At 33.9% G+C, this 115,343-nt stretch carries 99 protein-coding genes and 3 tRNA genes (2 of these 102 running past the window's edge); 65 read left to right on the top strand and 37 right to left on the bottom strand.

The genetic code is table 11. The annotated features are described in order from the left end of the window. From BD847_RS09865 to BD847_RS09810, 12 genes are all read left to right on the top strand, one after another. A protein-coding gene (locus tag BD847_RS09865) for a glycoside hydrolase family 97 protein (protein WP_115888099.1) crosses the window boundary here: on the top strand, positions 1–1,047 show its 3' portion. The gene continues 1,068 nt to the left of window position 1, outside the view; 1,047 of the gene's 2,115 nt are visible here — the last part of the coding sequence; its start codon lies beyond the left edge, outside the window; it ends in the stop codon at positions 1,045–1,047. 216 nt (positions 1,048–1,263) lie between these two features. After that, positions 1,264–3,126, top strand: a complete 1,863-nt coding sequence (locus BD847_RS09860) for a glycoside hydrolase family 13 protein (RefSeq protein WP_244201578.1) — start codon at positions 1,264–1,266, stop codon at positions 3,124–3,126. Between the two features lie 160 nt (positions 3,127–3,286). Beyond that, positions 3,287–4,948, top strand: coding sequence for an alpha-amylase family glycosyl hydrolase (locus BD847_RS09855; RefSeq protein ID WP_115888097.1), 1,662 nt, complete (start codon positions 3,287–3,289; stop codon positions 4,946–4,948). A 115-nt stretch (positions 4,949–5,063) separates the two neighbouring features. Then, the gene (locus BD847_RS09850; protein ID WP_115888096.1) at positions 5,064–5,741 is read left to right on the top strand and encodes a glycerophosphodiester phosphodiesterase; all 678 of its coding nucleotides are present in this window, start codon (positions 5,064–5,066) and stop codon (positions 5,739–5,741) included. Positions 5,742–5,923: 182 nt separating this feature from the next. After that, on the top strand, positions 5,924–7,132 hold the full coding sequence (locus BD847_RS09845; protein WP_115888095.1) for a BaiN/RdsA family NAD(P)/FAD-dependent oxidoreductase: 1,209 nt from the start codon (positions 5,924–5,926) through the stop codon (positions 7,130–7,132). Between the two features lie 6 nt (positions 7,133–7,138). Next, positions 7,139–7,786, top strand: coding sequence for an HAD family hydrolase (locus BD847_RS09840; protein ID WP_115888094.1), 648 nt, complete (start codon positions 7,139–7,141; stop codon positions 7,784–7,786). A gap of 93 nt (positions 7,787–7,879) precedes the next feature. Continuing rightward, positions 7,880–8,953, top strand: coding sequence for a hypothetical protein (locus tag BD847_RS09835; RefSeq protein WP_115888093.1), 1,074 nt, complete (start codon positions 7,880–7,882; stop codon positions 8,951–8,953). A 58-nt stretch (positions 8,954–9,011) separates the two neighbouring features. Continuing rightward, positions 9,012–10,385 carry a YncE family protein gene (locus BD847_RS09830; protein ID WP_115888092.1) on the top strand — a complete coding sequence of 458 codons (1,374 nt, stop codon included), beginning with the start codon at positions 9,012–9,014 and terminating at the stop codon, positions 10,383–10,385. Between the two features lie 23 nt (positions 10,386–10,408). Next, the gene (locus BD847_RS09825) at positions 10,409–10,990 is read left to right on the top strand and encodes a Crp/Fnr family transcriptional regulator (protein WP_115888091.1); all 582 of its coding nucleotides are present in this window, start codon (positions 10,409–10,411) and stop codon (positions 10,988–10,990) included. Between the two features lie 61 nt (positions 10,991–11,051). Then, positions 11,052–11,729, top strand: coding sequence for an MBL fold metallo-hydrolase (locus tag BD847_RS09820; RefSeq protein WP_115888090.1), 678 nt, complete (start codon positions 11,052–11,054; stop codon positions 11,727–11,729). A gap of 73 nt (positions 11,730–11,802) precedes the next feature. After that, the gene (locus BD847_RS09815) at positions 11,803–12,552 is read left to right on the top strand and encodes a carboxypeptidase-like regulatory domain-containing protein (RefSeq protein ID WP_115888089.1); all 750 of its coding nucleotides are present in this window, start codon (positions 11,803–11,805) and stop codon (positions 12,550–12,552) included. A gap of 10 nt (positions 12,553–12,562) precedes the next feature. Next, the gene (locus tag BD847_RS09810; protein ID WP_115888088.1) at positions 12,563–13,270 is read left to right on the top strand and encodes a hypothetical protein; all 708 of its coding nucleotides are present in this window, start codon (positions 12,563–12,565) and stop codon (positions 13,268–13,270) included. 31 nt (positions 13,271–13,301) lie between these two features. Here the strand turns inward: BD847_RS09810 and BD847_RS09805 are convergent, their stop codons facing one another. After that, positions 13,302–13,778: a TspO/MBR family protein gene (locus BD847_RS09805; RefSeq protein WP_115888087.1), complete on the bottom strand. Its 477-nt coding sequence runs from the start codon at positions 13,776–13,778 to the stop codon at positions 13,302–13,304. 151 nt (positions 13,779–13,929) lie between these two features. Here BD847_RS09805 and BD847_RS09800 point away from each other — a divergent pair, with 151 nt between their 5' ends. The 5 genes from BD847_RS09800 (at position 13,930) to BD847_RS09780 (ending at position 18,910) form a co-directional block, all read left to right on the top strand. Then, on the top strand, positions 13,930–15,012 hold the full coding sequence (locus BD847_RS09800; RefSeq protein ID WP_115888086.1) for a diphosphomevalonate/mevalonate 3,5-bisphosphate decarboxylase family protein: 1,083 nt from the start codon (positions 13,930–13,932) through the stop codon (positions 15,010–15,012). Positions 15,013–15,060: 48 nt separating this feature from the next. Next, positions 15,061–15,999, top strand: coding sequence for a mevalonate kinase family protein (locus tag BD847_RS09795; RefSeq protein WP_115888085.1), 939 nt, complete (start codon positions 15,061–15,063; stop codon positions 15,997–15,999). 75 nt (positions 16,000–16,074) lie between these two features. Then, positions 16,075–16,665 (top strand): DUF502 domain-containing protein, encoded by a 591-nt coding sequence (locus BD847_RS09790; protein ID WP_115888084.1) that lies wholly within the window; start codon positions 16,075–16,077, stop codon positions 16,663–16,665. A gap of 62 nt (positions 16,666–16,727) precedes the next feature. Then, a complete protein-coding gene (locus tag BD847_RS09785; protein WP_115888083.1) occupies positions 16,728–17,684 on the top strand; it encodes a geranylgeranylglycerol-phosphate geranylgeranyltransferase in 957 nt (318 codons plus the stop codon). Positions 17,685–18,001: 317 nt separating this feature from the next. Further along, positions 18,002–18,910, top strand: coding sequence for a pseudouridine synthase (locus BD847_RS09780; protein ID WP_115888082.1), 909 nt, complete (start codon positions 18,002–18,004; stop codon positions 18,908–18,910). Between the two features lie 64 nt (positions 18,911–18,974). On the opposite strand, the gene BD847_RS09775 is transcribed toward BD847_RS09780, so the two are convergent. Continuing rightward, positions 18,975–19,577 (bottom strand): DUF937 domain-containing protein, encoded by a 603-nt coding sequence (locus BD847_RS09775; protein WP_115888352.1) that lies wholly within the window; start codon positions 19,575–19,577, stop codon positions 18,975–18,977. A gap of 276 nt (positions 19,578–19,853) precedes the next feature. Then, on the bottom strand, positions 19,854–20,354 hold the full coding sequence (locus tag BD847_RS09770; protein ID WP_115888081.1) for a DUF456 domain-containing protein: 501 nt from the start codon (positions 20,352–20,354) through the stop codon (positions 19,854–19,856). A 39-nt stretch (positions 20,355–20,393) separates the two neighbouring features. On the opposite strand from BD847_RS09770, the gene BD847_RS09765 reads away from it, so the two are divergent. Beyond that, positions 20,394–20,777 (top strand): hypothetical protein, encoded by a 384-nt coding sequence (locus tag BD847_RS09765; RefSeq protein WP_115888080.1) that lies wholly within the window; start codon positions 20,394–20,396, stop codon positions 20,775–20,777. 49 nt (positions 20,778–20,826) lie between these two features. After that, positions 20,827–21,312 carry a hypothetical protein gene (locus tag BD847_RS09760; RefSeq protein WP_115888079.1) on the top strand — a complete coding sequence of 162 codons (486 nt, stop codon included), beginning with the start codon at positions 20,827–20,829 and terminating at the stop codon, positions 21,310–21,312. A gap of 63 nt (positions 21,313–21,375) precedes the next feature. On the opposite strand, the gene BD847_RS09755 is transcribed toward BD847_RS09760, so the two are convergent. Continuing rightward, complete coding sequence (locus tag BD847_RS09755; RefSeq protein WP_115888078.1) at positions 21,376–22,479, bottom strand: glycosyltransferase family 2 protein; 1,104 nt, start codon at positions 22,477–22,479, stop codon at positions 21,376–21,378. Beyond that, entirely contained in the window at positions 22,476–23,420 is a 945-nt protein-coding gene (locus BD847_RS09750) for a lysylphosphatidylglycerol synthase domain-containing protein (RefSeq protein WP_115888077.1), read from the bottom strand. Before BD847_RS09750 ends, BD847_RS09755 begins: the two co-directional genes overlap by 4 nt. A gap of 90 nt (positions 23,421–23,510) precedes the next feature. Between BD847_RS09750 and BD847_RS09745 the strand changes: the two genes are divergently transcribed. From BD847_RS09745 to BD847_RS09705, 9 genes are all read left to right on the top strand, one after another. Next, entirely contained in the window at positions 23,511–25,271 is a 1,761-nt protein-coding gene (locus BD847_RS09745) for a WG repeat-containing protein (RefSeq protein ID WP_147298508.1), read from the top strand. Between the two features lie 6 nt (positions 25,272–25,277). Next, positions 25,278–25,832: a crossover junction endodeoxyribonuclease RuvC gene (gene ruvC, locus BD847_RS09740; protein ID WP_031454255.1), complete on the top strand. Its 555-nt coding sequence runs from the start codon at positions 25,278–25,280 to the stop codon at positions 25,830–25,832. 79 nt (positions 25,833–25,911) lie between these two features. After that, the gene (gene hemW / locus BD847_RS09735; protein WP_115888075.1) at positions 25,912–27,039 is read left to right on the top strand and encodes a radical SAM family heme chaperone HemW; all 1,128 of its coding nucleotides are present in this window, start codon (positions 25,912–25,914) and stop codon (positions 27,037–27,039) included. Positions 27,040–27,076: 37 nt separating this feature from the next. Continuing rightward, positions 27,077–28,042, top strand: a complete 966-nt coding sequence (locus BD847_RS09730; protein ID WP_115888074.1) for a D-2-hydroxyacid dehydrogenase family protein — start codon at positions 27,077–27,079, stop codon at positions 28,040–28,042. Between the two features lie 32 nt (positions 28,043–28,074). Further along, complete coding sequence (locus BD847_RS09725; protein WP_115888073.1) at positions 28,075–28,863, top strand: cyclase family protein; 789 nt, start codon at positions 28,075–28,077, stop codon at positions 28,861–28,863. Positions 28,864–29,033: 170 nt separating this feature from the next. Continuing rightward, positions 29,034–29,435, top strand: a complete 402-nt coding sequence (locus tag BD847_RS09720; RefSeq protein WP_115888072.1) for a GNAT family N-acetyltransferase — start codon at positions 29,034–29,036, stop codon at positions 29,433–29,435. Continuing rightward, complete coding sequence (locus tag BD847_RS09715) at positions 29,432–29,782, top strand: DUF4260 domain-containing protein (protein WP_115888071.1); 351 nt, start codon at positions 29,432–29,434, stop codon at positions 29,780–29,782. Before BD847_RS09720 ends, BD847_RS09715 begins: the two co-directional genes overlap by 4 nt. A 6-nt stretch (positions 29,783–29,788) precedes the next feature. Further along, positions 29,789–30,160, top strand: a complete 372-nt coding sequence (locus BD847_RS09710; protein ID WP_115888070.1) for an MmcQ/YjbR family DNA-binding protein — start codon at positions 29,789–29,791, stop codon at positions 30,158–30,160. Positions 30,161–30,229: 69 nt separating this feature from the next. Further along, positions 30,230–30,940 carry a PH domain-containing protein gene (locus tag BD847_RS09705; protein ID WP_115888069.1) on the top strand — a complete coding sequence of 237 codons (711 nt, stop codon included), beginning with the start codon at positions 30,230–30,232 and terminating at the stop codon, positions 30,938–30,940. Between the two features lie 146 nt (positions 30,941–31,086). Here the strand turns inward: BD847_RS09705 and BD847_RS09700 are convergent, their stop codons facing one another. Then, positions 31,087–32,187: a DUF4407 domain-containing protein gene (locus tag BD847_RS09700; protein ID WP_115888068.1), complete on the bottom strand. Its 1,101-nt coding sequence runs from the start codon at positions 32,185–32,187 to the stop codon at positions 31,087–31,089. Positions 32,188–32,422: 235 nt separating this feature from the next. Between BD847_RS09700 and BD847_RS09695 the strand changes: the two genes are divergently transcribed. Further along, positions 32,423–35,233 (top strand): TonB-dependent receptor, encoded by a 2,811-nt coding sequence (locus BD847_RS09695; protein WP_115888067.1) that lies wholly within the window; start codon positions 32,423–32,425, stop codon positions 35,231–35,233. Positions 35,234–35,308: 75 nt separating this feature from the next. Continuing rightward, the gene (locus BD847_RS09690) at positions 35,309–36,367 is read left to right on the top strand and encodes a phytase (protein ID WP_115888066.1); all 1,059 of its coding nucleotides are present in this window, start codon (positions 35,309–35,311) and stop codon (positions 36,365–36,367) included. A 129-nt stretch (positions 36,368–36,496) separates the two neighbouring features. Here BD847_RS09690 and pckA read toward each other — a convergent pair whose 3' ends face one another. Both pckA and BD847_RS09680 read right to left on the bottom strand, forming a co-directional pair. Beyond that, positions 36,497–38,101, bottom strand: a complete 1,605-nt coding sequence (gene pckA, locus BD847_RS09685) for a phosphoenolpyruvate carboxykinase (ATP) (RefSeq protein ID WP_115888065.1) — start codon at positions 38,099–38,101, stop codon at positions 36,497–36,499. Positions 38,102–38,306: 205 nt separating this feature from the next. Beyond that, positions 38,307–38,693: a DUF423 domain-containing protein gene (locus BD847_RS09680; RefSeq protein WP_115888064.1), complete on the bottom strand. Its 387-nt coding sequence runs from the start codon at positions 38,691–38,693 to the stop codon at positions 38,307–38,309. A gap of 194 nt (positions 38,694–38,887) precedes the next feature. Here BD847_RS09680 and BD847_RS09675 point away from each other — a divergent pair, with 194 nt between their 5' ends. Further along, on the top strand, positions 38,888–40,252 hold the full coding sequence (locus tag BD847_RS09675; protein ID WP_115888063.1) for a saccharopine dehydrogenase family protein: 1,365 nt from the start codon (positions 38,888–38,890) through the stop codon (positions 40,250–40,252). Positions 40,253–40,419: 167 nt separating this feature from the next. Here the strand turns inward: BD847_RS09675 and BD847_RS09670 are convergent, their stop codons facing one another. The 5 genes from BD847_RS09670 to BD847_RS09650 all read right to left on the bottom strand — a co-directional run bounded on the left by BD847_RS09670 (position 40,420) and on the right by BD847_RS09650 (position 45,567). Then, complete coding sequence (locus BD847_RS09670; RefSeq protein ID WP_115888062.1) at positions 40,420–42,138, bottom strand: M56 family metallopeptidase; 1,719 nt, start codon at positions 42,136–42,138, stop codon at positions 40,420–40,422. Further along, a complete protein-coding gene (locus tag BD847_RS09665; RefSeq protein ID WP_115888061.1) occupies positions 42,135–42,509 on the bottom strand; it encodes a BlaI/MecI/CopY family transcriptional regulator in 375 nt (124 codons plus the stop codon). Before BD847_RS09665 ends, BD847_RS09670 begins: the two co-directional genes overlap by 4 nt. Further along, positions 42,506–43,468 (bottom strand): DUF6624 domain-containing protein, encoded by a 963-nt coding sequence (locus tag BD847_RS09660; protein ID WP_115888060.1) that lies wholly within the window; start codon positions 43,466–43,468, stop codon positions 42,506–42,508. The genes BD847_RS09665 and BD847_RS09660 overlap by 4 nt, the downstream gene beginning before the upstream one ends. Positions 43,469–43,486: 18 nt before the next feature. Next, positions 43,487–43,909 carry a toxin-antitoxin system YwqK family antitoxin gene (locus BD847_RS09655; protein WP_115888351.1) on the bottom strand — a complete coding sequence of 141 codons (423 nt, stop codon included), beginning with the start codon at positions 43,907–43,909 and terminating at the stop codon, positions 43,487–43,489. A 269-nt stretch (positions 43,910–44,178) separates the two neighbouring features. Then, positions 44,179–45,567 (bottom strand): dipeptidase, encoded by a 1,389-nt coding sequence (locus BD847_RS09650; RefSeq protein ID WP_115888059.1) that lies wholly within the window; start codon positions 45,565–45,567, stop codon positions 44,179–44,181. Between the two features lie 109 nt (positions 45,568–45,676). On the opposite strand from BD847_RS09650, the gene BD847_RS09645 reads away from it, so the two are divergent. The 3 genes from BD847_RS09645 to BD847_RS09635 all read left to right on the top strand — a co-directional run bounded on the left by BD847_RS09645 (position 45,677) and on the right by BD847_RS09635 (position 47,220). Then, positions 45,677–45,758: transfer RNA gene (locus tag BD847_RS09645), tRNA-Leu, on the top strand. 358 nt (positions 45,759–46,116) lie between these two features. Continuing rightward, entirely contained in the window at positions 46,117–46,539 is a 423-nt protein-coding gene (locus BD847_RS09640) for a hypothetical protein (RefSeq protein ID WP_115888058.1), read from the top strand. 27 nt (positions 46,540–46,566) lie between these two features. Beyond that, complete coding sequence (locus tag BD847_RS09635) at positions 46,567–47,220, top strand: 3-keto-disaccharide hydrolase (RefSeq protein WP_115888057.1); 654 nt, start codon at positions 46,567–46,569, stop codon at positions 47,218–47,220. 319 nt (positions 47,221–47,539) lie between these two features. On the opposite strand, the gene BD847_RS09630 is transcribed toward BD847_RS09635, so the two are convergent. The 10 genes from BD847_RS09630 to trxA all read right to left on the bottom strand — a co-directional run bounded on the left by BD847_RS09630 (position 47,540) and on the right by trxA (position 58,872). After that, on the bottom strand, positions 47,540–48,199 hold the full coding sequence (locus BD847_RS09630) for an HAD family hydrolase (protein ID WP_115888056.1): 660 nt from the start codon (positions 48,197–48,199) through the stop codon (positions 47,540–47,542). A gap of 223 nt (positions 48,200–48,422) precedes the next feature. Next, positions 48,423–50,006, bottom strand: a complete 1,584-nt coding sequence (locus tag BD847_RS09625) for an MFS transporter (RefSeq protein ID WP_115888055.1) — start codon at positions 50,004–50,006, stop codon at positions 48,423–48,425. Position 50,007: 1 nt separating this feature from the next. Then, positions 50,008–51,057: an HlyD family secretion protein gene (locus tag BD847_RS09620; protein ID WP_115888054.1), complete on the bottom strand. Its 1,050-nt coding sequence runs from the start codon at positions 51,055–51,057 to the stop codon at positions 50,008–50,010. A gap of 63 nt (positions 51,058–51,120) precedes the next feature. After that, positions 51,121–52,476 carry a TolC family protein gene (locus tag BD847_RS09615; RefSeq protein WP_115888053.1) on the bottom strand — a complete coding sequence of 452 codons (1,356 nt, stop codon included), beginning with the start codon at positions 52,474–52,476 and terminating at the stop codon, positions 51,121–51,123. 294 nt (positions 52,477–52,770) lie between these two features. Further along, a complete protein-coding gene (locus BD847_RS09610; protein WP_115888052.1) occupies positions 52,771–53,592 on the bottom strand; it encodes a helix-turn-helix domain-containing protein in 822 nt (273 codons plus the stop codon). Between the two features lie 272 nt (positions 53,593–53,864). After that, a tRNA-Asp gene (locus tag BD847_RS09605) sits at positions 53,865–53,938 on the bottom strand. 664 nt (positions 53,939–54,602) lie between these two features. Then, a tRNA-Asp gene (locus BD847_RS09600) sits at positions 54,603–54,676 on the bottom strand. A gap of 86 nt (positions 54,677–54,762) precedes the next feature. Continuing rightward, positions 54,763–55,689, bottom strand: a complete 927-nt coding sequence (locus BD847_RS09595) for a DUF58 domain-containing protein (protein WP_115888051.1) — start codon at positions 55,687–55,689, stop codon at positions 54,763–54,765. Beyond that, positions 55,686–58,259: a M1 family aminopeptidase gene (locus BD847_RS09590; protein WP_115888050.1), complete on the bottom strand. Its 2,574-nt coding sequence runs from the start codon at positions 58,257–58,259 to the stop codon at positions 55,686–55,688. The genes BD847_RS09595 and BD847_RS09590 overlap by 4 nt, the downstream gene beginning before the upstream one ends. A gap of 295 nt (positions 58,260–58,554) precedes the next feature. Beyond that, complete coding sequence (gene trxA, locus BD847_RS09585) at positions 58,555–58,872, bottom strand: thioredoxin (RefSeq protein WP_012023423.1); 318 nt, start codon at positions 58,870–58,872, stop codon at positions 58,555–58,557. Between the two features lie 263 nt (positions 58,873–59,135). Between trxA and BD847_RS09580 the strand changes: the two genes are divergently transcribed. The 6 genes from BD847_RS09580 to BD847_RS09555 all read left to right on the top strand — a co-directional run bounded on the left by BD847_RS09580 (position 59,136) and on the right by BD847_RS09555 (position 67,228). Further along, the gene (locus BD847_RS09580) at positions 59,136–61,604 is read left to right on the top strand and encodes an AsmA family protein (protein WP_115888049.1); all 2,469 of its coding nucleotides are present in this window, start codon (positions 59,136–59,138) and stop codon (positions 61,602–61,604) included. Between the two features lie 73 nt (positions 61,605–61,677). Further along, positions 61,678–62,898, top strand: a complete 1,221-nt coding sequence (locus BD847_RS09575) for a DNA cytosine methyltransferase (protein ID WP_115888048.1) — start codon at positions 61,678–61,680, stop codon at positions 62,896–62,898. After that, positions 62,898–65,417, top strand: a complete 2,520-nt coding sequence (locus BD847_RS09570; RefSeq protein ID WP_115888047.1) for an ATP-binding protein — start codon at positions 62,898–62,900, stop codon at positions 65,415–65,417. The genes BD847_RS09575 and BD847_RS09570 overlap by 1 nt, the downstream gene beginning before the upstream one ends. Before the next feature lies 1 nt (position 65,418). Next, positions 65,419–66,111: a hypothetical protein gene (locus BD847_RS09565; RefSeq protein ID WP_115888046.1), complete on the top strand. Its 693-nt coding sequence runs from the start codon at positions 65,419–65,421 to the stop codon at positions 66,109–66,111. Next, entirely contained in the window at positions 66,108–66,779 is a 672-nt protein-coding gene (locus BD847_RS09560; protein WP_115888045.1) for a hypothetical protein, read from the top strand. The genes BD847_RS09565 and BD847_RS09560 overlap by 4 nt, the downstream gene beginning before the upstream one ends. A gap of 134 nt (positions 66,780–66,913) precedes the next feature. Beyond that, positions 66,914–67,228, top strand: a complete 315-nt coding sequence (locus BD847_RS09555; RefSeq protein ID WP_115888044.1) for an HPF/RaiA family ribosome-associated protein — start codon at positions 66,914–66,916, stop codon at positions 67,226–67,228. A 147-nt stretch (positions 67,229–67,375) separates the two neighbouring features. Here the strand turns inward: BD847_RS09555 and BD847_RS09550 are convergent, their stop codons facing one another. Beyond that, positions 67,376–68,047: a hypothetical protein gene (locus BD847_RS09550; RefSeq protein ID WP_115888043.1), complete on the bottom strand. Its 672-nt coding sequence runs from the start codon at positions 68,045–68,047 to the stop codon at positions 67,376–67,378. Between the two features lie 259 nt (positions 68,048–68,306). On the opposite strand from BD847_RS09550, the gene BD847_RS09545 reads away from it, so the two are divergent. The 5 genes from BD847_RS09545 to BD847_RS09525 all read left to right on the top strand — a co-directional run bounded on the left by BD847_RS09545 (position 68,307) and on the right by BD847_RS09525 (position 72,585). Then, on the top strand, positions 68,307–68,798 hold the full coding sequence (locus tag BD847_RS09545) for a nuclear transport factor 2 family protein (RefSeq protein WP_115888042.1): 492 nt from the start codon (positions 68,307–68,309) through the stop codon (positions 68,796–68,798). A gap of 262 nt (positions 68,799–69,060) precedes the next feature. Beyond that, positions 69,061–70,443, top strand: a complete 1,383-nt coding sequence (locus BD847_RS09540; protein WP_115888041.1) for an ammonium transporter — start codon at positions 69,061–69,063, stop codon at positions 70,441–70,443. A 285-nt stretch (positions 70,444–70,728) separates the two neighbouring features. Beyond that, a complete protein-coding gene (gene trmB, locus BD847_RS09535; RefSeq protein WP_115888040.1) occupies positions 70,729–71,406 on the top strand; it encodes a tRNA (guanosine(46)-N7)-methyltransferase TrmB in 678 nt (225 codons plus the stop codon). Positions 71,407–71,447: 41 nt separating this feature from the next. After that, a complete protein-coding gene (locus BD847_RS09530; RefSeq protein WP_115888039.1) occupies positions 71,448–72,086 on the top strand; it encodes a LysE family transporter in 639 nt (212 codons plus the stop codon). A gap of 172 nt (positions 72,087–72,258) precedes the next feature. Then, entirely contained in the window at positions 72,259–72,585 is a 327-nt protein-coding gene (locus BD847_RS09525; protein WP_115888038.1) for an MGMT family protein, read from the top strand. A gap of 185 nt (positions 72,586–72,770) precedes the next feature. Here BD847_RS09525 and BD847_RS09520 read toward each other — a convergent pair whose 3' ends face one another. Then, positions 72,771–74,096: a sensor histidine kinase gene (locus BD847_RS09520; protein WP_115888037.1), complete on the bottom strand. Its 1,326-nt coding sequence runs from the start codon at positions 74,094–74,096 to the stop codon at positions 72,771–72,773. Positions 74,097–74,286: 190 nt separating this feature from the next. After that, positions 74,287–75,642: a sigma-54-dependent transcriptional regulator gene (locus BD847_RS09515; RefSeq protein WP_115888036.1), complete on the bottom strand. Its 1,356-nt coding sequence runs from the start codon at positions 75,640–75,642 to the stop codon at positions 74,287–74,289. Between the two features lie 158 nt (positions 75,643–75,800). On the opposite strand from BD847_RS09515, the gene BD847_RS09510 reads away from it, so the two are divergent. From BD847_RS09510 to BD847_RS09480, 7 genes are all read left to right on the top strand, one after another. Then, positions 75,801–77,045 (top strand): efflux RND transporter periplasmic adaptor subunit, encoded by a 1,245-nt coding sequence (locus BD847_RS09510; RefSeq protein ID WP_115888035.1) that lies wholly within the window; start codon positions 75,801–75,803, stop codon positions 77,043–77,045. A 133-nt stretch (positions 77,046–77,178) separates the two neighbouring features. After that, a complete protein-coding gene (locus BD847_RS09505) occupies positions 77,179–77,886 on the top strand; it encodes an ABC transporter ATP-binding protein (RefSeq protein WP_115888034.1) in 708 nt (235 codons plus the stop codon). Between the two features lie 123 nt (positions 77,887–78,009). Continuing rightward, positions 78,010–80,442 carry an ABC transporter permease gene (locus BD847_RS09500; protein ID WP_115888033.1) on the top strand — a complete coding sequence of 811 codons (2,433 nt, stop codon included), beginning with the start codon at positions 78,010–78,012 and terminating at the stop codon, positions 80,440–80,442. 270 nt (positions 80,443–80,712) lie between these two features. Beyond that, positions 80,713–81,846, top strand: coding sequence for an Mrp/NBP35 family ATP-binding protein (locus BD847_RS09495; protein WP_115888032.1), 1,134 nt, complete (start codon positions 80,713–80,715; stop codon positions 81,844–81,846). A 99-nt stretch (positions 81,847–81,945) separates the two neighbouring features. Then, entirely contained in the window at positions 81,946–82,185 is a 240-nt protein-coding gene (locus BD847_RS09490; protein WP_026727037.1) for a NifU family protein, read from the top strand. Positions 82,186–82,399: 214 nt separating this feature from the next. After that, positions 82,400–82,879, top strand: coding sequence for a hypothetical protein (locus tag BD847_RS09485; protein ID WP_115888031.1), 480 nt, complete (start codon positions 82,400–82,402; stop codon positions 82,877–82,879). A gap of 60 nt (positions 82,880–82,939) precedes the next feature. Continuing rightward, positions 82,940–83,257, top strand: coding sequence for a 2Fe-2S iron-sulfur cluster-binding family protein (locus BD847_RS09480; RefSeq protein WP_115888030.1), 318 nt, complete (start codon positions 82,940–82,942; stop codon positions 83,255–83,257). 328 nt (positions 83,258–83,585) lie between these two features. Here the strand turns inward: BD847_RS09480 and BD847_RS09475 are convergent, their stop codons facing one another. The 3 genes from BD847_RS09475 to BD847_RS09465 all read right to left on the bottom strand — a co-directional run bounded on the left by BD847_RS09475 (position 83,586) and on the right by BD847_RS09465 (position 87,796). Continuing rightward, positions 83,586–84,575, bottom strand: coding sequence for an aspartate-semialdehyde dehydrogenase (locus tag BD847_RS09475; RefSeq protein ID WP_115888029.1), 990 nt, complete (start codon positions 84,573–84,575; stop codon positions 83,586–83,588). Positions 84,576–84,750: 175 nt separating this feature from the next. Beyond that, positions 84,751–85,125, bottom strand: a complete 375-nt coding sequence (gene mscL / locus BD847_RS09470; protein WP_026727040.1) for a large conductance mechanosensitive channel protein MscL — start codon at positions 85,123–85,125, stop codon at positions 84,751–84,753. 199 nt (positions 85,126–85,324) lie between these two features. After that, entirely contained in the window at positions 85,325–87,796 is a 2,472-nt protein-coding gene (locus BD847_RS09465; RefSeq protein WP_115888028.1) for a bifunctional UDP-N-acetylmuramoyl-tripeptide:D-alanyl-D-alanine ligase/alanine racemase, read from the bottom strand. Positions 87,797–87,930: 134 nt separating this feature from the next. Here BD847_RS09465 and BD847_RS09460 point away from each other — a divergent pair, with 134 nt between their 5' ends. Next, positions 87,931–88,536 (top strand): hypothetical protein, encoded by a 606-nt coding sequence (locus BD847_RS09460; RefSeq protein WP_244201577.1) that lies wholly within the window; start codon positions 87,931–87,933, stop codon positions 88,534–88,536. Here the strand turns inward: BD847_RS09460 and BD847_RS09455 are convergent. Then, entirely contained in the window at positions 88,531–89,265 is a 735-nt protein-coding gene (locus tag BD847_RS09455) for a porin family protein (RefSeq protein ID WP_317125301.1), read from the bottom strand. The two genes, BD847_RS09460 and BD847_RS09455, sit on opposite strands and share 6 nt — an antisense overlap. A gap of 191 nt (positions 89,266–89,456) precedes the next feature. Here BD847_RS09455 and BD847_RS09450 point away from each other — a divergent pair, with 191 nt between their 5' ends. The 4 genes from BD847_RS09450 (at position 89,457) to BD847_RS09435 (ending at position 95,626) form a co-directional block, all read left to right on the top strand. Further along, positions 89,457–89,810, top strand: a complete 354-nt coding sequence (locus BD847_RS09450) for a hypothetical protein (RefSeq protein WP_115888027.1) — start codon at positions 89,457–89,459, stop codon at positions 89,808–89,810. 158 nt (positions 89,811–89,968) lie between these two features. Further along, complete coding sequence (locus BD847_RS09445; RefSeq protein WP_115888026.1) at positions 89,969–92,176, top strand: TonB-dependent receptor; 2,208 nt, start codon at positions 89,969–89,971, stop codon at positions 92,174–92,176. Positions 92,177–92,304: 128 nt separating this feature from the next. Continuing rightward, complete coding sequence (locus BD847_RS09440; RefSeq protein ID WP_115888025.1) at positions 92,305–94,413, top strand: prolyl oligopeptidase family serine peptidase; 2,109 nt, start codon at positions 92,305–92,307, stop codon at positions 94,411–94,413. 217 nt (positions 94,414–94,630) lie between these two features. Then, the gene (locus BD847_RS09435) at positions 94,631–95,626 is read left to right on the top strand and encodes a Gfo/Idh/MocA family protein (RefSeq protein WP_115888024.1); all 996 of its coding nucleotides are present in this window, start codon (positions 94,631–94,633) and stop codon (positions 95,624–95,626) included. Positions 95,627–95,816: 190 nt separating this feature from the next. Here BD847_RS09435 and BD847_RS09430 read toward each other — a convergent pair whose 3' ends face one another. Both BD847_RS09430 and dnaE read right to left on the bottom strand, forming a co-directional pair. After that, positions 95,817–96,758, bottom strand: a complete 942-nt coding sequence (locus BD847_RS09430) for an outer membrane beta-barrel protein (RefSeq protein ID WP_115888023.1) — start codon at positions 96,756–96,758, stop codon at positions 95,817–95,819. A gap of 178 nt (positions 96,759–96,936) precedes the next feature. Continuing rightward, a complete protein-coding gene (gene dnaE / locus BD847_RS09425; protein WP_115888022.1) occupies positions 96,937–101,475 on the bottom strand; it encodes a DNA polymerase III subunit alpha in 4,539 nt (1,512 codons plus the stop codon). Between the two features lie 665 nt (positions 101,476–102,140). On the opposite strand from dnaE, the gene leuC reads away from it, so the two are divergent. The 5 genes from leuC to leuB all read left to right on the top strand — a co-directional run bounded on the left by leuC (position 102,141) and on the right by leuB (position 107,675). Beyond that, positions 102,141–103,535 carry a 3-isopropylmalate dehydratase large subunit gene (gene leuC / locus BD847_RS09420; protein WP_115888021.1) on the top strand — a complete coding sequence of 465 codons (1,395 nt, stop codon included), beginning with the start codon at positions 102,141–102,143 and terminating at the stop codon, positions 103,533–103,535. A 110-nt stretch (positions 103,536–103,645) separates the two neighbouring features. Next, entirely contained in the window at positions 103,646–104,242 is a 597-nt protein-coding gene (gene leuD / locus BD847_RS09415; RefSeq protein WP_095929714.1) for a 3-isopropylmalate dehydratase small subunit, read from the top strand. A 92-nt stretch (positions 104,243–104,334) separates the two neighbouring features. Further along, the gene (locus BD847_RS09410) at positions 104,335–104,907 is read left to right on the top strand and encodes an O-methyltransferase (RefSeq protein WP_115888020.1); all 573 of its coding nucleotides are present in this window, start codon (positions 104,335–104,337) and stop codon (positions 104,905–104,907) included. Between the two features lie 40 nt (positions 104,908–104,947). Next, a complete protein-coding gene (locus tag BD847_RS09405; protein ID WP_115888019.1) occupies positions 104,948–106,468 on the top strand; it encodes an alpha-isopropylmalate synthase regulatory domain-containing protein in 1,521 nt (506 codons plus the stop codon). A 151-nt stretch (positions 106,469–106,619) separates the two neighbouring features. Further along, complete coding sequence (gene leuB / locus BD847_RS09400; protein WP_115888018.1) at positions 106,620–107,675, top strand: 3-isopropylmalate dehydrogenase; 1,056 nt, start codon at positions 106,620–106,622, stop codon at positions 107,673–107,675. 139 nt (positions 107,676–107,814) lie between these two features. Here leuB and BD847_RS09395 read toward each other — a convergent pair whose 3' ends face one another. Together BD847_RS09395 and BD847_RS09390 are read right to left on the bottom strand one after the other, a co-directional pair. Next, positions 107,815–108,165, bottom strand: coding sequence for an RNA recognition motif domain-containing protein (locus BD847_RS09395; RefSeq protein WP_089053747.1), 351 nt, complete (start codon positions 108,163–108,165; stop codon positions 107,815–107,817). A gap of 136 nt (positions 108,166–108,301) precedes the next feature. After that, positions 108,302–108,778 (bottom strand): DUF6252 family protein, encoded by a 477-nt coding sequence (locus tag BD847_RS09390; RefSeq protein ID WP_115888017.1) that lies wholly within the window; start codon positions 108,776–108,778, stop codon positions 108,302–108,304. Positions 108,779–108,976: 198 nt separating this feature from the next. On the opposite strand from BD847_RS09390, the gene BD847_RS09385 reads away from it, so the two are divergent. From BD847_RS09385 to BD847_RS09375, 3 genes are all read left to right on the top strand, one after another. Beyond that, positions 108,977–109,546 carry a 30S ribosomal protein S16 gene (locus tag BD847_RS09385; protein WP_115888016.1) on the top strand — a complete coding sequence of 190 codons (570 nt, stop codon included), beginning with the start codon at positions 108,977–108,979 and terminating at the stop codon, positions 109,544–109,546. 15 nt (positions 109,547–109,561) lie between these two features. Beyond that, positions 109,562–110,086: a ribosome maturation factor RimM gene (gene rimM / locus BD847_RS09380; RefSeq protein WP_115888015.1), complete on the top strand. Its 525-nt coding sequence runs from the start codon at positions 109,562–109,564 to the stop codon at positions 110,084–110,086. Between the two features lie 70 nt (positions 110,087–110,156). Continuing rightward, on the top strand, positions 110,157–110,870 hold the full coding sequence (locus BD847_RS09375) for a tRNA1(Val) (adenine(37)-N6)-methyltransferase (RefSeq protein ID WP_115888014.1): 714 nt from the start codon (positions 110,157–110,159) through the stop codon (positions 110,868–110,870). A gap of 48 nt (positions 110,871–110,918) precedes the next feature. On the opposite strand, the gene BD847_RS09370 is transcribed toward BD847_RS09375, so the two are convergent. The 3 genes in view from BD847_RS09370 to BD847_RS09360 are tightly spaced (at most 44 nt apart) and all read right to left on the bottom strand, a layout consistent with a single transcriptional unit that may run on beyond the window. Further along, the gene (locus tag BD847_RS09370) at positions 110,919–112,550 is read right to left on the bottom strand and encodes a S41 family peptidase (protein WP_115888013.1); all 1,632 of its coding nucleotides are present in this window, start codon (positions 112,548–112,550) and stop codon (positions 110,919–110,921) included. 44 nt (positions 112,551–112,594) lie between these two features. Beyond that, a complete protein-coding gene (locus BD847_RS09365; protein ID WP_115888012.1) occupies positions 112,595–113,890 on the bottom strand; it encodes an HlyD family secretion protein in 1,296 nt (431 codons plus the stop codon). Positions 113,891–113,893: 3 nt separating this feature from the next. Further along, a protein-coding gene (locus BD847_RS09360; protein WP_115888011.1) for a peptidase domain-containing ABC transporter crosses the window boundary here: on the bottom strand, positions 113,894–115,343 show its 3' portion. The gene runs 743 nt beyond the window's last position; 1,450 of the gene's 2,193 nt are visible here — the last part of the coding sequence; its start codon lies off the right edge, out of view; it ends in the stop codon at positions 113,894–113,896.

The raw sequence follows: 115,343 nt of genomic DNA, 5'->3' as shown, positions 1-115,343 counted from the left end.
GCTGCGGCAAATGGTTTCGATGCTGTTTTGGTTGAAGGTTGGAACGAAGGCTGGGAAGACTGGTTTGGACATTCTAAAGATTATGTTTTTGATTTCTTAACGCCTTACCCAGATTTTGATGTAAAAGGACTTCATGAATATGCAAAATCTAAAGGTGTAAAAATCATCATGCACCACGAAACTTCAGGATCTGTTCGTAACTACGAGCGCCACATGGATGCTGCTTACAAATTCATGAACGATAATGGATACGATGCTGTAAAAAGCGGTTACGTAGGTGATATTTTACCAAGAGGTGAAAATCATTACAGCCAATGGATTGTAAATCATTATCAATACGCTATCGAAAAAGCAGCTGATTATAAAATTATGGTGAACGCTCACGAAGCAGTTCGCCCAACAGGAATTGCTAGAACGTATCCTAACTTAATTGGAAACGAGGCTGCAAGAGGAACAGAATACCAAGCTTTTGGAGGTTCTAAACCTAATCACGTTACTGTATTGCCATTTACACGTTTAATTGGTGGTCCAATGGATTACACGCCTGGAATCTTCGAAATGGATATCAGCAAAATGAATCCGGACAACAAATCGCATGTAAATAGCACAATCTGTAATCAATTAGCTTTATACGTTACAATGTACAGCCCATTACAAATGGCGGCAGATACTCCAGAGAACTACAACCGTTTTCCAGATGCATTCCAATTCATTAAAGATGTGGCTGTAGATTGGTCAGAAAGTAAATATATTGAAGCTGAGCCGGGAGATTTTATTACAGTTGCCCGTAAAGCAAAAGGAACAAACAACTGGTTTGTTGGAAATGTAAACGGAGAAACTTCTCGTACATCTAACATCGATTTCAGTTTCCTTGAAAAAGGCAAAAAATACACTGCAACAATTTACGCTGATGCAAAAGATGCGCATTACAAAACGAATCCGCAAGCTTATACTATCAAGAAAATTGCTGTAACGAATAAATCAAAATTATCTCAGTTTTCTGCTCCAGGAGGAGGTTATGCGATAAGCATTATTGAAACAAAATAATTTAATTAACCATATAAGAAATGTAAGTCCATTTAAATAGAAATCTCCCCAGTTTTTGTCTTAAATGTTCTTACATTTCTTATATAGTTTAAATTCTACTCCTGCAAGGTTTTTCAAACCTTGTAGGTTTTCTTAAGCTTTACTCAATTTCACATACCTGCAAAGTTTTGTCCCGAAGCTTCGGGATTGCAGGAAATCGAACTAAAAAGAAAAACTATGAATAACCTAAGAATAAACCACAATTTCTACATACTCTTTCTAATGGTTTTGCTATTTTCCGCTTCCGCGAAAGCGCAAATCCAAAAAGTAGAACCTCCATTTTGGTACGCCGGAATGAAAAATCCGGAATTGCAGATTATGTTCTACGGAAAAAACATCTCACAATATGAGGCTTCTGTTTCGAATAATGTGGCGATCAAAAATGTAGAAAAAACAGAAAATCCGAATTACCTTTTTGTAACAATTGATACGCAAAATATCAAAGCATCTGAATTGGTTTTCTCTTTCAAAAACAATAATAAGGTAGCTTTTACGCAGAAATATTCTCTTAAAGAAAGAAGAGCAAATTCGGCAGACAGAAAAAGTTACGATGCATCGGATTTGATTTACTTAATCATGCCGGATCGTTTTGCAAACGGAAATCCGAAAAACGACAGCGACGCTTCTTTAACTGAAAAAGGAAACCGCGCAGAACCAGGCGGTCGTCACGGTGGCGATATCGAAGGAATCATTAAAAACTTAGATTATATTTCGTCTCTTGGTGCAACTACAATTTGGAGCACGCCTTTATGCGAAGACAACGACAAACAGCATTCGTATCATGGGTATGCGCAGTCTGATGTTTACAAAATAGATCCGCGTTACGGAACGAATGACGATTACGCTCGTCTTTCTGCAGAAATGCACAAAAAGAACATGAAACTGGTTATGGATTATGTTACGAATCACTGGGGAATTACCCATTGGCTGATGAAAGATATGCCAACAAAAACATGGTTCAATCAGTTCGAAACTTTCACGCAAACGCACCACAGACGTGAGGTAATTACAGATATTCACGCTTCAAAAACAGATCAGGAAGTTTGTGTTGACGGCTGGTTTGTGCCTTCAATGCCGGATTTGAATTTAAGAAATCCTCTAGTTGCAAAATACTTAACGCAAAATGCGATTTGGTGGATTGAATTTGCAAACCTTGACGGATTTAGAGTTGATACTTATAATTACTCTGATAAAACTGCTATGGCAAATTGGGCAAAATCAATTACAGATGAATATCCGAACTTTAATATCGTTGGTGAAATCTGGATGCACAATCAGGCGAATTTAGCTTTTTGGCAGAAAGACAGTAAAATTGGTGCGATTGAAAACTACAATTCAAATCTTCCAAGTGTAATGGATTTTACGCTTCAAAGTCAGGTTACTTCTGCTTTCAACGAAGACACGCCAAACTGGGACAGCGGATTGATCAAATTCTACAACAATTTTGCGATGGATTTTCTATATCCAAACACGAATAACATTTTGGTTTTTTCCGAAAATCATGACACCGATCGTATGAACGATAAGTTCAAATATGATTTGCCAAAATATAAATTGGCGATGACTTTATTGGCAACCATTCGCGGAATTCCACAAGTATATTACGGTTCAGAAATTGGAATGGGCGGTGACAAAAGTAAAGGCGATGCCGATATTCGTCAAGATTTTCCTGGCGGATGGGCTGGCGATAAAAACAATGCTTTCACAGTAGCAGGAAGAACAGCTCAACAAGCACAATATTTTGATTTCACGTCGAAATTATTCAACTGGAGAAAATCAAATGAAGCGGTTCATTTCGGAAAAATGACACATTATATCCCTGAAAACAATACGTATGTTTATTTCAGATATACCAATGCAAAAACGGTAATGGTGGTTTTCAACAACAATGCAAAAGAGCAGGTTGTAAAAACAGCTCGTTTCAAAGAAAACATCAAAAACTTTAAATCTGGAAAAGATGTTATCACAGGAAAAACATTCGATTTAGCTACAGAAATTACTTTAGAACCAAAATCAGCTTTGGTTTTAGAATTGGAATAAGATTAAAAACTCAGTATATAATGTAGAGACGCACTGCAGTGCGTCTACGCAAAGTATTTTTGCCACAGATTAAAGGATTAATGCAGATTTTAAATCATTTTAATCTTATAATCTGTGGCTTTTTTTTCAACATAATATATGTCTAAAAAATTCCCAAATAATGAAAAAATACACTTTCCTTTTTTTATCTTTAGTATACTTAACAATGAGTTGTTCTGGCTCAAAATCAGTTACAATGAATAATACTTCGAAAACACCTTTCGTTTGGGAAGGGGCAAATGTTTATTTTTTACTTACAGATCGTTTTTATAACGGAGATACTTCAAACGACGTCAATTTTAACCGAACAAAAACACCCGGAAAATTACGCGGATTTGAAGGCGGTGACATCATCGGAATTACCAAAAAAATCGAATCAGGCTATTTTGAAAAACTAGGAATAAATGCCATTTGGCTTACGCCGATTGTAGAACAAATTCACGATGGCGTTGATGAAGGAACCGGACTTAGTTATGGCTTTCACGGTTATTGGGCAAAAGACTGGACCGCTTTAGATCCCAACTTCGGAACAAAAGAAGACTTGGCAAAACTAGTCAAAAAAGCACACGAAAAAGGCATCAGAATAATTCTCGATGGCGTAATTAATCATACTGGACCAGTAACTCCGGAAGATCCTGTTTGGCCTTCTGACTGGGTTAGAACTGGCGTTGTTTGCGATTATAAATCTTTCGAAAATACAACCATGTGTACTTTGGTTGACAATCTTCCGGACGTTAGAACAGAAAGTAATCAAGAAGTAGCGCTCCCTCCTTTTTTAATTGAAAAATGGAAAAAAGAAGGCCGTTATGAAAAAGAAATCGCTTCATTAGATGAATTCTTCAAAAGAACCAATTATCCAAGAACGCCAAAATATTATATTATAAAATGGCTTACAGATTATATATTAGAATTTGGAATTGACGGTTACAGAGGCGACACGGTAAAACATACCGACGAAAAGGTTTGGGCCGATTTCAAAAAAGAATGTGATTACGCTTTTGAAACCTGGAAAAAACATCATCCTCTACAAGTTTTAGATCAGAATCCTTTTTACACGATTGCTGAAGTTTACGGTTACGGAATTAGCGGTGGACAGGATTACGATTTTGGAGACCGAAAAGTAAATTATTTTCAGAATGGTTTTAACAGCATGATTAATTTTGAATTTAAATGGAATGCTGCGCAAAACGATTATGAAGGTTTATTTTCTAAATATTCAAATGCTTTAAACAATGACTTAAAAGGATATTCGGTTTTAAATTATATGTCTTCTCATGACGATGGTCAGCCTTTTGATGCTAATCGAACAAAAAGCATTGAAACGGCGAATAAATTATTGCTTTCTCCTGGAATGTCACAGGTTTATTACGGCGACGAATCGGCACGATCTTTAGTTATTGAAGGTACTCAGGGCGATGCAACCTTACGTTCCAATATGAATTGGGATGCTATTCAGAACAATCCTGAAACTCAAAAAACACTTTTACACTGGCAGAAATTAGGACAATTTAGACGAAATCATCCTGCAGTTGGAGCTGGCTTTCACCAATTAATTAATGCCAATCCTTATACTTTTTCCAGAACGTTTACCAAAGGCGCTTTCACAGATAAAGTAGTTATGGGAGTTGATTTACCAAAAGGCAGAAAAGAACTTCCTGTTGGTGATATCTTCCCAAATGGAACAAAATTAAAAGATACTTACTCCAATCAAAATACAGAAGTTATTGACGGAAAAGTGATTGTCGATAGTGATTTTGATATTGTTTTACTGGAACTGATCTAAAAATTTAACCGCAAAGGTCGCAAGGGAAAATCGCAAGGTTCGCAAAGATTATAAAAAACTTTGCGAACCTTGCGTAAAACTTTGCGACCTTTGCGGTTAGAAAAAACACTGCAAAATGCTAAAAATAGCTCACAGAGGTGCAAAAGCATATGAACCAGAAAATACTTTGCAAGCCTTCCAAAAAGCTTTAGATCTAAATTCAGACGGAATTGAACTCGACGTTCACCTGAGTTCTGATGGACACATAATCGTAATTCACGATGAAACCATCGACAAAATGACTAACGGAAAAGGCGCTGTAAACTCATTTTCTTTATCCGAATTAAAATCATTTTTGATTGATGGAAAACATGAAATTCCGACTTTAAATGAGGTGTTTGATTTAGTCGATAAAAAGTGTTTCATCAATATCGAATTGAAGTGTAGAGGCGCGCAGCAGTGCGTCTCCTCGCTAATCGAAGAATATATTTCAGAAAAAAACTGGAATTACAAGCATTTTATCATTTCAAGTTTTGATTGGATTGCTTTGCAGGAAATTCATAATCTAAATCCGAAAATTCCAATTGGCGTTTTAACAGAAACAGATTTGAATTTGGCATTGGCTTTCGCCGAAACTATACAAGCAAAAGCAATTCATCCATATTATCATTTATTGACTGAGGAAAACACGAAGCAAATTCAGGAAAAAGGATTTCTGGTTTTACCCTGGACAGTAAACATTGAAGAAGATATTCAAAAAGTAAAAAGTTATAACGTAAACGGAATCATCACTGATTTTCCGGACAAAATATAAAATTTAAAATAGCCACAGATTAAAAGATTAAAAAAGATTTTTTTATTCTGCCACAAATTTCACGAATTTTCACGAATTAATTTATGTGTGAATTCTGAGCAAAAAAATCTGTGCAAATCATTTTAATCTGTGGCTAAAAAAATTAGTGCCAATTCGTGAAATTCGTGGCAACCTAAAAAAATATGATCAAAAATTTCGACATCATCATCGTGGGCGGAGGCGCTGCAGGTTTTTTTACTGCGATTAATATTGCAGAGAAAAATCCGAAACTTAAAATTGCCATTTTAGAAAGAGGAAAAGAAGTGCTTTCAAAAGTCCGCGTTTCTGGTGGCGGACGATGCAACGTTACGCACGCTTGTTTCGAACCCAACGAATTGGTTAAATTTTATCCGCGTGGCGAAAAAGAACTTCGTGGACCTTTTCATCAATTTTGTTCTGGCGATACAATTGAATGGTTTGAAAAACACGGTGTCGAATTAAAAATCGAAGAAGACGGAAGAATGTTTCCCGTTTCAAATTCATCACAAACGATAATTGATTGTTTCTTAAAAGCAACCGAAAAATTAGGTATAAAAGTGTTGACCGGACAAAGCGTTCAGTCTATTTTCAAAAAAGAAAATCATTGGAAAATTGACACGCAAAGTGATAATTATGCTGCCGGAAAATTAATTCTGGCAACAGGAAGCAATCCCAAAATTTGGGAAATGCTTCAGGAACATGGACACGCAATTGTGAGCCCCGTTCCTTCCCTATTTACTTTCAATATTAAAGATTCTCGAATTAAAGAATTACCTGGCGTTGCTGCGCAAGTGACAGTAAACGTAAAAGATACTAAACTAGAATCGACAGGACCATTGTTAATCACACATTGGGGAATGAGCGGTCCCGCAATTTTGAAACTTTCAGCATGGGGCGCACGAATTCTGCACGATAAAAATTATCAGTTTACCATTTTCGTCAATTGGCTAAATGATGTTGATCACGAAGATGCAGAAAAAATCCTAAAAGATTTAAAACAAGAACACGCTAAAAAAGCGGTTTCTAAAAAATCTCCCTTTGACTTCCCGAATCGTTTATGGGAAAGTTTGGTTTTGGCTTCGGGAATCAAAACAGAAACCAAATGGGCAGATTTATCTAAAAACCAATTGCAAAACCTGACTTCACAACTTACAAAAGCCGAATTTAAAGTAAACGGAAAAAGCACTTTTAAAGAAGAATTTGTAACCGCCGGCGGAATCGATTTAAAAGAAATCAATTTTAAAACCATGGAAAGCAAAATTCACGAAAACCTTTATTTTGCTGGTGAAATTGTAAATATAGACGCTATTACTGGCGGATTTAATTTTCAGAATGCCTGGACAAGCGGATTTATTTTGGCTCAAAATATTTAATAAAAAATGAAATTTAAAGGAATTATTTTTGATTTAGACGGAACGCTAGTAGATTCATTGCACGACATTTCAGATGCGATGAATACTGTACTTCAAAGTTTAAATTTCCCAACTCATACTTACGAAACCTATCAATATTTCATCGGAAGCGGATTGCGAAATCTCGTTAGCAAAGCACTTCCTTCAACAAATAATTCAGACGAACAGATTGAACTTTGTTTTGAATGCATGATTAACGAATATCGTGAAATGTGCACCGTAAAAACAAAACCTTATGAAGGTATTCTAGAATTGTTAGAAAACCTGACTTCAGAAAATATCAAAATGGCTGTTTTTTCTAATAAAGCCGATGAATTGACGAAGAAAATAGCATCAGAGATATTTCCAAATCATTTTGACACTGCAGTTGGCTTAAGTACAGAAGCGCTTAAAAAGCCAAATCCGTTTGAGGCTTTAGAAATAAGCAAAAAATGGAATTTAAAACCTGAAGAAATCCTTTTTGTCGGAGATTCTGACATTGATATGCAGACGGCAATAAATGCTAATATGTTTCCGGTTGGAGTTTCCTGGGGCTACAGAACCGAAGAGGAACTGAAAACAAGTGGAGCAAAAGTGGTAATTAATAATGCTTCAGAATTAATTGAAATTTTATAACCAAGTAGTTTTACTGTAAGTGTTTTTTCAAATACTTTTCTATATTTGCCTCCTTAAACAAGAGCTCTCTTACAAATAAAAACTAAACATTTAATGAAAAAAATACTCTTCGTAGCTCTTTTACTTTTTATCGTTTTTGCCTGTGATTCTAATGATTCTGAAAATACTAAAGAGAACAAAATACTATTGCAAACAAATGTAATTGATGCTGAATATTCGAAGAAAACAGATGAATTAGTATATGTCTCATCAAACCCTTCGCAGGTAAATATTTTTAATTCGGCTTCCGAAAATCTCGAAAAGATTACATTAGAGTACGAACCAACCTGTATTTCACTTTCACAAGATGGAGAAACGGCCGTTATTGGTCATGATGGCCACATTACACATGTAAATTTAAAAACCCTATCAGTAATTAACACTTACAACCTTTCCTGTACTGCGCTTGATATTGTTCTTGGAAATAATAAATGGGCATACATTTTTCCTAAAGAAGATCAATGGTCCTATTTACGAAGTATTAATATGAATTTATCCTACAATAACGAAGCACCACAAAGCATTTATAATCAAATGTTTGCCGGAACAAAAGGAAGACTTCATCCATCAGGAAAATATATCTATGCACAAGATCCATCATCACGTGCACAAGTTAAAAGATTTACTATTCAAAATGGAGATATAGATGACAGTTACGAATCTTATTTTGAAGAAGAAAACTATACATTCCCCAGCATATGGTTTTCAGAAGATGGTAACAGAATTTTTACTCGAGAAAGATCTGTCTTAAAAACTTCGGAGCTCAAAAATTTTGATATGCTTTATAATGGAAGAATTGATTCAGAAAACAACTCCAAAGTAGCATGGATGGATCATTCAGCCCTAAATCATCAATTTTATCTTATTCTTGAAAGCGATGATGATTGGAATCCCGTTAAGTCTAATTTTATTTATTCTTATGATGATTCAAATCTTAGTTATATCAGGAAATTTGAGCTGGAAAAATATTTTAAACCTAAGCAAAGAGGCAACGACGAAGCTTTTTATGATGCAGCTCCATTTTTTGTTTTTAGTAATTCTAATGGAAATCGCTTATTTGTAATTACAAAATCAATTGAACCTGATTCATCAAATGACTGGGCTATTCAAAAAATAGATATTCACTAAACTAGAAATGTTTTTAATACATTCAAATTAAAGAAAATAAATTAAGCAAAGATTGGAAATGAAAAAAATTCTATTATTAGGGGTAATAATGCTTATACTTCTTAGTTGTTCAAATAATGATTCTTCAGATACAAAAATGGAAGAAGCATCTTATTCAATTCCTGATTCTTTAAACTTTAACATCTTTAATCAAAGACTTTTCTTAAAAATTCAAAACCAAGGCAATACATTAATAAATTATTCTATAACTAGCTCAAAAAACTATATAACCCTTTCTTCTTCTCAAGGAAATATTACTGCTGAAAATCAAAGTGAAATTGGAGTAACTTTAGATAAATCAAACTTACCAAGCGGTATATCTTATTCTAAATTATATTTAAATATCAACAATAAAAAAGATTCAATAGTTGTAAAAGTAAACAACAATATTGAAGAAAAAGTAATTCTAAATTCAGACGTTATTGACGCAGAATACTCGAAAGTAAATGATCAGCTTATTTATGTTTCGCAGCATCCTTCTGCTGTAAATATCCTAAAAACAAATACAGGTATAACAGAACAAATACCTTTATCGTCTCCCCCAACATGTATTTCAATATCTCAGGATGGACAGACAGCTGTAGTTGGACACAACGGAAGTATTTCTTACATCAACTTAAACAATAAAACCGTTGTAAAAACCTATCCTGTTTCTTGTTATGCTTTTGACATTGTACTAGGAAATAACAAATGGGCGTATATTTTTCCAGAAAAAGGACAATGGACTTTTATTAGATGTATTAATTTGAACGAAATAAATAACAATGAAAGCCTTCAAGTGGGAGCATTCATATACGAAGGCACTAAAGGGAAATTGCATCCTTCTGGGAAATATATTTATGGCGCAGATAATGGTATAATGCCCTCGGATATAGAAAAATACAACATTGAAACAAACGTTGCCCAATATGCATATGATTCCCCATATCTTGGAGATTATGATATGAATGGAAATTTATGGTTTTCAGAAGATGGCAACAAAATTTTCACAAAAGGAAAAAACGTATTCAAAACATCCGAAATTAAGGATCAGGATATGATTTACAGCGGTACAATTGAAATTAATTCTAGTAATGTGAATACTAAAATAGAAAGTTTGGATCATTCATCTTTAAAAAACAATCTTTATTTCATTCTATCATATGGATTATATTTTCCTTACAAAAAAGAACCTTATCTCTATATTTATAATTCTTCTACCTTAAGCTTAAAAAATAGAATTAAATTGGAGCAATTTGCCGTTCCTAAAAACGAAAGCAGTGGGAGTTTTTATGACGCTGAACCCTATTTTGTATTTAGCAATTCTAATGGAAATTCTATTTTTGTAATTGTAAAAGCAACCGGAGCAGGTTTAGCCAAAGAATGGGCTATCCAAAAAATAAATATTGAATAATAGCCAATTACGTTGAAGCGTAAATGAAATCAACATATTCTTCATTACAAAAACAAATCGCAGCAATTGCCTCTTTTTCTGAAAATGAAATGGAGGTAATTGCTTCTTGTTTTGAATATGAAAAATTTACAGCTAAAGATTTTCTCTCTCCAATAGGAAAAATAAGCAATAAGATTTTCTTTATTGTTGAAGGTTTAGCACGCGTTTATTACTTAAAAGACGGGAAAGAAATTACAACTTATTTAAGTTGTGATAATGGCTTCATCGCTTCATATTTCAGTTTTATAAATCAATCGGCTTCTTTTGAAAATATTCAATGTATTGAAGACTGCGAAGTGCTTTCGATTACTTTCGAAAAAATGCAGTTTTTGTATAACGAAATCCCAAATTGGGAACGTGTTGGAAGAATTCTTGCTGAACAAAATTACCTCTGCATGGCAGATCGTGTTTTAAAACTCCAAATGATTCCTGCCAAAGAAAAATACCAAACTTTTTTAACTTCGGCTCCAGCCAAAATAATTCAGCGAACACCTTTAATTTATATCGCTTCTTTTCTCGGAATTACTCCAGAATCTTTAAGCCGAATTCGTCAAAGCATTTCTTAACATTTATCAAGTGAGTTCGGAAACAGAATTCAAATCTTTGTCAATATAAAAATTCAAGAAAATGAAAAATATTGCCAAAGACGTTTATCAAATTCCGTTGTTTCCAAGAAATGCTATCAACTGTTATGTTATCGAAGATGTTTTAATCGATGCCGGAATTCGAAGTTCAAGCGGAATAATTTTAAAAGCCTTAAAAGGCAAATCAATAACAAAACACGTTTTAACGCATGCTCACGCTGATCATCAAGGAAGCACTAAAATAATCTGTGAAACACTAAACATTCCTCTTTTATGCAGTAAACCCGAAAAAACTGCCGCAGAAAATGGAAATGTAATTTTTGAATATCCAAATCCGAATCATATTATTTCGAAATTTCAAAAAAACTTCTGGGCAGGAAAAGGACATCCAGTTTCTGAAACTTTAAAGGAAGGCGATAAAATTGGCGGATTTACCGTTATCGAAACTCCAGGACATTCCAGCGGCCATTTGTCTTTTTTCAGAGAAAGTGATGGCCTATTGATTGTTGGTGATGTAATGACCAATATGAACCTTTTGACAACAAAAGTAGGCTTACACGAACCGCCTCATTTGTTTACTTCTGATAAAGAAACAAATAGAAAATCCATATTAAAATTAGCCGCTTTAAAACCTAAAACACTTTGTTTTGGACATGGACCAGTTTTAAAGAATAATGGAGAGTTTGAGCACTTCGTTCGAAAACTCAAACCACATTATTAACAAGAATTTACAGATTTCACAAGTTTTCGTTAAGACTATTCTAATAATTTTACTCTCAACTAATTAATCCTATATGAGAGTAAAATTACTTACTACAATTTCTTTTTTTACGTATCAACTTAGTGTTTCTCAAACCGAAAAACTACTTCACGGAAAAGTTGTTTCTAATAATTCTCCTCTCAATAAAGTTGAAGTAATAAACAAAACAGCTCAAACTAGTACAAGAACAAATGAACGTGGAGAATTTTCAATTCTAGTAAAAGCGCAGGATAGTTTGATATTTTTTACAAAAGATTATCTATTTGCGCGGTTGAAAATTACCGCAAAGGAAATCGAAACTAATAATCTTATCATAAATATGATTCCGAAAGCGGAAGAATTGAACGAAGTCGTGATTTTAGACAGGAAAACTACCTCAATTTCACTCAGTAAAGAAGAAATAAATGAAATCAAACTAAATTCACATAAATCGAAAGAAGGATTAAAAATTCAAGGTTATTATGAGGTAAAAGGAGGTCCACTTGACATCGATTTCATTTATTTGGGTAAGCAAGTTTACAACTTATTCAAAAAAGACGAAGACCCTAAAAAGAAAACCCCAGAAATTGATTTCAGAAAATTAATTGCAAAAACCTGCCCCGAAGATTTCTTTTCTAAAGATTTAAAATTAAGCCCCGACGAAAAGGAACTTTTTCTTCAGTTCTGCGAAGCCGACCCAAAATCCAAAATGCTTCTGGTAAATTTAAATATTCTTGAAACGATGGAATTTCTGTTTGCCAAAAACGACGAATTTAAAAAATTAAATTCTGCAATTAAAAACTAAAAGCCAGTACATGAAACTAAAATTACTTACCACAATTTCTTTTTTCACTTATCAACTTAGCATTGCTCAAACCGAAAAAATACTTCGCGGAAAAGTGCTTTCTCAAAATCTAGCTCTAAAAAATATTGAAGTCATTAATAAAACAGCAAAAACTAGTACAAGAACAAATGAATTGGGAGAATTTTCAATTTTAGCAAAAGCGCAGGACAGTTTAATTCTCTATTCGAAAGATTATTTCTTTACTAGATTAAAAATCACTGCCAAAGATATTGAAAACAACAATCTCGTCGTTAACATGATTCTGAAACCCGAAGAATTGAATGAAGTTGTAATAAATAAGGTCGAATTTGATAAAGTTAAGATTAGTGCTGATGAAGTTGCAGATATATTAATCAGTAAAAGTGCCAAAGATTTATTCTGGAATACAGGAGTTAATGATGGATCTATTAGAGAAGGTCTTCGAGTTTCATTCCCTTTAAAAGGTAAGCAAAAGAAAACAATTGAAGTTACCGACGACCGTTTTAAGAAACTGGTTGTTGCTACTTGTCCTCCAGATTTCTTTCTAAAAAATTTAAAAATAAAACCTGAAGAAAAAGAGCTTTTTATTGATTTTTGCGAAGCAGATCCCAAATCGAAAACGCTTTTGGAAAATCCAAATGTTTTGACTGTGATGGATTTTTTATATGCTAAAAATGAAGAATTTAAGAAGCTTGATTAAGTTGAATCACGATATAAACCTGAAACAAAAACTACTTATTCAGCCACCAAATACTAGCATTCAAAATAGCTGCAAACGCAACCCAAGCCAAATATGGAAGTAATAAATAACCTGAAATTTTATTGATTTTGGTAAACTTCAAATATGTTTCATAAATAAATAGCCATAAAAGTGCGATTTCAATTAAAGCCAATAACGGATTTTTCAAGCCAAAGAACAAATAAGACCAAATTGCATTTAATGTCAATTGAATTAAAAAGAAACCTAAAGCTTTTTTGACTTCTTCGTTTTGCTCTTTTATTTTATCCCAAACTAATCCTGCGGCAACTGCCATAAAAATATAAAGCAAACTCCATACAGGCAGAAAAACCCAATTCGGCGGATTAAAGAATGGTTTTTCAATTGTTGGATACCAGCTCTCAACACTTGGTCTGGTTACTGTACTGGCAGAATATCCTACTGCTAAACATATCAATAAAGCTATTATAATTTTTACGTATTTATTCATTTCACTAAATTTTGAATCAAAAATAGTCAAAAGAAAAGTTTAAACCATATAAGTGATATAAGTTCATTTTAGCAAACTGGTTTTATATTTTCTTATATTACTTATATGGTGAAAAAATTTAAAAACTATCTTTGCCAAAATTTTATAATTCATGTTTACAGCAGCTGATTTTATTCCAAATAAATATACTTCAACAATCGAAAACGGAAACTTTGAGTGGAGCGCTCCAAGTAATATTGCGTTAGTAAAATATTGGGGGAAAAAAGACAATCAGATTCCGGCCAATCCTTCGGTGAGTTTTACTTTAAATAACTGTAAAACAATTACGAAATTAGGTTTTGAAAAAAGAGTGAACCAAAATTCTTTCTCTTTTGATTTACTTTTTGAAGGAAAACCAAAAGAAGATTTTAAACCAAAAATTCAGAAGTTTTTAGAAAGAGTTGAAGTTTATCTGCCATTTTTGAAGGATTATCATTTTACGATTGATACACAAAATACATTTCCACACAGTTCAGGAATTGCTTCTTCGGCTTCTGGAATGGCGGCTTTGGCAATGAATTTTATGAGTTTGGAGAAATTGCTAAATCCTGAAATGACTGAGGATTATTTTTACCAAAAAGCATCTTTTTTAGCACGTTTAGGTTCAGGAAGTGCGTGCAGAAGTGTAAAAGGAAATGTTGTGGTTTGGGGAAATCAAGCCAATATTAAAGGAAGTACCGATTTATTTGGGGTTGAATTTCCATATTCAATTCATGAGAATTTCAAGAATTATCAAGATACTATATTATTAGTTGACAAAGGTGAAAAACAGGTTTCAAGTACAGTTGGTCATGATTTAATGCACAATCACCCGTATGCCGAAAGACGTTTTGCACAAGCGCACGAAAATCTGGATAAATTAATTTCTGTTTTTGAAAGTGGCGATTTAGAAGAATTCATCAAAGTTGTCGAAAGCGAAGCTTTGACTTTGCACGCGATGATGATGACTTCAATGCCTTATTTTATTTTAATGAAACCAAATACACTTCAAATCATAAATGCGATTTGGAAATTCAGAAATGAAACTCAAATTCCTGTGTGTTTTACACTTGATGCCGGAGCAAATGTGCATGTGCTTTATCCCGAAAACGTTAGCGATAAAGTCCTTCAATTTATTCAGGACGAATTAGTTGTATTTTGTCAGAATCGTCAGTACATTTGCGACAAAATTGGAGCGGGATCAATTGCATTATAATTTTCCGTATCTTTAATTAAAATTTTCTAAGAAAGACATAAAATAAACATGAAAGGACCCTTATTTTACTCAAAAATATTACTCTTTGGAGAATACGGAATTATCCGCGACTCTAAAGGACTTTCTATTCCTTATAATTTTTACAACGGTGCTTTGAAGAAATCTGAAGAACCTTCAGCTGAAGCAATTGCATCAAACAAAAGCTTAAAAAGCTTTGCATCTTATCTTGAAGTTTTACATGTTCAGCAACCAGAATTGGTTACGTTTGATTTAGAAGCTCTGAAAAATGATGTCGAAACCGGAATGTATTTTGATTCCAGTATTCCGCAAGGATACGGAGTTGGAAGCAGCGGTGCGCTTGTAGCAGCGATTTATGATAAATATGCTTTAAATAAAATCACGGTTTTAGAAAACTTAACCCGTGAAAAATTATTACAGCTTAAAAATATATTTTCTCAAATGGAGAGTTTTTTCCACGGAAAAAGTTCTGGTTTAGATCCATTAAACAGCTATTTGAGTATTCCAATCCTAATTAATTCTAAAGATAATATTGAAGCAACCGGAATTCCGACTCAAAGTTTTGACGGAAAAGGCGCTGTATTTTTATTAGACTCCGGAATTGTTGGCGAAACGGCTCCAATGGTTAATATTTTTATGGAAAACCTTAAAGATAAAGGATTCCGTACGATGCTTAAAAACCAATTTGTTAAATATACTGACGCTTGTGTAGAAAACTTTTTACACGGCGATATGAAATCTTTGTTTACCAATACTAAAAAACTTTCGAAAGTTGTTCTAAACAATTTTAAACCTATGATTCCAGAACAATTTCACGGAATCTGGCAACACGGAATTGATACTAACGATTATTACCTAAAACTTTGCGGTTCTGGCGGTGGCGGTTATATTCTTGGTTTCACCGAAGATTTAGAACGCGCAAAAGCATCTTTAAAAGATTATAAGCTAGAAGTAGTTTATCAATTTTAAATATCAATCTTCTAAAAAAGACAGAATTATTTGAGTACATTTTCCTAGAATCTTAATCCTAAAAAATTATTGCATATGAAAAGTATTTTAAAAATTATCAAAGCAACTTTTTTAGGAGGAATTCTGTTTTTAGTGCCATTAGTTGTGCTGCTTGTGGTTCTCGAAAAAGGCTATGGTATTGTTCAAAAAACCACACTTCCTATTGTAAATAATTTTCCAAAAGTAAATGTTTTAGGAATTGCAATTCAGGAACTTATCGGAATATTGATAATTATTCTTATTTGTTTATTTGCTGGATTGCTGGCAAAAACTATGGCAGCTAAAAATCTGGTGCAAAAATTAGAAGATGGCGTTTTGAGCTTTGTACCTGGATATTCGTTTATGAAAAGCATGAATGAAAATATTTTGGGAATTGAATCAAATGATGACCTAAAAGTGATACTGGTTCCTACTGATGCCGGTTTGCAATTTGCCTTTTTAATAGAACAAATAAGCGAAGAGAAATTTACGGTATTCATTCCTGACGCACCAAATCCTTGGAGTGGCTCTGTGGTTTTTGTAGATAAAAAAGATATTCAGGATATTGATATTACGCAAAAACAAGCTTTGGCCTGCATTCGAAAATTAGGTTACGGATCTGGCGAACTGTTAAAAAACAAACTCTAAGCTTTCAGAATCAAAAAATATCCTTTAACTTCCCATATCTAATCCATCATACTTTTTATTTTATGTTAAGCAGACAGCACAAACTTGTAGTAATGAAAATTGTCAGTTTGTTTTCTGTGGTACGCGGTTATAATATTCCAATTATTGTTTTAGCACAATATTTATCGGCTATTTTTATTTTGGCTCCGGAAAAAAGAGCGCTTGATATTCTACTGGATTTTTATTTATTTCTAATTGTTTTTGCTTCGGCGATTACAATTGCTTCGGGATATATTATCAATAATTTTTACGACAGCCAAAAGGATTTAATCAACAGACCTAACAAATCAATGTTGGACCGTTTGGTAAGTCAAAAAACAAAATTGACAGTTTATTTTTCTTTAAATTTCCTGGCAGTTTTAATGGCTTCCGTTGTTTCATGGCGAGCTTTTCTATTCTTTTCTGGATATATTTTCCTGATTTGGTTTTATTCTCATAAAATAAAAAAGTATCCAATTGTTGGCAATTTAATGGCGGCATTTATGGCTGTAATTCCGTTTTTCGCCATTTTGCTGTATTTCTACAATAAGATTTCGTTTGAAGAAATTGAAGATCATATGAGTCATTTCATGGTCATTTCGGCGCATGCCATGTTTTTGTTTTTACTGCTTTTAATTCGGGAAATGATAAAGGATCTTGAAAACCTGAAAGGCGACTTAGCCAATAATTATCGTACGATACCAATTATATACGGTGAAAAAGTTTCGAAGCAAATAATAACTACTTTGACTTTTTTAACCATTATTCCGGTTTACATTTTGGTTAATATTTATGATGTTGGTTATATGGATATTTACTTTTATATCTGTTTGGGAGTGCTGCTATTTTTTCTTCTTTATTTATGGAAATCAAACTCGAAGGAACAATTTTTAATGCTTCACAATGTTTTGAAATTTTTGATTGTAGCGGGAGTATTTTGTATTGTCCTGATTAATCCGAGTGTTTTGTGGCACGGGCGTCAATTGATTTCTAATTACTAAAAAAGTTGTTTCAAGCAGATTGAGTAGATTTTATTCTTTTTTTGCAAATCTATTTACTGTTTTGAAGACATTCTATAAAGGCCAATTGTATAAAGGAAGCCAATTGTTTGAATTCTAGCCCCGTTTGAAGTGAAAATCCTTTTATTTTTTTTCTTTAAAAAAATAAAAGATTGAAACGGAAAGCGGGAATTAATGCCTGAAAAAAAGCCAATTGCGATGCTTCAAAATCCTTTTATTTTTTTTGCTATTAATCTAAGAACAATGAACTTAAGTTTATTTGGTCAGAAAAAACTATCTTTGCACAAATTACAGAATTTATGAACAATAAGGAAGGCAATAATAAAAGAGGCGGATCGAGACCAAACAGCTCAAGATCAAACTCAAGCAAGCCAAAACCTCCTATGGCTAAGCGCGCTCAAGGGCCGAAAAAAGTGAAGCCTGAAGTGAAAGCGGCTCAAGAAGCAGCGGAACAAAAATTTAAGAAACAAAATCAGGCGCCAAAGAGACAAAAGGCTTCAGATGAAATTCGTCTGAACAAATACATCGCAAATTCTGGGGTGTGTTCACGTCGTGACGCTGATATATATATTCAGTCTGGTAACGTAAAAGTAAATGGCGTTCCGGTTACTGAAATGGGTTATTTAGTGAAACTAAATGACGTTGTAAATTTTGATGGTGTTGTTTTGACTCCTGAAAAGAAAGAATACATTTTATTGAACAAACCTAAAAACTTTACAACTGCCTTTGATGAAGGACAGGAATATCGTAATGTTTTGGAACTTGTTCGTGGCGCTACTAATTCAAAAATTGGTGCGGTTGGAAGAATGGATAAGAATACTACCGGTTTATTATTGTTTACAAACGATACCGATATGATTCGTAAGTTTACTTTACCGAATCAGAAATCGTCTAAAATTTACCAGGTTTCTCTAGATAAAAACTTGAAATTTGAGGATTTGGAGAAAATCAGTAAAGGTTTGGTTCTTGACGGACACCGTGTGTTTGTTGAAGAAGTAAGTTATATTGAAAAAGAAGCAAAAAGTGAAGTTGGCCTTAAACTAAAAACATCAAATGTAAAAGTTGTTCGCGCAATTTTCGAACACTTTGATTACGATGTTTTACGTATCGACCGCGTTTCATTTGCTGGTTTAACAAAAAAGAATCTGCCTAGAGGAAATTGGCGTTTCCTGACAGACCAAGAGATTATCAATTTGAAAAACGCATAATACGTTTCAAATTTGATTGAAATATGAATCCTGTTTTACTTTTGTAGAATGGGATTTTTTTTATTTAGAAACTGAAAAAGTTATGTCCGAAAAGTGTAAAAATAGATCTTCCGATAGATTGATTTTTGTCTTCAACAGTTTCGTAACATGAAAATCCTAAGATAATTTTGATTCCGGGTTGAATACTGTTCAGGATTTCTCTTTTTTGCTCTTCAAGAAGTAATTTTAAGCTATCTAATAATTGAGCATTATTTTTAAGATAAGAGACAACAAGTAATGCGGAGAAGTTTAATATTTCGCGGGCAGTTTCGCTTTTAATTCCGACTTCGTTTGAAATCATTTCAGAAATTCTGCCTTTTTTATTTGTGAAGATTTCTTTTAAAATTGCATTTCCTTCGATACGGTAACAATCATCGACTGATAAAATGCGGCCTGAAGTAAAATCAACTTCCTGATAAAAAGTTGAATCGTCTTCGATTAATGAGATGATTTCCTTAAAAAAGCCTATTTCTTCAGCTTTATTATAAAGCCCCATTAGAATTGTTCCTATCGAAACATCAATTCCTTTGATTAAGAGCGCATCATTTTCAAAATAAAACTTGTTAAGCTTTGAAACAACATTAGAAGAAATAAAACGTCTAAGTTCAATTTGTAGGTTTGGGGTCATACTCATAACTTAATTAAAATAATTATTTATACTTGTTCAAAATAATCGATAAAGTGAGGCTTTTTATCGTTTATCAGGATAAAAATATAAAATATTTTAACATTTCCAAAAATTAAGTTAAAAATTTACGTGTCCAATTGACAATTCTAAAGTGCCAAAATCTGTGAGCACCAGCAAACATAACCCTTTCGTAATCAAAACAGAATGAAATTATTTTAAAAAAAATAATAGGAAAAGGGAAATTCGCAACGCAAAGCGCTAAACTTTATTATATAATTAAAATAAAATCTTTCGATATTCCCATGTTACACTCAAAAAAATACCTAAAAAGACGATACAGCATAAAAAGTTAATAAAACTGGATGCCAAAAATCCAAGCAGAGAGCCCGTCGCTGCTTTAAGAGCACGTTTATGATTTGTAGAGTCGTAAATTAATTCCCCCAAAAAAGCCCCAACAAAAGGGCCAATTATTACACCAAACGGAATGGGCGCAAGAATTCCAACGATCAAACCAATGTTTGTTCCCCAAACTCCGTAAGTACTTCCACCAAACTTTTTAGTCCCTTTTGAAGGAATTACATAATCCAGAATTGTAATAATTATTGTTACAACCAATGTTATTCCCAGCAACCAGTAATTAGTATCGACAGCTTTGGTTAAATGGAGCAGTAATAAACCAACCCAACAGCATGAAAGACCTGGCAAAACAGGAAGAAAGCTTCCAAAAATTCCAATAATCATACATATAAAACCCAATATTAATAATACTATATCCATATATTTTGTAATTTGTACTCTAATTTCAGCACTTTTAAAATGCGCAATATCCTATTTTCAGTTCTGCTTTTATGTTTAATCTTTTCGGTTAGTGAACCTGTTTTTAGTCAATCTAAAAAAATCTCACTCGACGATAAAATTTTACAAGACAGTCTTTATAAAAGTAATAAGAAAAAAGTACTTGATTTCTCTTTGAAAGAATTTGATGCTCTTTTTTTTGAATTTTTCAGCAAGAAAAATGATCCAGAAATAATTTTATCTAAAACGGAATTTTACAATTATACCGTTCAAATTGCAACATTCTCAGATCGTTTGGCACGCTTATATCCTGATCAAAAAGAGGTTGCGGCAAAAAACAAAGAAAAATGGCTTTCAGAAAGCTATGAAGATTATTTGGAATACAAAGCATCTCAAAAAAAATAATCGTATTTTTATACCATAATTATTCTTTATTCAATTCAACCTCAAAATCTTGAAGCAGTTTTCCGTTTTTTTAGTTTTTCTATTTTTCAATTCTTGTCAATATTTTGAGAAGCAGGTTCCCTCTGAAAAAGAATTACTTCAAAAAGAGCTGAAATCGATTAACTGGAAAGAAGTCGACGAATATCCTACTGTTGCTGAATGCGAGACAATTGCTGATGAAAAGCAACGCCAAAAATGTTTTTTTGATGTTATGGCAAAGCTTATTCAGGAGAAATTAGACATCGATACTTTATCTATTCTTTATCCTGAACTGGATACTATCGAGGTAAAAGTTACTGTTTTTCCAAATTCAAAAATGGTATTTGAGCCACAATTTCCCAAAGATTCTGTTGCTTATGATACCATCAAAATTGACAGTATTCTGCATGCGCGTCTGGTCGATTTCCCAAAAGTAAATCCTGCAATAAAAAGAGGAATTCCGGTAAAAACGCAGTTTATTTTACCTGTTATTATCAAAGAAAAAGAACAGAAATGATTTTTTTTTCACCATGTAAGTAATATAAGTTCATTTAAAATGAGAAAGCTTATATGTTTAAATCTATTTTTTAAATTTTCTATCCTTCCATTCATAAGAGCCAAACAAGCTGTACAAAGCTACCGTTGAACTAAAAAACGGATAAACCAAACTACTCAACAATAAGCTTTTAATTGTGGTTTTTGTCAAAAAATTATTGGTTACAAAAAGCAAAATGCAATCAATTGCAACTTTTGAAAAAGCAAAGATGACAAAAATTGGATAAGACCAAATTCCGAAAAGGAGAAAGAAAAATCCAATTACAAAACTCAAATTTCCGAAGAAAACAATTAAACCTAAAAGCTTTCCAAAAGTACTTTTATACGAACTGGTTTTCGCTGCCCAACGCACTCTTTGATGAAAAAGTTCTTTCCAACTTTCTGTTGGTTTTGTAACTACAATTGCTTCTTTCGCTTTTAGATAATGCACCTCATTTGGAAATTTTTCAATTGCTTTTTGCAGTAAAAAAACATCATCTCCACTGGCAATTTTATCATTTCCTTCAAAACCATTTAAGTTTTCAAACAACTCTTTTTTGTACGCAAAATTGGCTCCGTTGCACATAAAACCTTTTCCCAAACCAAAACTACCAATTGTCGCGCCTTGTAAACTTGTTAAATCCAATTGCTGAAAATGATCTAAAAATGAATTTCCGCATTTATAAGTTACTGCTCCGGCGAGCATCGAAACTTTGTTTTCCTGAATGTAATTATCAAAAGTTGAAAGCCAGTTTTCAGGAACAATACAATCGGCATCGGTAGCAATAACCCAATCGGTTTTTACGTGTTGCATTGCGGTTGTAATGGCATCTTTTTTTGGAGAATTTGAAACACGAATGTTATCTATAATTAACAATTGATAATTAACAATTGATAATTGAAATTTCTCTTTAGAATTGTCGTCTACTAAAATTACTTCAAATAAATTTGATGGATAATTTAGATTAGAAAAGCTTTTTAAAAGATTTGGAAGATTCTCCGCTTCATTTCTAAAAGGAACAATTACTGTAAAACTCGTTTGTGGTTTTAAATCTGTTTTTTGATATTTTTTAATTTTGAAAAAACCATAAATAAGCAAGCCAATGCTGAAAAAATAAATTGCTAATATGGCAAATAATTCAAAAATCATTCTGCTGTTTTGGTTTTAAAATTCAATACAAAATAGCTTCCTAAAACTACGGGTAAAACCACATTTAGAAACCACATTAAAGTACTTATAAAAATCACAATCCATTCGTTTACACCCAAAATTCCGAAGAAATAAATGGCAACACTTCCTTTAACTGCAAAGTCCAAAAACTGAAAAGTTGGCAATGAAGAAGCCAGAAAATAAACGGAAGTAATCGCAGCCATTAAGGTTAAATAAGGCAAATCGACATCAAAACCTAAAAACAAAAAGTAATATTGATGCGAAAAAACCAAATATCGACAAATGCCTAAAAAGATGTTTTTTTGATGTACAGATTTCGGAATTTCATTGATTTTATGAATCAGTTTTTCGATGGAATATCCTTTGACTTTGATTTTTTTAATTGAAAATAAAACAATCAAAAGCACTAAAAAACCACCAAACAAAATGAGAACCGTTTTGGTTGTTATAACATTAAACTGAGCATTGAAATAAAGCAATCCAAAAATTCCGAAAATAATCGTCAAAATCATCTGAATTCCGTTGCAGATTAAGTTTAGAAAAACAACTTTTTTAGCATCGGATTTTGGATAATAAAGTGCCTTTCCGGCGTACTCTCCTACTCCGTTTGGTGTAAAAATTCCGGCTGTTAAAGCGGCCAAAACCTGTTTTGTAGCTTCGTAACCTGAAATTTTATGGATCACTTGTGCGAGATTCTGCCATTTTAAAATTTCAAAATAACGGTTCAAAACACTCAAAAGCAATATAAATCCAATTCCTAAAACCGATTGATTTTTTCGAAACAAAACAATAAACTTTTGCCAGTCTAATTTATCATTGTTTGCCAGCTGATTATAAATAAAATAAAATGCGCCGCCAACAATCAAAAGTTTGATTAGAAGAACAAGGAATTGCTTAGCTTTGTGAGGAATTGAAATCATGCCGCAAAAGTAAGCAAATGTAGCAATGAAAATGTGCCAATTTGAAAATTAGAAAATTAGTTTATTTTTTAAACTTGAAACCAAAATCTCTTGACAAAAGAACGCATCATATTGTTTTTTTCATTTTTGCTAGTATTTGCTTGCAATAAAATTGACAAAAACATACCTAAAGAATATATCCGAATAATGGGCGAAGGTTCTTGGGGATATAATGATGATAAAGGGAATGTTGTTATTCCAGTAGGAAAATATAAATTCTTAAATCCGTTGGATGAAAAAGGAATGATATTAGCTGAATTAAAAAATAAACATGGCTATATTGACATTCATGAAAATATAATTGTTCCTTTTGAATATGATGATATTACCGTATTTTCTCAAGAACTTGCTTGCGTAAAAAAGAATGGAAAGTTTGGTTTTGTTAATCGAAAAGGAAAAATTGTAATCCCGGTTCAGTTTGAAAACGAGACTTTCTTTCGAAAAAATGGATTGGCTTTAGTGACAAAAAACAAGCTTTATGGTTTCATAGACAAAAAGGGAAAAGAAATAATTCCAATCAAATATCAAAACGCCAATCATGTTATTCTTGATAGTCTGGTTACTTTAAAAAAAGAAACAAAATGGGCTTTTTTTGATTCTTTCGGAAAACAAAAAACAGATTTTGTTTATGATGAAATCGTAACAACAAGTCTCAATTCTAAAGATACTTTTTGGAAAAATGGTTTGATTTTGGTTCGAAAGAACAACCAAATTGCTTATTTGGATAAAAATCTAAAAGAGATAATTCCTTTTGGCAAATATGAAACTGGAGAAAGATTCAATAAAAACAGAATTGCCATTATTTCTAAAAATAATAAATACGGAATCATTGATGAATTTGGAAAAGAGCGCGTAAAAGCAGAATATGACACAATAGAACATCCGGAAGAATCTTATCATGAATCTGAAATTTTTGTTGCTAAAAAGGGCAATAATATCGTTTTACTAGATGAACATGGAAAGAAAATTTACGACAAGTTAAAAGACTTTTCATTTGATTATTGCCGTATGGACAAGAAAATTGAGAAAATTTATCACATTCAGAATTTGAATGGGAAATACGGAGCCATCGACACAAATGGAAAACTGATAATTCCCATTATATATGATGAATTTGAGGATTTTGGAAGCAATTATAATGCAATTGTAAAATACAAGGGTAAGTTTGGATTAATAGATTCCAAAAACAAAATCACTTATCCAATTGAGAACGAAGCAATTTATGCTGACAGAAGAGAATTGGATTATTATCTTATAAACAAAAACAACAAATTTGGAATAATAGACAAGAACCTAAAACCAATTTTTAATTTCGTTTTTCAGGATTTATCTCCTTGTTTTTACGATACAAAAAATAGATTTATTGCTAAACAAAATGATAGATATGGAGTTATAGACAGAGGCGGAAGAATAATTATTCCTTTTGAATATAGTAAGATGTCAAATTGGATCGAATATGGACCTGGTGAAAATTATCATTTTGTAACCAAAAACAATAAGGAAGGTTTAATAACCAAGGAAGGGAAAATTGTTATTCCTACTATATATGATAGTTTATTTTATAATGATGAAAACACAATTATTCTTTCTAAGAATGGTAAATACGGAGTAAAAAACCTCCAAAATAAAACTGTTATTCCTTTTGATTATGAAAAAATATATAGCGATTTAGCTTTTTTTCCAAAAAATAAAGAAATTGAATTTTATGTTTTGCGAAATGGTAAATATTTCGTGATCAATAACAAAAACAAAGTCATTAAAGAGAATATATCCAAAAAAGAAGTTGAAGATAAATTCTCTTATTTAAATTAAAATCCCTTGACAAAAGAACGCATCATATTAGGTATTGATCCCGGAACCACAATTATGGGTTTTGGTTTAATTAAAGTCACCAATAAAAAAATGGAATTTCTGCAATTGAATGAATTACAGCTTTCCAAATACGACAATCATTACCAAAAACTAAAAATCATTTTTGAACGTACCATTGAATTAATCGAAACACATCATCCGGATGAAATCGCGATTGAAGCGCCTTTCTTTGGAAAAAACGTACAATCGATGTTAAAGCTTGGACGCGCGCAGGGTGTCGCAATGGCAGCGGGACTTTCAAGAGATATTCCGATTACGGAATACGAACCGAAAAAGATAAAAATGGCTATTACCGGAAACGGAAATGCCAGTAAAGAACAGGTTGCCAAAATGTTGCAACAGCTTTTAGGTTTAAAAGAATTGCCTAAAAATCTGGATTCAACAGATGGTTTAGCAGCTGCGGTTTGCCATCATTTTAATTCGGGAAAAGTTGTGGCTGGGAAAAGTTATTCGGGTTGGGATGCTTTTGTGAAACAAAATGAAGACAAGATTAGAAAATAGTTTACAGTCGCAGTCCCAGTTTACAGCCAAACTGAAACTGAAAACTGAACACTAAAATCTGAACACTGAACACTAAAAAATGAGCGGTATCTACATTCATATTCCATTCTGCAAGCAAGCTTGCCATTATTGCGACTTTCATTTTTCTACTTCGATGAAAAAGAAAGACGAAATGGTTTTGGCTTTAGCCAAAGAAATTGCGATGCGCAAAAATGAAAATGAAATCGAAATCGAAACCATTTATTTTGGTGGCGGAACGCCTTCAGTATTGTCGAATGACGAAATCAACTTTTTGATTTCTGAGGTTTATAAAAATTATAAAGTTGTAGAAAATCCGGAAATTACGCTTGAAGCGAATCCGGACGATTTATCTACGGAAAGAATTCTGAAAATATCGAAAAGCCCGATAAATCGTTTAAGCATCGGGATTCAGTCTTTTTATGAAGAAGATTTGAAAATGATGAATCGTGCTCATAATTCGGCGGAAGCCAAAAAATGTTTGGAAGAAGCAACAAAATATTTCGATAATATTTCACTCGATTTGATTTATGGAATTCCGGGAATGAGCGACGAAATGTGGCGACAAAATATTCAAACAGCTTTGGATTTTGGTATTCCGCATATTTCGAGTTATGCCCTAACAGTCGAACCAAAAACGGCTTTAAGCAAATTAATTCAAACCGGAAAAATTGCTGAACCACAGGATGAAGTCGCTTCCAATCACTTTATGATTTTGGTTGAAATGCTGCAGAAAAATGGCTTCATTCATTACGAATTATCGAATTTTGGAAAAGAAAATTATTTCTCGAAAAACAACTCGGCTTATTGGCTGGGTAAAAAATATATCGGAATTGGTCCTTCTGCACATAGTTATGACGGCGAAAAAAGAGGTTGGAATATTGCTAATAATTCATTATATATAAAATCAATTCAGAACGATGAACTTCCTCTCGAAACTGAAATCCTGACCATTTCTGATCGTTATAATGAATATATTATGACCGGATTGCGAACCATTTGGGGCGTGTCTTTAGAAAGAATTGAAAATGAATTTGGATTGGAATATTTAGATTATCTCCAAAAACAAGCTCAAAAATTCTTAAACGACGATTTACTTTTTATTGAAAATGACATTTTGAAACCAACTCCAAAAGGAAAATTTTTAACAGATGGAATTGCTTCAGATTTATTTTATCTAACTTTATAGTAAAAACATTTTCAATCAATTAAAATGTCAAAATATTATGAAAATTACACTACTAGATGATTATCAAAATGCTGTTGGGAAACTGGAATCTTTCAAAATATTAAAAGGACTGGATGTTACGATTTTAAATCATACCGAAAAAGACACTTCAAAATTAGCCGAACTATTAAAAGATACTGAAATTCTGATTTTAATTCGGGAAAGAACAAAAATAACTGAAGATTTACTTTCAAAATTACCAAAGCTGAAGCTGATTAGTCAGACCGGAAAAAAATCAAGTCACATTGATCTTGATGCTTGTACCAAACATAATGTCGCTGTTGCTGAAGGAATTGGTTCGCCTATAGCGCCATCAGAACTTACGTGGGCTTTGATTATGAATTCGGTTAGACAAATACCGCAGGCGATTCAGGGAATGAAGGAAGGAAAATGGCAAACTAATATTGGCTCTGTCATAAGCGGTAAAACATTAGGGATTTGGGGTTATGGCAAAATTGGTCAACATATTGCCAAATATGCTGATGTGTTTGGAGCAAATGTATTAGTTTGGGGAAGTCTGGAATCCAGAAAACAAGCACAATTAGATGGTTATAAAAAAGCTACTTCGAAGGAAAGTTTTTTCGCAAAAAGCGATATCATCACTTTGCATCTCCGACTTAACGAAAGCACTTTTGAGATTGTAAAAGAGTCCGACTTAAATTTAATGAAACCGGATGCTATTTTAATAAACACAGCCCGAGCCGAATTGATAGAAAAAGGTGCCTTAGTGAAAGCTTTAAAAAACGGTCGTCCAGGATTTGCGGCACTTGATGTATATGAAGAAGAACCAATTCATGATGTAAACTATGAATTGCTGCAAATGCCAAATGTTATTTGTACGCCACATTTAGGCTATGTTGAGAAAAACAGTTACGAACTCTATTTTGCGAAAGCTTTTGAGAATGTAGTCGATTTTATTCATGGAAACCCCACCGATATTGCCAATCCGGAAGCATTATTATAAATTGTAAACAAAGATAAATTTAGTTTTTAGCTATGATAGCAAAAATCAATAACTTCGAAATCGACTTATCAAAACCTATTGATATTTCGATTCCGCTCACCAATACAGACGAAAACCCAATTGCATGGTATATTGAAAAACCCGAAATAAAACCTGTCGTTTTTGGCGATTGGATCGGGAAAGTTTCGGAAGGAAAATCATCGACGAATTTTAATAATATTTTCTTCAATCCGCATGGGCATGGTACGCATACGGAGTGTTTGGGGCATATTACAAATGATTTTTACAGCATTAATCAATCCTTGAAACAGTTTTTCTTTTTTGCTAAAGTGATTACGGTTGAACCTGAGAAAATTGAGGAAGATTTCGTGATTACGAAAGAAAGCATTTCGACTTCGCTCAATGTGACATTACTTGATAGCGCTTCGACTCCGCTCAGCGTGACAAAACCTGAAGCAATTATAATCAGGACGCTTCCAAATCAAAAGGAAAAAAAATCAAGAAAATACTCGAATACAAATCCGCCTTATTTGTCTGAAGAGGCTGCGATTTTTATCCGCGAAAGCGAAATTCAACATTTACTGATCGATTTACCAAGTGTCGACAAAGAACATGATGAAGGAAAATTATTGGCACATAAAGCTTTTTGGAATGTAAAAGACACTGTAAATCTAAACTCCGATGCGCGATTAAACGTAACTATTACCGAAATGATTTATGTTCCGGACGAAATTGAAGACGGAAATTATATACTAAATCTTCAAATCGCTTCGTTTGAGAATGACGCAAGTCCGTCAAAACCAATTTTATATAAGATTTAAAGTTCGCCACGAATTACACTAATTTTCGCGAATTTGTTTTTTTGTTTTGCCACTCCCGATAGCTATCGGGATAAAAAGATTTACACAGATTTAATCATTTTTAATCCTTTAATCTGTGGCAAAAAAATTAGTGCCAATTCGTGTAATTTGTGGCAAAAAAAAAATAAACTATGATTACTGTTTCAACTGATAAAACAAAACTTGATGTTCCGTTTATACAGAATTTTTTAAAAGATATTTATTGGGCTGCCGGTCGAACAATCGATGAAGTACAGCGAACAATTGATGCTTCGGTTTGTTTTGGAATTTATTTGGATGACGAGCAAATTGGCTTTGCGCGCGTTATTACCGATTATGTGGTTTTCGCCTATTTAATGGACGTTTTTATAACTGAAGAACATCGCGGAAAAGGATATTCGTCGATTTTAATTGAAGCAATGATGAAAGAACCTCAACTACAAGAAGTTAAAATCTGGCGATTGGCAACTACTGATGCACATTTTTTATATGAGAAATTCGGATTTACAAAACTGAATCATCCTGAAAAGATGATGGAAAAAATCGTAAAATGAACACTATAATCAAACTCGAAGAAACGGCATTATTTATTCTCGGAATCTTTTTATTCAATCGTCTAAGTTTTGAATGGTGGTGGTTTTTGGTTCTAATTTTAGCTCCGGATTTATCTATGATTGGATATGCATTTGGAAACAAAGTTGGAGCACTTCTCTACAATATTTTTCATCATAAAGGAATTGCACTTTTAATTTATGGAGCCGGATGTTATTTAAGTAATGAAATTATGCAGTTAGCCGGAATTATTTTATTTTCACATTCGGCTATGGATCGTATTTTTGGTTATGGTCTTAAATATGAAAAAGGTTTTAAATACACACATCTAGGTGAAATCGGTAAATAAATAATTATGAATTTAGAAACCTATTACGAATATTGCCTTTCGAAAAAAGGTGTCAGCGAACATTTTCCTTTCGATGAAGACACTTTAGTTTTTAAAGTCGGCGGTAAAATGTTTGCTTTGTCTTCGTTATCTCAATGGGAAAAAAATGAGCAATCGGTGAATTTAAAATGCGATCCGGAGCGCGCAGAAGAACTCCGAGCAGAATATGACGAAATAAAACCGGGATTTCATATGAGCAAAGTGCATTGGAATACTGTTGCCTTAAACGGAAATTTACCAACTTCATTTGTTAAAGAACTTATAGATCATTCGTATGAATTGGTTTTCAAAAGCTTAACAAAGAAAATTCAGAATGAAATTATCGAATTAGAAAATTAGGCATTACATTTGTAACGTCAGTAAAAAACTCAGCGCTATAGTAGCTAAGTAACTTAGAATCTTAAAAAAATGAAAGAACAATTTAAAAAATTTTTGAACGAAGAACAAGATCCAAAAGCGATTGAAAAAATCACTTCGAAACTCACTGATTTATTAATGAAAGGCGAAGAAGTTGGGTATATCGCAGTACAAAAAAAACCTGCTATTACTGTTTTTCCTGACAGTATAGTTTTAACAAATAAAAGAATTATCATCTGTAAGCCTAAAAACTTAGGCCTTTCGATGGATTTTACAGATTATACCTGGGATGATATTGCAAGTACTTTTGTAAAAGAAAATATTTTGGGTTCTGAATTTTCATTTGGAACAAAAACAGATTTAGCAGTTTCAATTGATTATATTCCGAAAATTCAGGCAAGAAAAATTTATACTTACGCTAAAGAACAATTGGATTTATTGAAAAATCCGGTTCAGATGGCAACTCCAATTCAGGAAACTTTTGAAACTGAAGAACCTGCATTTGAAGACGAGGATGAAGTTGAAGAAGTAGAAACAGAAGAAGTAACAAGTTTTGCTGAAATTTTGCCTGCAGCTCCGGTTTATACAGAAACTTTTGAACCAATTCAGCCGCAAGCTCCAACAGGCGAACGTAAACTAAGCGATTTATCTAAAGAGGAACTTTTTGATAAATTACAGAATTATAAAAAACTTCTTGATAACGGTTTGATCATGCAGGGAGAATATGATGCTTATAAAAAAGAGATTTTAAGCTACATGTAATTTTAAAAAAGTGCAAAGTACAGAGTACAAAGCGCAAAGTTTTTATTGAATTTGCGTTAAATAAAAAAAGCCCGAAATAGAGATTCTATTTCGGGCTTTGCATTTAAACTTTGCACTCAGAAACTTTCTACTTAGAAACTTTGCACTTATAGAGTCGCTTTCTGTTTTTCTACGAATTTATTCGACTGTAATTCGAGTAATTCCTTTGCATTTTTCCGTTGTAAATCGAAAAGGCCTTTGTCTTCGGCGATATCAGCGTACACTTTATCGTGCATTTCGGCGCTGGTTTTTACTAATAAATCGCGTTGGTATTTGTTTTGTGCCAAAGAAGCTTTCATTGCTGTTTCGGCTTCCTCTTGTTTGAAATCGAATTCACCTTTAGGTGCCAATAATTTGGCGATAATTGGTGACGTTTCAATTGCTAAAAACAAAAGCATTATAAAAAACGATGGCAACCAAGGTAATTTGTTTAAGGCATTTATACGAGCCATTAATCCGTCGAAACCTTCGATGATTGGTTGCGTCTGCGAAACTTTTTTGTCTAAATCGGCTTGAAGCTGTACACCTGCTTTTTCTTTTTCAGCAATTTTAGCTTCGTTGGTCTTTTTAAGCGTTTCGAATTCTTTTAAAGCAGCATCGTGTTTTTCGCGCTTTTCTTTATAAACGGGGCCTTTTCCTAATTTCTTGGTTCCGGCAGTTCCTTCAGCTTCTGTAATATAAGTTGAATATAAGGCATTAACTTCTTTTTCTTTCTTTACAATATCAGCTTTTAGAGCGGCGATTTCAGCTTTATTTTTGTCTAAATCCGTTTTGAAATAAGTGCCAATTTGCTTTTTATTGGCCAATTCCATTTCGTTTTTCTCTTTCAATAAAACTGTATTGATTTCTTTTTCGAAAATTTTAATCTCCAAAGGTTTAGAAATTACAATAGCGATAATAATAGCCAATGCAATACGAGGTGTCGCCTGCAGGAATTCATCTAAAAAACGATCTCTTTTTTTTATGGTCGAAACGATAAAACGATCCAAATTAAAGATCAGCAAACTCCATACAAATCCGAAAATTAAGGCAGGATAAATAGAATCGAAAACAGTGAAAAGTGCATAGGCGCTGGCAAGAAAGGCCATAACTGCGGTGAAGAATACCGTAGCACCAATACCAACATATTTGGTTTGCTCGCCTTCTGAGCAGTCTTTCAAGAGATCACGGTCGGCTCCTGAACATAGGATGAAAAATTGTTTTAACATGATTGATGATTTTTGATTGTGATTGATACGGCAAATTTAGCGCCAAAAATTTAATTATGAGGCAAATAGTCAATTTGTTTTCATTTGCCTTTAAATTATTTGAGCTTAATAAATGTTACTTTAACATTAATAACTTCCGTTTTTCTCTATAGAATCATAACACTATGTTAATTTTTTTCAACTCCTTAAATAACATTAAGGTTCTAGTTTCGCATCCAAATCAAACTAACACACAATGAGAAAAATTTATTTAGTAGTAACATTCATTTTATTGGCCTTTTCCGGTTATGCCCAAAAAGCAATAATCTCAGGAAAAGTATTAGATACTGACGACAAATTACCATTGCCTGGAGCGATGATTCAAATCGTTGGTGAAAACAAATACACGGTTTCAGATTACAATGGCCGTTTTGAATTATTGAATATCAATAGCGGAACTTATAAACTTGAAGTAAAATATATAGGTTACACTTCTATAACAAAAGAAATCACTGTAGAACAAGGAAAAAATAATGTAATTGATTTTGCTTTGAAAACTTCAGGAACTGAATTGAACGAAGTTGTGGTTGGAGACATTTTAAAAGGTCAGGCCAAAGCACTGAATCAGCAAAAAAACAATAAAAATATCGGAAACGTAATTTCATCTGACCAAGTTGGACGTTTTCCTGATGCCAACGTAGGAGACGCTTTAAAACGTGTTCCGGGTATCACAATGCAGAATGACCAAGGTGAAGCGCGTAATATTATCATTAGAGGTCTTGCGCCATCTTTAAACTCTGTAACTTTAAATGGTGACCGTATTCCTTCTGCTGAAGGAGATAACAGAAACGTTCAAATGGACTTGATTCCGTCTGATATGATTTCTACTATTGAAGTAAATAAAACCCTAACATCAGACATGGATGCTGATGCAATTGGAGGTTCTGTAAACTTGATTACAAGAGCAACTCCAAATGGAGAGAGAATCTCTGCAACACTTGCTGGCGGTTACTTGCCAATTCGCGAGCACGCTTCTTACACGGCAGGATTTGTATATGGAAATCGTTTTTTCGACAACAAACTTGGAGCCGTTTTTAGCGGATCATATAATAATGTAGATTACGGATCTGACAATATCGAAAACGAATGGGTAAAAGATGATTTCGGAAATGACTATTTACAAGCTTCAGAAATTAGAAAGTATGATGTTCAGCGTATTCGTCGTAGCGGATCTGTTGCTTTAGATTATAAATTTGACGAAAACAATACCATTTTCGCAAACGCTATCTACAACTGGAGAGACGATAGAGAAAACCGTTTCAGAACAACTTACGATGATATTGAACCAATTTATAATGGTGAAGAAATTACAGGTTTTGAAGGTCGTGTAAAACGCCAAACAAAAGGTGGAGTTGACAACAATAGAAACAAAAACAGAAGATTAGAAGATCAACGTGTTCAGAATTATTCAATTCGTGGAGAGCATTTAATCAATTCAACTTTAGATTTAGACTGGTCTGCCAATTATGCAAAAGCGAGAGAATATCGTCCGCAAGAGCGTTATATCGAATACCGTCAAAAAGGATTGGAAATGTTCGAAGATTTATCTAACCCAAGATTTCCTTTAATGACAACTGTTGGTGAAGCTACAGACGAATTCAAATTTGATTCGGTTACCGAAAACACAGATGAAACAAGCGAAAGCGAATTTGGTGCAAAAGTAAATATCCGTTTCCCATTCTCTGTTATTGCTGGAGAAAAAGGAAGATTAAGAACAGGAGTTAGACTTCGTTTGAAGGAAAAAGAAAGAAACAATTCTTTCTATTCTTACGAACCAATCAATGACGGAATGGAATTATTATCTGAAGTTCCAACAAGTTTCTTTGATGGTAAAAACTTCAATCCGGGAAGTAAATATGTACCGGGAACCTTTGCTTCAGCTTCTTTTTTAGGAAGTTTAGACTTAAACAATCCTACTTTATTTGATAAAGAAGCAGATCCGGCTGAATATTTGGCTGTAAATTATAATGCTAAAGAAAGAATTACTGCTGCCTATGTAAGATGGGATCAGGATTTTAATGATAAACTTTCGATGGTTTTAGGTTTCCGTATGGAAAACACACACATCGATTATACAGGAAACCGTGTATTGGACGAGCAAGATTTAGAAAGCCAAATCAATACTAAAAACTCTTATACTAATTTATTGCCAAGTATCTCTTTCCAGTACAATGCGACTAAAGATTTAGTTTTAAGAGCGGCTGCTACAACAGCTTTAGCACGTCCAAACTATTATGCATTAGCTCCTTATGTAAACAACATTGCAGCTGATAAAGAAATTACTGCAGGAAATCCAGATCTTGACGCTACTTACTCATACAATTATGATTTCATGGCAGAGAATTATTTCAAATCTGTTGGTTTGATTTCTGGAGGTGTTTTCTACAAAAAATTACACGATTTCATTTACAACTATAGCGATAATCAATATACAGATGCAAAATTTGCTGCTGATTTTCCAAACCAAATTAATCCAATTCCAGCTGGCGAAAACTGGTCATTCTTACAATCAAGAAATGGTGATACTGTAGACGTTTACGGATTTGAGGTTGCTTTTCAACGTCAGTTAGATTTCCTTCCTGGAAAATTCCTTAAAGGTTTTGGTATTTATTTGAACTATACCTACACAAAATCGAAAGCAAAAGGTATTTCTGATGAAGATGGAAACGAAAGAAACGACATCAGTCTTCCGGGTACAACACCACATATGTTCAACGGATCTTTATCGTGGGAAAACAAACGTTTCTCTGCAAGAATCTCAACCAACTTTACATCTGATTATTTAGATGAATTGGGTTCTGAATCATACAAAGACAGTTATTATGACAAACAGTTTTTCTTAGATGCAAATGCTGCTTATAAAATCACTCCAAAACTTCGTCTTTTTGCTGAAGCGAATAACCTAACAAATCAACCGTTACGCTACTACCAAGGAGTTGAAGCACACACAAAACAAGCTGAATATTATCAGGCTCGTTATAATTTCGGATTGAAACTGGACTTGTAAAATCTATTTTTTAAAATTCATAAATTAGACAGAGTTTAACGGCTCTGTCTAATTACATTAAATACATAACAAAAAATGAAGAATAAATCTTTAATTGCTTTTTTACTTTTATCGCTTTCATTTACAGCTTGTAAGGATGATAAATTGGCTCCGGTTTCGCCAAATGCCGTAAAACCAACTGCTGTTACCGAAGCTTTGCCGCATGACACAGATGATCCTTCTATCTGGATTCATCCAACAGATCCTTCAAAAAGTATTATTGTAGGAACAGACAAAGATTCTGACGGAGGTTTATACGCTTTTGATTTAAATGGAAAAATCCTTAAGAAGTCAATTCCGTTAAAACGTCCAAATAATGTGGATATCGCTTACGGATTGCTTATTGACGGAAAAAAAGTAGACGTTGCCGTTACTACGGAACGTGAAGAGAATAAAATCAGAATTTTCAGTTTGCCTGATTTAACACCAATTGATAACGGCGGAATTCCAGTTTTTGAAGGAGAAGCACAACGCGACCCAATGGGAATTGCTTTATACACACGCCCGAGCGATAAGAAGATATTTGCCATTGTAGGAAGAAAAACGGGACCATCAGGAAGTTATTTATGGCAATATGAATTATCTGGTTCAGGAAAAAATGCTACAGCAAAAGTAGTTCGCAAATTCGGGACTTACAGCGGTAAAAAAGAAATCGAAGCTATTGCAGTTGATAACGAATTAGGAACTGTTTTATATTGTGACGAACAAGTTGGAATCAGAAAATACAAAGCAGATCCTGCTTTAAACGATAATAAAGAATTGGCTTTCTTTGGTCAAAAAGATTTCAAAGCCGATCACGAAGGAATTGCTATTTACAAAAAAACAGATTCTACAGGTTATATCTTAGTTTCAAACCAACAAGCTAATTCTTTTATGGTTTACCCGAGAGAAGGCGCAAAAGGAAACCCAAACAGTTATCCTCTATTGGCAGAAGTTCCAACGTCTACAATCGAATGTGACGGTGCCGATGTTACAAGTGTTAATCTTGGCGGACCATACAAAAACGGTCTTTTTGTAGCGATGAGCAACGGCATGACGTTTCATTATTACGCTTGGGATTTGATTCAAAAACGCATCGACGAAGCGAAAAAATAATTTTTGGTTTTTCAGTCGCAGTTTCAGTGTTCTGTTTATTTTTTATTTTTTTTTCTGCGATTGGAGACCAAAACAAAAAAGCTGTTCAATATGAACAGCTTTTTTAATTTTGAATTAGTAATTGCCCCTTTATTCTGTAATCGGTGCTCCTGCTAAAATTTCAGCATTCGCAAATTCTTCAAATTTGGCAAAATTAGCTTTGAATTTCTGAGCTAATTCTAACGCTTTTTTATCATATAAATCTTTGTCTTCCCAAGTATTTCTAGGATTTAAAATTTCCTCTGGAACATTTGGACAAGATGTTGGTTCTGCAATTCCAAAAACGCTATGATTTTTAAATTCTACATTATCCAGTTCACCGTTTAACGCAGCTGTAATCATAGCACGAGTATATTTCAATTTCATTCGGCTTCCTGTTCCGTAAGGTCCGCCAGTCCATCCTGTGTTGATTAACCAAACTTTTACTCCTGCATCTTTCATTTTTTTGCTTAACATTTCAGCATATTTTGTTGGATGCAAAGGCATAAATGGCGCTCCAAAACAAGCAGAGAAATTAGGCTGAGGCTCTGTTACTCCCGCTTCAGTTCCGGCAACTTTTGCAGTATATCCAGAAATAAAGTGGTACGCCGCCTGACCTGGAGTCAATTTTGAGATTGGAGGCAAAATCCCGAAAGAATCTGCTGTTAAGAAAAAGATGTTTTTAGGATTGTGTCCAATTGATCCCGGTTGAATATTGTCAATATGTGTTATTGGGTAACTTACACGCGTATTTTGAGTGATTGAAACATCATCATAATCTACTTCATTTGTTCCAGCTTTGAAAACCACATTTTCTAAAAGCGCACCTTTTTTGATTGCTCTGAAAATATCCGGTTCATTTTCTTCAGACAAGTTGATTACTTTAGCATAACAACCTCCTTCAAAATTGAAAACAGTGTTTTCGCTTGTCCATCCGTGTTCATCATCACCAATTAACTTACGTTCCGGATCTGCAGATAAAGTTGTTTTTCCTGTTCCAGATAATCCGAAGAAAATTGCTGTATCTCCGTTTTTACCAACATTTGCACTACAGTGCATAGGAAGTGTATTTTTGAAAACCGGTAAAATGAAATTCAAAGCAGAGAAAATACCTTTTTTCATTTCTCCTGTATAACCAGTTCCACCAATTAGCGCCACTTTTTTAGTAAAATCTAAAATCGCAAAATTAGACTGACGCGTTCCGTCTACAGCAGGATCTGCCATAAAACTTGGAGCACAAACTACAGTCCATTCTGGAGTAAAATTTGCTAATTCAGACTCTTCCGGTCTTAGAAACATATTGTAGCAAAACAAGTTTGACCACGCTGTTTCCGTTACAACACGAACATTTAATCTGTAATTATCATCTGAACAAACGTATGAATCACGAACAAAAACTTCTTTGTTTGACAAAAACGCTGTTACCTTATTATATAATTTTTCAAAAGCTTCTGGAGCAAAAGGAATATTTACATTTCCCCACCAAACTTTATCTTCTGTAATGCTGTCTCTCACAATAAAACGATCCTGAGGAGAACGTCCTGTAAACTCACCTGTATTAATTGCCAAAGCACCTGTCGAAGCCTCAACACCCTGTCCTGACTGCACAGTAATCGCATGCAATTCATCTGCAGATAACTGATAGCGTACTGTTGCATTTTCTATTCCTAAGTCTTTTAACGAAATCGATTGCGCAAAAAGTGTGTTATTGTCCATAAATTTAATGTTGTGTGTGTTATTTTTAAGGTGCACAAAATATAATTTCCCTTGAAAATTAAGCAGTTACGCTTAAAATTATGAATTGTTATATTTTTTACCAAAGTAGATAAAAAACAATAAAAATTCACACAAGTAACCTTATATGTTATTTATGGTACAAAATTAAAGATTAATTTTTAGACAGAATTTTTTTTTCGGTATTTTATGATTTTCTCTTCAAAATAGCAAGAAATAATACTAACCAACCAATAATTAATAAGAATCCGCCCAAAGGTGTTGCGAATACGATAATTTTAAAGTCAAATAATGTAAGACTTTTTGTAGCAAGTAAATAAATTGATCCGCTAAAAAGAACAACACCGGCCACAACTAAGTTATAGATTGTTTTTACTGTCTTTTCGGCAAGATCTTTTTGTGTTGAAAGAAATAGTAAAAAAAGAGCGTGATACATTTGATAACGAACACCAACTTCAAAAGTGTTTAATTCATCGACAGCTAAATATTTCTTAAGTAAATGCGCTCCAAAAGCTCCTAAAATAATGGCCAACATTCCAATAAAAGCACCTGTCAAAACTATTCTTCTTTTCATGTATCTGTATTTCTTTGATTACTTCTACAAAAATACTCAATACTATTAAAAGGGACTGTTCGTTTTCTGCAAAATATTTTCTAAAAGAGAAAAAGCAACTCTTTTAACGTAGAAAAAAAATAAATCACTTTTTTTATAAATTAAAATTGTTATATATATAACATTTTAATACATTTGTGTTATATATTTAAAATATGAGAAGCGTTTTAATTATCGGAGCAGGTCGTTCAGCATCATCGCTGATACGTTATTTATTATCAAAATCAGAAAGTGAAAAGCTACATTTAGTAGTAGCCGACCTTTCTTTGGCTTTGGCCGAAAAAAAGACGCAAAACCATCCTAATGCCACTCCAATAGCACTTGATATTTTCAATACCGAAGAAAGAAGAGCGGCTATAGAAAAAGCTTCGATTGTCATTTCGATGCTTCCTGCGCATTTACATATTGAGATTGCCAAAGATTGTCTTCAATTCAAAAAACATCTTGTTACAGCTTCTTATATAAGCGACGCAATGCAGGCGCTGGACGAAGAAGCAAAGAAAAACGATTTGATTTTCATGAATGAAATTGGTCTCGATCCCGGAATCGATCATATGAGTGCCATGAAAGTAATTGATGAAATTCGCTCAAAAGGAGGGAAAATGCTTTTGTTTGAATCTTTCTGCGGCGGACTTGTGGCTCCAGAATCGGATAATAATTTATGGAATTACAAATTTACTTGGGCGCCGCGAAATGTGGTTTTGGCCGGACAAGGAGGCGCTGCTAAATTTATTCAGGAAGGAACTTATAAATACATTCCGTACAGCGCTTTGTTTAGAAGAACGGAATTTCTAGAAGTAGAAGGCTACGGAAAATTTGAAGCCTATTCTAATCGAGATTCTCTTAAATACAGATCAGTTTACGGACTTGATGATGTTCTGACTTTATACCGAGGAACAATTCGCAGAGTTGGATTTTCGAAAGCCTGGAATATGTTCGTACAACTCGGAATGACAGATGACAGTTATATTATCGAAGATTCTGAAAACATGAGTTATCGTCAGTTTATGAATTCATTTTTGCCATATCATCCAACTGATTCTGTTGAAATAAAAACAAGATTAATTTTAAAAATTGATCAGGACGACATCATGTGGGACAAACTTTTGGAATTGGATTTATTCAACCCTGACAAAATAGTGAATTTGCCTCGTGCGACTCCGGCTCAAATTCTGGAAAAAATACTGACTGACAGTTGGGCTTTAGAACCCGATGATAAAGATATGATCGTGATGTACCATAAGTTTGGCTACGAACTTAACGGTGAAAAAAAACAAATCGATTCAAAAATGGTTTGCATTGGCGACGATCAAACCTATACCGCAATGGCTAAAACCGTTGGACTTCCGGTTGCAATGGCAACACTTTTGATTTTGAATGGAAAAATCAAAACTCCAGGCGTGCAACTCCCAATTAAAAAAGAAGTTTACGAACCAATATTAAATGAATTAGAAGAGTATGGCGTAGTTTTTAACGAACAAACCATGCCTTATTTTGGATACAATCCGGATTTGTTCTGACCCGGATCTTTTTATTTTTAGAATTTTTTTTTTAGTTTATTTTATCCGCTTCCTGTTCAGAAGCGGATTTTTTATGTTTTATAAAGAATACTTTAAATCAAAAATTTTAAATGTTTTATAATTTCCGAAAATGGTCGATTTAAAATCAACTTTATTAAAGCTTGCTTTTATTGCTTCATACTTTTTGGTGTTTCATTATTTTCAATTGTAACAGGCAAACGGTACAAAACGCGAACTGGTTTCCCATTTTCAGAACCGGGAGTCCATGTTGGTGAAAGCTTTAAAGCCTGAATAACCTCATCGCCTATTCCGTATCCTAAATCTTTTACAATTTTAAATTCAGACAAACTTCCATCTTTTTCAACCATAAATTCGATATATACTTTTCCCTGAATTTTGTTTTTCGAAGCTTCGGCCGGCATTTTAAAATTTTTACCAATGAATTTATAAAACTCAAGTGCTCCACCTAGAAATTCAGGTTTTTTCTCAATTGGATCCACAATTATATCGGTTGATGTTATGGCCGGAGCCGTTGGTGACGAAGCTGCAGCTTCTTTTTTAATTTCTTCAGCTTCTACCGGCCAAAAATCCATAACTATCGCAATTGGTTTCCAATCTGCTTTTCCGTGTTTTTTTTCAGGAATAAAATTTGAGCCCGATTTCAGAATTCGAAGTATTTCAGCTTCAGTTGCAGTTCCTTTATTGCTGGTAATTTTAATATCAGCAAGAGTACCATCATCGTTTAGAAGAAATTTAATCGTCGCTACCTCATCTTTTTTATCAATTCCCTTAGGACTTACATAATTATTGGTGATATAATTAGATATTTTTTCCATTGCGCTTTGCAAAGCAGGCTGATTGACTTTCGTATCCTCCAAACTATATGCAATACTCATCATAATTTCAGGCTCTTTTGTAGCCAGAATTTCCTTTCTTCTCGATTTTGCTACCCATTCAGGTTTCAATTCATTTGAAACAATAAGATTGTCTCCACTTATCACACTAGAGTTACTATTATTTTGCCCGACACTTTCTATACATATAAAGAAAAAGAGTCCTGAAAATAGAGGCAGAAGCACAATTTTTGAAAGCAAAACCTTTGTTTTAGAAACCGTTTTTGTCATCATAATAAATCTTTTTTTAGTTACAGAATAATTTAAATTACTAGTTAATCCCGAAATTGAATTTGTATTTGCATGCAGAAGCAATAAATTTTGATAAAACGGAACATCGTTAAAAGATGTCACTACATTTTCATCGGCAAGAAATTCATGATTGAGCTGAATCGCTTTTTTATAAAAAAGGAATAAAGGATTAAACCAAAAAATTGTTTTTAATGTCTCAATAAACAATACATCCCATGTGTGCTTTTGAGTAACATGAATTAATTCGTGCGAGTATAATTGTTCTTCTATTTTTTGATTATGATAATCTGTTTTGTTCAAAAAAATGTAATTCAAAAAAGTGTGAGGCGCTATTTGCTCATCAATCAAAACCAAACTCGCATTTTTATAAACCGTGAGATTACCGTTCTTTATTTTCGAATAAATTTTCAGAAGATTATTTATAAAACGAAAAATTAAAAGCAGTGTAATTAATCCGTATAAACACCCTAATATCAAACTTGTATAATCAAATGACTGAACCGCAACAGCCTGATTCTGAATTTGCATATTTTGCGCCAGAAATCTATAAGTCTGTTGCACAGATACTGTTGATTCTCTTGCAATTTCAATGGTTACAAAAGGCAAAACAAGGGAAAAAACAAGACTGAACATTAAGTAAAACCTATTGAACTTATGCATTTTTTGTCGCTCTAAAACCAAATGGTAAATAACCAAAAGCACGAACAAACTCAAAGATGATTTATATATAAAGTCTATCATTTTTTCTTTTTTTGAATTTCCGAATCGATTATTTTCTTAAGATCTTCTAATTCTGAAGCGCTCAAATTGGTTTCGGTCGTAAAAAACGAAGCAAACTGCGAAGCCGAATTATTAAAGAAATTGCTAATCAGTCCTTTTACATGTTTCGAAAAATAATCTGTTTTCTTCACCAAAGGATAATATTCTCTCGAATTTCCGAATTCATTGTAAGCCACAAATTTCTTATCAATCATTCGTTTTAAAAGCGTCGCAACAGTTGTCGTCGCCGGCTTTGGTTCTGGATATGCTTCAAGTAAATCTTTCATGAATGCTTTTTCAAGCTTCCATAAATGTTCCATTAATTGTTCTTCTGCATTTGATAACTGTGTCATGGTTTACTATTTTCGAGTTTTTCTGTTTCGGCCAATTCTTTTTTATATTCATCCAAATTCCATTCAATATTCATTTTTGCTGCGTATTCGGCCATAGTTCCAAGTCCGACTTCAGCACGCCTTTTATCAACATTATCCGGATCTATCATTGGTGCTATGCAAATTTTATTCGTCTTTTTATTCTTTGAACTCTGACTACCATAAATTTGTTTTTTTCCTTCTCTCAAAGCCACTCTGTCTTCTAAATATGCCAGATTTGCCGGATTTGCATTTCCAATTTTAACTGCCTCTCTCATCATTGGTAAATACTTTTGTTGGCATTTTAAGTCAGAATGCTGAATCACCAAAAACAAAGTCTGATTTCCTTGTGTTCCTACTGTATTTTTTCCTACCCAGCCTTTTTCATCCAGTATTTTCATAACCTTAACGAGATTAATACTGTCTTTTCTTTCCATAATTTTACCAATGCTGTCAATTTTCTTTTTATCAGGTTTAGAAGCTCTGTAAACATTCATGAATTCTCCGCGAATTTCCTGATCGTCGGTATAAATCTCAGCAAGTTCTTTTTCCAGCACTTTATCATAATTTACTCCGATAAGCTGTAATTTCTTCTGCAGTTTCTCAATTGTTTTATTCCATTTTTTATCCGAATGTAAAGGCTTTAAATCATCGTCAATTTTAATATGTGTAATATTCTCGTATCCGTTATCGATAGAAAGATTCAGCCATTTAAATGCTTTTTTATTTTCTTTAGCCATAGACGCAGAACAGCCAGCATTGTATAAATCTCGATAATCTTTCTCTTCTATTTTAAAAGCTTTATCATAATACGAAACAGACATTTTGTAGTTTTCTGCCTTGTAACAAGAATCTGCTTTGCGAACCCATTCTTTATAAGTTTGAGCTTGCACGAAAAGACAATTCGTTACAATAAAACAGAGCGCCATTATTTTTTTCATAGTTTAGAGGTTAATCGTTTACCTAATAATTTGTTCTGAAATCAATTCTCCTTTATCGTAATTCTTGATTCCTTTTAATTTTCCTTTGTCCGAATAAAACTTCCATTCTCCAAAATAAAACCAATGCGTTTCAACCGAATTCGTTTCTAATTTTGTTTTTCCTTTCGATTCCAGTTTTCCATTTTCGTAATAACTTTTTACGATGCAAATTCCGTTTTTATACTTTTCTGTTTTGTAGATTTTTCCGTTGATGTAGGATTTCCACTTTTTTACTGGAAGATCATTTTTATAATATTCATACGATTTATAAGTTGTACTGTCTTGTGTATAATTGTCAATCCAGACGCCTTCTTTTTTCTTATCAATTTTCTGATTGATCGGTTTGCTTTTGCAACTCAAAAGAAATATTCCGCAAAACAATAATAAAAAAAGGTTTTTCATATTCATTTTAGCTCTACACTTATAGATTCGTTTCTACAAATGTAGAATTAAATTTTAAATAAGCAAATGTTTTTTCTTAAATTTTTAAATATCAGCACTTTGATTCAATTATTTATTCTAAAAAGCACCTTATTATAATACCTAAAAGGTTTAATCCCGAAGCTTCGGAACTGTTAGGATAACTAAATAACAAAAAAAATCCGCTCATTTCTGAACGGATTCTATATCTTAAAAAAACTTTGTGCCTTAGTGTCTTCGCGGCAAAATACTTATTTACTTAATTCCACAAAATACTTGTAAAACAACGGAATCGTTTCAATTCCTTTCAAGTAATTAAAAATTCCGAAATGTTCGTTTGGCGAGTGAATTGCATCAGAATCCAAACCAAATCCCATCAAAATCGTTTTACTTTTTAATTCCTTCTCAAACAAAGCCACAATTGGAATACTTCCTCCAGAACGAACCGGAATTGCAGGAACTCCAAACGTTTCTGTATACGCTTTATTGGCAGCCTGATAACCGATGCTGTCAATTGGCGTAACATAACCCTGACCACCGTGATGAGGCGTTACTTTTACCGTAACTCCAGCCGGAGCAATGCTTGTAAAATGTTTTGTGAAAAGCTCTGTAATCTCTTCCCAATCCTGATTTGGAACCAAACGCATTGAAATTTTAGCGAAAGCTTTGCTCGCAATAACCGTTTTTGCACCTTCGCCAGTGTAACCGCCCCAAATTCCGTTTACGTCTAATGTTGGACGGATTGAGTTGCGTTCGTTGGTTACATATCCTTTTTCACCGTAAACATCAGCGATGTTTAAAGCATTTTTATATTTTTCTAAACTAAAAGGCGCTTTTGCCATTTCAGCTCTTTCTTCTGCAGATAATTCCTGAACCTTATCATAGAAACCTGGAATTGTAATATGATTGTTTTCGTCGTGAAGCGAAGCAATCATTTTTGCCAAAATATTAATTGGGTTTGCCACTGCTCCACCGTACAATCCTGAATGCAAATCGCGGTTTGGACCCGTAACTTCTACCTCAACATAACTCAAACCTCTTAAACCTGTCGTGATCGATGGTTGCTGGTTAGAAATCATTCCGGTATCTGAAATCAAAATAACATCGTTTTTCAGTTTTTCCTGATTGCGTTCTACGAACCAAGCCAAACTTGCCGAACCAACTTCTTCTTCTCCTTCGATCATGAATTTTACGTTACAAGGCAAAGTATTGCTTTGTACCATTAATTCAAGCGCTTTTACGTGCATGTACATCTGACCTTTGTCGTCACATGCACCACGCGCGAAAATAGCACCGTCAGGGTGAATATCTGTAGTTTTGATAACCGGTTCAAATGGTGGCGAAGTCCATAATTCTAATGGATCTGGCGGTTGAACATCATAGTGTCCGTAAACTAAAACCGTTGGAAGATTTGGATCGATTATTTTCTCTCCATAAATAATTGGGTAACCCGGAGTGTCGCAAGTTTCGACAAAATCGCAGCCCGCTTTTGATAAACTTTCTTTTACAGCCTCTGCTGTATCAATAACATCTTGAGAATATGCAGTGTCGGCACTAACCGACGGAATCTTTAATAATTCGATCAATTCATTGATAAACCGATCTTTATGTTGTTGAACGTAGGACTTAATATTTTCCATTTAAATTATTTTTATAGAAACCCAAAAGTACCAAAAAGAAAATTAATATTTTTTTTCAAATTTTTCTTTGAATATTCGAAAGTATGCTTATCTTTGCACCCACAATTACGCGGATATGGTGAAATTGGTAGACATGCCAGACTTAGGATCTGGTGCCGCAAGGCGTGTAGGTTCGAGTCCTATTATCCGCACTAAAAAAGCTTCTGAAGATTTTTCAGAAGCTTTTTTGTTTTTTAGCACTTTCCTTAAATAAAAAACATCCACAATCTTGTCATTTCGACGAAGGAGAAATCTTCGCAAGAAACTCCGCAAAAAAAAAAAAAAGCACCAAACTTTATCGATTTCCGAGTGTGATTCCTCGTTCCTCGGAATGACAAAAATGACGATTCTAATTGCGATGATGAACTAAAATCCGTTAAGTTAAAGCAACCACAAACATTGAGATTTATATCATCAATTCACTTTGAACATAAAAAAACTCCAGCTAAAGCAGGAGACAATTCATTTATCCCTAGATTTGTTTATCAAGTAAATCATTCAAGTAATAATATGACAATACCGAAACAAAAGAAAACTACATTTTTTATTATTACATTATTAAGTATAATTGTATTGTGCAGTTTTATAAACTTCAGAAGTATCCATGTAAAATTTCACAATAAAACAGGAGAAGATATTGATTCATTAGTAATTGCAGGAACTCTAATTGGTAACTTAAAGAATGGTAGTTCAACAGAATACATTAACTTCAAACAATTTGAATTTGATGGTAGTATTCCATATGAACAAATTAGCGGAATTATCAGTCACAAAAAAGTAAATCAACTTAATTGGAGCTGGTGCAGCACAGAAAGAAATACACAATCTAAAGGGTCTTTTATTTTTGATTTGAAAAAAGACACGAGGATTAAAGACACATCTTATCTATATCTTGTAGCCCATAATCAAAAAATCTTCTGGGAAGAAAATTAAATTAACTTCGTTTTAAACTTAATTGTCATGTTCCAAAAATCAACTTTTGCTATTGTTCTTCTTTTTATTCTAAGTTCCTGTTCTGTTCAGCAAAAAAGCTTAGAAATAAACGATTGGTATGCTTTTACAAAAACAAATACAGCACAACAAGAACCATCAAAAGTATATGAGTTCAAAGATGAAATAATAAGTATGCACGGAGAAGATCCAAGTTGTTTGATGACTAAAAAAAGTTATAAAAATTTTGAACTTACGCTAGAATACAGATGGAATCTTGACGAGAAATACAACCTAAAAGGCACAAAAAATAGCGGCGTGATGTATAATATTCCGCTAGACGCTTCTGACAGAATCTGGCCAAAAGGAATTCAATTTCAAATAAAAGAAAAAACTACAGGAGATTTTATCTTTTTGGATAACATAACGGCAAAAGTAAACGGAAAATTAGTTGAAGCCGGCACAAGTGTAGTTTCTCCGAAGTTTTTAGAAAATGAGAATACGTATGGCGAATGGAATTTGGTTGTTATAAAATCTTTCAACGGGAAAATCACGCAATATTTAAACGGAAAATTGGTAAATGAATGCACGGAAGCTTCTTCTACCGAAGGCAAAATCTCTTTAAATTATGAGCGTTCGCCAATTGATTTTAAGAATATTAGAATAAAGAATATTTCTAAATAGTAAGCCTTTTACAAAGTTAATCCATCTAGTTTGTCATTTCGACGTAAGGAGAAATCACACTCGTGAATCCACAAAGAGAATCACCAATCTTTGCCGAGTTTCTAGTGTGATTTCTCCTTACGTCGAAATGACAATACTTTGTGGCTGCAAGCGGAAAGGCCTTTGCGGAGTTACTTACGAAGATTTCTCGTGCCTCGAAATGACAAGATTGAGGTTATTAACAACAAAAAAACCTTTGTCAAAGTTAAAACATTTGACAAAAGTTTCACATATAGTTTTGGTCCCGATAGCTATCGGGATGGAATTTAAGAATTGTAATTTAGCTTCTCAACAACTCAATTATCTTATCCACATTAATCTCACTATAATCATTAATATAAAAATCACATACAGGAAGTTCTTCTTTTTTATGCGTGCTCAAAACGCCAACCACTTTCATTCCGGCATTTAGTCCCGCTGTAATACCTGAAAAAGAATCTTCGAAAACCACACAATCTGACGGAGAAACACCAACACGTTCCGCTGATTTAAGATATACTTCGGGATTTGGTTTATGAAACGTAACGTCTTCGCTAGACATCATCGAATCCATTTTGTCAGTAATTTTTAAGGCATTTGCAATCAAATCCAAATTCGCACGTGGCGCCGAAGTTGCAACAGCCGTTTTAAAGCCGCGCGATTTTAATTCACTTAAAAAATCCAAATAATGCGGAATCGTATCGACTTTGTCTTTATAAATTTCACGGAACATTCCTTCTTTTTCGTCTTCAAGTTTTAAAAGCTCTTCTCCCTGAATTGGACGCTTGAAGAAATGCGTCATGATATAACTATTGTGTTTTCCGTACATATGTTCTTCAAATTCTTCATTGGTGTACGGAACATTATATTTATCGAAAAACGCCTCAAAAGCCTTCACATGATGCGGATTGGTATGCGAAATCACGCCATCCATATCAAAAATTACACATTGCTGTTTCATTTCATATTTTTGTTTTTAACGGTTGCAAGATACTGATAAGTGTTGTTTACCGCAATAATTAAACGCATTGTTTGTCATCCTGAGGAACGAAGGATCACACAAGAGGCTCGACAAAGATTGGCGATTTAGCATGCGGAATTTCGCGTGTGATCCTTCGTTCCTCAGGATGACAAACTTTGCGCAAAGAACTTGAAACTTTAAACTTTAAACCTAAAACAAAACTTTACCCAATCCAAATTTTACTTTTAACCAAAGTCATAGTTTGTCTCAAATGCTGATTACAAGCAATTAGAATAATCAAAACTACCAAACCATAACCCACAATCGTATAAATTTCCATATCGGCCAATAAAGTCGCTTGTTTCGCAACTGTTCCGAAGATTTTTTTCAAGGCCAAAGCATTCGCATTATCCGCGGAATATCCTTTTGCTATAAAACTCTGCGCTGTTGACGATAATGTTTGCTGCGCTTCGGGATTTTCGCCGGTCACGAACTGACTTAGTTTTAAAAAGTGTTTTTTATTTAAGAAAACAACCGCATTCTGCATGACGCAAAAACCAATTGTACTTCCCCAAAAACGACCAGAAACCCCAACAATTCCCGAAGAAACCGCCATTTTTGCCGGAACCGATGATGTGGTAAATAAGATGAGCGGAACAAATAAAAACCCAACACCGATTCCTTGCAAAATATAGGGAATGATAATATCGCTCAGCGCAACATCTGGTACAAAAAGAAACGTAAACCAGAAGTGGAAAATAGCAATGAGCGTAAAACCAATCATAAAAATAATTTTTGTAGAAACAGATTTCATCAGAAAATAAGCAGCTAAAATAAGTCCGATTACATTTCCTAATCCGTTAATGTATTGCACGCCCGCAACGCGCGACGGATCCCAATTCCAAATCGAAAACATTGCCGAATGACAAAGACTCAGCGTCGCTCTGCTTATATAGAAAAGGAAAAACAATAAAAATCCGATTCGGAGATTGGCGTATTTAAAAACTTCAAAATCAAAGGTTGGTCTTTTTACCAAAAGCTCTTTAAAGATGAATAAACCGCCCGTAATTAAGGCAATCATTAACATCAAAACCATTTCAGAAGAATCAAACCAATATTTTTTCTCCGCATAAACAAAAAAGTAAGCACCGCAAAGAATAGCAGTTAAAACCAAAAAATAACTCATCCAGTCGATTTGATACAACGGAATTTTCTTTGTGATTCGGTGCCCACGAAAAGTAACTAAGATTAAAAAGACATTCAAAACCTGCAATCCGCCAGAAACATAAAGCATGTATTTCCAATCGTAATGATCCAGAAACCAAACTGCAATGTTCATAATAAAAGGCGTTGACAATAATAGTGAACCATAATAAAATGAAAACCCAATTATAATGGCGTTTTTAGAATTAAACTGCTCAATCAATAACTGTCTGATCGTAATTACCGGAAGCGCCATCAGGATTCCCTCGGCGATTCTCAGCATTAAAAAAAGATAAAAATTAGTAATATATGCTGATGAAACAATCGTAATTCCGATTAAGGAATAAACGGCCATCAAGTAATTTTTCGCAGGGAAAAAACTCGAAAATCGACTTTCGATCAAAATCGTTGCGAGCAAAGTTCCGTACGTAACGCACATTGCAAACTGCAAATCTTCGGGTTCAATGTCCAGAAAACTTGCTGCGTACGTTACGTTTGAAGTATAAACTCCCAATAAAATCATGGAATGCAACAAGCAGACAAACAAAATAATAATGATTGCCCATCTTGGAACCCACGATTTAAAAATACTTTTATCTTCCATTTTAGTGTGCTGCGATCACAGTAATATTCATTCCCGCTCTTAAAAAATCGGTTTGTTTGTCGTTGTTTTTCAACTGAATTCGAACCGGAATTCTTTGTTCGATTTTCACGAAGTTTCCTGTTGCATTATCCGGAGGAAGCAATGAAAATCTTGCACCACTCGCAGGCGATAAAGAAGCAATTGTACCAATGAAAGTTTTGTCGCTCACGGCATCGGCTTTTATTTCTACATCTTGCCCAACGGTTAAATATTGTAATTGCGTTTCTTTAAAATTGGCAGTAATCCATTTTTCTTTGCTTACTATCGAAAGCAAAGATTGCCCTTCTTTTACCAATTGTCCTGGCTGTAACGTTCGTTTTCCAACCCAACCATCATAAGGAGCTGTGATTATCGTGTACGAAAGAAACAATGCAGCATTATCAGCCACAGCTTGTTTTGATGCAATATTGGTTTGCGTTGTCGGAACATTCGCTTCAGCAACCGAAGTACTTAAAGCTGATGAATGAATTCTGTTTTTCATTTCATCAAAATGTGCTTGCGCCGATTCGTAATCTGCTTTTACTTTTTCTAATTGCTGAGAAGTTGCGGCTTCGTCTTTTACCAAAGCTTTATACCTTTCGTATTCCAGTTTTGTTTTCCAAAGATTCGATTTTGCACCTTCTAACTGTGATTCGTTAATTGCCGTTGCACTTGCTGTTGTAACCGCATTTTTTTGAGCCACAACACTATTTTGCTGCGCGTTCTGAACATCGGCAAGAGCCACATTCAATTTCGATTTGTATTCGCGATTATCAATCACGACCAAAGTATCGCCTTTATGCACAAACTGGTTTTCGTTAAAACGAACTTCCTGCACATAACCTGTAATGCGCGACATAATTGGTGTTACATATTGCTCTACTTGCGCATCATTGGTTTCTTCGTGGTTTCTGTTGAACACATAAAACCAAATCCCTAAAATGATTCCGCTCGCAACCAAAGCGCAAGCAATTATTGTTATTATGATATGAAACGTTTTGTTTCTTCTAGTTTCATTTTTTATCTTGACCATATCTTTTCTATTCTCTTTATCTTAGTTCTCTTTTTAAAATCTTGCTTCTTGCTTCTTTCAAGTCTAACTCTGAGGCATAATCCCGGCGGTATGAAGCAGTTCGTAATGTTTTAAAACCGCATCTAATCGTGTAGAAATTTTGTTGTATTTCGCCTGAAGCAAAGCATTATCAGCATCAACCATTTCTGTAATTAAAACCAATTGGTTTAAGTATTTCAGCTTTACGATTCGGTAATTTTCATTGGCTAAATCCAAAGCTTTATCAACTACCACAAACTTTTCAAGGATTTCCTGATACTGTGTATGTTCTTTATACAGTTTGTCCTGGATTTCATCTTTTACAATTTCATTCTGCATTTTTTGCCATTCGATTTTAGTATTGGCCTGATCCATTTTTGTTTTGTTTTTATACAAAGATGAAAGATCAAAAGTCGCTTCAATTCCAACTTGTCCTAAAGTGTACAAATACGGGTTTGGTGGAAAGAATTTGTAGTTCGGATAATAAAAACCATAATTCCCAAAGAAGTGAACGCTTGGCAGATAATTTCCTTTAACCAATTTCAGTTCGGTTTTACTGATATCTAATTCCTGACTCGCGATTCGCATTTCTTCGTTCTGCAACGCTTTATTCATATAAAAATCATACGGATCCAAACCGTTCATTTCGTCCAGATTTGACGTTGTATCAATCGCGATTTCTTCGTTTTCCTGAATCTGAATTAAAGTTTTCAAATCGTGAAGCGCGATTTTTATGTTTTTGGAATTTGTAAGCGCATTCAATTCACGATCCGAAAGCTGTAATTCGGCTCTAATGACTTCGTTTTTGGTAATCGTTCCGTGTTTTTGAAGCGATTGTACTTCTTTCAATCGGCTTTTTTCTTCTTTGATATTTTCTTCAAAAATCTTCTGAAGTTCCATCATTTTATAAATCGCCAGATAATTCGCAACGACTTCGAGCTCGATATCATTTTGAGTTTTTTCAGTTTTTATTTTGGCAATTTCGCTTTCCTGATTCGCAATTTTAATGGCGTTATTAATCTTATTTCCGGCATAAATTGGCATTTTAAAGGTAGAGTTGACCTCATAAATTTCAGGAATCGCCTTTGTAACTTCTTTACCATTTAAGAAACCGCTTCCTTTGAATTCCGTAATATTCGTAATTCTGGAATACATGCCGTTTAATTGAATGTCTGGTAATCGAAGTTCTTTTCTTTCTTTGATGTTTTGCTCTGAGAGCGTGACCTCCAGTTGAGATCTAAGGATTTTTTTGTTGTTTTCTTTCGCCAGTTTCAAAGCTTCTTGTAATGAAACCGAATGAACTTCCTGCGCTTGTAAGCCATTGAATGCTAATATCATTACGAATAACAGCAGGATTCTGGGAAAACAATCGTCTGTAGAATTTGTTGTTTTAAGGAACATGAATACTTTAATATTTGATGGTGCAAAGTTCCTTCATTTTTCCGTTGACTGATAATTCTAAAAAGCCAAGAACATATTCATTTCGGACAAATGTTAAAATCACTTCTTCCGAAAACGTTATATTAAAACACTGAAAAACAATTTATTACAAAATCGATTTGATTTGTGAGTTTTTTTGTCTCTCGCAGATTTAGCAGATTACTCAGATTTTATTTTAATACAATTAATTATCTGCTTGATCTGCAACACGAGCGATAGCGAACTGGCGAAGCAAATCTGCGAGAGAAAAACAGATTATTTCCTTTCTAAAATCTCTTCTCCGTTTAAGTAATCAGAAGGTCTTTGGCCTAAAATCTTAAAGAAGGTGTTGCTGAAAGTCGGAACACTATTATAACCAACTTCTTGAGCTACCTCTTTTACCGAAAGTTTTCTTTCTAATAAAAGTTCGATTGCTTTTAAGATTCGGCGAATGGTATAATATTGAATAAAAGACATTTTGAGATCTTTTTGAAACAAGCGATACAAAGAGCGTTCGCTAAAACCAAATTCATGAGCAACCTCAGAAAATAAAATGGTTTCGCCAAGATTATTCTCAACATGACGAAGGATTTTTCCCAATCGTTTGTCTTTTGGCTGTGGTAATTCTAAAGGGAGATTGTTGGTGCAAATTTGAGGAAGAATCGCTTTTATGGCTTTTGCAATCGTAAAGCTTGGAGAACCTTTTTTCAAATCACCATTCCACTGATTGGTAAACATCATCATTTGGAGCAACAAATTATTAACGGGATAAATACCTTCCCTTTTGTAGAATAGATCCTCATCTTTCTCAACCGGAAAATACAGATTTCGCATCATCACATGTTCCGATTTTGGTTCGATGCTGTGTTCTAGTCCCGCCGGAATCCATATAAAATGTCTTGCAGGAAGAAAATAAGATTTCGTTTCAGTTGTTACAAAAACCACATCGCCTTCTGCATATAACATTTGTGCTTTATCGTGTTTATGCCATGGAACAAACAATTCTCCCATAATATCATGATGACAATAAATGCTTTTTTTATCAGCATCTACTTTCTTGATATAATATTTGTCGACTTTGAATGTTGATTGTTCCATTTAAATGATACGATGATTTCGTATTATAAAGATACTGAAGAAATAGAAATTAAAATTCCAATTCGCCACACAGTTTGTCATTTCGACGAAGGAGAAATCTCCGCGAGTAGCTCCGTAAAGAATATCGCTAATCTTTGTAGAGTTTCTTGTGGAGATTTCTCCTTCGTCGAAATGACAAATTAGAGCGAGTAAAAAAAAAACTTTGCGAACTTTGCGGTTAAATACAAAAACAAAAAAGCCTTTCCGTTAAGAAAGGCTTTTAACAACTTAGGCGGTCTGGACGGGACTCGAACCCGCGACCCCATGCGTGACAGGCATGTATTCTAACCAACTGAACTACCAAACCCTGCGTTATTGCGAGTGCAAAAATACAACAGAATTTCGTTTCTGCAAGCGTTTTTTACGAATAAAATTCAAGAAATTTTTAATCAACTAAATTTCAATATTTTAAAATTCAAAAACAAAACCAAAAAAGAAGAAGTTTCTTTCTTTTTGCCAAACACAAAGGTTTTGTACATAAAAATATCTTATCATTTTGCTAAACATAGCCCGCGGTTTCAACCACGGGAGACGTATTTATACACATTGTGTTCCTGTGGTTGAAACCACGGGCTATATCTTAATATATGATGGAAAATCTTTGTGGAGTTACTTGCGAAGATTTCTCCTTCGTCGAAATGACAAACTTTACGTTAAAATCAGAATTAAGCAAAAAAAATCGCAAAGCTTAATCAATTTTAAGCTTTGCGAACTTTGCATTCTTTAAAAAATATCTTTGCTCCCGATAGCTATCGGGATTGCGTAAAATCTTAGCGTGCTTTGCAGTTAAAAACAAAAAACCAAAAGTGTTTTAAATCAAAAAAGCCATCCACAAAAGTGGAAAGCTTTTCATTGGTCTAACTACTAAACCAGCTACGAGTTACAAAGTCGTAGCAAAACAACACAACTATTTTAGATACCGTATTTGGGCAAAAAAGCCTTTCTGTTACGAAAGGCTTTCCCCAATATTGCGGTCTGGACGGGACTCGAACCCGCGACCCCATGCGTGACAGGCATGTATTCTAACCAACTGAACTACCAAACCTCTGCGTTATTGCGGTTGCAAAGATATAACAGAATTTCGTTTCTGCAAGTGTTTTTATAAAAAAAATGAAATTATTTTTCATAAAATTATCCAAAGTTTTGTTTTTCAACCAAATAAGTAGTCAATATTTTTTCAAAATTATCGCCCACATTTACCGGAACGTACTTAATTTGGTTCTTTGCGCAGGTTAAAGCCAGATTTTTAAAATAAGCTTCTACCCTTTTTTCATATTCCATTTTAACATTATCGGCAAAAATCGAAACCTCTTCGCCTGATTCTAAGTCGATAAACTTTCTTGGTGCATTGTCAAAATCAAATTTCAATTCGGTTTCATTATCAACAACATGGAATAAAACTACTTTGTGTTTGTTGTGTTTAAGATGTTGTAATGCATTAAAAAGCTTTTCGTCATCTTCAGTCTGAAACATATCGGTAAACAAAATAATCATCGAACGGCGGTGCATTTTCTCAGCTATTTGATGCAAATAGGTAATTGTATCGGTCGTTTTTTTGACTTTTGGCTGAACCAATAATTCTTCCAGTTTGTTCAAAAGCATTCGGTGATGGCGATCGCTTCCTTTTTCTGGTGCGTAATATTCATATTTATCAGAGAAAACGCTTAAACCAACGGCATCGCGCTGTTTCTTTAGAATATTCATTAAAACCGCCGAAGCCAAAACTGCAAAACCAATCTTTTTTTCATAAAATGGTTGATCCAATTTCAGTTCCGGATAATGCATTGACGACGAATTATCGACAATCAAATGACAACGCAAATTGGTTTCTTCCTCAAAACGTTTTGTGTACAAACGATCCGTTTTGGCAAACAATTTCCAATCGATATGTTTGGTGCTTTCGCCGGCATTATATACTTTGTGCTCGGCAAATTCGGCCGAAAATCCATGAAACGGACTCTTGTGCATTCCGGATATAAAACCTTCCACAACCTGATTCGCCAGCATTTCAAGATGCTGAAAACTGGAGACTTTCTCTATTTCCGATTCGATTTTCATTCGGTTTCTTTTTTAATATTTTGCGCTTTATAAAGCAAATCTGTCGCCATAAGCAATTTACGCTTCAAGATCGGACTAAAATTAGGGTTTTCTTTCAAGAATCGCTGTACTTCATCAAAAGCATATTTCGACGAATATCTTCCAACTGTATTATCCAACCAATCTTTCGGGAAGAAAATATCTCCCGTACGCTGAATTTCCTCTACCAAATCTAGTGAAAATCTAATATATTTCTGCGCGCTTTCCTGGCGAAGCGGATGATTTACATTGGCTAAACCAACAGAAACCCAAGATTCTTTTTCGCGATTAGCATCGTCTTTTAAGGATTCCATAAAAGCATTTCGAACGGATTCGTCTTTTGATAATGACGGAAGCAAAAATTCAAATCGCTTCTTTTTGTCCGGATTTGAGATTGTTGTTCTTGTTTTTTCCAAAATTTCATCGGCATTTTCATGTTTGAAAATCGCCAGATTCATCGCCATATTTGTAAAATCGTCTTCGTTCAATTTCAAATTCGGAATAACAATTTCCTTATTCCAAATCTGATATAATTTGGCTTTCGCCGAATCAGAATACGCAATCGAACTAAATAATCCGAATAATGTCTTTTTGATATTAGCTGATAAATTAGCCTGCAAACGAACGTTTAAAACATCTTCAAGCTGTTTCTGAACTTTATTTTGTTGTTTTTCGGTAAAGAATCTCCAATAAACTGTATTCAAACCATTCGACGCAATTCTCAAAACCAATTCATTTTCTTCGGCTTGAATTCCCTTTAAAAAACAATCGAAAGCTTTATCTGTCGACACATTTCCAATTAACATATTCTCATAAAGATTGCTGTAGCTCGAAGCTCTTGCAACCTCATCTTTTAAAGTAGAAATGGAATTTAAATTATTCCCGTCAAGCGGAAAAACACCGTATCCAAAACCATTATAATTATAAACGATAGAAAGTGGTTTTTCAAGTCCAATTGCTTCTTTTAAAATCAGATTTTTATCTTTAAAATTCGCCGTTAAAACTTTTACTTCATTTGAATAAACTAAACCAATCTGAAAAATCTGAGGCCAAATATTCCCCGATTTGTCTTCTGCTTTCTGTTGAATTTCAAAACTTTTAATTCGGTTTTTAGCATCGTATTCTATTTTATCTGTAAAAATGGCTCTTCCGGATTTATTTACCCAAACCTCGCTCCATTTTTTCATATCCAAAGGCGTTTCGGCATCTAGAATTTCTACGAGATTATTCCAGTCGGCATTGTCGTTGGCATATTTTTTAATGTATTTTTCGATTCCTTTTTGGAACGCATCTTTTCCCATCGAAGCTTCCAACTGGCGCATCATAATAGGCGCTTTGTTGTAAATCATCGCTCCATAAAGCGATCCGGCATCTTTCAAATTCGCCAAATGTTGTCTTATCGGATGTGTTCCCAACGAGCGATCTTCCGCGTAAGCGCTACCATAATGCGCAGTGAAAAATTGTAGATTATGATTGACTTTCGGAAAAATTGGATTCATTATTTTATCAGCCATGAAGTTGGCAAAAACCTCTTTCATCCAGACATCATCGAACCATTTCATGGTAACCAAATCGCCAAACCACATGTGCGAAGTTTCGTGTGCGATTAATTTTGCACGATTTAATTTCTCGCTGTCGGTTGCACTGTTGTCTAAAAATAAAGTCGATTCTCGGTACTGAATCGCGCCAACATGTTCCATTCCGCCATATTGAAAAACCGGAATTGAGGCGAAATCCAGTTTCTGAAATGGGAATTTATAATTAGTATATTTTTCTAAAAAGTCTAACGATTGCTGATGCAGATTGAAAATCGTGTCGGTGCTGACTTTGATTTTCTCTTCATTATTCTCGCGATATAACATTGTCATTTCTAAACCTGGCTTCTGCGTAACGCTTTTAAATTTTCCGGCAACGAAAGAAAACAAATACGTACTCATTTTATCAGATTCTCCAAAAGTGTACATTATAGAATCTCCTTTTTCTAACTTCTCTTTCACATCGGCTCCAGCCAAAACCGACCAATCTTTTGGCACAGAAAGACTCAATTTGTAAGTCGCTTTTATATCCGGCTGATCAAAACACGGAAACAAAGTACTCGCGCGGTCCGGAACTAATAAAGTGTATAGAAAATCATCATTTCTATTTAAAGATAAATTCCCGGCGATGAAGGAAATTGAAATGGTATTTTTTCCTAAAATCAAATTTTCAGCAGGAATTATAATATGTCCGTTTTCATGAATAATCGAAAGATTTTTTCCGTTTGCCGAAACTGATTTTATATTCTCCGTTTTCTCTTTAAAATCTAATTGTAACGACTTATTCACATCTGATAAATTCAAATTCAAAAACAACAACGAATTTATATTTTCATTTTTTTGATTCGGAATTTCAAAAAACAATTGGTATCGAACATCAGAAATCTGTTTTTTACGAAATTGGGCTAATTGTTCTGAAACTCCATTTTCAACAATTAAATTTTCTTTTGGATTGGATTGAGAATAACCAATCGAAGTCATTATAAAAAAGGCAAAAAGGCTGTTAAGAATTTTCATTTTTAAAGGAATATAAGATTCGTTAAAAATAAAAAATGTTTGCCACGAATTTCACCAATTTATACGAATTAAAATTTAAGCTTAATTTTTTTGCCACAGATTATATGATTTTCACAGATTAAAATCATTTGATTTATTTAATTCTAACCTAAATTTTAAATAAATAATTCGTGTAAATTAGTGCAATTAGTGGCAAAAAAAATCCTTTTAATCTGTATAATCTGTGGCAAAAAAAACCAAATAAAAAAGGCTTGACTTTCGTCAAACCTTCTTTATATAAATCATAATCTTACGATTACAACAAAGCGTCTAAACTATCTGCGTAGGTTTGTTTTGGAGCAACTCCAACTTGTTTTCCTACTACTTCACCGTTATGAAACACCAAAACGGTTGGTATGTTACGCACACCATATTTTGCAGCGAATTCTTGGTTAGCATCTACATCTACTTTACCAACAACTACTTTACCTGCGTACTCGTCGCTTAATTGGTCGATGATTGGACCAACCATTCTACAAGGACCGCACCATGCTGCCCAAAAATCTACCATTACTGGTTTATCTGACTTTAAAACTACTTCATCAAAAGTAGCATCTGTTATTGCTAATGCCATAATAATTTGTCTTTAAATGTTATTTCAGCTTTAGTCTCGAGAGACTCGTTTTTTGTTATTTCCTAAACTGAGGTACAAAGTTAAAAATTAAAAACAAATCAAACACCATTCGTAAATTAGTTTTGATTATAAAAGTATTGTAAATAATTATATTAAAAATTCAATCAGAATACACAAATTTAACATTACAGTAATTTGAAAATCAGAAATTTAAATATGATTGTTTTTTATAGTATCTTTAATCAACCATAAAAATTTTCCAGATGAAAGAAACTTTGCACCGAATAAAAGTCTTTTTACAATCGGCTGGTTTTAGAAAATACGCCAAACGTTTTGGATTTTTTATTTTAGGATTAATTGCACTTCTCTTAATTGCCTGTGGCGGATTATCGATTTATTTCAACAGAAACAAAACCGAAATTATTGCAAAAATCAATGCCAAAATCAACGAAAATATAAATGGCGAATTTCATATTGGCGACTTTCAATATAAATTCTTAACCGGTTTTCCCAACTTTACTTTAGCATTAAAAGATGTTGAAATCAAAGACAAACAATGGAAAACACACAAACATACTTTACTGAAAACCAAAGAAATTGAAGTTCGGCTGAACATTATTCATTTGCTTCAGCATGAAATCGATATCTATAAAATCCTGATAAACGACGCCGATATTTATTTGTATAAAGATAAAAACGGCTATTCGAATTCGGATATTTTTAAACCCAAAAAGAAAAAAACACCCGAAAATAAGGAGAAACCCGAAACCATAATCAATCAAATCGAACTTAATAATGTTCAATTTATTCTGGACAATAAATTGGGAAATAAACTCTTCAATTTTGATGTTGCCAGTTTAAAATCAAAAGTAGAATATGACGGAGACAACTGGCGAACGGACTTATTTATCAATACCAAAATTAATAGTCTGGCTTTTAATACTGTACACGGAAGTTTTGCCAAAGAAAAAGACCTGAAAGGAACGCTGTCCATTGCGTATTCTGATGCAAATCAAAAAATTGACATTCAGACAAAAGGTTTAAAAATTGGAAGTGATTCTTTTGATATTATTGCTTTTTTTAATGTTGGAAAAGGAAATTCGTTGTTCGGAATTAATATTGGAACTACCATTTTATGGAAAAACGCCTCCAATTTATTGTCCGGAAACATCAGTTCAAAATTGAATCGGTTTGATTTGAAAAAGCCAATTATTGTGAATTGTGATATAAAAGGCGATTTGAATGTCGAAGGCGATCCGAGAATTTTAGTTCAGGCCGAAGTCAAAGACAACGAACTCAGCATTCCGGATGGTTTAATTACCGATTGTAGTTTTAAAGGAATATTTATTAATAATTTCAAGCCAAAAGAAGGTTTTACCGATGCAAATTCGGCTGTAATTCTAACGCGTTTTTCAGGAAATTATGAAAACATTCCGCTCCAGATTCCGCAACTTTCGATTAATAATCTCGAAAAACCATTGGCAACAGGAAACGTTCATTCTGACTTTGATGTGACAAAATTAAACGAAATAAGCAACGACAAATGGATTCAGTTTACAGAAGGACACGCAACGGCCAATTTGAAATTTCAGTTTGACATCGTGAATTTGTACATCAATAAACCTAAATTTATTGGAAACGTAAACATCACCAATACTTCATTTCATTTTATTCCGAAAAACATTCACGCCGAAAAAGTAAACGTTCAGCTTGATTTTACACAACAAGCTTTACTCATCAAAAAAATTGCCTACAAACACAAAAAAAATACCATTTACATGGAAGGGAAAATCGACAATTTCCTGAATTTGTATTACGATGAACCCGAAAGTATGGTGGTAAATTGGAAAATTTATTGCCCAAATTTAGATATCAAACAATTTATGGGTGTTTTGGCTTCTTCCCAAAAAAGAAAGTCAAATATGAAAAACAGAAAACCGACAATTTCCAGCCATTTGCGCGATGTAATCGAGAAATGTTCCGTGGTAATCGACATCAAAGCAGACAAGATGAATTACAACAAACTGACTGCAACAAATACTACAGCAACGGTTCAGATGCTTAATTCGAAACTTGTCGTTAAAAACGGTTCCTTGCAGACTTCCGGAGGTAGTATTAATTTCAGCAGTGAGATTCAGCCAAGCGGAAAAAACTTTGCTTTTAACTCGAACGCGCAGGTAAATCATGTTGATATTGCAAGCTTTTTGCGTTCTTTTAATAATTTCGGAATCAAATCTTTTACGCCAAATAACATCAAAGGACGATTAAGCAGCAAAGTCAATGTTACAGGATTTTTTAATCCGCAAGGCGAATTAATCACCAATTCAATGCATGGAAAACTTGATTTCTCTGTCACACAGGGCGCATTGATAAACTTTGAACCGATTATGAAAATTGGTAAATATGCTTTCCCGTTTAGAGATGTCAAGAACATTACTTTCAGCGATTTGTCCGGTGATTTTAATCTGCGCGGCGAAAAAATCGATGTCAATAAATTCACCCTGAGTTCCAGCGTCTTAAATATGGATGCCAAAGGCGTTTATTCACTCGGAAACGGTACAAATCTCGCGCTAACAATTCCGCTTCGAAACTCTAAAGACGATGCCAAACTCGCCACCAAAGCCGAACGCGACGCCGTTCGCGAAAAAGGAATTATTCTTCGCCTGGCTGCTGTTGAGGAAAATGGGAAGATTAAGATTAAGAGGGGGAGGAAGGAGAAGGAAAAAAATTAAAATGTAAGATTTTCCGATTAAATTAACTATAGTATCTTTTTTATTGATAAATTTGAATTTTTACAGTTTTTTAATGAAAAATAAATTTACTTACATAGACCTTTTTGCAGGTTGTGGAGGATTATCATTAGGGTTGCATCAAGCAGGATGGCAAGGTCTTTTTGCTATTGAAAAAAGCCCCGATGCTTTTAAAACACTTGAACACAATCTAGTAAAAAACAAAAATCATTTTACTTGGCCAACTTGGCTTCCTCAAAAGGCACATGAGATTAATAATGTACTGGATGAGTACGCTTCTAAATTAGAAAAACTAAAAGGAAAAGTGACAATGATTGCGGGAGGACCGCCTTGCCAAGGTTTTTCAATGGCAGGAAAACGTAATGAATTTGATTTAAGAAACGACCTTATAAACTCCTATATCAATTTTGTGAAAATTGTTGAGCCTAAAATTATTTTCTTCGAAAATGTAAAAGGCTTTACAATGGAATTCAAAAAAAACAGAGAAAAAGGAATTGCTTATTCTTCTCAAGTTACACAAAAACTTGATGAAGCAGGTTATTTTGTAAAAGGGCAATTAGTCAATTTTGGTGACTATGGCGTTCCTCAAAAGAGAACTCGTTTTATTCTTGTTGGAATAAAAAAAACACTTTCAAATGCAACTCAAGAAAAAGCTGAAAGCTTTTTTGATTCCTTAAAAAACAATCGTTTTGATTTTTTAAAAGAAAAAGGATTAGATATAGAAACAAATCTTCAGGATGCTATTTCCGATTTATTTCAAAAACATGGATTAAAAGAAACTCCAGAATATCCAAGTTTTCACTCTGGTGTTTATGGAAAAGAAAAAGGAAATTATCAAAAGTTGATGCGTGTAGGAATTGAAAATAAAATCGCAGATAGCCATCGTTTTCCAAAACATTCTACTGAAATAATCACTCGATTTAAAAATATTCTTGAGGAGACTTCCATTGAAAGAAGAAATTTTAATGTCAGCAAAATTATTCAGGAAAAATATAATATTAAAAAAAGAACCGTAATCCCTTTAAACGGATTTGACAAAACTCCTACAATCACAACTCTTCCAGATGATTATATTCATTATTCTGAACCAAGAATCTTGACAGTTCGTGAATATGCGCGTATTCAATCATTTCCAGATTGGTATATTTTTCAAGGGAAATATACCACAGGCGGAAAAAGACGGATACAAGAAGTGCCAAGATATACTCAAATTGGAAATGCAATTCCTCCATTATTTAGTGAACAAAGTGGCTTGATTTTAAAACAATTAATTTAATGGCCAAAGTAAGCTTTAGAACAAATGCAGAACTCAAAAGCATCATTGGTAAAGATTTAATTACTGATGATAACATAGCTGTTTTAGAATTAGTTAAAAACTCCTTTGATGCTGGATCAAAGAAAGTCGATATAATCTTCAAGAATGTAATTCATGGTTCTAACCTAAAATCATACAAAAATAGCAATGAGTCCAAAATCCTTATTTCAGATATAGGAAAAGGAATGTCACAATTTGACATTGAAAACAAGTGGCTCAATATTGCTTATTCCGAAAAAAAAGAAAAAAAAGAAGAATATGGAAGAACACTTGCTGGGAACAAAGGAGTTGGAAGATTCTCTTGTGATCGATTAGGTAAATACCTAACTATTTATACTAAACAAAAAAAAGATCTTCATTATAAGCAATTATCAATAAATTGGATTGAATTCGAACGTAAAGATGATATAAATTTAAACATTCAAGATATACAATTTGATTTAATAGAAATAGACAAAGATGATTTCTTTACTAAAACCAATATAGAATCTTTTGAATCTGGAACCGTATTAGAAATCAAATCATTAAGAGAGGAATGGGACTATCAAAAAATTCTATCTTTAAAAAGACAACTTGAGAGATTAATAAATCCCAATCAAAATTATAGCTCTCTAAAGTTTGACATAATTATCAACGCCTCTGAATACATTAATATTGAAAAAAACAAACCTGATTATGAAAAAATTAATGGTATTGTAAAGAATCAAATATTTGAAAAATTAAATTTTAAAGTTACCAGCATTCAATCCAAAATAAGTAAAGATGGTGATTATTTAATTACAATTTTAAAAGATAGAGGAAACACGATCTTTACTTTAGTCGAAAAAAATAGATTTCGTTTACTGCGAAATATAAAAACACATATTTATTATCTAAATACCTATTCGAAAGCTTATTTCACAAAACAAACAGGAATTCGCCCAATAGATTTTGGATCAATTTCATTATTCATTAATGGTTTTAGGATTCCTCCCTACGGTGACTATGGTGATGATTGGTTAGGAATGGAAATTAGAAAAGGACAAGGAAGAAATAGATATTTAGGAACTCGTGAAGTTATTGGTCGTATTGAAGTAAAAGACAATGACGATGTATCAATAGATGATGAAGATGGTGTTTTCAAAGTAATTTCTAGTAGATCTGGATTAATAAACAATGCTATTTACAATGAGTTGGCAAAAAGTACCAGTCCTTTTGGTTTCTTTTACAAAACCTTTAGAAGATTAGAACGATTTGTTGTTGAAGGCATTAATTGGGATAGTACTCTTGAAAAAAATACAATTAAAATAGAACAAGAAATACTAAATAATGTCAAATGGGATGAATCAAAAGAAAGATACTCGGAAGATTCTTTGACTCGTAATAAACGTATTTATAATGTTGTCCACAATATTATTGATGCAAAAAAAGAAGAGCTTATTAAACTCACCATAAATAAGAACTTTGTCTCTGATCTAATCGACGAACAAAAAGATAAAATTAACAACGACTTAGAATTTATATTAGAAGAGTTGAAAAACAAGAATCTCAAACCTAATCAACTTCAAGATTTTTTGAGCAAGCTAACAAAGTCTCAAGATGAGCTAAATGATTTTGAAAAATCAATTGGAGAGAATGACGATTTAAAAAAATTAAAATCCGAGCTGGAGAACAATTTAACTTCAATAAAAGTTCAAAAAGAAGAACTAGAAAAACAATTAAAAGAAGCCGAAGACATAAAAAATGCAGCTTTAGAAAAAGCAAAACAAATTGCAGACGAACTAGCTTTAGAAAAAGAAAAAAACACTTATTTGTTAACTTCGAAAAGAACTTTAAGTGAAGATGCAAAAGGCCTAATACATAATGTAAAACAAACAAGTAAAAAATCAAAACAAAATGCTCAAAACTTATATGATGCTTTTTTAGAAAACACTGTAAAACGAACACAAGCGCTTAAATGGCTTAGTACAATAATATACAATTCTGACAAAGCTCTTAAAATATCTAATCTAATTACAAGAGCTAATTTTAAAGCTAATTCAGATTACCAAGATGTAAATATTGTAAAATTTATCGAACAATATCTTGATCTATACAATATTATGTTTGAAGACAATGACATAGCTTTTTCTATAGAATCAACAACCGAAGCTTTTTGGAAAAGAATAAGCATTCTTGATATTTCACTTGTACTTGATGATTTAATATCCAATTCTTTTAAAGCAAAAGCTAAAAATGTAAAAATATACATTACTGAAGATGAAAATTTGGATTTAAAAATTATATTTTCTGATGATGGAGAAGGTCTTTCTTCAAAATTTGAAAATAATAGTGATGTCATTTTTGATTTAGGAATAACTACAACTGATGGATCCGGTATAGGGCTAAACTACGTTAGAAATACATTATCTAAAATGAAAGGAAATATATCCTTTATTGGAAATAACAAATTCCTCAAAGGTGCATCATTTGAAATATTAATATCAAAATTATATAAATAACATGTCCAAAAATTTGCTAATTATTGATAATGAAGACCTAACAGAAACGATTTCTGATATCGAAAAATTATCAAAACCTAAAGGAATCTCTATAAATTGCTTTCCCCTATATGTTGGTCTTCCCGATGGAAATGATGTAATTGATGAAAATGGTGAAATTGACATGAAATTGGTATTAAATAAATTTAATGCGAAGTATGGAACTATACGTTTTCATATGGTTGCTTCTGATTTCAAACTAAATGATAAAAATATTGATGGAGTTGAAATAATCAGGCAATTTAACAATATCAACAATACCCGAAAAGCAAACAAAATTCTTTACTCTTCTGAATTAATTGAAATTGTTCAAGAATATTTAGATTCTTATAAAGAAAAGAGTGATTTTGATAAATCATGGACTAGTTTTAAAACTTTAATTAAGCTTTCTATAGTTGATTTTTCAAAAAGAGAAGATATTGAAAAAAACATTGTCAATTTTATTGAAAAAGTAAGCGAACAAGAAGATGATTTTATAGTAGAATATCTTCTGGAAAATAAAGACCTCTATTTTAATCCGGCAATTGAGATATACAATGAACTATCTTTTAATGAAATTGCTGAAAAGATTTCGTTGAATGACCCATCATCACTTAATTTCAAAAAAAAGTTAATCGAATTAGCAATATCTCATTTTGGATATCTTAAAAAATGAGTAAAAGAACAATACATATAATTCATCCAGAAGATAGCTCTACAGATTTCCTTAATTTAATTACGGAATATATTAAAGAGTTCTCTAAAATTAATTTGATAAAATTAAAAACCCAAGAAGATCATTCTATTTTTTTTGAATTAATCCATACTATTGATAAAAATGAACTGATTTTATTTTTTGGTCATGGGACATCAACAGGACTAAGCGGAGCAGTAACTAAAGATTATGAAAACCACGAATTTATTACTGAAAAGCAATTAAAAATTTTCTCAGAAAAAAATGTCATGATTTTATCCTGTAGATCAAATCAATATCTTAAATCCTATTTTAAAGAATGTAATATACAAAGCGCAATTGGCTTCCCAAACCTAATTACTGATTATGAAGAAATTGAGCACCATGACGACCCCGAAAGACTTAATGATGTCTCTGCTAAAGACATAGAGTTATTTAAAGAAGCAATTATTGATGTGATGAAATTTTCTTTGGAAGATTATGTCATGGGAAATTTATCAATAATTCAATTTTACAATAGAATTAAGCTTCGTATAAATAAAAAAATTATAAATTTATATAATGAATCACCCAATAAAGGGAAATTACCATTAGGAAAAATGTTAAACGATATGGTTGATGGAATGATTTTTTTAAATAAAAACCACTAAATTTAACATAGACTTAATCGTATTGGGAATAACCAAAAACTAAGCAAAATTTTTCATAATCTTTCCTTAACTCCCTTGCCTTTTTCCGTCAAAAAAGATAGCTTTGAGAAACAATCATAAAAATTTAAACCGTTATGAAGATTCAAATCAACACCGACAAAAACATTGATGGACACGCAAGATTAGAAAGCTACTTTTCAGCAGAATTAGAAAAAGGTTTAGCACGTTTTGAAGACAAAATTACCCGCATTGAAGTTCACTTTGGGGATGAAAATGGAGAAAAATTTAGTTTGCAGGACAAAAAATGTGTAATCGAAGTACGTCCGCAAAAATTGCAGCCAATCACTGTAACAGAACACGCCGATACACTGGAAAAAGCCTTTAACGGTGCTTTAAGCAAAATCAAAAAATCACTGACTACAACTTTCGAAAAGCAAAAAGCTTTTTAAATTTCAAAATAGATAAAAAAAAAGACGTTTCAAATGAAACGTCTTTTTTTTTATCTATTTTGAAAAGGTGCAGAGTGGCAAAGGTTCAAAGTGACAAAGGTGAAGTTTCTCTGTGCCTTTGTCACTTTGTAACTCTGTGACTTCTTCTTACGATTTTGGAAGTGGTGCTCCTACTGCAATATCGCAACGGTGTCCTGGTTGGCCGTGTGCCGGATTCATTCCTTCGGCTACGGTTTGCGTTGTTTCGGTGCTTAGTAAGGCCGGAACTGCATTATTATTTGCAGGTGGCGGAGTTACAGTAAAATTCTTAGTAACTGATCCGCTTTGTGTGGTTGACGCGGCAGCAGTAGCTTGTGCCGGTGCCGAATTCAAAGGCGCTCCAACAGCGATATCACATCTGTGTCCCGGTTGTCCGTGTGGCGGATTCATTCCTTTGGCCACTTTTACGGGCGCAGCAGTTGTCGTAACCACATTCTTCTGATTCGGATTTACCTGAATAGTTTGAGCTGTCTGCGTCGTTGTTACCTGACCTTGTTGCGGCGGAGCAGAATTTAAAGGAGCTCCAACAGCAATATCACAACGATGTCCTGGAAGTCCGTGCGCAGGATTTAATCCTTTTGTGTCTCCTAAAACCGTATTCGGATTTGTTGTTTGTGTTTGTACAACTGGAGCTGTAGCAGTTTTAGAAGTGTCTTTTGCAAGTCCCAATCTAACCAATTCAGATGTTGCTGTGTTTTCCTGAGGTTCTAATTCCTTTTTGCAAGAAACAAAAACCAAAGAAGTAATTGCCAGCGAACTTATAAAGATTTTCGGATTCATAATTTGTGGTATTTTAAGCTCTCAAATATAAAAATTTTAAACCATATAAGTAATGTAAGATAATTTAAGTTTTATCACGAAGTTCCTCGGATATCTGTGTTTCAAAATTTCAGCCATCAAGCTTTTCGAACAAAGATGATTAAAGCAAAAACTTTGCGCCTTCGCGCCTTTACGAGAAATTTATACGTATTTATTAATATGCACTTCTATTTCTTATATGATCGAAAAACTTTAACTTTAAACTCAAATTATATTTATCATGAAAAAAACAATCCTACTTCTTTTATTGGTTACTTCTTTTGCTAACGCTCAAAAAACAGAAAAAAACAAAATCAATCAAACTTTGGATACCTGGCACAGAGCAGCTGCGGAAGCAAAAATAGATGATTATTTTAATGCCTTTACACCAGATGCAGTTTACATTGGTACTGATGCTAACGAAAACTGGACAAAAGATGATTTCTACACATGGGCAAAACCATTTTTTGACAGAGGAACAACATGGAATTTTAAAGCCCTTGAACGTCATATCTTTTTTGATAAAACCGAAAAAATTGCTTGGTTTGACGAATTACTGGATACGCAAATGAAAATCTGCCGCGGATCTGGAGTTTTGGTTAAAGTGGGGAAAGAATGGAAAATTCAGCACTATGTTTTATCTATGACGATTCCGAATGACGAAGTGGAAGCAGCAATAAAAATTAAAGCGCCAATCGAAGATGCACTGATTGCAAAACTTCAAAAAAAATAAACATAATCTGCTTTTGTTCTTATAATTATAACTTTTACACCGTTTTACAACGCGCATTATCAAAATAATTATAACACTTTTGACAATATTAGTCCTAAATTAGAAGTTCAAAATTGAATACTCTCAAAAAACCCATTCATAATTTGCAAAATTGACTAAAATAAAAAGACAACCACTATTTTAACAGCCCTTAAAATCAAAATGTGTAATTTTTTTTAACTTTGACCCCAAAAAAAATAGGGTTCAATAAAGTATTTGAAAAATGAAAATAGAGAAACGCTGGATCATCTCCTTTATTATTATAAGCATTGTTTGTATTACTGGAGCATTTTGGCCAACCATGACCGAAAACAGTTATGTACTGTCTGAATTTGGCACTACAGATCATATTGTTCCGGCTGATGTTGCCTGGATGCTGACTTCTTCTTGTCTGGTTTTAATTATGACACCGGGATTATCTTTCTTTTATGGTGGAATGGTGGGCAAGAAAAATGTTATTTCAACCATGCTTCAGAGTTTTATCTGTCTTGGAGTTGTTACTCTTTTATGGGTTGTAGTTGCTTTTAGTCTTGCTTTTGGAGAACCGGTTGGCTTTGGTTCCGGAGATCATTTTTATAGCTTTTTCGGAAATCCGACGACTTTTGCTTTTATGGATTATGTGGGCGTTTTGCCTCATAAGCAACTTGCAAGTACGATTCCGTTTATGCTTTTTGCTTTGTTTCAGATGAAATTCGCCATTATTGCTCCGGCAATTATTACGGGTTCGTTTGCAGAACGTGTTCGCTTTATATCGTATTTAATTTTCATTAGTTTATTTACGATTTTTATATACGCTCCTTTATGTCATGCCGTTTGGTATCCAACGGGTATTTTAGGAAGTTACTTTGGAGTTAAAGATTTTGCCGGAGGAACTGTAGTGCATATGAGTTCTGGTTTCGCGGCTTTGGCCGGAGTTATTGTTTTAGGAAAAAGAAAAAACAGCCAGCATATTCCAACTAATATTCCATTTGTATTATTAGGAACAGGAATGTTATGGTTTGGCTGGTTCGGATTTAACGCGGGATCGGCTCTTGCGGCCAATGGAACTGCAGCTATGGCTTTTGCCACAACAACAACTTCATCTGCTGCTGCAATGTTGACTTGGATTTTCTTCGACAGAATGAACGGAAGAAAAGTCTCTGCTCTTGGCGCGTGTATTGGTGCCGTTGTGGGCTTGGTTGCGATTACGCCTGCTGCCGGATTCGTATCGGTTCCTGAAAGTATGTTTTTCGGATTTATAACGGCTTTGGTTTCTAACACAGCTGTAAACTGTAAATATTCTAAGAAATTTGATGATACACTTGACGTTTTTGCCTGCCACGGCGTTGGTGGAATTATGGGAATGATTTTGACTGCAATTTTTGCTCATGGCGAAAATGCAAGCTTACTTCACGGCGGATGGAATGTTTTTACACATCATATGATGGCATTGGTTTTAGTTTCAATTTTCACTTTCTTCGGAGCTTATTTCTTGTTTAAAGTAACCAATTTCATTATTCCTTTGAGAGTTTCAGAAGAATCAGAACACATCGGATTGGATTTATCACAACACGATGAAACGCTTGATCCAAAAACAAAAGCGATCACTGAGCCACATTACGGTTAAAAATATTTTTTTTTTCCGCCACGAATTCACGAATTTTCATTTTAAAATAATTCGTGAATTCGTGGCGGAAAACTTTTTAAATATATAATCCCTACGGGACATTTTTTGCGTTATTTGCTTTTTTCTACCAACATTTTACTCCTAACGGAGTATATTTTGAAAAAATGATTTTATACAGAAAAAAATCTTTTTAATCTGTGAAATCTGTGGCAAAAAAAATTAAACCCCAATTACATCTTATCCATTCGTTTATATTCCTTAATTTTGCGGAAAATTTTTGTAAAAGTGGGAAGTAAAAATAAACTTAAGAGATTCAGAGAAAACGAAACATTTCAAAACGTTTTTCAACCAACCAGAGAAGAAGTTGTAGGCAATTTAATGCCTTTAAGAGGGAAATGGAATTCTGATTTCTTTAAAAATGACAATCCATTAGTTTTAGAATTAGGATGCGGAAAAGGAGAATATTCTGTTGGATTAGCTGAAAAATACCCAGACAAAAATTTTATCGGAATTGATATTAAAGGTGCTCGTTTCTGGCGTGGTGCTAAAACTGCTGTTGAAGATGGACTTCATAATGTTGCCTTCGTTCGTACTCAAATCGAGTTGATCAATCATATTTTTGCTGAAGGCGAAGTTGACGAAATCTGGATTACTTTTCCAGATCCGCAAATCAAATACAAAAGAACAAAACACAGAATGACCAATTCTGAGTTCTTGAAATTATACAAAAAAATCCTTAAAAAAGACGGTGTCGTAAACTTAAAAACCGACAGTGAATTCATGCACGGATACACACTTGGTTTATTGCATGGTGAAGGACACGAGGTATTGTACGCCAATCATAACGTCTACAAAAACGAAGGAAGTCCTGAAGTTGTAACTTCAATTCAGACTTTTTACGAAAAACAATATTTAGAAATTAACAAGGCAATTACGTATATTCGTTTTAAAATTAAAGACTAATTTAATTTTAAAACAAGTACACTAACTGATCTAGCAACTGAATGGCAATATTTACTCCATTACTTTCGGGCTTTATTGCAGCTGCAATTGGGATTATTCCGCCAGGTTTACTCAATATGACGGCTGCAAAAATAAACATGAAAGAGGGGAAAAAAAATGCACTCTGGTTTGTTATTGGTGCTCTTCTGGTTATTTTCTTTCAGGTTTCGGTAGCGGTTTTATTTGCCCGTGTGATTGACAATCGCCCGGATATTGTGACTTTATTGCGTGAAGTTGGTTTTGTAATTTTCTCTATTTTGACAATTTACTTTTTGTTTATTGCCAAAAAACCGCAAACCAAAAAGAAATCTAAAATCAAAAAAAGCAGTAGAAAAAGTCGTTTCTTTCTCGGAATGCTTCTTTCTGGTTTGAACTTCTTCCCTATTCCCTATTATGTTGTTGTAAGTGTTACGCTAGCTTCTTATCAACTTTTTGTATTTGAGAACAATATTATTTTCACTTTTGTTCTTGGTTCGGTCTTAGGTTCGTTTGCCGCTTTGTACAGTTACATCGTTTTCTTTGGAAGAATCGAAAAGAAAACAGATTACCTAATGCGTAATATGAATACGATTATCGGGAGTATTACTGGTTTAGTCGCTCTTGCAACGCTTTTTAATATTCTGAATTATTATTTCGGGTAAAGATTAGTTTGCCACGACTCGAGCCATAACGAACAGACGTAGCAATTACACTAATTTCCACGAATTACTTGTTTTTAGATTCGCATACCCAATAACAAAAAAATCGCATAGCTTTAATACAATTAAATAATTTGTGAAAATTAGTGTAATTTGTGGCAAAGAAAACAACACTATGGCTGAAGAAAATTTTTTCGAAAGAGTTTATGCAGTGGCCAGACAAATTCCATACGGAAAAGTCACTTCTTATGGCGCTATTGCGAAAGCTTTAGGAGCCGCGCGTTCTGCCCGAATGGTCGGTTGGGCAATGAATGCTTCTCATAATATGGATGATATTCCGGCGCACAGAGTTGTAAATCAAAAAGGACTTTTGACAGGGAAATTTCATTTTGACGGAACCAATCTAATGCAACAGCTTTTAGAAAGTGAAGGAATTAAAGTAGTCGATAATCAAATTGTAGATTTCGAAAAACACTTTTGGCAGCCTGAAGTTCAGGGCTAGAGATGAATCTTATCTGTCAGGCTCAGCAAAATTGAAACCTTTTTTAGTCAACAGACCTTCGGCTCTACTCAGGATGACATTGTCGTAAAATGAAAAGATTTGTATTTATTCTCTTTGCGGAGACGCACTGCAGTGCGCCTCTACGATAAAATCTTTGCGTCTTAGCGCCTTTGTGGCAAACCTACTTAAATCAAGCAAATCACAAAACTCGTTTTATCTTCATCGGTTTGATAGCTTAAATAGCCACCGTGCGCTTCAATAATATTTTTTGAAAGCGTTAAACCAATTCCGGCGCCGTCTTTTCTGGTGGTGAAAAACGGAAGAAAAACTTTGTCCTGAATAGCTGCATCAATTCCTTTTCCGTTATCGGAAATCGAGATAAAAAAGCGATTATTTTCTGTATAACTTGATACGTACATTTTCTTTTCTGACTTTTCTTTCAACGCATGAATACTGTTTGTAATCAAATTAATAATCACCTGCTCCATTTGGTTTTTATCAATTAAAATAGAACGTGAACTATGAATTTCATTAATTAATTCAATATTTTCAGATTTTAAAATCGGACTCATAATTCGTAAACAATCGTCGAAAAGTGCATTTATCGACGTCATTTGTTTCGTTGGCGTTGGCAACATGGCCAATTTTCGATAATTTTCAACAAAAACCTGCAAATGGTCGCTTCGGTTAATAATGGTCGATATACTGCTTTTGATATCATCAAAATCGTCTTCTTCTAATTTTTCCTGATCGACAATGTGAAGTAAATTCTGCGAAAGCGCACGAATTGGCGTCAATGAATTCATCAATTCATGCGAAATAATTTTCATTAGATTAATCCAGGCTTCTTTCTCTTTTTTCTCTATAACACGCTGAATACTATCCAATAATACAATAAAATATTCTCTATTATAACTTTGCGTTCTCGAAGTCTGAAGCATAAAAGTCTGTAAATCTTGCTCTTCAATTTTTATCGAAATAGCCGATTTTAACTCGCTGAAATCTGTTTTTTCAATTTCAAAACATAGCGACGGAAGATAATTTTTAAGGTATTTCCAATGACTTACTTTTGGCACTTTAAATAAATCCGAAAAACAATCATTCATTAAAAAAATGTTCCAATCGTCGTTTTCTTTTTCCAAAATCAAAGCGGCGCTGTCGATATTATTTAAAAGCGAGCGATAAATCAATTCTTTCGAAATTTGCTCTTGTTGCTGCACTTTCAGCGTTTCATACAAAAGATACAAACTCTCAAAATTGTCTTTTCTATTTTCTTCAGGGAAATTTGTTGTGAAGTCATTCTGCAAAATCGAAAGCAAAGTTCTGTCGTAAAATTGCAATTGATTTTTTACATAAAAATACATTTCGGCCAACATTATAAGAACAAAAATGCCAACCAAAAGTGCGTTGTAATAAAACATTTTATAAATAAGAAAAACGCAGAAGAAAAAGAGCATCATTACAAACAAAACTCTCACAAACAAAGCGTTATAAAATTTCCAGTTTTTCATTTATTATATTTTTTATTTGCCACGGCTTTTCTTTTTTCTGGCCACAGATTAAAAGGATTAAAGGGATTTTTTTATCTGCTGAATCTGCAAAATCTGCGTGAAACTAAAATTTAAACAAAGTAAAAATCTTTTTAATCCTTTTAATCTGTGGCAAAAAAAATCTTGATTCTTGGCTCTTGCTTCTTTTCCCTTAATTCTTCAAATCGTACTTCTCAATTCTTCTATACAGCGCGGCTCTTGACAAACCTAATTCTTCGGCGGTTTTTGAGATGTTTCCGTGATGTTTGAAAAGTGCTTTTTCGATTGCTGTTTTTTCCAATTCAGACAAAGGGTTTTCGTCATTTTCCTGAATTTCTTCAAAATCTAAAATATCAAGATCGTGAACAGAAATGGTATTATTATCGGCTAAAATTAGCGCGCGTTCGATTTTATTTTCCAGTTCTCTGACATTTCCTTTCCACGGATATCGTTCTAAATATGGCGCAACATTTTCATCAAAACGCCATCCCGAAGTTTCGGGACCATGATTGTATTTTTCAGCAATCTGATTCAGAACAAAATTCGCCATCGGAATAATATCATCTTTTCGTTCGCGCAAAGGCGGCAAATTGATTTCCATCGTATTGATTCGGTACAGCAAGTCTTCTCTGAAAATCTTGTTTTTTACCTCAGCCTTAATATCATTGTTAGTTGCCGAAATGATTCGGACATTTAAAGGTCTTGCTTTGCTTTCGCCCAAACGCGTAACTGTTTTTGTCTGCAAAACATGCAATAATTTGGATTGCAAATGAAGCGGAATATTACCAATTTCATCCAGAAAAATAGTGCCGTTTTGCGCCAATTCAAATCTTCCCGGTGTATCGGTTTTTGCATCAGTAAAAGCGCCTTTTGCGTATCCAAAAAGTTCACTTTCGAATAAATTATCGCTCAAAGAACCCAAATCAACATGCACAAAAGGTTCATTTTTTCGTTCTGAATTCTGATGAATAAACTCTGCAAAAACATATTTTCCGGTTCCATTTTCGCCTAAAATCAAAACATTCGCATCAGTTCTCGCCACTTTTTCGGCAATTGAATACGCTTGCTTTATTTTTTGGGAAGTTCCTGTAAAATATCTTTTTTCGATTTTTTCAACAACCGGTTTTTTATTGTTTTTTCGGCTTTCGGCGACAGCCTTATCAATTACTTCGATTAATTTTTCGTTGTTCCAAGGTTTCAAAACATAATCAAAAGCACCAATTTTTATTCCTTCAACAGCGGTGTCAATTTTCCCGAAAGCAGTCATTAAAATCACAATTGTATTTGGAGAAAGTGTTTTAATTTCTTTCAGCCAATGAATTCCTTCGCGTCCGTCTTCAAACCCAATTCGGTAATTCATGTCCAACAAAACCACATTTATGTCATTTTCGCTTAAAGCAGAAATGATTTTTTTAGGACTATTTTCAGTAAAAATCGTTTCAAAATGTTTTTTGAGAATCATTTTTGCCGAAAAAAGGATTTCTTCCTGATCGTCAACAATTAATATTTGGGCTTGTTTTTTTCTCATGCGTTATTTTTTTGTCCGATTTTGAACGGTCAACTGTTCATTATCGAACACTCTCTTTTTAGGTCGTTTTTAGAAGCTTCTTTAAAATCAATGCTTTACAAATTATAAATTTTGTGGCACAGTATTTACCTATTGGTAATCAGTAAATTATTTAAAAAATGGATAAGGTAATTCCTCGTAAAAATAGAAAATTTAGATATCTCACAATAGCAATTGGAGTTTTTTTAGCTTTAGCCGTAATCGTCTTTTTTTCGTTTAACACTAAAAGAAGTTTAAATGTAAAAGCCGAGGAACTTTCGATCCAAAAAGTAGAAAAAGCTTTTTTTGAAGATTTTGTTGTTTTTCAGGCCAAAGTTGAACCGCTTAACGTAATGCTTGTAAATGTTACTGAAGGAGGATCTGTAAAAGAGATTTTTGTCGAAAACGGCGCAATGGTTACCAAAGGACAATCGCTTGCACGATTGTACAATCCGAATACTGAGTTGAATTATCTGACTCAGGAAACTGCAATTATCGAGCAAATCAACAATTTGAATACCGGAAAACTAAACATCAGAAATCAGGAATTGAACTTGAACAAAGATTTGGTTTTAATCGAGCATGATTATAATGACGCCAAAAGATTGTACGATATGAATTCGAAATTATATGATAAAGATGTCATTTCGAAAAACGACTGGAATACTTTTAAAGAAAACCTTCGTTTTCAGGAAGAACGAAAAAGAACGATCCAGCAGAGTATTCAGAAAGAAAAACAATCGAACCAATTACAGATTTCTCAAATTAACCGCTCGATTCAGACGATGGAAAAAAGTTTGGATATTTTGAGAAATAACAAGAAGAATTTCTTGATTACCGCTCCAGAAACTGGTCGATTGACTTCCTTTGAAGCTGTCTTAGGACAAAATTTTCAGGCAGGTCAAAGCATAGGGAAAATTGATTCAAAACGTGGCTATAAACTCGCTGCCGATGTAGATGAATTTTATTTGGAAAAACTTCGCGAAGGTTTAAAAGGTCAGGTAGAATTTAAAGGAAAAGCGGTTGAAGTTATTGTTACCAAAGTAATTCCGGAAGTAAAAAGCGGACATTTTACTGTAGAATTGGCTTTTACTTCAAAAGAAAATATTGCGTTACAAGACGGACTTAGTTTTGGAGTAAAACTGATTTTATCTGAACGAAATAAAATATTGGTTTTGCCAAAAGGAAGCTTCAATCAGGAAACTGCAGGAAAATGGATTTTTGTAGTAAAAGGAAATAAAGCCGAAAGAAGAAACATAAAACTAGGAAGAGAAAACCCTTCGTATTATGAAGTTCTGGAAGGCTTACAGGAAGGCGAATCTGTAGTAACTTCATCGTATTCTGATTATAAGGATATTGAGGAGCTTTCTATTCAGTCGCAGTAGACGGTTTTCAGTCGCAGTCGCTGTCTCAATTTTCAGCAGTCAATTCACAATTTACAATTAATAATTCACAATTATAAAAGTTTCAATCATCAATCAAAAAACACAATCAACAACATTTAACACCTTTACAAAAATGATAACAATTCAAAATTTAACCAAAGTTTTTAGAACAGAAGAAGTAGAGACATCAGCATTGAGCGGTGTTTCTCTAGAAATTAAAAAAGGTGACTTTTTAACTATCATGGGACCTTCAGGTTGTGGAAAATCGACTTTATTAAATATCATTGGTCTTTTGGACAGCGCTTCAGACGGAAGTTATACTTTATTAGGTCAGGAAATGATTGGTCTTAAAGAAAAAGGAAGAGCAAAGGTTCGTAAGGAAAATATCGGATTCATTTTTCAGAATTTCAACTTAATCGACGAACTTTCAGTTTACGACAATATCGAATTGCCTTTGCTTTACAACAATGTTAAAGCATCGGACAGAAAACAAAAAATTGAAGCTATTGCGGAGAAATTAAATATTTCGCACCGATTGAAGCATTTTCCGCAACAGCTTTCGGGAGGACAACAACAAAGAGTTGCCGTTGCAAGAGCTTTGGTAAATGATCCAAAAATCATTCTTGCCGATGAGCCAACTGGAAACTTAGACAGTAAAAACGGTAATGAAGTAATGGAACTTTTAACGGATTTGCACGCCAAAGGCGCAACAATTTTAATGGTAACCCACTCTGATTATGACGCTTCGTTTTCGCAAAAAACGATTCATATGAAAGACGGTGTAATATTCTCTGAGAGATTAAACCAGAGAAATGTGGATGTTTTTATGGACGCTAAATAAAAAAAAGATGATAAAATTTATCGTAGCAGCAATTGTAATTCTGGTAGAATTCGTCTGCAAAATATGGGCTATTATTTAAAAAATTGGTTTAATAAAACCTGACGTAACTATAAAACTAACACCATGATTTCTAACTGGTTTAAAATATTTATTTATCATTTAAAACAAAACAAACTGTTTTCGTTTTTGAATGTTCTAGGATTGAGCATCGGGATTTCCGGAGTGATTTTCGCTATTTTGTATTGGAACAACGAACAAGCATACGATCAATGGAATCCTGAAAAGGAGAACGTTTATATGGTTCTGAACAAAATTGGCACAACAGGCGATATTTGGGCAACTAGCTCAATTCCTTTTGGCGAAACCTGTAAAGCTACAATTCCTGAAATTGAAAAAATTTGTTTTCTCTATAACTGGTACGATGAAGGCGCTATTAAATATCAAAATCAAATCGTACTCGATAAAAAAATCACCAATACTGATGAAAACTTTTTTGACTTCTTCCCTTTCGAAATTATAAAAGGTGCAAAAAAGGATATTTTAAAAGAAAAAAATAGCGTTGCTATATCGGAAGATCAGGCAAAATTGCTTTTCAAAAATGATGATCCAATTGGAAAATCTATTTCTTACATCAATAAAAGTTTTATCGTAAAAGCGGTTTATCGCGTAACTAAACCTTCATCAGTTGAACCAAATTATGTTTTTAGCGGCATCAAGCGTGATGGAGATAAAGATCAATGGGGAAATTTTAATTATGCCCTGATGGTTAAAGCAAAAAAAGGCACTGATGCTACCGTTCTTAGAAAGAAAATGCAGAATGTAACTTTTGTAAACAGAACCGTAAAAGATGCGAAAGCAAGCGGTATGACCGTAGAACAATACCTAAAAGAAAATGGTGAAATCGGGGTATTACTGGATCAATTAAAAACATCACGTTTACATAGCACAAAAAGTTCTGGAGGACAGGATTTTCCTGAAGGAGCCGGAAACTTAAAACTGCTTTATATTATGATCGGTTTATCGGTTCTGATTTTAGTTTTGTCATTGGTAAACTATATCAATCTGGCAACTGCATCGGCAATTAAACGTGCTAAAGAAGTAGGTGTGCGCAAAATTGTAGGCGCAACAAAAAAACAAATCATCTTACAATTCATTTTTGAAACTTCAATAATTGTGCTTCTTGCAATTGTTTTTGCATTGGCTATTGTAGAACTTTCATTGCCTTATTATAATACCTTTTTGAGAAAAACTTTGACTATGAATGGCGGCGAATTTTACCTGCAGCTCATTTTTATATTTGGATTAGTAATCGTTCTTGCGGGTATTTTCCCTGCTATTTATATCTCAAATTTTGAAACATTAAAGGTAATTAAAGGTAATTTCTCCAGAAGCAAAAGCGGAATCTGGATCCGAAATTCGATGCTTATTTTTCAATTCGGAATCGCTGCATTTTTTATCATTGGCGCACTGATTGTCAATTCGCAGGTTAGTTTTATGATGAACAAGGATTTGGGTTTTAGCGGTGATCAGGTTCTTTCGGTTACTTTCCATACAAAAGACAGACTTAGGAAAACTGAAGATTATTTGGTTGCCAAACAAGAAATCAAAAAAATACCGGGAGTTGTTGATGTTACTACATTTGCCGGTACTTTTGGAGGCAATTCTGGCTCAAGTTCTGGATTTAAACACAACGGAATTTTTGTACAACCAAAGAATATCGAAATGGATTTTGGTTTCCTCGAAATGATGAAAATCAAAGTACTTCAGGGACGTGATTTATCTCCTGAATTTGCTTCGGACACAGTGAGCGGGATGCTTATCAACGAAACACTTGCAAAAACGCTGAATCTTAAAAACCCAGTAAACACAATGATTACATCAGGATGGAGTATTGGAAATAGCGATAATTTAAAATTTAAAGTGGTAGGTGTTGTAAAAGATTTTAACCTGACGAATTTACAAGATAAGGTTTCTCCAATGGTTTTTATTAATCTTAAAACCTTAAAATGGAATAACTTTAACAAAGTTCTGGTAAAAGTTTCGCCAAATAATTTGTCTGAAACGCTGGCTGGATTAAAAAGCTATTGGGAGAAAAATGTAAATCCGGATTACCCTTTTAGTTATGATTTTGTAAACAAAGAATTTGCAAAAACATATGAAGAACAAGTGAAGCAAAAAAATCTATTCTTTATCCTGAATTTAGTTGTAATTATAATTGCCGTGTTCGGATTGTTTGCTTTGGCATCATTTTCGATGGAAAGAAGACTGAAAGAAATTGCAATTAGAAAAACTTTGGGTGCAGAAACCGACATTTTACTAAGAGAGCTATCCAAACAATATTTCTTATTTTGTTTATTAGGATTTGCAATAGGAATTGTTCCGGCTTATATTTTATTACAAAAATGGCTTGAAGATTTTGCGTACAGAGTTAATATTTCTGTAATTCCTTTCACTGTTTCACTAATTTCATTGATTTTGTTAACGCTGCTTATTGTTGTTACAAAAGCTTATCAGGTAACAAAAATGGACATTTTGAAATATTTAAAATACGAATAACTTGTAGACCATTTTTTTTACAAACCCGCCAAAATTAGAACTTTTGGCGGGTTTGTTTTTTCAGAATAAAGAATCCTCTTTGCGTAATTTCTTTCCGTTTTCTGTTCTCTAAATTAAAATAGTATCATTTTGAATAATTTCAATATCAATAAATACGATTTAAAAAGGGCAAGAATCCGAACTTAAACTGTTATCTTTGCAGTCTGAAATGAGTTTAAATTAACATAGTTTCTTAAATGAATTTCATCAATAGAAAACCTTACAGTAAAAATGAAATTAGATAGAAAAGAAATTCTTAAAGCTCTGGAGACTATCACCATAGCAGGAGAAGGAAAAAATATGGTGGAAAGCGGTGCTGTTAGCAACGTGATTACATTTGGTGATGAAGTTGTAGTAGATTTAGTATTACACACACCTGCAATGCACATCAAAAAAAGAGCTGAAGACGATATCAAAAAAACAATTCATGATTTGATATCTCCAGAAGCTAAAGTTAAAGTAAACATTAAAGTTGAAGCTAAGGAAAATCCTAATGAAATAAAAGGAAAAGCAATTCCTGGAATCAAAAATATTATTGCCGTTGCTTCTGGAAAAGGAGGAGTTGGAAAATCTACAGTAACAGCAAATCTTGCCGTTACATTAGCAAAAATGGGTTTTAAAGTTGGTGTTTTAGATGCTGATATCTATGGCCCTTCTATGCCAATTATGTTTGATGTTGAAAACGAAAAACCGGTTTCGACAACTGTTGACGGAAAATCAAAAATGAAACCAATTGAAAGTTATGAAATTAAAATTCTTTCAATCGGATTTTTTACAGCACCAAGTCAGGCCGTAATCTGGAGAGGACCTATGGCTGCAAAAGCATTAAATCAAATGATTTTTGATGCAGACTGGGGCGAATTGGATTTTATGCTTATCGATTTACCTCCAGGAACTGGTGATATCCACCTTTCTATCATGCAATCATTGCCAATTACCGGTGCAGTTGTTGTAAGTACTCCGCAAGCCGTAGCACTTGCTGATGCTAAAAAAGGAGTTGCTATGTTTATGCAAGACACGATCAATGTTCCTGTTTTGGGAATTATTGAAAATATGGCGTACTTTACTCCAGAAGAATTACCTGACAATAAATATTATATCTTTGGACAAGAAGGAGCTAAAAACCTTGCTGAAGATTTAGGCGTTCCGTTTTTAGGAGAAGTTCCTATTGTACAATCTATTCGCGAGGCAGGAGACTTTGGTCGCCCTGCAGCTTTACAAACTGCTTCAGTAATTGAAACTGTTTTTGAAGCCATTACGAGAAATGTTGTACAGGAAACAGTAAACAGAAATGAAAGCTTACCAGCAACAGAAGCCATAAAAATAACAACCATGGCAGGTTGTTCAGCTGCGAAAAAGAACTAATAAATAAGACAATTGAGATAATTAGATAATTAGATAATTATTATGCTGTATGCAAATTATCTAATTTTCTAATTGACACATTTTCTAATTGATAAAATTATGACAACAGAAGAATTAACAAATAACGTTTTATTGGCTTTAGATGAAATAAGGCCATTTTTAAAGTCCGATGGCGGAGATATTACGCTTATTTCTATAGATGAAGACAAGCACGTTAAAGTTCGTCTTGAAGGAGCATGCATTAGCTGCAGCGTAAATCAGATGACTTTAAAAGCCGGAGTCGAAACAACAATCAAAAAATATGCACCACAAATTGAAACTGTGGTTAATATAATGTAAAGATATTGCTGTTTTTCACGCACACATCGCTCTGAATTATTAACAAGAATAATATTTCTTTTGATTGTTTCTTCTTTAATTTTTAATAAAAACAATCAAAATATTGAATGATTTTGCGAATTTAACAAAAAACAATATAAAGTTTTAAGATATTTGGTTAACGAATTATTACATATTTAATTAAATTTGTATCATAACCCTAAATCTTAAAACTATGAAGAAATTTTACTCTTTGTTATTATTGTTGTTTTTTGCAACTGCAAATTATGCTCAAAACAAAACCGTTATTGTTGATAAAGCCTGGGTAAATGAAGCTGAAGAATGGAGTGATTTCTCTTATGCCGGCCGTATTGTTTTCTCAATTAATCCTAATGATGAACCAGGAACTTTGAGAGTTGGAAATTATGATTTTCTTTATGATTTTGTTGAAGGAAAAGGAAAATTTGCAAACAAAGCAACTTACAGTTCAGCTGAATTTTCGCATCCAAGAAAAGTTTCTGCAACAACAGACAAACAAGGTGTCTTAAATTCAACTTACGAAGGAACATTGATCTTTCAGTCTGATAGAGATTACTATTCTGTAATTGCGATTGTTACAATTCTTGAAAAAGGAGACAGTATACTTGGTGTAAAAATGCATTTAAAAGATAATAGCAGAAAGGAGTACGCTTTTAGTACTAAACCAACAAGTTAATTACGTAAAGGATTTTTTCACGTTTAGAAAATCCTGACAATAAAATTCCACAATTTAAAAATGGATGTATTAATAAAGATTAAAGATCGAGAAGGAGTTATACACGAATTGCAAGCTCCCACTGATATGGCAATGAATGTAATGGAATTATGCAAAGCATATGAACTTCCTGTTGAAGGAACATGTGGAGGAATGGCAATGTGTGCTTCCTGCCAATGTTATGTTCTTAATGATGTTGCATTACCAGAAATGGGAGATGAAGAAGAAGCCATGCTTTCGGAAGCATTTTATGTTAAATCTAATAGTCGTTTAGGCTGTCAGATACCAATTACAGTAGAATTAGAAGGACTGGAACTAGAACTGGCTCCGGAATATTAATAATAAAAAAGGCGAGAATTTAATTCTCGCCTTTTTTATTATCCATTAAATTGTTACATGTCTTAAAAGCTTAAACGCGATCTTGTCATCTCGACTGAAAGGAGACCCGAGCGATAGCGAATAGGCGAAGCAAATCACACACGTAACTCGACAAAGATTGAAGATTTTGATTGCGGAGCTTCTTGTGTGATTTCTCCTTTCAGTCGAAATGACAAAACTTTGAAGTTTAAAAACCCGTCGGAGTGTGCACAGAAAAATCAAAAAAGCCGTAATTACAATTTGCAATTACGGCTTCTTCTTTATAACAATTTTCTTTAATCTTTCAGTTTTATACCAAACCTGCCTGAATTAAATATTCAGCAATTTGAATCGTGTTTGTTGCAGCACCTTTTCTTAAGTTATCAGCAACGATCCACATGTTTAATGTGTTTGGCTGGCTTTCATCACGACGAATTCTTCCAACAAAAACATCATTTTTACCTTCAGCGTATAATGGCATTGGGTAAGTGAATGTATCTAAATTATCCTGAACCACTACTCCATCTGTATGGTGTAAAATTTCACGAACTTCATTTACATCAAAATCATTTGTAAACTCAACATTTACTGCTTCGCTGTGTCCTCCAACAACTGGAACACGAACTGCAGTAGCAGTTACTCTGATAGTGTTATCACCAAGAATTTTTTGAGTTTCGCGAACTAACTTCATTTCTTCTTTAGTGTATCCGTTTTCTTCGAAACTGTCGCAATGTGGAATAGCATTTCTGTGAATTGGATATTTGTAAGCCATATCACCCTGAATTCCTGCATACTCATTTTCTAATTGTTTTACCGCTTTTACACCAGTTCCAGTGATAGATTGGTAAGTAGAAACAATAATTCTCTGAATATTATATTTTCTATGCAAAGGAGCCAAAGCTAATACCATCTGAATAGTAGAACAGTTTGGGTTTGCAATAATTTTATCTTCTTTAGTTAAAACAGATGCATTGATTTCAGGAACAACCAATTTCTTAGTTGGATCCATTCTCCATGCTGATGAGTTGTCGATAACTGTTGTTCCGGCAGCAGCAAATTTTGGAGCCCATTCTAATGAAGTATCTCCACCAGCAGAGAAAACAGCAATATCAGCTTTCATATCTACGGCAGTTTGCATTCCAACAACTTTATATTTTGTTCCTTTATATTCGATTTCTTTTCCTACTGATCTTTCAGATGCAACAGGAATTAATTCTGTAACAGGAAAATTTCTTTCTGCTAAAACTTTAAGCATTATTTCGCCAACCATTCCGGTAGCACCTACAACTGCAATTCTCATTATTTATATTTTTTAATAATTCTATAATCAAATTTGTTCTGCAAAAATAAGTATAATAAAAGTCTTGACAAGGCGATTCACAAAAAATAACAAAATGTTACAAAATAAACATTTTGTAAAAAAACCGCCTCTTTAGAAGGCGGTTAAGTTAGACTTAGTGTAGCGGTATTATATCTTATTTATTTTTTAATAAATCTCTAATTTGTGTAAGCAATTCTTCCTGAGTTGGTCCCGCAGGTGGAGCCGGAGCTTCTTCTTTTTTAAGTTTGTTTATTCCTTTAATAATCAAGAATAAAACAAAAGCAACAATTATAAAGTTAATTACAGCGGATAAAAACAATCCATACTTAACACCTCCAAAAGCTGTTAATTCTTCGATCGTCGACAAATGAGCAGCATCTAAAGCTGGTTTTAATAATAATGGCGTAATAACATTCTCGATAAATGAACTGACAATTTTACCAAAAGCAGCACCAATGATAACACCGACAGCCAAATCGACTACGTTGCCTTTCATTGCAAATTGTTTAAATTCTGAAAAAAATCCCATATCGTATCTATTTACATTTATAATTAGTGAGTATCGAAAATACGCAATTTTCTTGAAAAAACCACATTCTTTTCTCTTTTGCACCATATAAGTCATGTAAGAAACATAAGCTTGATGCTGTCGAAATGATATAATTAAGTAAAAAAAGAAAAGCAGTTCAACTAAAATGAACTTATATAACTTATATGGTTTAAAAATTCTATCTGAAAAACACCCGTTTCACTCGTTGTGAAATGCTGGTCATAATTTCATACGGAATTGTTTTTAATGCTTCAGCCATTTCAATAACCGTTGGGCTTTCGCCGAAAATAATCACCGAATCGCCTTCTTTGCAATCTATATGACTTACATCGACCATTAACATATCCATACAGACGCTTCCTACGATTTTGGCTTTTTGATTTTTGATGGTTACAAAACCAACTCCATTTCCCCATAAACGTGCAATTCCGTCAGCGTAACCAATTGGAATTGTTGCAATTTTTGTTTCTTTTTCGGCCATAAAACGACGTCCGTAACCTACGCTGTCACCACTTGGAATTGTACGTACTTGAGAAATAATTGATTTTAAAGTTCCAACATTCTCGAGGTATTTTTGTTCTGACGAATCATTGGAAACGCCGTACAATCCAATTCCTAAACGAACCATATTATATTGTGCATTCGGGAAATTGCTGATTCCGGAAGTATTTAAAATATGACGAATTGGATTTATATTTAATTCCGTCATTAATTTTGACGATAATTTCTCGAACAAACCGATTTGTTTTTCAACAAAACCGAAATGTTTCGGATCGTCACTTGTTGCCAAATGCGATAAAATACTTTGAACACGAACGCTCGAATTGTTTCTTAAAGTTTCAATCAATTCATCGATTGTATTTTCTTCAAAACCTAAACGATGCATTCCGGTATCCATTTTTATGTGAATGGGAAAATCTTTTAAATTCTTTTCTCTGGCAATTTTCAAAAAGGCATTTAATCCTTTTAAACTATAAATTTCAGGTTCTAATTTGTATTGAATGATCGAAGGAAAACTTGTCGACTCCGGATTCAAAACCATGATTGGTAATTTGATTCCACCATTTTTCAGCGAAATTCCTTCATCGGCGAAAGCCACACCTAAATAATCAACTTTATGATGTTCAAGTAATTTTGCGATTTCCAAACCTCCGTTTCCGTAACCGAAAGCTTTTACCATTACCATGATTTTTACATCATTGGCCAATTTTGATTTATAGTAATTTAAGTTATGACTAATGGAATCCAGATTGATTTCCAGAACCGTTTCATGCGTTTTTTCTTCAAGTAAAGAAACGATTTCTTCAAACTGAAAAGATCTTGCGCCTTTTATCAAAATGGTTTCATTATGAAAGTTTAGCTTTTCTATTTCATTGATAAAATCGGCAGTATTTTGAAAAGTTATACAATTCGAAAATTTCGCTGCAAAAGACGAAATAATTGGTCCGATGCCGATTACCCGATTGATTTTATTATCTGAAATAAGCTGAGAAACTTTAGAGTATAATTCTTCATTTGAAAACCCGCTTTGAAAAATATCTGAAAGAATAACCGTTTTTGTCGCATTCTTTTTTTGCTGACTTTCTAAAAAGTCCAAAGCAATTTTAAGCGACTGAAAATCGGAACTGTAACTATCGTCAATTATACTGCAATTATTGATTCCGTTTTTGACTTCAAGTCTCATTTTTACCGGATACAACATTTTCATTCGGTTTTGAATCGTTTTGGAATCGTATTTAAAATAAAGCAAAACCAATAAACAAGAAATAGCATTTTCTATTGAAGCGGAATCATTAAATGGAATTTCTAAATCGGAAATTTCATTTTTATACTGATATTGAATGGATGTTGACTCGTTTTTGGTTTCTTTTTTCAGAATAAAAACATCAGCAGAATTATCTGTAAAACTCCACGAAAAAAGTTTTCGGGGATGAATCATATATTCTGCTGCAAACTGAGTTAGACATGATTCTACAACTTCTGTTTTTTGATATATAATTATCGGACAATCTTTAAACAAAAGTAGTTTTTCATCAATCTTTTGAACCAAATTTAAAAAACCTTCATCATGGGCAGAACCAATACTTGTTAAAATACCAATATTTGGTTTGATGATTTTTTCAAGCTTTTCCATCTCATTTACAGTAGAAATTCCAGCTTCAAAAATCCCTAAATTGTGTTTTTCATTTATCGCAATTACAGAAAGCGGTACTCCAACCTGAGAATTATAGCTTTTAGGACTTCTGATAATATTATAATCGGGACTTAACAAGAAATTAAACCATTCTTTTACGATTGTTTTGCCGTTGCTTCCGGTTAAACCGATGACAGGAAAATCGAATAAATTCCTGTAGTAAGCGGCAAATTGCTGCAATGCATTTAAAGTGTTTTTTACCACCAAAAAATTGGCTTTGTCTTTTACATTTTCGGGAATGTATTGAACGGCAAAATTTTGAACTCCTTTTTCAATAAGTTCTTCTATATATAAGTGAGCATCATTATTAACGCCTGACAGGGCAATAAACAAAGTTTTAGATCCGTTTTGCAGTGAACGGCTGTCAATTGAAATATGATCAACAAAGATATCTGCGTCTGAACCTACCCATTTGGCTTCCAGAACCGGGATAAGACTTTTTAGATTTATGCTCATTTTAGAAATTCTTTTTGTCAAATTTAAAACATTAATAGTAGAAAAAAGTTGTTATTTTCTTAAAAAAACGGCCGCTTGACAATCCGTATTTATATTTGATTATATTTGTTTTTAGACCATAAAATAACCACGTTTTGAAAAAGATATTGCCATTATTCTCCTATATATTACATCCGATTTTTATCTCGATGTACGCCACTTTATTTTATCTTTTTTGCAAAGGTGACGCCTTTACCAATCAGGAAAAATACTTTGTTTTATTTCAAATCCTGATTATTACGATTTTAGTACCTACGCTTTTCTATTTGCTGCTAAAATCTACTGGACATGTAACTTCAGTAATGGTTCATGAAACTTCACAACGTAAAATCCCGCTGATTCTGCAATGTTTTCTCTATATTTTATTGGTAAAAAGAAGCATTATAATTGGCCGTTATCCGGAACTTCATTTCTTTTTTCTGGCAGCATTATTCAGTACCATTTTAGCTTTGGTTTGTTCTTTATTTAAAATCAAAGCAAGTTTGCATATGGTTGCCATTAGTGGTTTCGCCATGTTTGTTATAGGTTTGAACATACATCTGCAAATGCAAAATCCGTATTGGCCAGCTCTTTTAATCTTTTTGACCGGTGTTGTTGCTTCTTCAAGATTGGAAATGCAGGCGCATACCCCAAAAGAAATAATTCTTGGATTATTAATTGGCGTTGCACCTCAACTTTTGTTTCTGTTTTTATGGTTATAAGATGTAAAAAATCAATCCCGCATTTAGCGTTTTTAGATTAATTTTTTCTCCACTCAAAGTTGTAGCAGATTTATAAAGCGGATTTAAACCGTAATAGATATAGATATTCCAGGTATTATAACCAGCTGAAAGATACGGACCGTACTGAAATTTATTAATATCAGGGTTATTATTTACTCTGTATTTGGTTTCGCCATCATCCAGAATAGAGCTGCATGAAAACACATAACTAAATTTTACCCCCAAATATATCCTCCAAAACTTAGTACTTTCAAAAGTTGAGTTACGCCATCTAAATTCGATAGGAGCATCAACAGAATATTGCTTGTATCGATTTGAAACAAATTCACCATAATCATTTACACCATAAACAACCTTTCCGGCTCCATCTAGGGAAACATTCAGATTTTGATAATAATTCTGGTAACTCAACCCAATTCCGGGAGCAATAGCATAAGTTCTATTTTTATTAAGTGGAATATCTCGAACAAAACCACCAGAAAGTCCAAGCGAAAACTTATTTTGTTTAAAATGATCCGGAAGATCTGTAAACATATTATAAGTTACAGAAAAATAAAACTGATCTTCACGATACAAGGAATCGATTTTAACCACTGGTTTTATTTCTGCTTTAACATCTTCCTGCGAAAATGCATTGAAAAACGAAACTAAAAACAAACAACTAAAAAGTATTCGCATATCGTATTTTGGTTTAAGGGAAGTTTTCAAGTAAACGTTTTTTGGAGTTGATTTATTTCACTTACAAATATAATATAATGCCAGTTCAAGATGAGATTTGAGAGTAATAATTCTTTTTTTCGTTGTCCACAAAATCATTCGTTGCAAATTTTTCAATAAATACAGCATAGAATTCAAAAAATGAATGACTTTTTCAGTCCTCTTTTATACCTTTGCCTTTTATGAAGAAAAAGCAGCTCATAATAAGTCTTTCTATGGCGCTGACAGTATTGTTCTCAATATTGTTTCAGTCCATACACAGTTATGAGCATATTATAAAGCAGCTTTCAGAAAAACAATGTCATCACGATTACAATGATCCGAGCGGAGAAATAACGCATCAGCATCACAATTATGATCTTTGTTATGTTTGTAATTTTGCCTTTGGTGCGTATACAATTCCAGAGCATTTTTCATTTGATTTTCATAATTTCAATAGAGAAATTCCTTATTTCTTTACCGTTTCAGAAAATATAAGCCTATTTTCAGAAAGTGCTTATTTATTGCGCGGACCGCCTACTGCCGTAGTTTCTTAAATTTTCGAACTTTCGAATACCAAAAATCTTTTAATCCGAATTCAAAATCACTTTGAGTTTCCTAATCCTGCTTTTTAATCAGGATCAGAATGCTTCATCGTTGCTTTTCATTCCTTTTTAAAAGAAAAAAATCAATTTAACTATAGCATCATTTTCAAATGAAAAAATTTATAATAGCCCTAATTTTGGGTTTTTCGGGCATGCTTTCAGCCCAAAATTCGGTTTCAGGAATTGTAACCGACAATCAAAATCAGCCAATGCCGGGCGTTTCTGTATATGCTCCGGAACTACATAAAGGAACAACAACAGATGCAAACGGAAAATACGAACTGAACAATCTACCGAGCGGAAGTTTACGCCTTGCCTTTTCTTTTGTTGGATATGCCAATCAAAACCAAACTATTGCAAAATTAGCGAAGGAAAACACACTTAATATTACCCTTTTAGAATCTATTCTCGAAATGGATGAAGTTGTCGTTTCTACTCCTTTCAACAAATTGCAATCGCAAAACGTAATGAAAATTGAGCACGAAAGCATTAAAACTTTACAACAAAAAGGAACGTCGACTTTAATTGAAGGTTTAGCAACAATTCCGGGAGTTTCGCAAATTTCAACAGGAACTTCAATAGGAAAACCAGTAATTCGCGGACTTAGCGGCAATCGTGTTTTGGTTTATTCTCAGGGCGTTCGTATCGAAAATCAGCAGTTTGGAGACGAACATGGTTTAGGTTTAAATGATGCCGGAGTTGAAAGCGTTGAAGTGATAAAAGGTCCTGCTTCTTTATTATATGGCTCTGATGCTTTGGGAGGAGTTTTATATTTTAATCCTGAAAAATTTGCCGATGCAGGAACTTTCAAAGCTAATTTCAGTCAAAAATATTTTACCAATACGGAAGGAAGCAATTCTTCAATTGGCTTAAAAACGTCTACAGACAATTGGAAATTTTTAGTGCGCGGAAGTTATAACACACATTCTGATTATAAAATTTCAGGCGGAGACCGTGTGACAAATTCTCGTTATAACGAAACTGATTTTAAAACCGGAATTGGTTACAGTAATTCAAGTTTCTCAAGTGTTTTAAGATACAACTACAATAAATTGGATATCGGAATTCCTGAAGACGGAATTGCAGAGCAATCTTCGAGCAAAGACACACAATTTCCAAGACAGGGAATTTTCAATCATTTATTGAGTTTGAACAATGTTATCTTTTTTGAAAACTCAAAACTGGATGTTGATTTAGGATATATTTCTAATGACCGAAGCGAATTTGAAGACAGCAACGAAGCTGCATTACACATGAAGTTGAATACTTTCAACTATAATGCAAAATATCATTTCCCGAAATTCGGTAAAATTGAAACCATCCTAGGCGTACAGGGAATGCATCAAACGAATAAAAATTCGGGAGAAGAATATTTGATTCCGGACGCGACAACGAACGACTTTGGTGTTTTTGGAACCGCAAATTACGAATGGGACAATAGTGTTTTACAAGCTGGATTGCGTTTTGATAACCGAAACATCAATTCTATTGCACACGGAATTGAAGGTGAAGAAGGTTATTTTCAGGCTTTAGACCGTTCTTTTGACAGTTTTAATGCTTCTTTAGGATACAAAACAAAATTGGCTGAGCCATTAACGCTTCGATTGAATGTTGCTTCAGGATTTAGAGCGCCAAACTTAGCTGAACTTACTTCAAACGGAGTTCATGAAGGAACAAACCGCTACGAAATTGGAAATGCCAATTTGAAAACAGAGCAAAACGTTCAGACAGATTTGAACCTTGAATATAAAAACTCGCACTTTGAGTTTTTCATCAACGGATTCTATAATCATGTCAACAATTATATTTACACTTCGCCAACTGGAGAAACCTTAGATAATAATGATGTTTTTGCATACGTTCAGGATAACGCGCAATTGTTTGGAGGTGAAGCTGGATTGCACATTCACCCGCACCCGTTAGACTGGTTGCATTTTGAAACTAGTTTTGAGACCGTAACGGGCAAAAAAGAGAATGATGATTATTTACCTTTAATTCCGGCAAACAACTGGAATAATACTTTAAGAACGGAATTCAATATCAAAAACTGGTTAAGCGAAGGTTTTGCTTCATTAAACGTTTCTTCGACCTTTAATCAATCAAATGTAAGTGGTTTTGAAACGGCTTCTAAAGGTTATGCTTTAGTGAATTTAGGTTTTGGAGGAACTGTAAAACTTGGGAAAACTGCTTTCGACGTAAACCTTAACGGAAACAATTTATTCGATAAAAAATACATTGCCCACCTTTCAAGACTGAAAACAGACGGTATTCCAAACATTGGAAGAAACATCGTTTTAGGGGTAAATTTCAACTTATAATTTTTTAACCATATAAGTTATATAAGTTCATTTAGTCTTTGTTTGGCTAATATTTTCTTACATGACTTATATGGTTTATTTTTTCAAAACAAAAAATGCTATTTTTGTTAAAACCGACAAACTTAATTATGAAAAAAACATTTCTGCTAATGGCAATTACAACTGCTGGAATTTCATTTGGACAAAATAAAATTCAATATCCGCAAACCAATAAAGGCGAAACTGTCGATGTTTATTTTGACACAAAAGTAAACGATCCTTATCGCTGGCTTGAAGATGACAAATCTGCCGAAACCGGAGCCTGGGTTAAAGCTCAAAACGAAGTTACTTATGGTTATTTAGATAAAATTCCTTTCCGTGAAGAGCTAAAAAAGCGAATGGAAAAACTTTGGAACTACGAAAAAATTGGCGCGCCACATACAGAGGGGCAATTCACATATTACTCAAAAAACAATGGGCTTCAGAATCAATCTGTAGTATATAGAAAAGACAAAACAGGCAAAGAGGAAGTGTTTTTAGATCCAAATACATTTTCTAAAGACGGAACTACTTCGCTTGGCGGATTGGATTTTTCTAAAGATGGAAATAAAGCTGCGTACGCCATTTCTGAAGGCGGAAGCGACTGGAGAAAAGTAATTATCATTGATGCGCTTTCTAAAAAAGTTTTGGAAGACACTTTAGTAGATGTAAAATTCAGCGGTATTTCATGGCACGGAAATGAAGGTTTCTACTACTCTAGTTATGATAAACCAAAAGGAAGCGAACTTTCAGCAAAAACAGATCAGCACAAATTGTATTTCCACAAACTGGGAACTTCTCAAAAAGAAGACAAAGTTATTTTCGGCGCAGACCAAAAAAGAAGATATGTTGGTGGTTATGTTACGGAGGACAATCGTTATTTAGTGATTACAGCTGCAAATTCGACTTACGGAAATGAATTATACATTAAAGATCTGACTAAGCCAAACAGTCCGATTGTGACTATTGTAGACAACTTCAACAGCGATAATAACATTATAGAAAACGAAGGAAGCAAATTGTTCATCGAAACCGATTTTAATGCGCCTAACAAACGTGTTGTTACGGTTGACGCTGCAAATCCTAAACCGGAAAACTGGAAGGATTTCATTAAAGAAACAAAAGACATTTTATCTCCTTCAACCGGAGCAGGATACTTCTTTGCTAATTATACTAAAGACGCGGTTTCATTTGTACAACAGTATGATTATAACGGAAAATTAGTTCGTGAAATCAAACTTCCGGCTGTTGGAACTGCAGGTGGATTTGGTGGAAAAAAGAATGAAAAAATTCTTTATTACAGCTTTACAAATTATACAACTCCGGGAAGCATTTATTCTTTCGAACCAAAATCAGGTAAATCCGAAGTGTATGCAAAACCTAAAGTAGATTTCAAAAGTGAAGATTACGAATCAAAACAAGTATTCTATACATCAAAAGACGGGACAAAAGTTCCTATGATTATTACCTATAAAAAAGGCACTAAACTAGACGGTAAAAACCCTACAATTCTGTATGGTTACGGCGGATTCAATATTAGCTTAACACCAAGTTTCAGTATTGCAAATGCAGTTTGGATGGAAAACGGAGGTGTTTATGCTGTAGCGAATTTAAGAGGTGGCGGTGAATACGGAAAAAAATGGCATGATGCAGGAACTAAACTTCAAAAACAAAATGTGTTTGATGATTTTATTGCTGCTGCGGAATATCTAATCGCTCAAAAATATACCTCATCTGATTATTTGGCTATACGCGGAGGATCTAACGGAGGTTTATTGGTCGGTGCAACGATGACACAGCGTCCTGATTTAATGAAAGTCGCTTTACCAGCGGTTGGAGTTATGGATATGCTTCGTTATAATGCGTTTACAGCTGGTGCAGGATGGGCATATGATTATGGTACTTCTCAGGATAACAAAGAAATGTTCGAATACTTAAAAGGATATTCACCAGTCCATAACGTTAAAAAAGGAACTCATTATCCGGCAACTATGGTTACAACAGGTGATCACGACGATCGTGTAGTTCCGGCGCACAGTTTTAAATTTGCTTCTGAATTACAGGAAAAACAAACAGGAGATAATCCGGTTTTAATTAGAATTGATGTTAAAGCAGGTCACGGAGCAGGAAAATCTGTTGCGGCTACAATTCAGGAGAATGTAGATATTCAAGCTTTCACACTTTACAATATGGGTTTTAAAGCTTTGCCTAAGAAGTAAGACTTTAAACAGAATTTTTTTAAGCCACGAATTCACGAATTTATTTTGTGAATTTGTGGCTTTATTTTTTAGTACCTCTCGCAGATTTTGCAGATTAAGCTGATGCTATGTGTAAAAATCTGTAGAATCTGCCAAATCTGCGAGAGAAATAATTCGCGGAAATTAGTGTAATTCGTGGCAAACCTTTTTTAAATTTGAGAAACAAAAAAAACACGCAATGAAAATTATAAAATGGGGAATTATTGGCTGCGGAAATGTAACTGAAGTAAAAAGCGGACCAGCTTTTCAGAAAGCTCAAAATTCAACTTTAGTTGCCGTAATGCGAAGAGATGCAGCTCTTGCCGAGGATTACGCCAAACGCCATAATGTCCCAAAATGGTATTCGAATGCTGAGGATTTAATAAACGACCCGGAAGTTGATGCTGTTTATATTGCCACGCCTCCATCTTCTCATAAAGAATATACCTTATTAGCTGCAAAAGCAGGAAAACCGGTTTATGTCGAAAAACCAATGGCTTTGACTTTTGAAGAATGCAACGAAATGATCGCCGCTTGTAAAGAACATAATGTGCCTTTGTTTGTCGCTTATTACCGAAGAGCTTTACCTCGCTTTTTAAAAATTAAAGAAATTATCGACAAAGGAAAACTAGGAAACATAAGACATGTAAACTGCGTTTTATATCATTCTTTTGAAGCACGTTATGATGATGAAATCAATCTTCCGTGGACAGTTTTACCTCATATTTCCGGTGGTGGAATTTTTGTTGATTTGGCTTGTCATACTTTAGATTTTCTGGATTTTGCTTTAGGTCCGATAAAATCCGTTCGCGGGCACGCGAGTTCACAATTAATGGCTTATCCGGCTGAAGATTCAGTTTCGATGTCCTTTTTATTCGAAAACGGCATTCACGGATCCGGAATATGGAATTTCACCAGTTTTGAACGTTACGACAATACTGAAATTGTAGGTGATAAAGGAAAAATCTCGTTTTCTACTTTCGGAAATGATCCCATACATATTCAATACGCAAATGGAGAAAAAGAAAGTATAACAATTGAAAATCCATTACATATTCAACAACCTTTTATAGAAACTGTCATTGCTGAACTTTTAGGAAAAGAAAATGCTTCTGCTTCAAAAGGAATTTCCGGAGCAAGAACGACTTGGGTTATTGATGAAGTTTTGAAGGGGTTTAGAGGTTTGAATAAATAATATAATTGTGCTTTTGTCATTTCGACTGAAAGGAGAAATCACACCAGAAGATCGACAAAGATTGGCGATAATCGTTGCGGAATTACTGGTGTGATTTCTCCTTTCAGTCGAAATGACAACAAAGCACAAAAAAAAAGGATATTCATTACGAATATCCTTTTCTTAAACTATAAAAAAACTTTGGAAAATATTATAGGCTGTATTTAACACCTAATGTCAAACCTAAACCTGAAATACCAACGTATGAACTTAATTCGTCCATTGGTTTATCTTTATTAACACCATTTGGGTTTGTTAAAGCATTGTTAGAATTCACATCTAAACCATCTCTGTAATTAGTATGAATTTGAGCTGTAGATCTAGAAGCTAAAGCATCATTTCCGTTTACAGTAAATTCAGTTGTTTCTTTTGTTTTACCATGAACTGTAAAGTTACGGTACTCTAATTCTGCGAAAGCAGAAAGATGTGAAGTAAGTTTGTAAGTTGTACCAACAGCAGCTGTAAATCCTATAGTTGGGTTTGGTTTAACTTTATCAACACTATGAACGTTTCCAAAAACTGGAGCACCAGTACCTGGATTAACTCCGATTGGAGCAACAGCATCCGTTTTAATTTCTAAATCTCCATGAATTGGAACTAAAACCCCAACTTTAGTATAAGGCTCAAATCCGTTAGACTCTCCTAAAAACATTACAATTGCAGGCGCTAAATCAAAAGCTGTAATTTGACCAACTGATTTGAAATTGTAAATCCCTGTAGTTGCTGATGTAGGAATATATGGCTGATCTGAAGTAGTCTGTGCCATAGTCTTATCGTTACTAGAGTAATAATTTACTCCTAACTCTACTCCAATACGTGTAGAAAAACGGTAACCTGCAGTTATACCAGTTCTAAAACCTTGTCCAAAAGAACCAGTGATACTCTTTTCAGACACTAATTTACCTCCTACATATGTTCTATCTAAAGCCGCATTTCCTCCAACAGTTGGAAATTCAGTTGAAGCAGTTTGGTTGAAATAAGATCCACCTAATTTAAAATACCAGCTTTCTGGTTTGTCTGCTTTTTCTGTTGTCTGCGCTACTGAAGCCATAGAGCAAACTAATAATCCTAATAAAAATAGGTTCTTTTTCATAATTCTGATTTAATTAATTTATACAAACTTAGAATATTTTAACATATCCGTACAGCCTGCATTGTTAGACTTGGAACGAAATCGTTGTAATTTTGGGCAATATTACTAAAAAACTATTATGCACGCATATTTTTAACATTAAAATTTTACATTCTTTTAAATTTTAACTGTTAAATTTTTAGTTCAGCTTAAAATTGATCTGCATTTTTTCTAATTCCTGTAATAATTCAGTCGAAATTTTGATTTTTAACCTTCGACTAGGCATGCTTAATTTGGTAACTACTTTCACTTCTTCTACCTCTTTCACTTCTTGCATCTTAGCTTCGCCAGATCCCGTTTCGCTATCATCATTTTCATCATCAAAAACAGCTTCTCCGCTATCTTCAAATTCACTTGTTGTTTCAACTTCAATCAAACGTTTGACGTTCTCAATTTCCATGATGTCAAAACTAACAGTGTTATCACCTTTATTCTCATTGAATAAATGACTTAATTTATGAATAAATTCAGGCTGAAGATCTTTGATGTTTAACAACAGAATAAGTTTTTTAGCAAAAGCTTCTAAAATATCCTGTAGTTGTCTAATCTCGACAAACTGCATTCTCGGATCTGATTTTTTACCAGTATCGTGATTTACCCAGCCATCTTTTATCAAAATTTTCAGGTAAGCAAAATTATTCTGAATCAGGAAATGACGGAATTTCAAATATTCTTCTCCAAAAATCTTAAACTCATAACTTTCGTCATAACCTTCAAGATTGAATACCGCCCAGCCTTTTCCGTTTTTGGCGACACGATGCTGAACATTATTAATGATTCCGGCAAAGTTTAGATTTTTACCCACATATTCATTCATACTTTTCAAAGCTTCTAATCGGGCATTGCAGAAGTATTTCATTTCAAATCTAAAATCATCTAAAGGATGTCCTGAAATATAAATTCCAACAACTTCTTTTTCTTTGGCGAGTTTTTCCATTGTGCTCCAGTCTTCACACGCAGGAATAATTGGCTCCGCAATCTGCACTTCGCTTGCTTCTCCAAACAAACTTACTTGTGATGAATTTTCATTTTCCTGAAACTTTGATCCATACCGAATTGCTTTTTCATAAAATGTAATTCCGTCGCCATCATCATGAAAATATTGTGCTCTGGTTGTTCCTTCAAAAGAGTCGAAACCACCAGCAAGTATTAAGTTTTCAATCGCTTTTTTATTGGCTGCACGCAAATCAATTCGCTGCGCCAAATCAAAAATCGATTTATATCTTCCGTCTTTTCTGTTTTCTACAATCGTTTCTACAGCTCCAGAACCCACACCTTTAATCGCTCCCATTCCGAAACGAACCGCGTAATCATCGTTTACAGTAAACTTATAGTACGATTCATTTACGTCCGGCCCAAGAACTTGCAATCCCATACGTTTACATTCTTCCATAAAGAAAGAAACCTGTTTGATATCGTTCATGTTATTCGAAAGTACCGCTGCCATATATTCAGCAGGATAATGCGCTTTCAAATAAGCCGTTTGGTACGCAATCCAGGCATAACAAGTCGAGTGCGATTTGTTGAAGGCGTAACTCGCAAAGGCTTCCCAGTCTTTCCAGATTTTCTCCAGAACCTTTGCATCGTGACCTTTTTCTGCCGCTTGTTCTACGAACTTCGGCTTCATTTTATCTAGTACGTCTTTTTGTTTCTTACCCATCGCTTTACGCAAAACGTCGGCCTCACCCTTTGTAAATCCTGCCAAAGACTGAGACAAAAGCATTACCTGCTCTTGGTAAACGGTAATTCCGTAAGTTTCAGATAAATATTCGGCACAAGCATCTAAATCGTATTTGATTTCTTCGTCACCATTTTTTCTTCGAACGAAAGACGGAATATACTCCAAAGGTCCCGGACGATATAATGCGTTCATGGCAATTAAATCTCCAAAAACCGTTGGTTTAAGATCTTTCATGTATTTCTGCATCCCAGGTGACTCGTATTGGAAGATTCCAACTGTTTCACCTCTTTGGAAAAGCGCATACGTTTCTTCATCATCAATCGGAAATGTATCAGGATCTAATTCTTTTCCGGTTCTGTATTTTACCAGTTTTACGGTATCTTTTATCAGCGTAAGGGTCTTCAGACCCAAGAAGTCCATTTTCAGCAATCCGGCACTTTCTGCAACCGAGTTGTCGAACTGTGTTACATATAAATCCGAATCTTTTGCCGTTGTTACAGGAACGTAATTCGTAATATCCGAAGGCGTAATGATTACCCCACAGGCGTGAATTCCCGTGTTACGCATCGATCCTTCAAGGATTTTTGCCTGCTGAATCGTTTCTCCTGCCAAATCATCTTCATTGGCAATCGCGATTAATTCTTTTACGTTATCAAATTCGTCTGAACGAAGGGCTTTTTTGACTTCTTCTTCACTCTCCGAAATAAAACGCGCCAAATTCCATTTTGACGGCATCATTCCCGGAATCAGTTTTGCAATTCTATCGGCTTCAAATAGTGGTAAATCCAATACACGCGCCGTATCACGAATCGCCGATTTGGTTGCCATTTTACCATAAGTGATAATCTGCGCCACCTGTTTTTGACCGTATTTGTTGATTACATAATCCATTACACGTCCACGGCCCTCGTCATCAAAGTCGATATCAATATCGGGCATCGATACACGGTCAGGATTTAGGAAACGCTCAAAAAGTAAGTCATATTTAATCGGGTCAATATTGGTAATTCCGAGACAGTATGCAACGGCAGAACCAGCTGCAGATCCACGACCCGGACCAACCGAAACATCCATTTTTCTGGCTTCGGCGATGAAATCCTGTACAATCAAAAAGTAACCCGGATATCCTGAATTCGAAATCGTTAATAATTCAAAATCCAAACGTTCCTGAATTGATTCGGTTATTACGCCGTATCTTCTTTCAGCCCCTCGCATTGTAAGGTCTCGCAAATAAGCATTTTCACCGCGAACACCATTATCCTTTTCATCTTCTGGATCAACAAATTCTTCTGGAATATCAAATTTCGGAAGTAATACATCGCGGTAAAGCGAATATCCTTCAACCTTATCAATAACTTCCTGAATGTTGATAATTGCTTCCGGCAAATCGGCAAAGAGTTTTTTCATCTCTGCTTCCGACTTGAAATAATATTCCTGATTTGGAAGTCCGTAACGGTAACCACGTCCACGTCCGATAGGTGTTGCCTGCTTTTCACCGTCTTTTACACAAAGTAAAATATCGTGCGCGTTGGCATCTTCTTTATTTAAATAATACGTATTGTTCGTCGCAATTAATTTGACATCGTGTTTTTGCGAAAATTCAATCAGGGTTTTGTTGACACGATTTTCATCTTCCTGATTGTGGCGCATCACTTCTAAATAGAAATCTTCGCCAAATTTTTCTTTCCACCAAATTAAAGCTTCTTCGGCTTGGTTTTCACCGATGTTCAGGATTTTACTCGGAATCTCTCCATATAAATTCCCAGACAGAACCATGATATCTCCTTTATATTGCTCGACAATCTTTCGGTCGATTCTCGGAACATAATAAAATCCGTCTGTATACGCAATCGAAGCCATTTTTGCCAAGTTGTGATAACCGGCTTTATTTTTAGCCATCAAGACAACCTGATAACCGTTGTCTTTTTTACTTTTATCTAAATGATTTTCGCAGATATTAAATTCACAACCTACAATTGGTTTTACCTCCGTTTCTGTTGGCTCTTCTCCTGCTTCAACTAAAGCTTTATTTTTTCCGGAAGCGGCTTTATTGTGGTTCATAACGGCGCTCACAAAATGGAAAGCTCCCATCATGTTTCCTGTATCCGTCATTGCAACAGCCGGCATTCCATTTTTGGCTGCAGCCGCAACAATATTACCAATTCCGATAGTCGATTGAAGCACCGAAAACTGCGTATGATTGTGCAAATGCGCAAATTTTGCTGCTGTAAAATCAGCTTTATCTTCTTCAGAAACAACATTTTGCTGACCTTCTCCAGCTAAAGCTTTAAGCTGTTCTCTGATTTTATCAGAAGCCGCTTTTAAATTAATATGTTTTAAACCAATAAGCTTAAATGGTTCAAAATTTCTTTCCTGAAATTCTTTAAAATATTCCTTCGGAACATCTAATTCTTCTTTGGTAAAAACCTCTCTTCTAACCAATTCCAAGAAACAACGTGTAGTTGCCTCAACGTCGGCAGTTGCGTTGTGCGCTTCCGCGAAAGGCTGATCGAAAAGATAGCTGTGTAATTCGGTCAAAGTCGGAAGTTTGAATTTTCCTCCACGACCTCCAGGAAGCTGTAATAATGAAGCCGTAACTTCGGTACAAGTATCTAGAACCGGCATTGAACTCATTTGAGATTCCACTCCCATTCTATGGAATTCGGCTCCCATAATATTTACGTCGAAACCTAAATTCTGACCGACAATAAATTTGGTTTTGCTTAATGCAATATTGAATTTCTCTAAAACTTCGGCCAGCGAGATACCATCGGCTTCAGCCAATTCAGTCGAGATTCCGTGAATACGTTCGGCATCGTACGGAATATTAAATCCTTCTGGTTTTACCAAATAATCCTGATGTTCGATAAGCTGTCCCATTTCGTCATGCAACTGCCACGCAATTTGTATACAGCGAGGCCAGTTATCAGAATCGGTTATCGGGGCATCCCAGCGTTTTGGTAATCCGGTTGTTTCGGTATCGAATATTAAATACATAGAATTATAAAAAGTCAAATTTTAAAAGTCCAAATTCCAAACTTTTCATATCGCAAAATACTGACAACATGAAGCATAACAAAATGCGAAATGAAAAATGGAAGAAGTTCAAATTTACGTTTTTTTTGTAGAAAGAAAATGGATAATTTCTTAAAACCGCATTCTTATTTATTCATCAGATTTTATCTTAAAATTCATAAAATTTCATAAAAATACACTTCTTGGATGTCGTAGTATTTTGCCTCTTTATTGAATCTAAATAATGGCCAAAAAAGTCCTTTAAAAGACTCAAAAAACTAAAAAAGAATCTTTTTTGATCCGAATTCAAAACTAACAATTATTACTATTTTTATTCAATTTGTTACATTTTTTAGATTAAATCCTTATATTTTGTAGCGATTATGAGATAAATTCGCAAACTATTAAAACAAAAAACAATCAAAGAAAATTAAAGTAAAAAAAGAAAAAGCAAATCTATTTCTTAATCATTTTTCTTTCAAAATTTAAGTTGCAAAAGCAGTTTCGCAATTTGTAAATTAGTTTGGGTATCGTATATAATGAAATATCGAAATTGACGCTTTTCTATCTTTTTTTACTTTTGTTTTGCTATTATAATGAACAGGGAATTGCTGTGGTTATAGAAATTACAATTAAAAAAAATAAAAATGAGTAAGACATTATTTGACAAAGTATGGGATTCACATGTAGTGCGTAAAATTGAAGATGGACCAGATGTGTTTTTTATTGACCGCCATTTCATTCATGAAGTTACGAGTCCTGTTGCTTTTTTAGGATTAAAATCAAGAGGCGTTAATGTGTTATACCCACAACGTACTTTTGCAACTGCTGACCACAATACACCAACCATAAACCAACATTTACCAGTTCAGGATCCTCTTTCTGCTAATCAGCTTCAGGCTCTTGAAGACAATGCTAACGAATACGGAATTTCGCACTGGGGATTAGGTCACCAAAAAAATGGAATTGTACACGTAGTAGGTCCTGAAAACGGAATTACTTTGCCAGGTGCTACTATTGTATGTGGAGATTCGCATACGTCTACTCACGGTGCTTTTGGAGCTATCGCTTTTGGTATCGGAACGTCTGAGGTTGAAATGGTGCTTTCTACTCAATGTATTATGCAGCCTAAACCAAAGAAAATGCGTATTAACGTAAATGGTAAATTGAGCAAAGGTGTTGGTCCAAAAGACGTTGCACTTTATATTATTGCGCAATTAACTACTTCTGGAGGAACAGGTTATTTTGTTGAATATGCTGGTGATGTTTTTGAAAACATGACAATGGAAGGTCGTATGACAGTTTGTAATTTAAGTATCGAAATGGGTGCTCGTGGAGGAATGATTGCTCCTGACCAAACTACTTTCGATTTCCTTGAAGGAAGACTTTACGCTCCAAAAGGAGAAGCTTGGACAAAAGCTGTTGAATACTGGAAAACTTTAAAAACTGATGCTGATGCTGTTTTTGATGCTGAATTAAACATCAAAGCTGAAGACATCGAACCAATGATTACTTATGGTACAAACCCTGGAATGGGAATTGGTATCACAAAACATATCCCAAGTGCAAACCAAGTTGAAGGCGGTGAGGAAACTTACAAAAAATCTTTGGCTTATATGGGCTTCCACGAAGACGACGTAATGATCGGAAAACAAATCGATTATGTATTCTTAGGAAGTTGTACAAACGGACGTATTGAAGATTTTAGAGCTTTCGCTGAAATCGTAAAAGGAAGAAAAAAAGCAGATAATGTTACCGCTTGGTTAGTTCCGGGTTCTCACGTTGTTGAAGCACAGATTAAAGAAGAAGGAATTTTAGATATTCTAACTGAAGCTGGTTTCGTATTACGTCAGCCGGGTTGTTCTGCTTGTTTAGCAATGAATGATGATAAAGTTCCTGCTGGAAAATACGCAGTAAGTACTTCAAACAGAAACTTTGAAGGTCGTCAAGGTCCTGGTTCAAGAACGCTTCTTGCAAGTCCAATTATGGCTGCAGCAGCTGCGGTTACAGGAAAACTAACAGATCCAAGAGAATTATTTTAATTCCCGCTGTAAGCTTTAAGCAATAGGCTTTAAGCTAAAAATTCAATACAAAAATCAATGCTGTAGAAAAAAGCCTAAAGCTTATAGCCTACAGCCTAAAGCAAAAAACAATGGCATACGATAAATTTACTATACTTACCAGCAGTGCAGTGCCACTGCCAATTGAGAACGTCGATACAGATCAAATCATCCCAGCTCGTTTCTTAAAAGCTACAAAACGTGAAGGTTTTGGAGACAACCTTTTTAGAGACTGGAGATATAACGGAGACGATACTCCAAAAGCTGATTTCGTTTTAAACGATTCAACTTACTCTGGAAAAATTCTTGTTGGAGGAAAAAACTTCGGTTCTGGATCTTCTAGAGAGCACGCTGCGTGGGCAGTTTACGATTACGGTTTTAGAGCTGTAGTTTCTAGTTTCTTTGCTGATATCTTCAAAGGAAACTGTTTGAATATTGGTGTTTTGCCGGTACAAATCAGCCCAGAATTTGCTGAAACTATTTTCAAAGCGATTGAAGCTGATCCAAAAACAGAATTAGAAATCAATCTTCCAAACCAAACAATCACTTTATTATCAACTGGTCAGCAAGAATCTTTTGCTATCAACGGATACAAAAAGAACAATATGATTAATGGTTTTGACGACATTGATTATTTACAAGATATGAAGGAAGATATTAAAGCTTTTGCTGATAAACTTCCTTACTAAACACAACCAACTCAAACGCAGTTACGCAAGTTTCAACCTTAAAGTTGGACTTCGTAACTGCTTTTAATTTAATTCTGATAAAAATCTCTAAGATGAATGACAACAGCATTGTTTTACCAAAATTTTATTCTGAAATTAAAAATGATTCTGAAAAAATTTCGTTTTCAATGCCGTCTGATTTACAAACAGGAAGTTTTCTTAGAACATTAATTGCAACAAAAAAAGACGGACATTTTTTAGAATTAGGAACAGGAACCGGATTATCACTTGCGTGGATGATTGAAGGAATGAGCGAAAATTCGAATTTAATTTCGATTGACAATTCCTCAGAATATCAAAACATTGCAAAAAAATATTTTCAAAAATCAAATGTTTCATTTGTCTGTGAAGATGCCGAAAAATGGATTTTAAATTATAAAGACAAAAAGTTCGATTTAATTTTTGCCGATGCATGGCCAGGAAAATATGTCGTTTTAGAAGAAACATTAAACTTATTAAACCCAGGCGGAATTTATTTAATTGATGATATGTTGCCACAAAAAAACTGGCCCGTAAACCATGATAAAAATGTCGAAAGACTTATTCAGGATTTAGAAAACAGAAACGACATTCAATTAACGAAAATGTGCTGGTCAACAGGTTTAATTCTGATCACAAAAAAATAAAACAGCATCTGACTTATACTCAAAAGCTAACAATATAATAATGGAAAAAAGAAAAATTGAAATAATGGATACGACACTTCGTGATGGTGAACAAACCTCAGGAGTTTCATTTTCTGCTGCAGAAAAATTAACCATTGCGCAATTATTGTTGGAGGAATTAAATATTGATAGAATCGAAATTGCTTCGGCTCGCGTTAGCGAAGGAGAATTTCAAGCCGTAAAGGGCATTACCACTTGGGCGGAAGAACGTGGCTACATTGACCGAATCGAAGTTCTAACTTTTGTTGACGGCGGAGTTTCCATTGAATGGATGAAAAAAGCGGGTGCAAAAGTGCAGAATTTATTGACCAAAGGTTCAATGAATCACTTAACACATCAGTTAAAGAAAACCCCAGAGCAACACTTTTCTGAAATCGCAAATATCATTGCTTTAGCAAAAGAAAATAATATTGAAACCAATGTTTATTTAGAAGATTGGAGCAACGGAATGCGAAATTCTCAGGATTATGTTTTTCAATTTTTGGATTTCTTGTCGACGCAGCCAATAAAAAGAATTTTACTCCCTGATACTTTGGGCGTATTAATTCCGTCTTTGGCTTTTGAATTTATTTCAAAAATAAGAGCAAAATATCCTAATATTCATTTTGATTTCCATGCGCATAACGATTACGATTTAAGCGTTGCCAATGTTATGGAAGCCATAAAAGCCGGTATAAACGGACTTCACGTAACCGTAAACGGAATGGGAGAACGCGCCGGAAATGCACCGCTTGAAAGTACTGTCGCTGTTATAAATGATTATCTTCCAGAAGTTAGCATCAATATTAAAGAGACTTCTTTGTATTCGGTAAGCAAATTGGTTGAAACTTTTACAGGATATAGAATTCCTGCTAACAAACCGATTGTTGGAGATAATGTTTTTACGCAAACTGCAGGAATCCATGCTGATGGAGATAATAAAAACAATTTATATTTTAATGATTTGCTTCCGGAACGTTTTGGAAGAAAAAGAAAATACGCCCTCGGAAAAACTTCAGGAAAAGCCAATATCGAAAAAAATCTTCAAGAATTAGGTTTAAAACTAAACAACGAAGATTTAAAATTGGTTACCCAAAGAATTATCGAACTGGGCGACAAAAAAGAAACCGTAACAAAAGAAGATCTTCCATACATTATTTCAGATGTTTTGGACAGTCATACTTACGAGGAAAAAATAAAAATCGAGTCCTATATATTAGTACACTCAAAAGGAATGCGTCCGTCGACGACTTTGTGTTTAAAATTTGGTGATGAAATCATCGAAGAAAATGCACAAGGCGACGGTCAGTTTGATGCTTTTATGAATGCTTTATCAAAAATTTACAAAAGCAAAAAACTTACACTTCCCAAATTAATTGATTACGCCGTGAGAATCCCACCAGGAAGTAGTTCTGATGCGTTATGTGAAACCATTATTACATGGGTCAACAACGAAAAAGAATTCAAAACCCGCGGATTAGACTCAGATCAAACCGTTGCAGCGATTATTGCAACGCAGAAAATGTTGAACGTAATAGCCTAAGATACTAAGTTACTAAGATTCTAAGTTGCTAAGATTTTTCTTTGAACTTAGAATCTTAGTAACTCAGAATCTTAAAAAAACTAAGCCAATAAGAATAAAAAACTTAGAATCTTAGCAACTTAGAACCTTAGAATCTTAAATAACATATAGAATGAAATTAAACATAGCCCTTTTAGCCGGAGACGGAATCGGACCAGAAGTAATAAATGAAGCTGTAAAAGTATCTGATGCTATTGCACAAAAATTTGGACATGAAATTACCTGGAAACCAGCCTTAACCGGTGCTGCTGCAATTGATGCAGTAGGTGAACCTTATCCAGATTCAACACACGAAGTTTGTAAAAATGCTGATGCCGTTCTTTTTGGAGCGATTGGCCACCCTAAATATGATAACGATCCATCTGCACCTGTAAGACCAGAACAAGGTTTGTTAAAAATGCGTAAAGCATTGGGTCTATTCGCAAATGTAAGACCTACTTTTACGTTCCCTTCATTATTAGATAAATCTCCTTTAAAAAGAGAAAGAATTGAAGGAACTGATTTGGTTTTCTTGAGAGAATTAACTGGCGGAATTTACTTTGGAGAAAAAGGTAGAAAAGACAACGGAGATACTGCTTATGACAACTGTGTTTACACAAGAGCCGAAGTACAGCGTTTAGCTAAAAAAGGTTTCGAATTAGCCATGACACGTTCTAAAAAATTATGCTGCGTTGACAAAGCAAACGTTTTGGAGACTTCACGTTTATGGAGAGAAACAGTTCAGGCAATGGAAAAAGACTATCCAGAAGTTGAAGTTAGCTACGAATTTGTTGATGCTGTTGCTATGCGTTTGGTTCAATGGCCAAACTCTTATGATGTATTAATTACAGAAAACTTATTTGGAGATATCTTAACAGACGAAGCTTCTGTAATTTCTGGTTCAATGGGATTAATGCCTTCAGCATCTATGGGAGCTGAAGTATCTTTGTTTGAGCCGATCCACGGTTCTTATCCACAAGCTACCGGATTGAACATTGCTAACCCAATGGCTACTATTTTATCTGCCGCTATGATGTTCGAAAACTTCGGATTGATGGAAGAAGGAAAAGCAATGAGAGACGCTGTAAACAAAGCTTTAGAAGCGGGAGTAGTTACTGAAGATTTAGCTAACGGAGGCAAAGCATACGGTACCAAAGAAGTTGGTGACTGGTTGGCAGCAAATGTATAATATTTTTATCGTAGAGGCGCACTGCAGTGCGTCTCCTCGGTATGTTAGACGCACTGCAGTGCGCCTCTACAGAATAAATTACCACACAAAAAAAGGGATCAACGTTCGTTGATCCCTTTTATATATTTAGAAAAAAATATTAATATCCTCCTCTGTTACCACCACGGTCATTTCCACCACGGTTGTTTCCGTAACCTCCGCGAGAATCACCTCCACGGTTGTTATTGAAGCTTCTTCTTTCACCTTCAGGTTTTGGTTCAGATTTATTTACAACAATTGTACGACCTTGAACAGTAGCTCCGTTCAATTCATCAATTGCTTTTTGAGCTTCAGCATCGTTTGGCATCTCTACGAAACCAAAACCTTTGCTTCTTCCAGTAAATTTATCAGTGATAATTTTAACTGAATCTACTGCTCCGTAAGCCTCGAAAGACTCTCTTAAATCTGCTTCCTCAATACTGAATGGAAGGCTTCCAACAAAAATGTTCATATGTACTTATTTATAATAATGTAGCAAATGTAGTCTTATTTTTCTGTAATCTACTATATATTAGTTTATTTATGTTTTTATTTTGATTTTTTTAAACCATTCATAAAAACTACCTAATTAGAACCAAAAACCGACTTTATTCGTTGGAACTAATCGGAATTTTATAAAAAACACCTTCTGTAAAACTGGTTTTTGTCGTTTCACCTTCTGTCGAATCTTCATTTATTGCTGTAAATTTGAAAGTCCCTGAAACAGTATTAGTTTCAGTATTATACTCAGTAATAACAATTTGCCCGATCCCTTTTTCTGTATTAGTAGAATATTGCACTTTCTGCGCTAAAAAGTCATTCGTGTAATAGGCCGATGAAACGCTGTCTTTTCCCAAAAGATAGGTTTGTGGAGTAACCGAAGCAATTTGCAGAACCACTTTTTCAGTTCCTACATAACTTTCGATAATTACGTTACCATTTTCAATCAAATGAGCTGTAAAATTAGTTGAACGCCAAAAAGTATTATCTTTTAAACCCTGAAATACTGAATTATTAGACATTATATCTTCGGTACAAGATATAGAGAGAAAAAGTAGTGCTAAAAAACACACGATTTTTTTCATTAGAAGGAAATTTTGGTGCAAAAATACCTTATTTGCTGTGAAAAATTAAAAATTTACGGTGCAAAGCATCAAAAAATTAGCAAAAACCTATATTAGAGATATTTTACATCTATTAAAACGTATAAATTAATAAAAAAATTATATCTTTGCGCCCTTAATTAACAGAGGTCGAGTACCTCAAAATTTAATCATACGATTATGTCAGTAAAAATTAGATTACAAAGACACGGTAAAAAAGGAAAACCTTTTTACTGGGTTGTAGCTGCAGATGCACGCTCAAAAAGAGATGGTAAATACTTAGAGAAAATCGGTACTTACAATCCAAACACTAACCCAGCAACTGTTGAGTTAAACCTTGACAGCGCAGTAAAATGGTTGCACAATGGTGCTCAACCAACTGATACTGCTAGAGCTATCCTTTCTTACAAAGGTGCTTTATTGAAACACCACCTTGATGGAGGTATCCGCAAAGGAGCTTTAACTCAAGAGCAAGCAGACGCTAAATTAGCAGCTTGGTTAGAGGCAAAAGCTGGAAAAGTTGATGCTAAAAAAGATGGTTTATCTAAAGCGCAAGCTGATGCTAAAGCAAAAGCTTTAAAAGCAGAACAAGAAGTTAACGCTAAGCGTTTAGCTGCTGCAGCTCAGGCTGAAGCTGATGCTATCGCTGCTGCACAAGCTGCTGAGGCTACTGAAGAAGTTGCTGAAGTTGAAGCTGCAACTGAAGAAGCTCCTGCTGCTGAAGAGAATAACGAAACAACTGAAGCATAATTTTACTTAGCGATAATGCGTAAAGAAGAATGTTTTTATTTAGGTAAAATCGCTAAAAAATTTAGTTTCAAAGGTGAAGTTCTGATCTATTTAGACACGGACGAACCTGAGTTATACGAAAATCTGGAATCAGTGTTTGTTGAACACAACAAACACTTGGTTCCTTTTTTTATTGAAACTAGTTCCTTACACAAAAACGACTTTCTGAGAGTTCGTTTTGAAGATGTAAATACCGAAGAAGATGCAGATGCCCTAGTTGGAAATGCCGTCTATCTTCCTTTAACCATGTTGCCAAAACTTTCCGGCAACAAATTCTATTTCCACGAAGTTATTGGTTTCGAAATCGAAGATCAACGTTTAGGTGTTTTCGGAAAAATTACTTCTATTAATGATTCTACTGCTCAACCACTTTTTGAAGTTTTGAACGGTGAAGTTGAAATCTTAGTTCCAATGATTGATCATTTTCTTGTAAAAATTGATCGCGAGAACAAAAAAGTTATCATGAACCTTCCTGAAGGATTGGTGGAAATGTACTTGTAAAAAGTTTTCAGTTTTCAGTCACAGTTTTCAGCTGTGTGCTTTCTCAAATATTTACTTAAATTTTTCAGCAATGTCTGTATTCAGTTTTAAGCAATTTTCTATTCGACAAGACAAAACCGCTATGAAAGTTGGTACTGATGGCGTTTTATTAGGTTCTTGGGCTCCAATAAATCATAATCCTTTTAGTGTTTTAGACATTGGTGCAGGAACCGGCATTATAGCTTTAATGCTGGCACAGCGAACTCATGCTGAACAAATTGACGCGCTAGAAATTGATGAAGATGCTTACGAACAGGCTGTAGAAAATTTTGAAAATTCTCCTTGGGGCGATCGATTGTTTTGTTTTCATGCAGGTTTAGATGAATTTATTGAAGAACCGGAAGACGAATATGATTTAATCGTTTCAAATCCGCCTTTTTATGCTGAAGACTATAAAACCGAAAACGAACAACGTGATTTAGCACGTTTTCAAGATGCAATGCCTTTTGAAGAAATTGTTGAAGCTGCTGATTTACTTTTATCTGAAAACGGAATTTTAGCTATAATTATTCCATTCAAAGAAGAAGAAAAATTTATCGCTTTGGCAAAAGAAGCGGAATTATATCCAATAAAAATTACACGTGTTAAAGGAACTCCAAAATCAGAAATCAAGCGTAGTTTATTGGCTTTTAGCCGAAATAAGATTTCTGAAATTGAAATCGATGAACTAATTATCGAAATTGACAGACACGTTTATACACCTGAATATATCGAATTAACTAAAGATTTTTATTTAAAGATGTAAAAAAACATCTTTGTCAAAGTTTGAAACTTTGACAAAGATTATATGTCTTTATTTACCATTTTTAGCATAAAGAATTGCTCTTTCCAAAACTTCATCTCTGCCTTGCTGAATTCCTAAAATAGTTGGTTCTACCTGAATGTCTGGCACAATTCCTATTCGTTGTGTTTCTTTTTTATTTGGATAGAAAACCCCATAAGTAGTAAATGAAGTCCAGATACCTTTTATGATTTCAAATCTATAATTTGCTCCATCCGAGCCCGCTGTCTGACTTCCAATTATAGTGGTTTTTGGAGCAACTTTTAATGTCATAGCAGTAAATTCAGAGTGACTTATTGATTTTTCATTCACTAAAAGAATTACATTTCCTTTAAAATAATCGGGATTAATTTTCCCACAAGGTTCATCTGCTTTTCTCCAAATATAACGTCCGGGAGTACTTAAATCAGCATCAATTGATTTTACAAAATCTCGTGGTTCCGGATTCAAATATTCTGCAATTGCAAAATTAGTTCCCTGAGGGTAATTACGAATATCAAAAATAATAGCATTAGCATTTTTAAACTTTTCCATCATAACTGAAACATCATCCGGAGTTAATACAGCCAAATTAGCATAACCAATATTATTTTCTAACAATTTATATTTTTCACTATTGTTCTCGTAATTAATATTTAAATCTTTATACTCATACTTATTTATTGTCTTTTTTTCCGCTTTATTATTTCTTATAAATTCAATTTCACTAAGATTCGTGCGGCTGTAAAAAATTGGGTATTCATTATTTAAAATAGCACCATAATTGGACCCTTCTATATATTTTTGATTGTCTTTTATAAGATCCCCAATTGATTTTCCTTCTATTTTAGTAATAACATCTCCTATTCTAATATCGTTTATTTTGCATAAAGATTCGTTTTTGAATCCGGTAACAACTGCTTTATCATCAATAATTTTAACATCAAAAGAAATCCCATGACGCCCAAAAATATCAAATAATTTATTTGCCCCAAATAAAGCATGTGTATCATTTAGTTTTGCACTAAATTCTTTTAAAGACAAATAATAATCTGCTTCTGAAACTGGATTAATTGTTCTTGGCAAAAATTCAATTAAAGTCAAATCCCAACTTTGATCCATTTGATATTTGTACGGAAAAAAGTACTCAACATAATTCCAAAAACGAAATAAAAGCAAAAGTCGAAAATTTTTGTCTTTATCATTAAATTCTGCATATTCAACTTCATTTCTAAACTCAATTCCCGGACCAACATAATATTGTTTTCCCTGGATCTTATTTTGTTCAATAAATTTAAGCTTTTCGGAAAGACTCTTAGAAAACAACGCTGCATTTTGTGCCCAGGAAAGATCAAAATTTTTATCAAAATAATCAATTTCTTCATTTGATTTTTCAGCTTTATACGCTTTTATTTTCCCTAAAGAAGAAATCCATTTTTCTATAGCATTCGAGAATTCTACATCTGTTTTTGCCTGTTCTATTTTTGGTAATATTTTAAAAAGCTCTTCATCCCAATTTCTGCTTCCGTCAGCGACATTAGGATGATAATACTTTAAAAACCCCCAGACTTTACAGGTTGCTGCCAGTTTTTGGGTTTCGCTTATTGGTTTTGAAAATGAATTTTGGAATAATAATACAAAAAGAATTAGTAATGTTTTTTTCATTTAATAAATTGGTTATGTTTTGGTTGATAGTTTTGGGGTCGTTGTTAAACTTGTTCAAATATACTTTTAAACTGATATAAAATTCTTTCGATTAAACGTAGATCTTCAGTAACAATTTCGGCACTTCCTTTCATTTCCTGCTGAAAAGTAATCAGTTTGTTATACGATGTTTTTAATCCGTTTGGCAAAGCAACGTCTATAAGAAGATTTCCATCTTTATCTGGCACCAATGAAATATTTTTGATTTCACCTTTCAGAACTCCAAACTCTCTGTCGGGATAATTTGCGAGACGAATATTAACACGCTGTCCTACTTTTATTTTTCCTGAATTTAAAGCCGGTGCTTTTACCTTTCCGATGAAACCGTTTTTTGCATCCGGAATAATGGTAAAAACATTATCGCCCACATTTATGGTCTGATTCTCTGTCCAAACCTGCAAAAAAGTAACCACGCCACTTATAGAAGATTTTAAAGCATAGGCCAGTTCCCAGTCTTTAATTACTTTTTTTAGCTGGTAAAAAGATTGTGCCATATTTCTTCCCAGATTAACCTCTTCTTTAGTACTGTTAATCTGCGAATTCTGACTTGATTTTGTATTGTCAATCAAAGAGGATTTCAATTGAGAAATCGACGACAAAAGGCTTCTGTAATTCTTCTGCGCCTGAAGGAAATTCAGTTTTTTAATCTCCATTTCCTGGGCAGAAATAATTCCTTTATTGAATAAAACTTCAAATCGGGCAATTTCGTTTTTTTGAAGTTCCAACTCGCCTTCATTGATTGTTTTTTGTTGTTGCAAAATGTCTAATCGTTCCTGAATTTGAATTTTCTCTGAATATTGCGCTCTGCTTTCGACAGCAAAAGGATGTAAATCTTCGTTTAATTTTTGAGCCTGATAATCTTTTTGAAAAACAGCATACGCACTTTCTATTTCGCCTAATTGTGCATTTTTTAACTGTGCAAACGGAAACTCGCTTTTAGGATCAGCAATATTGTAAGCGTCTACAATTTTCTTTAGTAAAAAAACATCTTTATAATTAGCTGTATTTTCGATAATCGCCAATGTACTATTTTTTGCAATTACTGCTTTATCTTCTACCAAAATCGTTTCAATACGACCAGAAGATTTGGCAACAATTTTCTCCGGCGGAATATTGGTTGTAATAAGGATTTCAGTTTTTACAACATCCGGATATTTTATAAACCAGGAAACAAAAAACAACATCAGAATGATGACAAATATTAACACAGTCCCCCATCTGATCATCCAGTGCGGCACTTTAGTTAGAATATCCTGAACTTCTTCACTTCTAAGTTCAAATTTAGTATTGTCTTCAGCCATGATTTAATTCCCTAGTTGCAATTGATTTTTAACGAGTTCGAAATAACTTCCTTTTTGTTCAATCAGTGTTACGTGATTTCCAATTTCGATAATTTTCCCTTTATCCAAAACCACAATCTGATCTGCATTCATAACTGTACTTAATCGATGCGCAATTACGATCACGGTCTTGTTTTTGAAAAACAAATCCAGTTTCTGCATAATTTCTTTTTCATTATTCGCATCCAATGCCGAAGTTGCTTCATCAAAAAACAATACTTCAGGATTTTTATAAACTGCTCTTGCAATCAGTAATCGCTGCTTTTGTCCGGTACTCATCCCCACTCCTTCGGCTCCAATTTTAGTATTATAACCCAGAGGCAAACCGCTTACATATTCTTTTATATTGGCAACATCCGCAGCATAAACCAATCTTTCTTTGTCAATTTTATCAACGCCAATTGCAATATTATTTGCAATAGTATCGCTAAATACAAATCCTTCCTGCATTACAGCTCCAATATTTGAACGCCAGGCTTTCTGAGAAATATTTGAAAGTTGGGCATTTCCAATAGTGATTTCACCTTTTTCAGGTTCATAAAACTTAAGAAGCAATTTCATTAAAGTTGTTTTTCCGCTTCCGCTAACGCCAACTATCGCGGTAACTTTGTTTGCCGGAATAATCAGGCTTAAATCACTTAAAACCGGAATATCAGATCCTAAATAGCGATATGAAAGGTTTTTTATTTCAATATCTGAATCATAAGGAACATCATTTGTCTGATGAATTTCCTGCTGCGTTTCGTCTTCCTTTTCGTGAATTTCAGACAATCTCGCCAAAGAAATTTTAGCATCCTGAAGTTCTCTCACAAATTCAATTAGCTGCGTAATCGGGCCATTTAAACTTCCCACTATCGAACTAATTGCGAGCATCATTCCCAGCGTAATAGAACCGTCGATAACCAATTTTGCAGACAAGAATATGATGAAAATATTTTTTAATTCATTAATTACCGATGATCCAATGGTTTGAGTTTGTTCTAAAACCAGTCCTTTTATTGAAACTCTGAAAAGTCTTGCCTGCACATATTCCCAACCCCAGCGTTTTTGTTTTTCGGCGTTATGAAGCTTTATTTCCTGCATACCATTAATGAGCTCCATAACTTTACTTTGCTCTTGAGAAACTTCTGCAAATCGCTTATAGTCGAGGATTTCCCTTCTTTTTAAAAACAAGGTTATCCATCCAAAATAAAGCAGACTTCCAACAAAAAAAACAAAGAATATCTGCAGATTGAAATAGGCCAAAACCGCGCCCATCACAAACATATTAATTACAGAAAAAAGCACATTTAAAGATGAAGTAGTCAGGATTCGCTCAATTCTGCGATGATCATTGATGCGCTGCATAATATCTCCCGTCATTCTGACATCAAAAAAGGAAATAGGCAGATTCATTAATTTGATAAAGAAATCT

The sequence above is a fragment of the Flavobacterium cutihirudinis genome, from assembly GCF_003385895.1.
Taxonomy (GTDB): domain Bacteria; phylum Bacteroidota; class Bacteroidia; order Flavobacteriales; family Flavobacteriaceae; genus Flavobacterium; species Flavobacterium cutihirudinis.
Note: the sequence above shows the minus strand (reverse complement) of the source record. Positions and strands in the feature narration are given on the sequence as shown.

What these genes read in the sequence shown, in the direction of transcription:
- BD847_RS09475 (WP_115888029.1), bottom strand. Translation starts at nt 84,575, where the DNA reads ATGAGAATTGCAGTTGTAGGTGCTACCGGAATGGTTGGCGAAATAATG.
- BD847_RS09385 (WP_115888016.1), top strand. Translation starts at nt 108,977, where the DNA reads ATGTCAGTAAAAATTAGATTACAAAGACACGGTAAAAAAGGAAAACCT.
- BD847_RS09835 (WP_115888093.1), top strand. Translation starts at nt 7,880, where the DNA reads ATGAAAAAAATACTCTTCGTAGCTCTTTTACTTTTTATCGTTTTTGCC.
- BD847_RS09550 (WP_115888043.1), bottom strand. Translation starts at nt 68,047, where the DNA reads ATGAATCCGAAAATCTTTATAAGTTCGCTGGCAATTACTTCTTTGGTT.
- BD847_RS09505 (WP_115888034.1), top strand. Translation starts at nt 77,179, where the DNA reads ATGATAACAATTCAAAATTTAACCAAAGTTTTTAGAACAGAAGAAGTA.
- BD847_RS09665 (WP_115888061.1), bottom strand. Translation starts at nt 42,509, where the DNA reads ATGACACAGTTATCAAATGCAGAAGAACAATTAATGGAACATTTATGG.
- BD847_RS09390 (WP_115888017.1), bottom strand. Translation starts at nt 108,778, where the DNA reads ATGAAAAAAATCGTGTGTTTTTTAGCACTACTTTTTCTCTCTATATCT.
- BD847_RS09710 (WP_115888070.1), top strand. Translation starts at nt 29,789, where the DNA reads ATGAATTTAGAAACCTATTACGAATATTGCCTTTCGAAAAAAGGTGTC.
- BD847_RS09655 (WP_115888351.1), bottom strand. Translation starts at nt 43,909, where the DNA reads ATGAAAAACCTTTTTTTATTATTGTTTTGCGGAATATTTCTTTTGAGT.
- BD847_RS09730 (WP_115888074.1), top strand. Translation starts at nt 27,077, where the DNA reads ATGAAAATTACACTACTAGATGATTATCAAAATGCTGTTGGGAAACTG.
- BD847_RS09725 (WP_115888073.1), top strand. Translation starts at nt 28,075, where the DNA reads ATGATAGCAAAAATCAATAACTTCGAAATCGACTTATCAAAACCTATT.
- BD847_RS09490 (WP_026727037.1), top strand. Translation starts at nt 81,946, where the DNA reads ATGACAACAGAAGAATTAACAAATAACGTTTTATTGGCTTTAGATGAA.
- pckA (WP_115888065.1), bottom strand. Translation starts at nt 38,101, where the DNA reads ATGGACAATAACACACTTTTTGCGCAATCGATTTCGTTAAAAGACTTA.
- BD847_RS09430 (WP_115888023.1), bottom strand. Translation starts at nt 96,758, where the DNA reads ATGAAAAAGAACCTATTTTTATTAGGATTATTAGTTTGCTCTATGGCT.
- BD847_RS09445 (WP_115888026.1), top strand. Translation starts at nt 89,969, where the DNA reads ATGAAAAAATTTATAATAGCCCTAATTTTGGGTTTTTCGGGCATGCTT.
- trxA (WP_012023423.1), bottom strand. Translation starts at nt 58,872, where the DNA reads ATGGCATTAGCAATAACAGATGCTACTTTTGATGAAGTAGTTTTAAAG.
- BD847_RS09690 (WP_115888066.1), top strand. Translation starts at nt 35,309, where the DNA reads ATGAAGAATAAATCTTTAATTGCTTTTTTACTTTTATCGCTTTCATTT.
- BD847_RS09805 (WP_115888087.1), bottom strand. Translation starts at nt 13,778, where the DNA reads ATGAATAAATACGTAAAAATTATAATAGCTTTATTGATATGTTTAGCA.
- leuC (WP_115888021.1), top strand. Translation starts at nt 102,141, where the DNA reads ATGAGTAAGACATTATTTGACAAAGTATGGGATTCACATGTAGTGCGT.
- BD847_RS09495 (WP_115888032.1), top strand. Translation starts at nt 80,713, where the DNA reads ATGAAATTAGATAGAAAAGAAATTCTTAAAGCTCTGGAGACTATCACC.
- BD847_RS09575 (WP_115888048.1), top strand. Translation starts at nt 61,678, where the DNA reads ATGAAAAATAAATTTACTTACATAGACCTTTTTGCAGGTTGTGGAGGA.
- BD847_RS09785 (WP_115888083.1), top strand. Translation starts at nt 16,728, where the DNA reads ATGTTAAGCAGACAGCACAAACTTGTAGTAATGAAAATTGTCAGTTTG.
- dnaE (WP_115888022.1), bottom strand. Translation starts at nt 101,475, where the DNA reads ATGTATTTAATATTCGATACCGAAACAACCGGATTACCAAAACGCTGG.
- BD847_RS09465 (WP_115888028.1), bottom strand. Translation starts at nt 87,796, where the DNA reads ATGAGCATAAATCTAAAAAGTCTTATCCCGGTTCTGGAAGCCAAATGG.
- BD847_RS09525 (WP_115888038.1), top strand. Translation starts at nt 72,259, where the DNA reads ATGGCTGAAGAAAATTTTTTCGAAAGAGTTTATGCAGTGGCCAGACAA.
- BD847_RS09405 (WP_115888019.1), top strand. Translation starts at nt 104,948, where the DNA reads ATGGAAAAAAGAAAAATTGAAATAATGGATACGACACTTCGTGATGGT.
- BD847_RS09670 (WP_115888062.1), bottom strand. Translation starts at nt 42,138, where the DNA reads ATGATAGACTTTATATATAAATCATCTTTGAGTTTGTTCGTGCTTTTG.
- BD847_RS09845 (WP_115888095.1), top strand. Translation starts at nt 5,924, where the DNA reads ATGATCAAAAATTTCGACATCATCATCGTGGGCGGAGGCGCTGCAGGT.
- BD847_RS09640 (WP_115888058.1), top strand. Translation starts at nt 46,117, where the DNA reads ATGACAATACCGAAACAAAAGAAAACTACATTTTTTATTATTACATTA.
- BD847_RS09830 (WP_115888092.1), top strand. Translation starts at nt 9,012, where the DNA reads ATGAAAAAAATTCTATTATTAGGGGTAATAATGCTTATACTTCTTAGT.
- BD847_RS09500 (WP_115888033.1), top strand. Translation starts at nt 78,010, where the DNA reads ATGATTTCTAACTGGTTTAAAATATTTATTTATCATTTAAAACAAAAC.
- BD847_RS09555 (WP_115888044.1), top strand. Translation starts at nt 66,914, where the DNA reads ATGAAGATTCAAATCAACACCGACAAAAACATTGATGGACACGCAAGA.
- BD847_RS09635 (WP_115888057.1), top strand. Translation starts at nt 46,567, where the DNA reads ATGTTCCAAAAATCAACTTTTGCTATTGTTCTTCTTTTTATTCTAAGT.
- BD847_RS09720 (WP_115888072.1), top strand. Translation starts at nt 29,034, where the DNA reads ATGATTACTGTTTCAACTGATAAAACAAAACTTGATGTTCCGTTTATA.
- BD847_RS09560 (WP_115888045.1), top strand. Translation starts at nt 66,108, where the DNA reads ATGAGTAAAAGAACAATACATATAATTCATCCAGAAGATAGCTCTACA.
- leuB (WP_115888018.1), top strand. Translation starts at nt 106,620, where the DNA reads ATGAAATTAAACATAGCCCTTTTAGCCGGAGACGGAATCGGACCAGAA.
- BD847_RS09545 (WP_115888042.1), top strand. Translation starts at nt 68,307, where the DNA reads ATGAAAAAAACAATCCTACTTCTTTTATTGGTTACTTCTTTTGCTAAC.
- BD847_RS09630 (WP_115888056.1), bottom strand. Translation starts at nt 48,199, where the DNA reads ATGAAACAGCAATGTGTAATTTTTGATATGGATGGCGTGATTTCGCAT.
- BD847_RS09375 (WP_115888014.1), top strand. Translation starts at nt 110,157, where the DNA reads ATGTCTGTATTCAGTTTTAAGCAATTTTCTATTCGACAAGACAAAACC.
- BD847_RS09815 (WP_115888089.1), top strand. Translation starts at nt 11,803, where the DNA reads ATGAGAGTAAAATTACTTACTACAATTTCTTTTTTTACGTATCAACTT.
- BD847_RS09775 (WP_115888352.1), bottom strand. Translation starts at nt 19,577, where the DNA reads ATGACCCCAAACCTACAAATTGAACTTAGACGTTTTATTTCTTCTAAT.
- BD847_RS09660 (WP_115888060.1), bottom strand. Translation starts at nt 43,468, where the DNA reads ATGAAAAAAATAATGGCGCTCTGTTTTATTGTAACGAATTGTCTTTTC.
- BD847_RS09855 (WP_115888097.1), top strand. Translation starts at nt 3,287, where the DNA reads ATGAAAAAATACACTTTCCTTTTTTTATCTTTAGTATACTTAACAATG.
- BD847_RS09695 (WP_115888067.1), top strand. Translation starts at nt 32,423, where the DNA reads ATGAGAAAAATTTATTTAGTAGTAACATTCATTTTATTGGCCTTTTCC.
- BD847_RS09615 (WP_115888053.1), bottom strand. Translation starts at nt 52,476, where the DNA reads ATGTTCCTTAAAACAACAAATTCTACAGACGATTGTTTTCCCAGAATC.
- BD847_RS09790 (WP_115888084.1), top strand. Translation starts at nt 16,075, where the DNA reads ATGAAAAGTATTTTAAAAATTATCAAAGCAACTTTTTTAGGAGGAATT.
- BD847_RS09510 (WP_115888035.1), top strand. Translation starts at nt 75,801, where the DNA reads ATGGATAAGGTAATTCCTCGTAAAAATAGAAAATTTAGATATCTCACA.
- mscL (WP_026727040.1), bottom strand. Translation starts at nt 85,125, where the DNA reads ATGGGATTTTTTTCAGAATTTAAACAATTTGCAATGAAAGGCAACGTA.
- BD847_RS09515 (WP_115888036.1), bottom strand. Translation starts at nt 75,642, where the DNA reads ATGAGAAAAAAACAAGCCCAAATATTAATTGTTGACGATCAGGAAGAA.
- BD847_RS09625 (WP_115888055.1), bottom strand. Translation starts at nt 50,006, where the DNA reads ATGGAAGATAAAAGTATTTTTAAATCGTGGGTTCCAAGATGGGCAATC.
- BD847_RS09705 (WP_115888069.1), top strand. Translation starts at nt 30,230, where the DNA reads ATGAAAGAACAATTTAAAAAATTTTTGAACGAAGAACAAGATCCAAAA.
- BD847_RS09675 (WP_115888063.1), top strand. Translation starts at nt 38,888, where the DNA reads ATGAGAAGCGTTTTAATTATCGGAGCAGGTCGTTCAGCATCATCGCTG.
- BD847_RS09840 (WP_115888094.1), top strand. Translation starts at nt 7,139, where the DNA reads ATGAAATTTAAAGGAATTATTTTTGATTTAGACGGAACGCTAGTAGAT.
- BD847_RS09750 (WP_115888077.1), bottom strand. Translation starts at nt 23,420, where the DNA reads ATGATTTCAATTCCTCACAAAGCTAAGCAATTCCTTGTTCTTCTAATC.
- BD847_RS09860 (WP_244201578.1), top strand. Translation starts at nt 1,264, where the DNA reads ATGAATAACCTAAGAATAAACCACAATTTCTACATACTCTTTCTAATG.
- hemW (WP_115888075.1), top strand. Translation starts at nt 25,912, where the DNA reads ATGAGCGGTATCTACATTCATATTCCATTCTGCAAGCAAGCTTGCCAT.
- BD847_RS09410 (WP_115888020.1), top strand. Translation starts at nt 104,335, where the DNA reads ATGAATGACAACAGCATTGTTTTACCAAAATTTTATTCTGAAATTAAA.
- BD847_RS09780 (WP_115888082.1), top strand. Translation starts at nt 18,002, where the DNA reads ATGAACAATAAGGAAGGCAATAATAAAAGAGGCGGATCGAGACCAAAC.
- rimM (WP_115888015.1), top strand. Translation starts at nt 109,562, where the DNA reads ATGCGTAAAGAAGAATGTTTTTATTTAGGTAAAATCGCTAAAAAATTT.
- BD847_RS09570 (WP_115888047.1), top strand. Translation starts at nt 62,898, where the DNA reads ATGGCCAAAGTAAGCTTTAGAACAAATGCAGAACTCAAAAGCATCATT.
- BD847_RS09395 (WP_089053747.1), bottom strand. Translation starts at nt 108,165, where the DNA reads ATGAACATTTTTGTTGGAAGCCTTCCATTCAGTATTGAGGAAGCAGAT.
- BD847_RS09700 (WP_115888068.1), bottom strand. Translation starts at nt 32,187, where the DNA reads ATGTTAAAACAATTTTTCATCCTATGTTCAGGAGCCGACCGTGATCTC.
- BD847_RS09530 (WP_115888039.1), top strand. Translation starts at nt 71,448, where the DNA reads ATGGCAATATTTACTCCATTACTTTCGGGCTTTATTGCAGCTGCAATT.
- BD847_RS09480 (WP_115888030.1), top strand. Translation starts at nt 82,940, where the DNA reads ATGGATGTATTAATAAAGATTAAAGATCGAGAAGGAGTTATACACGAA.
- BD847_RS09365 (WP_115888012.1), bottom strand. Translation starts at nt 113,890, where the DNA reads ATGGCTGAAGACAATACTAAATTTGAACTTAGAAGTGAAGAAGTTCAG.
- BD847_RS09825 (WP_115888091.1), top strand. Translation starts at nt 10,409, where the DNA reads ATGAAATCAACATATTCTTCATTACAAAAACAAATCGCAGCAATTGCC.
- BD847_RS09715 (WP_115888071.1), top strand. Translation starts at nt 29,432, where the DNA reads ATGAACACTATAATCAAACTCGAAGAAACGGCATTATTTATTCTCGGA.
- BD847_RS09370 (WP_115888013.1), bottom strand. Translation starts at nt 112,550, where the DNA reads ATGAAAAAAACATTACTAATTCTTTTTGTATTATTATTCCAAAATTCA.
- BD847_RS09770 (WP_115888081.1), bottom strand. Translation starts at nt 20,354, where the DNA reads ATGGATATAGTATTATTAATATTGGGTTTTATATGTATGATTATTGGA.
- BD847_RS09540 (WP_115888041.1), top strand. Translation starts at nt 69,061, where the DNA reads ATGAAAATAGAGAAACGCTGGATCATCTCCTTTATTATTATAAGCATT.
- BD847_RS09680 (WP_115888064.1), bottom strand. Translation starts at nt 38,693, where the DNA reads ATGAAAAGAAGAATAGTTTTGACAGGTGCTTTTATTGGAATGTTGGCC.
- BD847_RS09485 (WP_115888031.1), top strand. Translation starts at nt 82,400, where the DNA reads ATGAAGAAATTTTACTCTTTGTTATTATTGTTGTTTTTTGCAACTGCA.
- BD847_RS09765 (WP_115888080.1), top strand. Translation starts at nt 20,394, where the DNA reads ATGCGCAATATCCTATTTTCAGTTCTGCTTTTATGTTTAATCTTTTCG.
- BD847_RS09620 (WP_115888054.1), bottom strand. Translation starts at nt 51,057, where the DNA reads ATGGTCAAGATAAAAAATGAAACTAGAAGAAACAAAACGTTTCATATC.
- BD847_RS09755 (WP_115888078.1), bottom strand. Translation starts at nt 22,479, where the DNA reads ATGATTTTTGAATTATTTGCCATATTAGCAATTTATTTTTTCAGCATT.
- BD847_RS09800 (WP_115888086.1), top strand. Translation starts at nt 13,930, where the DNA reads ATGTTTACAGCAGCTGATTTTATTCCAAATAAATATACTTCAACAATC.
- BD847_RS09595 (WP_115888051.1), bottom strand. Translation starts at nt 55,689, where the DNA reads ATGAAAATCGAATCGGAAATAGAGAAAGTCTCCAGTTTTCAGCATCTT.
- BD847_RS09610 (WP_115888052.1), bottom strand. Translation starts at nt 53,592, where the DNA reads ATGGAACAATCAACATTCAAAGTCGACAAATATTATATCAAGAAAGTA.
- BD847_RS09590 (WP_115888050.1), bottom strand. Translation starts at nt 58,259, where the DNA reads ATGAAAATTCTTAACAGCCTTTTTGCCTTTTTTATAATGACTTCGATT.
- BD847_RS09520 (WP_115888037.1), bottom strand. Translation starts at nt 74,096, where the DNA reads ATGAAAAACTGGAAATTTTATAACGCTTTGTTTGTGAGAGTTTTGTTT.
- BD847_RS09810 (WP_115888088.1), top strand. Translation starts at nt 12,563, where the DNA reads ATGAAACTAAAATTACTTACCACAATTTCTTTTTTCACTTATCAACTT.
- BD847_RS09450 (WP_115888027.1), top strand. Translation starts at nt 89,457, where the DNA reads ATGAAGAAAAAGCAGCTCATAATAAGTCTTTCTATGGCGCTGACAGTA.
- BD847_RS09795 (WP_115888085.1), top strand. Translation starts at nt 15,061, where the DNA reads ATGAAAGGACCCTTATTTTACTCAAAAATATTACTCTTTGGAGAATAC.
- BD847_RS09850 (WP_115888096.1), top strand. Translation starts at nt 5,064, where the DNA reads ATGCTAAAAATAGCTCACAGAGGTGCAAAAGCATATGAACCAGAAAAT.
- BD847_RS09440 (WP_115888025.1), top strand. Translation starts at nt 92,305, where the DNA reads ATGAAAAAAACATTTCTGCTAATGGCAATTACAACTGCTGGAATTTCA.
- BD847_RS09820 (WP_115888090.1), top strand. Translation starts at nt 11,052, where the DNA reads ATGAAAAATATTGCCAAAGACGTTTATCAAATTCCGTTGTTTCCAAGA.
- BD847_RS09435 (WP_115888024.1), top strand. Translation starts at nt 94,631, where the DNA reads ATGAAAATTATAAAATGGGGAATTATTGGCTGCGGAAATGTAACTGAA.
- BD847_RS09565 (WP_115888046.1), top strand. Translation starts at nt 65,419, where the DNA reads ATGTCCAAAAATTTGCTAATTATTGATAATGAAGACCTAACAGAAACG.
- leuD (WP_095929714.1), top strand. Translation starts at nt 103,646, where the DNA reads ATGGCATACGATAAATTTACTATACTTACCAGCAGTGCAGTGCCACTG.
- BD847_RS09650 (WP_115888059.1), bottom strand. Translation starts at nt 45,567, where the DNA reads ATGGAAAATATTAAGTCCTACGTTCAACAACATAAAGATCGGTTTATC.
- BD847_RS09580 (WP_115888049.1), top strand. Translation starts at nt 59,136, where the DNA reads ATGAAAGAAACTTTGCACCGAATAAAAGTCTTTTTACAATCGGCTGGT.